Consider the following 112,452-nt stretch of genomic DNA (forward strand, 5'->3'; position numbering starts at 1 on the left):
TCATGGTCATTGCCTAGATATTTCTCTGCATCCTTCAGAACGCGATTGACATATGGAAGGGTCTTAGCTGGACCGTCCAGAGAAATGAGTGCAGCGCCGAGAGTGATACGAGCCTGAAGTGTCCGAACATCGACACTACCGAAAAGGCGCGAGAAACCTGTGATCGATCTCTCCAGGAGACGGCGGGCTTCCCCAAACTGTCCTTGGTTGACCAAGAACATTCCTGCTGAACTTAGCACTGAACACAGAACCTCGCAGTCTTCACTGGGCGAGCTGTAATCGGCTAAATGACTGACGTGGGGAATGATGGCTCGCCAGGAAGGCCAATTGCCCGGCTCTAACAGATCACCTGACAGCGCCAATTTGAGATGTCTGAGTGCGATGGAGCGTGCTGACGCTATCAAATTTTTTGAGCGATACTGATCCATAGGGTCTGGAGTGCGTCCGACGGCCTGAACGAGTCGATGTAGGTTAATAGACTGCGACTCAGGATCGATCGAAATCATGCTATGAGCTGCTAGGCGCCCCCTGGCCTTAGTGAGCGCCGGAGCGTCGCTGACTTTATCGACAAGACTTCTAGGGATGGAATTTGGAGCGTACCAGCAGAGAACGTGGAGCAAGAGAGTCGAAACGGGATCATCGGCCAATCGATCCAGGGTAATGTTCCAGACTCGTGCGACCGTTCGATCGGCATGGGTCCCCTCGGGACCGTTTCGGTATGTAGCGGCTGGATGTGTAGCTAGCAACTCCAAGTACTCGTCGGCCGAGATCCCGCTCTCTGCGCAAAATGCTCCTGCTTGCTCGACGGCCAAGGGGAGTTCACCCAACTCGGCGCAAAGCTTAGTAATGGCAACGTCAGATTGCTTCGACTTCGGATTTACTATTGCGGCGAACAGATCCTTCGCTTCGCTCGTTGAGAGTGCCTCAAGGGCGATATCGCTGTCGACGTGATGCCATCCCGTAGTTCTCCTCGAGGTTACTACGATCAGGCCATGCTTCACGCGCGACGTTATGAGGTTAATATCGCTGGGATCCGTTACGTTGTCTAGAACTAGGAGCCAATTCTCGTGGCTTGAAAGCCAGCTGATCGCCCTTTCTGTGAGGGCTTGCTGAGGAAGGGAATTGGCGATGGAAGGCTGGAGGGCGCAAGCGAATTCTGCTAGACCTGCCCTTATTGACGTTTGGCTGTCCGCGGCAATCCACCACGCGGGTTTGTGTGTGACGTCGACTGCCCAGTTTGCAACAAGCGTACTCTTCCCGATTCCGCCCAGGCCATGGATGACAGTAATGCGAGGAGCGTATTGTGAGTTGACCTCTAGATTCAGCTGTTCAATTTCGCGTTCTCTTCCTACAAATAACCTGTTTCGCGGAGGGATGTTAGTTAGTCGTGGTGGTGCGTTCAGGGATTCGACAGGAGTAAGTGCCTCTGGCGATAGAACGGTCAGGTGGGCATCGCCCGTTATTGCTAGGCCGGTTATGGCCCCGGCTGCAATCGAGCGAGTTCCTGATGAGGTGATGTACCCTTCGGGAGTGTTGTTACTGGCGTATGTCATTTTTGGATCCACGGGTTATCGCCCGTAATCGCGAACCCTGAAATGTTCTGAGCAGCTATTGATCGATCGCCTGTAGCGGAAACTTCTACATGAGTGTTTCGGGGCGGGAGCATGGAAGCGATTTCCGCTGTCAGGTCAGGGTTTTCGCGAAGAACCCTCTTAATTTGGTGACGCAAGGCGCCGAGCGTGTCTGGGTCGTTTGGGTCATCGGCGGCTTCTTGCAAAGCGAGGTCGAGCTCCGATTGGTTGCTTCGTTGCCAGACGGCTTGAAGGATTCGGCGACCTACGTTCGCTGTGGCGTCGGCTGCAGCTGTTTCGGCTCTGCTGAGAACAGCGCCCCCGTATGCAGCTATTGCTGCGGTAACGAAAGGGGTTGTTTCGTTTACGAGTTCCGCGATCTCCATAGCTGCCTCTCCCGGTGGATCGCACACACTTGAGGATCGAATGGTCGCATTAGGCGTGACAGGGCCGCAATGCTCCTTGCAGGCGCGGCGCCAGACGAGTGCTGCCGGGGACCGTGGCCTTGATGTCACGGGCCTCTGTTATACGGGCGTCCTCACATCACGCGCCAGGACGGGCAGCAACATCAGCTGGCAGGAGCCGGCTGGTGAAGCCCGCGACGCACAGCCGCTCATAGGCGGCTACGACGGCGTGCGGTACATCCTGCTCGATAGCCAGATCCCACCCCGGGAAGACGAGCACCCGTTGCAGGGCGCCCACGATCATGTCGATCACCATGCGAGCGTCGCCGATGGAGGCGGCGTACTCCTCCAAGCCCATCGGCGTGGAAGCGCACACCACTTCGACCTCTGCCCAGAGCTTCCGCATCATGGCGTACGAGCGCCGCTCTTCATACGGCTTGCTCACGAGCAGGACGGACGAGACCTTGACGTCGGCCTCTGCCAGCACCGTTTTTGAGAACTCGATGTTCTCGCCGGTGTTCGTGGCACGCGGCTCCAGGAGTACGGCAGATTCGGGCACCCCGAGCTGCAGCGCCCGCTCTCGGTAGTGGACAGCCTCACCGCGCGGCATGCGCGCCCGGGTCGTTGGACTGGTGGCCCCCGTGAACACGATGACCGGTGCCATGCCCTGGTGGTACAGCTCCGCCGTCACGTCAGCCACCCCGAGATCGTGACTGCCCAGACCGATGGCCACCGAACAGGGCCGTGGGTCGTGGTGCATGCGGTGGTAGTCCCACAGAAGCCGGGCATCCGCCCATGCCTGTGCCGAGATCATTCCTGCCCCTTCCTGTCGTGCGCTGAGTCCGGAACCTTGAAGTCGTACTCCCACGCGAAGCGGGAAGCCGAGTGGATGCCAACCGCGAACTCGACCACCGTGCCATCTGCCGTGTACGTCGTCCGGTGCAGCTCGACTACAGGCTCACCGAGGGGGAGCTGTAGAAGTTGCACCTCATCTGCCGTCGGGATGCGTGCGAACAGGGCCTCTCTCATGTGGTCGATCTCGTATCCGGCGTCGTAGAGGACCCGGTACCCGCCGCCGCGGCCGGCAGGGCCCGGGGTGGGGTCGACGATGCGCGTCCCCTCGACGTGCTCCGGCCTGTAGTAGCTGGTCAGGGCGTGAGTCGGTTGCGTCCCCTCCTTCACGAGGCGGGCGCGCGCGTACACCTCGGAGCCAACTGGGACGCCAAGCCCCTCCGCGACAAGGCTGTCAGCCTGGACGCGACTCACGGTCTGCGTCTGCTCGTTGCGCTTGTACGCGCGCCCCGATGCAACGCGGTCAGCTATGAACGCAACTTCGTCACCGTCGCGCCACTTCGCCTTGTCGTAACGGGAGATGCCGAGCCGCTTGAGCGGAGCGCGCGGACGCACCACGGTGCCGTGCCCGCGTGTGGACGTCACGAGGCCTTCAGCCTCCAAAGCCTTGTAGGCCTTGTGGACGGTTTCCTTTGAGCCTTCCCCTGCCTCGACTAGGTCTCTGATCTGGGGCAACTGGGCGCCCGGGGCGTACTCGCCGCTCCTGATCTGCTCCGCGAGCCTGTCCGCCAGGTCGCGCCACTTCGGTGCCACGCAGAACTCCTCTCGACGCGAACCAGTGAAGCACAGTCCTAGGACTGCGTGTCATCGTCTTCTCGGGCCGCTCGCAGTCCTAGGGCAGCGGGCCGGAAGGGGTCTTCTTTGGGCTGCCTTCAGGCCGTGCCGGTTCGGGATTGCTCGGCAGGAAGGCGGCTCTGGCCGCACGCCGCGAGCCCCGCGCTGGGTGTTCTTTGACATCGCGAATACGTGGGTTTCTGAGCCGTCTCCCCCGAAGTGACGGCCGCGCGGCTGCAAGACCCCGCACCCACACGTTTCCAACCCCGCGGCGGCCCCGAGTGCCGCGGCCGGTTGCCTCCGCTGCTCGTCTCGCACGAGCAGCCTGAGGGGAGCCGGATCTACCGACTTCAACGGCGTGAGCCCCCGGAGGTGCAACTCCGGGGGCTCTGTTCGGGCCGTTCACCTTGAGAGGACACGACCCAATGAGCGACATCGTCACTGTTCAGGAAGCTGTTACCGCGTTCGCCGACTGGAACGAGCCGACGGATGCGGAGCTGGACGCGATCGACCGCGAGATGCCCGTCATCCTCGCGGACATCGACCTGCTCGACGCGCACATCGCCACCCTCGACCGCACCCCGACCGAGATGGACCAGCGGCGCATCCGCCGGGCCCGGCGTCGGGCGCTGGCCGCGCGGGTGGAGCTGGTCAACTCCGTCGACACCGGCGTGGTGGCCTGATGGAGCGGGAGTTCACGGCGCAGATGTCCGTGTTCAAGGGGCGGTGGCGCCTGTACGTGGTGCTGCTGCACACCACGGAGTGCTGGCCGGAGTTCGGCTTTGACCGTGCTCTGCCGGTGCCGACGTTCACGGAGCGTACGGAGGCACTCAGCGTGCTCGGCTTCGAGCCGGTACCGGGCGCTGAGTGGGTGTGGACCGAGGACAGCGAGACCCACGATGATCCCGCCTCGCCGGTCGTTCTGATCGCCGCGACGCGGGTCCGTTCATGGACGGGGGCGGGTGCGTGAACGCCGTTCAGATCCGTTCAGCCGAGCGCGCGTTGTCGGTCGGTACGTGGCTGATCGTGGCGGGCGCGATGCTCTACTCGATCCTCACCGTCACCCCACTCGCTGCCGCGCACACGCCAGCCAAATGGGCGTGGACGGCGCCGATCCTGCCGACCGTGGTCGATGCGGCCGTGCTGATCGTCATCCGCCTGGATGCCGTACTGGTCCTGCTCGGGGGACACGGCGGCCGGTGGCCGATCGTGCTGCGCTGGATGACCGGCTGCATGACCCTGGCCCTGAACGTCGCGGACTCCGCGCTGCGAAAAGACCTGGTCGGCGTGGCCGTGCATGCAGTCGCCCCGCTTCTACTGATCGTCACCGCTGAGGCAGGGCTCGCCTACCGACGCGCGATCGCCGCGGCCGTGACTGAGCTGGAGACACGGCAGCAGGCACAGCGCGAAGCCCGCGAGCAGGCGGCTGCCGAGCGCCGCGAGACAGCCGTACGGCTGGCCCGCGAGGAGCGCGAGCACGCGGCGCTGCTGGTGCGTGAACAGCGTGAACACGAAGCCCGCCTGATCCGCGAGCAGACACAGCGCGAGGACCGGGCCCGCCGCGAGGAATGGGAGCAGGCCGCAGCCCGCGAGCAGGCAGAGCGGGAGGCGCGTGAACGCGCCGAGCGCGAGCGTGAACAGCAGGCGCGAGAGCGTGAACGCCGTGAGCGCGAGGCCGCCGAGCGAGCCGAGCGGGAGCGGGCCGCCCGTGCGGAGCGTGAACGCCGTGAACAGGCCGAACGGCAGGCCCGCGCCGAGCGTGAACGCGCCGCCCTGCTGGCCGCCGGGCCCGCTGCCGAGAAGTTCCCCGAGGACCGTGCACGGGCGACCGTGCAGGCCGCGTTCGAGACGGGGCTGTCGGTCCGGTCCGCTGCTGAGCTGTGCGGCTGGTCGGTCGGCTGGGTGTCCACCCGCTATCAGGAGCTTCGCGACGCCGGCCACCTTGGCCGCGAGTACGGGTCGGTTGAGGTGGTGGCATGACCTCCCGGAACAAGCACCGCCGGCCGGTGGGGGACGTGCTCCCGGGCATGGCGGACCGCGTCACGGGTCGGCCGCCGAAGGCGGAAACCGAGCCGGAAGCGCTGACCTTGGATGAGGCGATAGCCCGCTCGTTCGCCATCTACGATCGCGTCCTGGCCGCGTTCCCGGTCGTCCCCAAGATCGGTCTGTTCTCCGGCGGCAACGACTCCGTGGTGGTCAACCACCTCTTCCGCCATCGCATGGACGCGATAGCCCACGTCAACACCGGTACCGGCATCCCAGAGACCACCCAACACGTTCGCGCAACGTCGTCTACCTGGGCGGCATGCGCTGGGCCGAGACCGATCGGCGCTTTCGCAACGCCGAAGAGGTCGACCGCGAGGGTGCCCTGCTCTGGGTCTCCCCGATCGTGCACTGGACCGACGCCCACATGCGCGAATACCGCGACCGCTACCGCTGCACCATCCCGCACCAGCACGCCGACCACATGCTGTGCACCCCGAACGCGCTGCCGCTGAACGAGGTCACCGTTCACCTGCACATGTCCGGGGAGTGCCTGTGCGGAGCATTCGCCAAGCCCGACGAACTCGATGAGATCGAGTTCTTCTACCCTCACGCTGCCCAGCCGCTACGGGAGTTGGAGCGCGAGGCCGAAGCCGGGGGTCTGACCGCGTGCAAGTGGGGCCAGCGCCCGCCCGGCTCCCGACGGCGCCGCCCAGCCGGGCGGCTGTGCGGCAAGTGCGAGGCCATCGAGGGACAAGCCGATCTGCTCGCCGAATGGCGCGAGTCAGGCCTGATCACCCCCAGCCAGTTCGACACCCTCACCCGCACCGACGAACAGCGCGCCGCCTGACCACTCACCCACACCTCTCCGGGAGTTCTGCTGTGTCCAGCCGTACCCGTTCCCGTGGTCTGAAGACGGCCGCGGGCGTCCACACCGTCCACATCCCGCGGCAGCGCGGGCGCCGCTCGCAGCCGTTCGTGGTCGTCGTCCCCGAGCACCCCTCGCTGACCCGCGAAGCGTTCGGCTTCCTGGGCCGCACGCTGTGGCGCTTCCGCACCGCTCTGGCCCCCACCGGCCTGGCCCTGCTGGCGTGGCCGCTGACGGCGATCCTGCATGCGATCGCCTGGTGGTCCGGCCTGCTGCTCGCCCCGGTCGCCGCGGCGCCGCTGCTGTGGCTGAGCTTCATGCAGCGCCGCCGCCCGCCCGCACGTCGGTGCTGGCCTGGCGCGTCGGCCTTGCCGTCCTGACCAGCGCCGCCCTCGGTTGGGCGGCACTCGCTGCCGGGTTCGGGCCGCTTACGGGCCCGCTTCCGTTGATCTGGCTCCTGTCCTGGCTGGTCGCTCAGACCGCCTGGCTCGTCGTCCGCTCCCGCTGACCGAAGGGAAACCGCCTGATGGCAAATGTCGCTGCCGCTCCCGCTGCCGGGGCCAACGGCTCGCAGGCCAAGAACGCGATGAACACCAAGAACTTCGGCGCATCGTTCGCGCCGGGCTTCACCATCAACGTCAACGCGGGCAACAAGACCAACACCGGCGCCCCCGCCTTCAACGGCGGCGGAGGCGGGCACGGGGGCTCCCAGTCCCTGCTCCCGCCCCCGGAGTTCGGCTCCCCGGCGCAGGTGCGCAACTACTGCAACACCCTGCGGGCCGCCGGGGTGACCCTGTCCATCGAGGTCGCTATGGCCGCCGAGATCCTCAACGGCGTGCTCGCCGCCGTGCCGGACCCGGAGGGCCGCCTGGGCGGCTCGCGGGCCCGCGCCCGGAAGGTGACCCGCAAGATGCAGAAGTCCGCGGACGCCCTGCGGGACGCGGCGAAGAACGCCGCGGCCTGCTACTCGACCTTCCAGCAGCAGTACGAGGAAGAGATCAATCGCGTCCGTCACCGCGCCCGCAGGCCGCAGCAGCCGGTCATCAACTGGGCCCAGCAGTAAGGAGGTTGCCCGATGGCTGAGCGCAACACACAGCAGCAGCTTGCCGAGCTGCTCGAAGTCCAATTGCAGGGCAGCTCGGACGCCGGCGGAGTGGGCAAGTACCTGCTCCACCGGGCCAAGCCGCACATCCCGCCGTGGCTGGGCTGGGCCGGTACCGGCCTGGCCGGAGTCCTGGGCCACCTACGGTGGGCCGAAAGCACGGGGGCCGCCGTAGGCCTGACCCTGGGGTCGGTGGCCTTGACCGGCGCCACCCGGCTGATCGGCAAGAACACCAGCCAGCAGCGGCGCCTGCACTCAGCCATCACCGTGGCCGCGGGCTCCGCCTGGATCACTGCGGCCTGCCTCGCCGGACCAACCGCCGGGCCGATCGACGACCTGTACCTGATGGGCGGGCCGGTCATCGCGCTGTCGTGGAACGTGCGGATGGTGCTGCGGCACAACCCGGACCCGGCCGGTGAAGGCTCCGACAAGGGCTTGATGGAGAAGATCGGACTCGCCCGGGCGCAGATCGGCGCCGCGAAGGTGGAGCCCAACCGCGTCACCGCACCGGTCGCACTGGAAGCCGGTACGCAGACCAACGACGACATGACCAAGGCGCTCGGAAACATCGCCTCCGCCCTGGACCTGCCGACGTCCGCCGTCCGGTACACCCCGGACCCGGGCTCGGCCCGGCGCGGGGAACTGGTCATCGTGCCGGAAGACATGCTGGCCGAAGTCGTCGAGTGGGCAGGTCCCTCCAACCTGGGGGGTTCGATCGCCGAGCCGCTGGTCATCGGCCGCTACGACGACGGCGCCGCGCTGGTGATGTGGCTTCCGGGTGACCCGGACGCGGGTCGCAACTCCACGCACGGGCTGATCGCTGGCGGGACCGGTTCCGGCAAGGGCGATGCCGCCCTGAACCTGCTCACGGAGATCCTCTCCCGACGGGACGTCATCGTCTGGTTCTCCGACCCGAAAGCCTTCCAGGACTTCAACACCCTGCGTCCCGGCATGGACTGGGGTGTCGAAGGCGGCACTCAGACGGAGGTCATGGTGGCCGCTGTCGAGGCGGTCATCCCGGCGCGCACGCGGTGGCTGGGTGCCCACGGCTACCGGCAGTGGGTGCCTGCCGCAGCCGAGCGGCAGAACAGTGCTGAACACACGTGCCGCTCTGACGGGCGGGCGTGTGGCTGTGAGGGGATGCCATTTCTCGTGACCTGGTTCGAGGAGGCCGCCAACACCCTCCGGACCCTGGGGGATGACGCGTTCACCGGTATCGCCCAAGAGGCCCGGTCCGCGGGAATCTCGCTGATCGTGTCGCTGCAGCGACCCTCCTACGACCAGATGTCCACCTCCACCCGCGCCTCCCTCCCGTCCGTGATCGCGCTCGGCTGTGATGCGCGCGATGAGGGGTTCTCCCTGCCGGATGAGGTGCTGGCCGCGGGCGCGCACCCCGGGGTGTGGGCGCCGTTCCCTACGCGGCCACCAGCGTCAAGACATGGCGGGCGACCCTGCACCTGATCCTTGCCGACGCCGTCGACGAGGGCCTGCGTGATTCCAACCCGGCAACCAAGCGGCGCGGACGAGGGAAGCGCGCCGGCCGCTCCCGCAACCGTGGCCCGGAGAAGGCGGTCACCACAGCACTCGGCATTCTGCTCCTCGCCGAGCGGATGGCGCTGCTGTCCGGCCGGGACGATGAGTTCGTTGGCGGCATCCTCAAGGGCTAAACAGGAATGCGTTGGGGCGAGGTCGTTGGCCTTGAGACCGAGTTCGTCCGGCCCAAGGGCATTCGCGTGGAGTGGCAGCTCTACGAGCTGGATACCGGCGAACTGCACCGTTGCCCGCCCAAGGACGACTCCTATCGGGACATCGACACCCCGGATTTTCTTGCCAGACTGGTTGCGGGCCACATCGCCCGGACGAAACCGAAGCCCTGCGAGTGTCACGGACTGGCCTACGTCTTTCGTGGTCACGGTGCCGCCAACGGCTCTGCGAGCCGCCCGGGAGCGAAGCTGGTCGACGTGGCTCGCCGCGCCGGCGTCTCGACAGGGACGGTCTCGAACGTCCTCAACCGCCCGGACGCCGTGGCGGAGTCGACTCGGGTGAAGGTGCTGGAGGCCATCACCGGTCTCGGCTACGTCCGTAACGCGGCATCGGGGGAGTTGGCCGCACACTGGCGGCGCTCGGGCTTCGCCACGTGGCTCTTTCGACCTGCCGCCACCGGACGGTACCCCGGACGCGGCAATCAGGAAGAGCACCTAGTGCCGGTAGTCGCTGAGCCATGGCCCGGGATTCCGGCACGTGGGCGAGGGGCGTCCAAGCGGGCTGAGGCGTGCTGGGTGCCGATCGCTCCCGGCCTGACGCCGCACGGGCTACGCCATACGCACAATACCCTGATGAGAGAGGCAGGGACCCCGCCCAAACTGATGGACGAGCGCATGGGCCACGAGGACGGCTCGGTGCAGTCCCGCTACGACCACATCACGCCCGGGATGCGGCAGGCACTGATGAACGCGCTCACCGGGATGTGGGAGGAGGCGTTGGACGCACGCCGAGCGATGAGCCCCGGCTCGCCCGTGGCTGCTCTGGATGCACTGCTGAGGGCTCGCGGGTAGGGCGCTGGTCTGGAGACGATTTCCAAGATCTTCTCCAGGATTTCTCCAGAGAGCCTCTGGAGAACAGTTCAGGGCCGGTGCTGATCTCTCAGCACCGGCCCTGAACTGGTGTTTCTCTGTCGGGGTGGCGGGATTTGAACCCACGACCTCTTCGTCCCGAACGAAGCGCGCTGCCAAGCTGCGCTACACCCCGATGTCGTTGTTCCACTGGCCTGGCCTCTCGGGCAGGTCGTGGCGACATCGATTACTTTAGCGGACCGGCGGCCGGAGACGAAATCCGGTTTTCGGAGGGCCGCTCCCAGGGGCCCGCGGGACCGGGCGGACGCGGTCGAGGCCGACGATCAGGAGGGCCAAGGCGTAGAAGGCGAGGCCGAAGATCACGGCGTTGCGGAGGACTCCCGCGTAGCCGTGCAGGTCCACGTCGAGGAACGGGTAGGGGTAGCGGGCGGTCGGGCCGGGGGACATGAGGGCGCCGCGGGTCAGGGCGAAGGCCAGGTAGGCCAAGGGGTAGAGCAACCACAGGGCCGCGTGGCGGGGGCGGAGGCCGCCCGGCCTGGTGAACAGGAGCCAGTCCAGGGCCACGCCGATCGGCGTCACCGTGTGCAGGAGGTGGTTGGACGCCGAGTGCCAGCTCGAGAGCGCCGCGGCGCCCTCCGTCATCGAGAAGCCGCTCGCCTCGTCGGCCAGGACGAAGTGGTAGACGAGGCCCGTGATCGTGATGAAGAGCAGTGTGGCTGCGGACAGCCATGGGGCGGGGGGCGGCCGGCCCTTCCCCGAGCGCCATGCGGAGAGTCCCAGCACCACCGCCACCAGCACATTGCTCTGGACCGTGAAGTAGCTGAGGACGCGCAGCGGGTCCCCGATGACCAGGTCGATGACGATCCCGGTCACCGCGGCCAGCACGATCAGCGCACGGAAGGCGGCCACGAAGGGGCGCCGGGTCGGGGGTACGACTGCCTCTGCCGGGACGCCGGCACTCCCGCGGGCTCCGTTCGTACCGCTCGTACCCCTGCCCCTGTCCTTGTTCCTGTTCCTGTCCCTGTTCCTTGGAGAAGTCGGCGCGATCATGCTTCCACCGTAAGCACGACCGCCGGAAGCATGCCTTCCGTGTGTGCGGCCGGGACCGACTCAGTCCCGCGCCGTCAGCGTCAGCAGCGTCGCCTCCGGCGGGCACGCGAACCGCATCGGGGTGTAGCGGTTCGCCCCGCACCCCGCCGACACGTGGAGGTACGACGTCCGGCCCTCGGACTCGTGCCGGGAGAGGCCCTTCACGCGGTCCGTGTCCAGGTCGCAGTTGGTGACGAGGGCGCCGTAGAAGGGGATGCAGAGCTGCCCGCCGTGCGTGTGCCCCGCGAGGATCAGCGGGTACCCGTCGGCCGTGAAGGCGTCCAGCGACCGCAGGTACGGCGCGTGCACGATGCCCATCGAGAAGTCCGCGCCCGCCTCCGGACCGCCCGCAACCTCCGCGTACCGGTCCCGCTTGATGTGCGGGTCGTCCACGCCCGTGAACGCGATCTCGTAGCCGTCGATCTTCAGCGAACCCCGCGTGTTCGTGAGGTTCACCCAGCCCGCCGCGTCGAAACCGTCGCGCAGGCCCTCCCACGGGTTGCGGGGTACGCCCACGGCCGGCGCGTTGCCGTTCAGGCCGTGCCTGCCCTGCACCTTCTCGATCAGGTAGCGGCCGGGGTTGCGCGGCATGGGGCCGTAGTAGTCGTTGGAACCGAAGACGTACGCCCCGGGGAACTCCATCAGCGGCCCGAGCGCGTCCAGCGTCTCCGGGACGCCCTCCGGGTCGGACAGGTTGTCACCCGTGTTGATCACGATGTCGGGCCGCAGGCCCGCCAGCGAACGCAGCCACCGCTGCTTCTTGCGCTGCCCGGACACCATGTGGATGTCGGAGACCTGGAGGACCCGCAGGGATCGCATCCCCGGCGGCAGCACGGGCACCGTGACCCGCCTCAGCCGGAAGGAACGGGGCTCAATGCCCACCGAATAGGCGAGACCGGCCGCGGCCGTCGCCGTGATGCCCAGGGGTACTGCGTATCGCGCGCGCATCACCCCATCGTCTCAGACCCGGGCAGTGACTCCGGAAGTGCGGCCCGCGAGGCGGTACCGGAGCAACCGGCCCGCGCCCCAAGGGAATCGGCCCCCGCTAAATCCGTGCGCGGAGAATCGTCCGCACCTGCCACAATCAACGCATGACCACGCTCAAGTCGAAGCTGCACGAAGACCTCACCGCCGCGATCCGGGGGCGCGACGAGCTGCGCTCCTCGACGCTCCGGCTGACCCTCACCGCGATCACGAAGGAGGAGGTCGCGGGCAAGACGGCCCGTGAGCTCTCCGACGACGAGGTGCAGAAGGTGATCGCCCGCGAGGCCAAGAAGCGCCGTGAGGCGGCGGAGGCCTTCGCCGAGGGCGGCCGTGCCGAGCAGGCGGCGAAGGAGAAGGCGGAGGGCGAGATCCTCGCCGAGTACCTGCCGAAGCAGCTCTCCGACGACGAGCTCCAGGACATCGTCGCCCAGGCCGTCGCCGAGGCCAAGGCCGCCGGCGCCGAGGGGCCGCGTGCCATGGGCCAGGTCATGAAGATCGTGAACCCGAAGGTCGCGGGCCTGGCCGAGGGCGGCCGCGTCGCCGCCACGGTGAAGAAGCTCCTCGCGGGCTGAGTCCCCACCCGGTACGACGACGAGGGCGCCCCCTGCCTCAGGGGGCGCCCTCATCCACGTACAGACCTCACGTCACCCGGACCCCGTGGGCCGGCCGGAGCTACCGCCGCCAGCCGTCAGGGAAGGAGATGTCGGGCCAAGGGTTCCCGCCACCGCCACCGCCACCGTGGCCGCCACCGCCGCCACCGCCGCCACCGCCAGGCTTGCCGTCGTCGTGGCCACCGCCACCACCGCCCCCGTGGTCCTCGTCCCGGTCCTTGTCCCCGCCGGGGATGTGGACGGTCTGGAAGTTCGGCGCCGGCTTGCCCGCGAGCGCGCCGCTCATCGCGTCGCGCCAGATCGGACCCGGCACCTCGCCACCGAAGACCTTGCCGTAGGGGACGCCGCCGATGGTGATGTCGACCATGCGCCGCTTGTGCATCGGGTCGCCGACCCAGACCGCGCCCGACAGGTTCGGGGTGTAGCCCACGAACCAGGCGGCGTAGCGGTAGTCCGTCGTACCCGTCTTGCCCGCGCTCGCGCGGGAGCCGAGACCGGCCTGCTTGCCCGTACCGTCCTCGACCACGCCCTTGAGGAGCGTGTTGATGGTGTCGGCGGTCCGCTCCGACATCGCGCGCGAGCACGTCGACTTCGGCACCGGCAGCGACTTGCCGGCGAGCGTGGCGATCGACTCGATGGCGATCGGCGTGCAGTACGTGCCGCGCGAGGCGAACGTCGCGTACGCGCCCGCCATCGTCAGCGGCGACATCTCCTGCGTGCCCAGGGCGATCGACGGCGCCTGGTCCATCTTCTTGCCGTCGGCGCGCTCGACGCCCATCTTGGCGGCCAGCTCCGTCACCGGGCAGATGCCGATGTCGCCGATGAGCTGCACGTAGTAGGTGTTGACCGACTTCGCGGTCGCTTCCCGCATGCCGTACGGACCGACCTCGGTCTCGTTCTCGTTGGTCAGCTTGTCACCGCCCGAGTTCACCCACTGCTTGCCGCCGCAGGCGGACACCCGCTGCGGGTACGGCATCTCGTACGGGGACGAGTAGGTCTGCCCCGCCGACTTGCCGCCCTCCAGGGCCGCCGCCGCGACGATCGGCTTGAACGTCGAACCGGGCTGGTAGCCCGCGCCGCCGCCCATGGAGTCGTCCACGGAGAGGTTGATCGTGGTCTCGTCCTTCTTGAAGCCGTAAGGACGCGACTGGCCCATGCCGCGGATCTTGCCGGTGCCCGGCTCGACGATGGCGGCGGCGGTCGCCACGTCGTCGGTCTTGTTCACGTGATTCTTGATCGACGCCTGCACGGAGTCCTGCGCCTGCGGGTCCATGGTCGTGCGGACCTTGAGGCCGCCCCGGTTCCAGACCTTGGCCCGGTCCTCCTTCGTCTTGCCGAAGACCGGGTCGTTGAGGAACACCTCGCGCACGTAGTCACAGAAGAAGCCGGCGCCGCGGACGGAGGTGATGCAGCCGTTCTTCGGGCGGCTCACGTTCAGCCCGAGGTCGGTCTTCTTGGCCTCGTCGGCCTCCCCCTGCGTGATGTCGTGCGTCTCGGCCATGCGCTGGAGCACGACGTTGCGTCGCTTCGTGGCCTCGGCGGCGTCGTTCACCGGGTCGTACCGGCTCGGCGACTGCACGATCCCGGCGAGGAGCGCGGCCTCCTGGACCTTCAGGTCCTTGGCGTGCTTGGAGAAGTACCGCTGGGAGGCGGCCTCGATGCCGTACGCCTGCTGCCCGAAGTAGGTGATGTTCAGGTAGTTCTTGAGGATCCGCTTCTTGCCGAGCTCCTCCTCGACCTGGATCGCGTACTTCAGCTCGCGGACCTTGCGGCCGATCGTCTGCTGCGTGGCCTCGGCGACCTTCGTCGGATCGTCGCCGGCTTCCTCCACGAATACGTTCTTCACGTACTGCTGCGTGAGCGTGGACGCGCCCTGCGAGACCCCGCCGCTCTGCGCGTTCTGGTTGAGCGCGCGCAGGATGCCCTTGAGGTCGACGGCGCCGTGCTCGTAGAAACGGGCGTCCTCGATCGCGACGATCGCCTTCTGCATGTACGGCGAGATGTTCTTGAGCGGGACGACCGTGCGGTCACGCGAGTAGACCGTGGCGATCGGCCCGCCCTGGTTGTCCAGGATGGTGGTGCGCTGACTGAGCGGCGGCTGCTTCAAGTTGGCGGGGATCTCGTCGAACCCCTCGACCGAGCCCTTGGCCGCCAGGCCCAGTGCCCCGAAGGCGGGCAGGGCGATCCCGGCGAGCACCGCACCCGCCAGAACGCTGACTCCGAGGAACTTCGCGGCCTGCTGAGTAGGTGACAGACCACCGCCCGAGCGCTTCTTTCCCATGAGGGCAGCCTACGTTCTGATTCGCCGGACACGCCTTAATGCCTTGGCCTAAGCTGCTCCCAACTGTCACAGCAGAGCGGTTCGGCACCAAGGCCTGGTCGCTCCGAAATCCGACGGAATCATGTCCGAATTCGCCTTATGTGGCGCCCGGCGTCCGTTGTGACTCAACTGAACTGTCCCGGAATGCCGGGTTCCTCACGGATGTCGCCCGCTCACTCCGTCGGGTGATCTGCCGCTTACGCATAGTCCGTTCGGGCCATTCAAGATTGGGCCCGAAGGGGGTGTTGCGCTGTGCCCACCTTCCGTAACGTCCTCAACTGGCGGCGGTGCATATGCCGCTGCCGCCGTGGGGGAGCCTCGATTCGGGAGAGGACGGCGCCGGTATGGGCTGGGTAACCGACTGGAGTGCGCAGGCGGCCTGCCGCACTACCGATCCGGATGAACTGTTCGTTCAAGGAGCAGCGCAGAACAGGGCCAAGGCGGTGTGCACCGGATGTCCGGTGCGGACCGAGTGCCTGGCCGACGCGCTGGACAATCGCGTCGAGTTCGGCGTGTGGGGTGGCATGACGGAGCGAGAGCGCCGCGCACTGCTGCGCAGGCGTCCCACCGTCACCTCATGGCGCAGGCTCCTGGAGACAGCGCGCTCCGAGTACGAGCGCGGCGCGGGCCTGCTGCCCGTGGACTTGGAGGACGAGGAGACGTACGAGAGCTACGCGGCGGTCGGGTAGACCGCGCAACCGGGCGTCCGGGCCGATGAACCCCACGTTCCGTCAGCCCGCCAGCCGGTCCCCTACGGCCCGGAGCCCCGCAAGGTCATGCACATCTCCGGGGAGCGCGGCCACTTCGGCCACCGCCACCTCGGGGTGGAGCGCGGTGAAGCGGTCACGCGTGCGCTGCTCACGGTCGAGCAGCTGCATGCGCTCCGCGTGCAGCCGCAACAGTCCAGCGGTCAGTTCCTCGACGGACGGGTCGGGGTGCGCAGACGGGTCGGGGACCCGGGAGGGATCGTCGGAGTCCCCGGAGGGATCGGGGTCCTCGGACGGCGTGGAGTTCGCTGAGTCGGACGGCGCGGGATTCTCTGAAGTCGCGTCATTCTCGGGGGAGTTACGAACAGCTACCTTCCCGTCCTCCTGATCCACAATGCCGCTCTCCTCAAGATTTTCCGCGGCGGCCAGCGCCCGCTCGGCCGACAGCTGGGCGGCGCCGCTGCCGTGCACCCGGTTCAGCACGAGCCCCGCGAGCGGCATGTCGTCCGCGGCGAGGCGCTCCACGAAGTACGCCGCCTCCCGCAGCGCGTCCCGCTCCGGCGACGCGACCACAAGGAACGCCGTGCCGGGCGCCTGCAGCAGCCGGTACGTGGCATCGGCGCGCGTACGGAACCCGCCGAACATGCTGTCCATGGCCGTCACGAACATCTGCACGTCACGCAGGAGCTGACCGCCGAGCAGCTTGCCGAGGGCCCCCGTCATCATCGACATGCCGGCGTTCAGGAACTTCATCCCGGCCCGGCCGCCCACCTTCGCCGGCGCCATCAGGAGCCGGATCAGCTTCCCGTCCAGGAAGGACCCGAGGCGCTTGGGCGCGTCGAGGAAGTCCAGGGCCGAGCGCGACGGCGGCGTGTCCACGACGATCAGATCCCACTCGTCCCGGGACCGCAGCTGCCCCAGCTTCTCCATCGCCATGTACTCCTGCGTGCCGGCGAAGCCCGCGGAGAGCGACTGGTAGAAGGGGTTGTTGAGGATCGCCTTCGCGCGCTCCTTGTCCGTGTGCGCCTCGACGATCTCGTCGAAGGTGCGCTTCATGTCGAGCATCATGGCGTGCAGCTCGCCGGCCGCCTCGGAGCCATCGGCCCTCTCGACCGGCTCGATGGCCTTGACCTGGCGCGGGACGTTGTCGAGCGAGTCGATGCCCATGGACTGGGCGAGCCTGCGCGCCGGGTCGATCGTGAGCACGACGACCTTGCGGCCCCGCTCCGCCGCACGCAGCCCGATGGCCGCGGCCGTGGTCGTCTTGCCGACGCCTCCGGAGCCGCAGCAGACCACGATCCGGGTCTTCGGATCGTCGATCAGGGCGTCCACGTCGAGCGTGCGTTCGGGGGCCAGGGTGCGTGCGGGCTCCTGGGGCGTCCGGTCGCTGGTCGTGCGGTCCCTGGTCATGAGATCCCTTGCTTCCGCAGTGCCGTGGCGAGCTCGTACAGGCCCGCGAGGTCCATGCCGCCCGCGCGCAGCGGGAGTTCGTGCAGGGGCTGACCGAACTCGGTCAGCTGGGCGCGCTGGTCGCGCTCCAGGGCGTACCGCTCGGCGTACTCCGCGGCCTGCTCCAGGAGCGGGTCGACGAGCCGCTCCGCGCCCCCACCCCGCCGCGCCCCGCCGAGCCCGGCGGCGGACAGCGTCTTGGCGATGGCCGTACGGGGCGTGCGGTCGAGGACCGGTTCCAGGGAGGCGTCGCCCAGCAGGGCAGGGCGCACCATGTTGACGATGACGCGGCCCACGGGCAGCTGCGCGGCCCGCAGCTCGGCGATCCCGTCCGCCGTCTCCTGGACGGGCATCTCCTCGAGCAGCGTCACGAGGTGGACGGCCGTCTCCGGGGACTTCAGGACCCGCATGACGGCCTGCGCCTGATTGTGTATCGGCCCGATCTTCGCGAGCCCGGCGACCTCGTCGTTCACGTTCAGGAAGCGCGTGATGCGACCGGTCGGCGGGGCGTCCATGACGACGCAGTCGTACGTGTACCGCCCGCGCTTGTCCTTGCGGCGCACGGCCTCACAGGCCTTGCCGGTCAGCAGCACGTCCCGGAGTCCGGGCGCGATGGTGGTCGCGAAGTCGATGGCCCCGAGCTTCTTTAGGGCGCGTCCCGCTCCCCCCAGTTTGTAGAACATCTGGAGGTAGTCGAGCAGCGCGAGCTCGGGGTCGATGGCGAGGGCGTACACCTCCCCGCCCCCGGGAGCGACGGCGATCTTCCGCTCCTCATAGGGCAGCGCTTCGGTTTCGAAGAGCTGCGCGATGCCCTGCCTGCCCTCGACCTCCACGAGGAGGGTGCGTTTGCCCTCCGTCGCGAGGGCGAGCGCGAGGGCCGCGGCCACCGTGGTCTTGCCGGTACCGCCCTTGCCACTGACGACCTGGAGCCTGCTCACCCTTCCGAGCCTAACCAGTCGTCGCCCGGACCACGCAGGAGCCCACCCTGAGCAGCCCCTCACAGCGACTACAGTCGGCCATATGACCAAGTGGGAATACGCAACCGTGCCTCTGCTCGTCCACGCCACGAAGCAGATTCTGGACACCTGGGGCGAGGACGGCTGGGAGCTGGTCCAGGTCGTGCCCGGGCCGAACAACCCCGAGCAGCTCGTGGCCTACCTGAAGCGGGAGAAGCAGGCATGAGCGGGGCAGTCGAGGCCCGCCTCGCCGAGCTCGGACTGACGCTGCCGGAGGTCGTGCCGCCGCTGGCGTCCTACCAGCCGGCCGTCCAGTCCGGCGTGTACGTCTACACCGCGGGCCAGCTCCCGATGGTGGACGGCAAGCTCGCCGTGACCGGCAAGGTCGGCGCCGAGGTGACTCCGGAGGAGGCCAAGGACCTGGCCCGCACCTGCGCGCTGAACGGCCTTGCCGCGATCAAGTCGGTCGCCGGTGACCTGGACCGCATCGCGCGCGTCGTGAAGGTCGTCGGGTTCGTCGCGTCGGCCACGGACTTCACGGGCCAGCCCGGCGTGATCAACGGCGCGAGCGAGCTCCTCGGCGAGGTCCTCGGGGACAAGGGCGTGCATGCCCGCAGCGCCGTCGGCGTCGCCGTGCTGCCGCTGGACGCTCCGGTCGAGGTCGAGTTCCAGGTGGAACTGACCGAGGCGTGAACCGAGGCGCAAAACGTTTCCTTCGGAGTGGCCGTTCTCACCAAACGGCTCTCCGTAGGCACCGATTGTTGCCTCTCGAACATCAGCTCACTAGGGGATAGCCTCCGCCCATGGCAAATGGGCAGTGGTACCCCCCGGAGTGGCCCGACCGCATCCGCGCCCTCGCGAGCGGCGAGCTGACGCCGGCGACCCCGCGCCGCGCCGCGACCGTCATGCTGCTCAGGGACGGGCGCGACGAGGCGGGGAACGGCGCGCCGGAAGTACACATGCTGCGCAGACGCGCCTCCATGGCCTTCGCCGGAGGCGCGTACGCGTATCCCGGCGGCGGCGTCGACCCGCGCGACGACGACCACCTGGTGCGCTGGGCGGGCCCCACGCGCGCGTCCTGGGCGGCCAGGCTCGGCGTCGACGACGAGGCCGAGGCCCAGGCGATCGTCTGTGCCGCGGTCCGCGAGACGTACGAGGAAGCGGGTGTCCTGCTCGCGGGGCGGACGCCGGACACGGTCGTCGGCGACACCACGGGCGACGACTGGGAGGCCGACCGCGAGGCCCTGGTGGCCCGCGAACTCTCCTTCGCGCAGTTCCTGGACCACCGGAACCTGTACCTGCGCAGCGATCTGCTCGCCGCGTGGGCGCGCTGGATCACTCCCGAGTTCGAGCCCAGGCGCTACGACACGTTCTTCTTCGTGGCCGCGCTCCCCGAGGGCCAGCGCACGCGCAACGCCTCCACGGAGGCCGACCGCACGGTGTGGATCCGCCCTTCGGAGGCGGCCGCCCGCTACGACGACGGCGAACTCCTGATGATGCCGCCCACCATCGCGACCCTGCGGTCCCTGAGCGCCCACCCGACGCCCCGCGCGGCCCTCGCCGCCGCCCCGGAGCAGGACATGACGCCGGTCCTCGCCCGCGCCCGCCTGGAGAACGACACGCTGGTGCTCTCCTGGCCGGGACACGACGAGTTCACCAAGCGGGTGGGGACGGGCAGGGAGCAATGAAGGGTCGATCCCCGCTCGGTACCCGCCCGCCCCAGACAGGAGTCACCCCCGCATGACCGATGCCGCCGCCCTCCCCGGGCAGCCCCGCGGCGGGGTCCTCAGCGGCCCCGCCACCGCCCGCGCGGTCAACGTTCTCGCGCCCAATCCCTCCGCGATGACCCTCGACGGCACGAACACCTGGATCGTGTCCGAGCCTGACTCACCGCTCGCCGTGGTCATCGACCCGGGTCCCGAGGACGACGCCCACCTGAGCCGCGTCATCGAGACGGCCGAAAAGCTCGGCAAGCGCGTCGCCCTGACCCTGCTCACCCACGGCCACCCCGACCACGCGGAGGGAGCCGCCCGCTTCGCCGAGCTGACGCGTACCCCTGTACGGGCCCTGGACCCCGCTCTGCGCCTCGGCGACGAGGGTCTGGCGCCCGGGGACGTCATCACCACGGGCGGCCTGGAGATGCGCGTCGTGGCGACCCCCGGCCACACCGCGGACTCGCTCTGCTTCCACCTGCCCGCGGACCAGGCGGTCCTGACGGGTGACACGATCCTCGGCCGCGGCACCACGGTCGTGGCGCACCCCGACGGCCGCCTCGGCGACTACCTGGACTCCCTGCGGCGGCTGCGGTCCCTGACGGTCGACGACGGCGTCCACACGGTCCTGCCGGGCCACGGGCCGGTCCTGGAGGACGCGCAGGGCGCCGTGGAGTTCTACCTGGCCCACCGCGCCACGCGGCTCGCCCAGGTCGAGACGGCCGTGGAGAACGGTCACGCGGAGGCCTCCGACGTCGTCGCGCACGTGTACGCCGACGTGGACCGCTCCCTGTGGCCCGCGGCGGAGCTCTCGGTCAGGGCGCAGCTGGACTACCTGCGGGAGCACGGGCTGATCTGACGCGGCACTCAGCCCTCGTACAAACGCGAATGGGTCCCGCCTCCCAAGAGGCGGGACCCATCCACGTACAGATGCGGGCGTCAGCGCGACCGCTTGGCCAGCCGCTCCACGTCCAGCAGGATCACGGCGCGGGCCTCCAGCCGCAGCCAGCCGCGGCCCGCGAAGTCCGCGAGCGCCTTGTTGACGGTCTCTCGGGAGGCGCCGACCAACTGGGCCAGCTCTTCCTGCGTGAGGTCGTGCACGACGTGGATGCCCTCCTCGGACTGCACGCCGAAGCGGCGCGACAGGTCGAGCAGCGCGCGGGCCACACGGCCGGGCACGTCGGAGAAGACCAGGTCGGACATCTGGTCGTTGGTCTTGCGCAGGCGCCGGGCGACGGCGCGCAGCAGTGCGGCGGCCACCTCGGGGCGGGCGTTCAGCCAGGGCTGGAGGTCGCCGTGGCCCAGGCCGAGCAGCTTCACCTCGGTGAGCGCGGAGGCCGTGGCGGTCCGCGGGCCCGGGTCGAAGAGCGAGAGCTCACCGATCAGCTCGCCGGGGCCGAGCACCGCGAGCATGTTCTCGCGCCCGTCGGGCGAGGTGCGGTGGAGCTTCACCTTGCCCTCGGTGACCACGTAGAGGCGGTCTCCGGGGTCACCCTCATGGAAAAGAGCATCCCCGCGCGCGAGCGTCACCTCACTCATGGAGGCGCGGAGCTCCGCGGCCTGCTCGTCATCGAGCGCCGCGAAGAGCGGGGCGCGCCGCAGAACGTCGTCCACGAGTTCTCTCCTTGTCGACCTGCTCAGGGGATCTTGATTCCCCCGCATATCAGGGGTCCGTGTTCCCCATTTTGCCGGACGGTCCAAACAGTGTGATCAGTCACAAGTCTGCCGCACCGGCGTCGCAAGCTGTGCGGGAGGGGGCCAATTGGGGGCCGATACCGGGGGTCAAGGACGAATGTCAGTGCCGGGCTCTAGGCTGGCCGGGTGTCCAAAAAGCCGGTGAGAGCGCAGGCCGAGGGGGCTGAGCAGGTGGCCGCACCCCGCGATTCCGCTGTGGGCGAACATGCGTCCTACTCCCCTGGCAAAGCGACAAATCGGACAGGTTCCCTGATGTCCCCGGCGATGAGGTCGGCCTTGTGAGCACGAAGAAGACGACGAAAACGACGACGGCGGCGGCAGCGGCGGAGGTGACGCCCGCGAAGAAGACCGCCGCCCCCACCAAGAAGGCCGCGGCAACCAAGAAGGCAGCCACTGCGGCAACCAAGAAGACCGCCGCGACCAAGAAGGCCACCGCGGCCAAGAAGACCGCCGAAAAGACCGCCGCACCCAAGAAGGTCGCCGCCGCCAAGAAGGCTCCGGAGTCCCACGCCGCGCTCGTCCGCCGCGCCCGGCGGATCAACCGCGAGCTCGCGGACGTGTACTCGTACGCGCACCCGGAGCTGGACTTCGAGAACCCCTTCGAGCTCCTGGTCGCCACGGTCCTCTCCGCCCAGACCACCGACCTGCGCGTGAACCAGACGACCCCGCGCCTCTTCGCCAAGTACCCGACCCCGGAGGACCTGGCCGCGGCCGTCCCCGAGGAGGTCGAGGAACTGATCAGGCCGACCGGCTTCTTCCGCGCCAAGACCAAGTCGATCATGGGCCTGGCGAAGGCATTGCGGGACGACTTCGGCGGCGAGGTCCCCGGCCGCGTGGATGATCTCGTGAAGCTGCCCGGAGTGGGCCGCAAGACCGCGTTCGTCGTGCTCGGTAACGCGTTCGGTGTCCCCGGCATCACCGTGGACACGCACTTCGGCCGTCTGGTGCGGCGCTGGAAGTGGACCGAGGAGACCGACCCGGTGAAGGTCGAGACGGCGGTCGCCGCGCTCTTCCCGAAGAGCGAGTGGACGATGCTCTCGCACCGCGTGATCTTCCACGGCCGCCGCATCTGCCACTCCCGCAAGCCCGCGTGCGGCGCCTGCCCGATCGCCCCGCTCTGCCCGTCGTACGGGGAGGGGGAGACCGACCCGGAGAAGGCGAAGAAGCTGCTCAAGTACGAGATGGGCGGCTTCCCGGGCCAGCGTCTGAAGCCGCCGCCGGACTACCCCGGCAAGCCGGCGCCCCCGCTCGCCGCGGGATGAGGTGACACCGACGCAGGGTGGAACGAACCGCGGAACGAACCGCAGGGGAAAGAGCGTTGTCCAGAGACGGACGGGGGTGCCGATGACGCACGCGAGCGAGACGACGAACGCCACGGATGACGGCGACACGAACCGAGCGACCCACGCGGGGCGGCAGCCCCGAGGAGAAGCGGCCCACGAGGGCGGGCCGCCCCGGGGGGAGTTGCTCAGCACCGCGGGTCTGCCCTCCTGGCTCGACCCGGTCGTCCGTGCCGCGCAGACCGTCCAGCCGCTCCAGCTGAGCCGGTTCCTGCCCCCGGAGAGCGGCGCCGGACGCCAGTCCGCCGTGCTCATCCTCTTCGGAGAGGGCGAGAAGGGCCCGGAGATACTCCTGATGGAGCGCGCGGGCTCCCTCCGCTCGCACGCGGGCCAGCCCTCGTTCCCCGGCGGCGCCCTCGACCCCGAGGACGGCGACCCGCAGGGCGAGGGGCCGCTGCGTGCCGCGCTGCGCGAGGCCGAGGAGGAGACGGGCCTCGACCCCCGCGGCGTCCAGCTCTTCGCCGAGCTGCCCCGCCTGTTCATCCCCGTGAGCGACTTCGTCGTGACGCCCGTCCTCGGCTGGTGGCGCACCCCGACGCCCGTCGGCGTCGTCGATCCGAACGAGACCGCCCGGGTCTTCACGGTTCCCGTGGCAGATCTCACGGACCCGGCGAACCGCGCGACGACGGTCCACCCCAGTGGTCACCGCGGCCCCGCCTTCCTCGTCGAGTCCGCGCTGGTCTGGGGTTTCACGGCCGGCGTCATCGACCGGATCCTGCACTTCGCGGGCTGGGAGCGCCCCTGGGACCGCGGCAGGCAGGTCCCGCTCGACTGGCGCGCATGACAAGGTTGCGGGGTACGGCGACCGCGATGCGAGGCGAGGATTGAATCGGTGAACGTGCTGGACGTCCTGCTGTTGCTCGCCGCCGTGTGGTTCGCGGTCGTGGGGTACCGCCAGGGCTTCGTGGTCGGCATCCTCTCGGTGATCGGCTTCCTGGGCGGCGGTCTCGTCGCCGTCTACCTCCTGCCGATCATCTGGGACGCGCTCAACGACGACGACGCGGCCACGGTGAGTACGACGGCGGCGGTCATCGCCGTCGTCATCGTGATCGTCTGTGCCTCGATCGGGCAGGCCTTCACCACGCACCTCGGCAACAAGCTGCGCAGATACATCACCTGGCAGCCGGCCCGCGCCCTCGACGCGACGGGTGGCGCCCTGGTGAACGTGGTCGCGATGCTCCTCGTCGCCTGGCTGATCGGCTCGCTCCTCGCGGGTGCGACGCTGCCGACGCTCGGCAAGGAGGTCCGCAACTCCAAGGTGCTGCTCGGCGTCGACCGGGCCCTGCCCGGCCAGGCCGACACCTGGTTCACGGACTTCTCATCGGTCCTCGCGCGCAACGGATTCCCGCAGGTCTTCAGCCCGTTCTCGGACGAGCCGATCACGGAGGTCAAGCCTCCGGACCCCAAGCTCGCCAAGAGCGCGGTCGCCACGAAGGCGAAGCGCTCCATCGTGAAGGTCCGCGGTGAGGCCCGCAGTTGCGGCAAGGTCCTCGAAGGCACCGGCTTCGTCTTCGCGGACCGCCGCGTGATGACCAACGCGCACGTGGTCGGCGGCGTGGACGACCCGACGGTCCAGATAGGGGACCAGGGCCAGATCTACGACGCGAAGGTCGTCCTCTACGACTGGGAGCGCGACATCGCCGTACTGGACGTGCCCACGCTGCGGGCACCCGCCCTGCAGTTCACGTCCAAGGACGCGACGAGCGGCGCGGGCGCCATCGTCGCCGGATTCCCCGAGGACGGGCCCTACGACGTGCGTCCCGCGCGCGTGCGAGGCCGCATCACGGCGAAGGGCCCGGACATCTACCACCGGGGCACCGTGCGCCGTGATGTGTACTCGCTCTACGCGACCGTCCGCCAGGGCAACTCCGGCGGCCCGCTGCTCACGCCCGACGGCAAGGTCTACGGCGTGGTCTTCGCGAAGTCCCTCGACGACCCGGACACCGGCTATGCGCTGACGGCGGACGAGGTGCGCGAGGACATCGAGAAGGGCCGCACCGCCAACCAAGAGGTCGACAGCGAGGGCTGCGCGCTCTGAGGCGGCGGTCGGAGGGTCCGAAGAAGAGCGGGGTCAGTCGCGGGTGTGCCGGAGCCGCGCGGAGACCCAGCGGGCCCTCCGGCGGAGAATGCGGGGAATGCCCATTTCCTGAGGGGGGCCGTGATGACCCGGGTCCTGCGGCCCGCCCCTCTCACGGCTGTTCAGCGCTGTGGCCGAGCGGCGATTGCGTGCTACGTCACTGTAGTCGTGCGTCCAGCCCATACCCCGACGTCTGCCCGTGCCCCATGGTCGGTAATCGCGCTCAGGGGCCCCAATTGGCCTATGCGCGAGGCAATTGGCGTTCGTAGGACAGACGTTCGTATGAATATGTCGGCGAACGGGCTCCGCGACCTTCAGCGAACGGGCTCCGAGACCTTCAGCGGTCGGGCTCCGGGTCCTTCAGCCAGTTCACGAGCTCCGTCGAGAACGCCACCGGATCCTCCTCGTGCGGGAAGTGTCCGAGGCCGTCGAACAGCCGCCAGCGGTACGGCGCTTCGACGTACTCGCCCGACCCCGCCGCGCTCCTCGTCCGCATCACGGGGTCCAGCGAGCCGTGCAGATGCAGCGTCGGCACCCGCACCGGGCGCTTCATGCGGCGGTTGAACTGAATGCCGTCGGGGCGTGCCATCGACCGGACCATCCAGCGGTACGGCTCGATCGAGCAGTGCGCCGTCGACGGGATGCACATGGCCCGCCGGTACGTCTCGACCGCCTCGTCGTCCGGCAGGCCGGGCCCGGACCAGTCCCGCACCAGACGGCCCACCAGGGCACCGTCGTCGGCGACGAGTTGACGCTCCGGCACCCAGGGCCGCTGAAAGCCCCACACGTACGACGCCGACGCGGTCTGCTTGCGGTCCGACAGCATCGCGGAGCGCCAGCGCCGCGGATGCGGCATCGAGGAGACGGCGAGGCGGCGCACCAGCTTCGGCCGCATCACGGCCGCCGTCCACGCGAGGTATCCGCCCAGGTCGTGCCCGACGAGCGCGGCGTCCGGCTCACCGAGAGAACGTACGACACCGGTGATGTCCAGGGCGAGGTTCGCCGGGTCGTAGCCGCGAGGCGTGCGGTCGCTGCCGCCCACACCCCGCAGGTCCATCGCGACGGCCCGGAAACCGGCATCCGCGAGCGCCACCATCTGGTGCCGCCACGTCCACCAGAACTGCGGGAAACCGTGCAGGAGCAGGACCAGCGGCCCGTCCCCCATCTCGGCGATGTGGAAGCGCGCGCCGTTGGCGGCCACATCCCGGTGGGTCCAGGGCCCCTCGATGCGTACGACCGAGGCGGGGGATTGGGCCGATTGGGCGGCGGGGTCCGTCATGAGGACGAGCGTGCCACAGTGGCCCCCGTCTCACCGATTCGTACGTCGACAGCACCCGCCGGGCCGACCGCGCGGGGATGCGGCTTGACGTTCCCCAGTACGGCAGCCGTCTCCTTGGCCGAAGCGGCGACCTTCTGCGGGCCCTTGCCCTTCTTGGCCTTCTTCGCGAAGACGACGCCGATCAGCGCGAGCAACCCCGCCACCAGCACGTTCGCGGCGAAGGACAGCAGGAAGCAGACGGCGAGGTTCCAGCCGCTCCAGGTACGGATGCCGTACGCCAGTGCGAAACTCAGCATGGGCAGCGAGAAGATGAGGACCGCTCCGGCCGCGGCGAACGCGCCACCGCCGATCGCGCCGCGCTTGACGTCCTGCCGCAGCTGCGCCTTGGCCAGCGCGATCTCGTCGTGGACCAGCGCGGACATCTCACCGGTCGCCGAGGCGACCAGTTGGCCGAGGCTGCGCTCGGCGCCGACGGGGCCGTCGGGTGAGCTCATCGCGTTCTCCCCTTTTTCTCTTCTGATCTCTTCTGAGAAGTGTCTGCTCAGATCATGCCGGACCGTTGCCATCCTCGCGTTCCCCACCCGCTACTTCGGCAAGCCTTCGGTGCTCCGCGGCCTTCTTCTCGTAGATGGCGGCCATCCGGTGGTGGTACGCCGGGTCGTCCATCTCGTAGATGTCGGGGACACCGCTGAGGTCGTCGTCGCGCTCCTCGTCCTCGCACAGCTTGCGGTACTTGGCGTTGCGCACCTTCAGCAGGACCCCGGAGAACAGCGCCGCGATGAGGGAGCCGGTCAGGACGGCCGCCTTGATCTCGTCGGTGAGCAGCGGGTCCTCGGTGAAGGCGAGCTCGCCGATCAGCAGCGAGACGGTGAAGCCGATGCCCGCCAGTGAGGCGACCGCGAACACGTCGGGCCAGGCCAGATCGTCGTTCAGCTCCGCCTTGGTGAAGCGCGCCGCGAGCCAGGTGCCGCCGAAGATGCCGACGGCCTTGCCGACCACCAGACCGAGGACCACGCCGAGCGTCTCCGGCTTGGTGAAGACGTCGCCGAGCGCGCCGCCCGTGACCACGACTCCCGCGCTGAACAGGGCGAACAGCGGCACGGCCAGGCCCGCGGAGAGGGGGCGTACGAGATGTTCGATGTGCTCGCCGGGGGAGTGCTCCTCGCTGTCGTCCTCCTTGTGGCAGCGCAGCATCAGGCCCATGGCGACGCCCGCGATGGTGGCGTGGATCCCGCTGTTGTACATCAGGCCCCAGATGGCGAGCGCCAGCGGAACGTAGATGTACCAGCCGCGCACCCGCTTCCTGAGCAGCAGCCAGAACACGACGAGGCCGAGGACGGCGCCGCCGAGCGCGGCGAAGTTGAGGTCGCTGGTGAAGAAGACCGCGATGATCAGGATCGCGAAGAGGTCGTCGACGACGGCGAGGGTCAGCAGGAAGGCGCGGAGCGCGGACGGCAGCGAGGTGCCGATGACGGCGAGGACCGCGAGCGCGAAGGCGATGTCGGTGGCGGTCGGTACGGCCCAGCCGTCCAGGGAGCCGCCGCCCGCGGTGTTGGTGAGGAAGTACACGAGCGCGGGCACGGCCATGCCGCAGAGTGCCGCGACGACGGGCAGCGCGGCCGCCTTGGGGTCGCGCAGGTCGCCCGCGACCAGCTCACGCTTGAGTTCGATGCCGGCGACGAAGAAGAAGACGGCGAGCAGCCCGTCGGCCGCCCAGTGCTGCACGGACAGGTTCAGCCCGAGTGAGCCGGGTCCGAGGTGGAAGCTCCGGACGGAGTCGTACGATCCGCCGGCCGTGTTGGCCCAGATCAGCGCGGCGACCGCGGCGACGAGCAGCAGCACACCGCCGACGGTCTCGGCGCGCAGGGCTTCCGCGACGAAGTTCCGCTCGGGCAGGGAAAGGCGGCCGAGCACCTTGCGGTCGTTCTTGCTGGGGACGGGCGCGGACACGTGAGTCGACCTCCGGTCGGGTAGGCAGGGCTGAGCACATGCCGACCAGACTTCCCGGCGCACCTTGGTACTTCTCGCGCGTCGTACCGCCGCGTGATCTTGTCGCGACGTTGACGCGGTCCTTAGCTTACCTAACGTACGCCCGGACGAATCCAGTGATCTTCACCTTAAGTGCAAAAAGGGCACCCGGCGCGCTTGGCGCCGGGTGCCCTTAGCCGTATCGCGGAGGGTCTTCTAAGGCCTGAGTCGCCCTAGTCCTCGCTGGGGGCGGCCGGGAGCTTCGTCTGGATGAGGTCCATCACGGACGAGTCGGTGAGCGTGGTGACGTCACCGAGCTCCCGGTTCTCCGCGACGTCCCGCAGCAGACGGCGCATGATCTTGCCGGACCGGGTCTTCGGCAGCTCGGCCACCGGAAGGACCCGCTTCGGCTTGGCGATCGGGCCGAGCGTGGCGCCCACGTGATTGCGCAGGTCCGCGACGAGTCCCTCGTCCTCGGCGCTGGCCGTGCCGCGCAGGATCACGAAGGCGACGATGGCCTGGCCGGTCGTCTCGTCCGCCGCGCCCACGACCGCCGCCTCGGCGACCGCCGGGTGCGAGACGAGCGCCGACTCGACCTCCGTGGTGGAGATGTTGTGCCCGGAGACGAGCATCACGTCGTCCACGCGGCCGAGCAGCCAGATGTCGCCGTCCTCGTCCTTCTTGGCACCGTCACCGGCGAAGTACTTGCCCTCGAAACGCGACCAGTACGTGTCGATGAACCGCTGGTCGTCGCCCCAGATGGTGCGCAGCATCGACGGCCACGGCTCGGTCAGGACCAGGTAACCGCCGCCGCCGTCCGGCACTTCGTTCGCCTCGTCGTCGACGACGGTGGCGGAGATGCCCGGCAGGGCGCGCTGGGCGCTGCCCGGCTTGGTCTCGGTCACGCCCGGCAGCGGCGAGATCATCATGGCGCCGGTCTCGGTCTGCCACCAGGTGTCCACGATGGGACAGCGGTCGCCGCCGATGTTCTTGCGGTACCACATCCACGCCTCGGGGTTGATCGGCTCACCCACCGACCCGAGCACCCGCAGGCTGCTCAGGTCGAACTTCGCGGGGATGTCGTCGCCCCACTTCATGAAGGTGCGGATGGCCGTGGGCGCCGTGTAGAGGATGCTGACCTTGTACTTCTGGACGATCTCCCAGAAGCGGCCCTGGTGCGGGGTGTCGGGGGTGCCCTCGTACATCACCTGCGTCGCGCCGTTCGCCAGCGGTCCGTACGTGATGTAAGAGTGTCCGGTGACCCAGCCGATGTCGGCCGTGCACCAGTAGACGTCGGTCTCCGGCTTGAGGTCGAAGACGGCGTGGTGGGTGTACGCCGCCTGCGTGAGGTAGCCGCCGGAGGTGTGCAGGATGCCCTTCGGCTTACCCGTGGTGCCCGAGGTGTAGAGGATGAAGAGCGGGTGCTCCGCGTCGAAGGCCTCGGGGGTGTGCTCGGCGGACTGCTTCCGCGTGATCTCGTGCCACCACACGTCGCGGCCCTCGGTCCACGCCACATCCTGCTTCGTGCGCTGTACGACGAGGACGTGCCGGACACCGTCGACGCGGCTCACGGCCTCGTCCACGGCGGGCTTCAGTGCGGAGGGCTTGCCCCTGCGGTACCCGCCGTCGGAGGTGATGACGACCTTGGCGTCGGCGTCCTCGATGCGCTTGGCGATCGCGTCGGCGGAGAAGCCGCCGAAGACCACCGAGTGGGCGGCGCCGATACGGGCGCAGGCCAGCATCGCGACGACCGCCTCGGGGATCATCGGCAGATAGACGGCGACGCGGTCGCCCTTCTGGACACCGAGCTCGGTCAGGGCGTTGGCGGCCCGGCTGACCTCTTCCTTCAGCTCGGCGTAGGTGATGGCCCGGCTGTCGCCGGGCTCACCCTCGAAGTGGATCGCGACGCGGTCGCCGTTGCCGGCCTCCACGTGGCGGTCGACGCAGTTGTACGCGACGTTGAGCTTCCCGTCGGCGAACCACTTGGCGAACGGCGGGTTCGACCAGTCGAGCGTCTCGGTCGGCTCCGTGGCCCAGGTCAGCCGGCGGGCCTGCTCGGCCCAGAAGCCGAGCCGGTCAGCCTTGGCCTGCTCGTACGCCTCCGCCGTGACGTTGGCGGCAGCCGCCAACTCCGCCGGCGGCGCGAATCGACGCTCCTCCTTTAGAAGGTTGGCCAGGCTTTCGTTGCTCACGACATCTCCCTTGCGCTGCTTTGCCGGAGGCGACCGTTGTGTCCGAAGCCACAGCTCATCAGACACAACCCGTGGTGACAAGGGGCTGCCGAAAATTGGTTTAGACCTTTACTCGTACGTTTCCCGACGGGTCACCCGGTGGGGTCACCCGTCGGGATCACAGGGAGGGATTACCCGGAGGGATTACGCCGAGGGCGTTCGCTCGACCTCGGCCTGCGCTGTGGGCGCCACCTGGTCGAAGACCTCGTCGGGAAGCGGCTCGGCACCGCTGCCCTCCGTCAGCAGATAGGACTGCGCCTCACCGACGTGGAAGTACATACCGTGCAGCTCAAGATCACCTTCGGCAAGTCGGCGCGCCACCGACTCGTGCGCCCTCAAGTGCTCCAGTTGCTGCACGACATTGGTGAGGCAGAGCTGCTCGACCGCGTCGGCCGGCGCGCGCCCGGCGAGACGCGCCCACGCTCTGTCCTGCGCGCCCATGCGCTCCAGACTCGGCAGGCCGTGCCGCAGCCACCGCTTCAACGGCGTCTGTGCGCCGCCCGGCGGCGTGTTGAGCAGCGCCTGCATGGCACCGCATCCGGAGTGCCCGCACACGGTGATGGACCGCACCTTGAGCACATCCACCGCGTACTCGATGGCGGCGCCCACCGAGTCGTCCCCGCTCTCGGCGCCCGGCAGCGGCACCAGGTTGCCCACATTGCGGACGACGAAGAGGTCACCGGGACCGCTCGACGTGATCATCGACGTGACGACACGGGAGTCCGCGCAGGTCAGGAAGAGCTGAGCGGGCTGCTGCCCCTCACGCGCGAGCCGGGCCAGCTCGCCCCGCACGTGCGGCGCCGTGTTCCGCTGGAAGGCGCTGATCCCGCTGGCCAGTTGGTGCCCGCTGGGTCGGCGCCCCTCCTGTCCCTGCTCCCGCTCCTCCTGCGGCCGGTCGCAGTGGTGGTTGCGCCACGGCGCCCACGGCCTGCAACAGGAGTGCGAGGCGCCCACCAGCTCCCGGCTCCCCGGCCCCGACCCTCCGGCGGGCACGGAGATACGGGTCCCGGCGCGGCCGGTGACCTCGACGCTGCCGCCGTGCGCGGTGTGCGCGTCCTGCCAGCACTGCAGCGATTCGTACGCGGCATGGTCCATGAAGGATCCGTCCAACTCCACGATCACATCGGCCCCGTGGGGCACCTGGTGCAGTGCCTTGCTGAGGCGCGGCACCGCGAGGAACGTCAACTGACCGCGCACCCGCACGTGATGGACGCCGGCGTCCTCGCAGTGGGTGATGCGGGTGCGGGCGAGCCGGTGCAGCGAGACGCCCACGGCGACGGCGACGCCGAGCGCCACGCCTTCGAGCACGCCGAGGAAGACCACGCCGAGGCTCGTGACGGCGTAGACCACGATTTCGCGGTGGCGGGTGATGGTGCGGATGTGGTTGAGACTGACCATCTGGATGCCGACGACCATGACGAGCGCGGCAAGGGCGGCGAGGGGGATCAGCTCCAGGACGGGCACCAGGAGCAGCGCGGCGACTACTACCCAAACGCCGTGCAGCATCGTGGAGTTCCGGCTGACGGCCCCCGCCCGGATATTGGCCATGCTGCGCACGGCGACCCCGGCGACGGGCAGCCCGCCGAGCGCCCCGGACACGATGTTCGCCGCGCCCTGGCCGAGGAGCTCGCGGTCGAGGTCGGAGCGGCGCACGCCCGGATGGAGCTCAGCCTGTCCGGCGATGACCTTGTCGACGGCGACGGCGCCGAGCAGCGACTGCACGCTGCACACGAGCGTGATGGTGAGCACGGCGGCGACGAGTCCGAGCACGGGCCCTTCCGGGAGCCCGACCAGTGCGTGGCTGCGCCAGGACGGCAGGTCGACCTCGTCGACCCGGAGTCCGGCGAGCGCGGAGACGGCTGTCGCGGCGGCGACGGAGATCAGGGCCGCGGGCAGGACGCGGGTGAAGCGCCCGGCCCGCCCGGGAATCCGTGGCCACAGCAGCAGGATCGCCAGGGTGAGCAGGCTGATCGCCAGGGCCGCCAAATGCAGGTCGGCCAGTTGGGCGGGGAGCGCCCGCAGGTTGTCGAGCACGGAGCTCTGCGGGGTGCCGCCCAGCACGATGTGCAGCTGGGCGACGGCGATGGTGACGCCGATGCCGGTCAGCATGCCGTGCACGACGGCGGGGCTGACGGCGAGCGCGGTGCGGGCCACGTGCAGGCAGCCGAGGCCGAGTTGGGCGAGTCCGGCGAGGACGGTGATGGCGCAGGTGGTCCGCCAGCCGTACCGCTGGATGAGGTCGGCGGTGACGACGGTGAGGCCGGCGGCGGGCCCGCTGACCTGCAACGGTGATCCGCCGAGCGCTCCGGCGAGGATGCCGCCGACGGCGGCGGCGACGAGGCCTGCCTGGAGCGGGGCTCCGGTGGCGAGTGCGATGCCCAGCGACAGTGGCAGGGCGATCAGGAAGACGGCGACCGACGCGGAGAGGTCGGCACCGGCGATGCGGAACCTCTTGCCGGGCGGCGGGGCGTGGGGGTTGTTGGCGCGGGGCGTGTGAGCCGAGTCAGGGGTGCGAGTGGGGACGCAGGCAGACATGTTTCCCGTCTCCTCCGGGGCAGCGCGGTCGCGGGACAAGGGGTCCTCCGGAGGTCTCCGGAGGGCATTGCGCGGCCGTGGGTCACGGCGTGCAGCGGCGGGATTTCTCAACTCTCGGTAAACGGATCGTAATCCAGAGTAAAGGTCTGGGACGGATTTTCAGGGCAAATGGTGCAATCAGTCACCCTGATGAGTGAATAAAGAATTTAATCGGCTCGTCGGAACATCAGATTCCACATGTCGTGCGAGTTTCGGTCGAAATGTCCCGACTTGCACGGAAGTAGGTGGGCGGAACATGGCCGCCACCCGGAGGATCACCGCGAGCCTGACCGCCCTCGTGGCGTGCGGAGCGGCACTGGCCGGCTGCGCCGACGGCAGCACCGGAGCGAAGGAAGGCACGCAGGGCCCGAAGAAGGGCGCGGGTGCCCACGCCCCCAAGAACGCCGTCCGGATGATCGGTGACGGCTCCACGGCCTTCACCGGCAGACAGCCGCACCTGCCCAGACCCGCCCGCCTGAAGCCGGGCCAGAAGCCCCCGCAGTTCGTCGTCTTCTCCTGGGACGGGGCGGGGGAGGACAGTCAGAAGCTCTTCTCGCACTTCCGCAAGGTCGCCAAGCGGAACGACGCGACGATGACGTACTTCCTCAGCGGCGTGTACATGCTCCCCGAGGGGAAGCGGAAGCTCTACAAGCCGCCGCAGCACATGGCCGGCAGCTCGGACATCGGCTTCAACGACCGCAAGGGAATCAAGGACACCGTGGAGCAGCTCCGCGGCGCCTGGCTCGAGGGCAACGAGGTCGGCACGCACTTCAACGGCCACTTCTGCGGCACCGGCGGCGGTGTGGGCGAGTGGTCGGTCGAGGACTGGAAGGACGAGATCAACCAGGCCAAGTCCTTCGTGAAGGCCTGGAAGACCAACACCGGCGTGAAGAAGGCGCAGCCCCTGCCCTTCGACTACGACAAGGAACTGATCGGCGCCCGCACGCCCTGTCTCGAAGGGCAGAAGAACTTCATGCGGGCCGCCCGCGAGCTGGGCTTCCGCTACGACACCAGCGGCGTCAACAACCAGGTCTGGCCCAAGAAGAAGGAAGGGCTGTGGGACCTGTCGATGCAGCTCGTCCCGGTCCCCGGCCGCAAGTTCGAGACGCTCACCATGGACTACAACTTCATGGTCAACCAGTCCGGTTCGACCTCGCACGGAGACCCGTCCCAGCACGAGTACTGGGGCGACCAGATGCGTGACGGCCTGCTTCAGGGCTTCGAACGCGCCTACAAGGGCAACCGTGCGCCGCTGATCATCGGCAACCACTTCGAGTCCTGGAACGGCGGCACGTACATGCGCGCCATCGAGGAGACCATCGAGGCGGTCTGCACCAAACGCGACGTGCGCTGCGTCTCCTTCCGCCAGCTCGCGGACTGGCTCGACGCGCAGGATCCGAAGGTGCTGGCGAAGCTGACCGGGCTGCCGGTCGGCAAGGCGCCGAAGGAGGGCTGGCCGGCCTTCCTCTCCGCGCGGCCCGCGCCGGCCCCGAAGGGCGTCCCGGGCGCTCCGGCGGACAAGCGGTAGCGCCCGGTGGCTTGGCCCGGACCCGGCGTTCCCCGGCCCGGGCCCGGCGTGCGGCCCGGCGTCCGGCTCAGGCCGTGGCGGTCATGCGCTCGCGGAGCACGAAGGCGGGGTCGACCTGCGCGGCCAGGTCGGCCCCCGTCCGCTCGTTGCCCCAACTCTGCGCGTTCTTCAGGTGGAAGTGGACCATCTGGCTGGTGTACCGCTCCCAGTCCCGGCGTTCGTACGAGGCGTCGACCGCCGCCTGCAGCGCCCGCAGGGAGCTGCGGTTCTCCTCCTCCAGGAGCTCGAAGCGCGGCGGGCGCCCCTTCTCCATGGCGCGCACCCAGTCCGAGTGCCCGACGGTCACCAGGAGGTCGTCACCGACCTGCTCGCGCAGGAAGTCGATGTCGTCCTGGCCCTGCACCTTGTTGCCGACGACCGCGAGGCTCACGCCGAAGTCGCGGGCGTACTCCTTGTACTGGCGGTAGACGGAGATCCCCTTCTTCGTCGGCTCGGCCACCAGGAACGTCATGTCGAAGCGGGTGAACATGCCGGAGGCGAAGGAGTCCGAACCTGCGGTCATGTCCACGACCGCGTACTCGTCGCGGCCGTCGACGAGGTGGTTCAGGCACAGCTCCACCGCTCCGGTCTTGGAGTGGTAGCAGGCGACACCGAGGTCGGCTTCGGTGAACTGCCCGGTGACCATCAAACGGACGGTGTCGTCGTCGAGTTCCACGATCCGCGCGCAAGCGTCGAACACCGGATTGTCCTCGCGCACCCGCAGGAGCCGAGAGCCCTCCCCGGGGGGCGTCGTCTTGATCATCGTGTCGGCCGACGCGATCCGCGGATTGGAGCCCCGCAGGTAGTCCTTGATGAGCGGCAGGCGCGCGCCCAGGGCGGGCAGCTCGGCGGCTTCCGCCTCGTCGAGGCCCAGGGCGGGGCCCAGGTGCTGGTTGATGTCGGCGTCCACGGCGATGACGGGCGCGCCGGTACTGGCGAGGTGCCGGATGAAGAGCGAGGACAGCGTGGTCTTGCCGCTGCCGCCCTTCCCCACGAAAGCGATTTTCATAACCACAAAGCGTAGTGGCTCGCTCACCCTGCGTGCGTCATGTGCGTGAAGAAGACCACTCCTTCGTGGAGCGGGGCCCTGGAGTACGTAGGGTCGTACTCATGAGTACGACAGCCGATCCGCTCGCCGCCCTCGGGGCACTCCCCGGCGTGGCCGACTCCGTGGACTCCGTGCGCAAGGCCGTGGACCGGGTCTACGGCCACCGGGTCATGCGGCGCCGCAGCAACGAGATCACCTCGGAGGCGGCGCTGCGCGGCGCCCGGGGCTCGGCGGCACTGTCCGGCGCCGACTGGGCACTCGAAGAGGTGCGTCGGCGCACCGACTTCAGCGGTGACGGGGAGGAGCGCACGGTCGGCGCGGCGCTGCGGCTCACCGCGGAGGCCGGCCAGCTCCTGTCCATCTGGCGGCAGTCGCCGCTGCGGGTCCTCGCACGCCTCCATCTGGTCGCCGCGGCCGACTCCGCGGAGGGCGCGGGCCGCCCGCGGCTCGCCGGTGAGCCCGTCGACGAACCGCTGATCGAACTTCCCGTGCCGGACGCGGACGAGGTGGCGGGCCGCCTGGAGGGGCTCTCGCAGCTGATCATCGCGGGGAGTGCGGCGCCGGCCCTGGTGACGGCGGCCGTCGTCCACGGCGAGCTGGCCAGCCTGCGCCCCTTCGGCTCGCACAACGGCCTGGTGGCCCGCGCGGCCGAGCGCATCGTCCTGGTGGGCAGCGGCCTCGACCCGAAGTCGGTCTGCCCGGCGGAGGCGGGGTACGGCGAGCTGGGGCGGGCGGCCTATGTGGCGGCTCTCGACGGCTACGCGTCCGGCAGGCCGGAGGGCATGGCGGCCTGGATCGCCCACTGCGGCAAGGCGGTCGAGCTCGGCGTCAGGGAGTCGACGGCGGTCTGCGAGGCGCTGCAGCGCGGGGCGGCGTGAGGGAACCGGGGCCGACAGGGGCCTGAACAGGGTTGCGGCGGTACGGAGTCCGTACCGCCGCTGGCATGTTCACCGGGTTACCAAGCGTCCTCGAAATGTTGCCCATCAGGTCGGGACGTTGCCCGTCACCTGGTGCGGCTGGCCCGTAATCGACGGGTCGACGTCGCGTGGGTGCTCGATGTCCATGCTTCGGTCCGTGGGGCCTTTACTGCGTTTGAAGGTGATCCTCTCGGATGTCCTTGGTCTCGCGGGCCGTTGACTCCTTTGTACTCCTGTCCTGGAGTAAGCGGAAGTCCTGGCTGCACTTCTTTACTTTTAGGTTCAAACAGGCATGAACCGGACAGGTCGTATTTCGCTGGTGTCGCGGTGGCCGCTGAGTGGTTCGCGGGGCGCGGTCAGCCCGCCGTCGCGCGGCGCCGACTGGCGAACCAGACGAGCCCCGCCGTGGCCGCTGCGGCGCCCACCGCGGCCGCCGCGACGAGCGCGGGCCGAGGTGGCGCGGGAATGCGCTGCTTCAGGCGCACCGGACGGTGGAAGTCCAGGATCGGCCACGCGCGCGTGAGCGCCTCGCGGCGCAGCGCGCGGTCCGGATTGACCGCGAAGGGGTGCCCGACCGCCTCCAGCATCGGCACATCGGTCGCCGAGTCGCTGTAGGCGTAGCACCGGTCGAGGTCGTACCCCTCCGACTGTGCGAGCTCCTTGACCGCCTCCGCCTTGGTGGGCCCGTACGCGTAGTACTCCACCTCGCCGGTGAAGCAGCCGTCGTCCCCGACCACCATGCGGGTCGCCACCACACGGTCCGCGCCGAGGAGTTCCCCGATCGGCTCGACGACTTCGGCGCCCGAGGTGGAGACGATGACGACGTCGCGGCCCGCGGTGTGGTGCTCCTCGATGAGGGACGCCGCCTCGTCGTAGATGATCGGGTCGATCAGGTCGTGCAGCGTCTCGGCGACGATTTCCTTGACCTGCTCCACGTTCCAGCCGCGGCACAGCGCGGAGAGGTAGGAACGCATCCGTTCCATCTGGTCGTGGTCGGCGCCGCCCGCGAGGAACACGAACTGCGCGTACGCGGTGCGCAGTACCGCTCTGCGGTTGATCAGGCCACCTTGGTAGAACGACTTGCTGAAGGTGAGAGTGCTCGACTTCGCAATGACCGTCTTGTCCAGGTCAAAGAACGCGGCAGTGCGGGGCAGGGAGTGGTTTTCCACGAGGCCGAGCATAGGCGCCCACCATTCGGCGTAAGCTGAGGCGCGTGGGTTTGCCTGAGAAGGCTCTCGGGTACACCATGGAAGTCACGGATCGTTCGCGACCGTGCTAACCCGGTCTGGCTCCTCCCCCCCCGAGTCGGACCGTGGGGACGACCCCCGCTCTCCCCCCCGGCGGGGGTCGTCGCATGTCCGGATGGGTTTTTGAACCCTCCGTCGATCCTCTTTCGGCCCTTGAGCCGTTCTCGTCGCCGTCTTGACCTTCTCGCGCCCTACCCAAGATTCGTGACTCTGTGTAGTCGTGGGGCTGCTCTGTGGAAGTCCTGGCGAAGGCTGCGGGATGTCACCGGTATGGGTGATGGGTTTATTCACAGGCGCTGTCTTGTCCACAGTTATTGACCAAGATCCACACGTTTTCTCGCGCTGCCACACGCTGATTCCGCCCGTTCCACTCGCGAAGTTCATGGCCGGATTGCTTTGCCCGGTTCTTCGCCGAAGACGAGCGCGGCATTAACAGGAGTCATGTGCCAAGAGGGGGACGAGGATCGTGGGCGGAGTCTTTTCGAGTGACGTGGCCGCGCAGGCCGAGGGCAGGCCGGGTGGACCGCTGATCGTCACGGAGGACGTGGAGCTGCTGGATGACCTGCTGCGGCTGTGCGCCGCGGCGGGGGCGCTTCCAGAGGTGCATCACGGGGGGCCCGAGCGCCGGGGGAGCTGGGACGCGGCCCCGCTCGTCCTGGTCGGGGACGACGCGGCCGACCGGGTGCGCGGAGCAGTGCGACGGCGCGGGGTCGTGTTGGTTGGGCGGGATCAGGACGATCCCGGTGTCTGGCAGCGGGCCGTGGAGATCGGCGCCGACCACGTGCTTGTCCTGCCGGACGGCGAGCAATGGCTCGTGGACCGCATCGCCGACGTCGCCGAGGGGGTGGGGCGCCCCGCGGTCACCGTCGGAGTCATCGGCGGCCGAGGCGGGGCCGGGGCCTCCACAGTGGCCTGCGCCCTCGCGGTCACGGCGGCCCGCGAGGGGCGGCGCACGATGCTCGTCGACGCGGACCCGCTGGGCGGCGGTCTGGACGTCGTCCTCGGCGCCGAGCACGCCGAAGGGCTCCGCTGGCCGGCCTTCGCCGCCTCGCGGGGCAGGGTCGGCGGTGGCGCGCTGGAGGAGTCGCTGCCCCACATGCATGCGCTCCGGGTCCTGAGCTGGGATCGCGGAGAGGCGGTGGCGGTCGCCCCCGAAGCCGTACGAGCGGTGGTCGCGGCAGCCCGCAGGCGGGGCGGCGCGGTGGTCGTGGACCTGCCGCGCCGGGTCGACGAGGCGGTCGCCGAGGCCATGGCCCAGGTGGACCTGGGGCTGCTCGTGGTGCCCGCGGAGCTGCGCGCCGTGGCGGGGGCCCGGCGGGTGGCCTCCGCCGCGGGCATGGCGCTGCGGGACCTGCGGGTCGTGGTGGCGCGGGGCCCGGCGTCCGGCGGGCTCGATGCCGAGGAGGTCGCGGGGCTCCTCGGGCTCCCGCTAGCCGGGGAGGTGCCGTGGGAGGCGGGCCTGGCGGCGCAGCAGGCCTCGGGGACGCCTCCGGGGGGTGCGGCGCGCGGGCCGCTCGCACGGTTCTGTTCCGCCTTCTGGGGCCGCGTGCCTGCCGACGCGGTGGGAGGAGGCGTATGAGCGCCGTCGTCGGGGCCCGGATGCTGGACGGAGTGCGGCAGTGGCTCGCGGAGAGCGGCACCGAGCCGACCCCCGCCCGCGTCGCCGAGGCCCTGCGGGCCCAGGGCCGGGTGCTCGGTGACACGGAGATCCTCGGCGCGGCGGAACAACTGCGCTCGGAGCTTGTCGGTGCAGGCCCTCTGGAACCCCTCCTCGCGGACGCCTCCGTGACCGACGTGCTGGTCTCCGCGCCCGACAAGGTGTGGGTGGACCGGGGCGGCGGCCTGGAGCTCACGGACATCACGTTCCGGGACGCCGCAGCCCTGCGGCGGCTCGCACAGCGCCTCGCGGCCGTGGCGGGCCGCCGCTTGGACGACGCACGCCCCTGGGTGGACGCACGCCTCCCGGACGGCACGCGCCTGCACGCCGTCCTGCCACCGGTGGCGGTCGGCTCGACGTGCCTCTCCCTGCGGGTCGTACGCCCCAAGGCCTTCACCCTCACGGAACTGGTCGAGGCAGGCACGATTCCACCGAACGGCGACGCAATCCTGCGGTCCCTGCTCGAAGCCCGCCTCTCCTTCTTGATCAGCGGCGGCACCGGCACCGGCAAGACGACACTGCTGAGCGCGCTGCTGAGCCTGGTCGGCCCCAAGGAGCGGATCGTGCTCGCCGAGGACTCGGCGGAGCTCAAACCCGACCACCCGCACGTGGTGCGCCTGGAAACCAGACCCGCGAACCAGGAAGGAGCAGGCCTCGTCGGCCTGGACGACCTGGTGCGCCAAGCCCTGCGGATGCGCCCGGACCGCCTCGTCGTGGGCGAGGTGCGGGGCGCGGAGGTCGTGCACCTGCTGGCGGCGCTGAACACGGGGCACGAGGGAGGCTGCGGCACGGTTCATGCCAACGCCGCCGGAGACGTGCCCGCCCGCCTGGAGGCCCTGGGCACGACCGCGGGCCTCGACCGTGCCGCCCTGCACAGCCAGTTGGCGGCGGCGCTGTCCATGGTGATCCATCTCGTACGAGACCGGACGGGCCGCCGCCGCATGGCCGAGGTGCACGTCCTGGAACGCGCCGAGTCGGGCCTGGTGGTAACGGTCCCGGCACTGCGATGGGGCGAGAGGGCCTTCACCCGGGAACGGGGCTGGAACCGCCTGAACACCCTCCTCGCGGGCGGCGGTGAGGGCGGATGACCATGGCGACGAGTACGTGGACAGCGGCGCTGGCGATGTGCGCGGGGGCCGCGGTCTGGCTGCTGACCCGACGGAACCACGAGTCGCACCGCCTCCGAAAACTCCTGACACCCATCGCTCCACAACCGTCTTCCAATCCGCGATGGCCCGGCCTGATCGCAACAGCTCGTGCCAGGCTGCGCCCCGAGTGGTGGTGCCTGGCGGCCGGGGCCACGGTGGCGCTGCTGGGCGAGTCCGTGGTGCCGCTGGCCGCGGGCGCGGCCGGGGTGCCGTTGGCGGCGGGCGTACGACGAGCCCGGGACGCGCGCCGGAAGCGGGAGCGGCGCCGGGCCGCGGTGATCGCCTGGCTCGGGGAGCTGGCGGCCGAGGTGCGGGCGGGCCGGCAGCCCGGGGACGCGCTGCGTCTGACTCTCCAGGACCCCGTAGCCAGCGACGCGGGCCCGGGAGCCGCCAGGAGCGCGGTGCTGGCCGCCGCGCGGTTCGGCGGCGACGTACCGGGCGCGTTGCGCTCGGCGGCCCGGGAGCCGGGCGCAGAGGGCCTCCTGGGCCTTGCGGCGTGCTGGCGGGTCGCGGTGGACCGAGGCGCGGGCCTCGCCGCAGGACTGGATCGCCTTGAAGCCGCCCTGCGCTCCGAACGCGACCAACGCGCAGACCTACGCGCCCAACTGGCGGGCGCCCGGTCGACGGCCGTGATGCTGGCCGCCCTCCCCGTACTGGGCCTGCTGATGGGCAGCGCGCTCGGAGCGGAGCCGCTGCGGGTCCTGCTCCACACCGGCCCCGGACTGACGTGCCTGGCCGTGGGCGCAGTCCTGGAGGGCGCCGGGGCGTGGTGGGCGCTGCGCATCGTGCGAAGGGCGGAGGAGCGGTGAACGTTGTCCACAGCCTGGGGGTGACGGTGTGGGTAGCAGCAGCGGCGCTCTGGCTGACGCTGACGGCACTGGCTGCGCGGAGAGAGAGGGCACAGCGAAGGCGAGCGGAGAGGGTTCTGCCGGGGCCGAGGCCGCCGGAGGGCGGAGCCCGAAAGCGACCACGCCCGAACCGCTGGGCGCAGCAACGGCATTGGTTGACGCCGGCCGGGACGGCGAGCGCGGCCTATGTGTTGGTGGGCGGCGTGCCGGGGGCGCTGGCCGCGGCGGTCGTCGGATACCTCGCCTGGCGCAACGTCCGGCAGAAACGCACACCATCGCTGGACCGGCGCGAAGAGACACACGAGGCGGCCCGCCAACTACCGCTGGCAGCTGACCTTCTGGCGGCGTGCATCGCATCCGGTGCGGGCCCGCTGGCGGCGGCGCACGCGGTGGGGGAGTCCTTGCGGGGGCCGATCGGCGCACGGCTGTCCCGGGGCGCGGCAGAGGTACGCCTGGGAGGCGAACCAAGGGCCGCATGGCGCCAGTTGAGCGAAATACCGGGTGCCGCGCCCCTGGCCCGCCTCCTGGAGCGCGCGGGTGACTCCGGCGCACCGACGGCGGATCCGGTGGCCCGCCTCGCCGCGGATGCCAGGGCGGACCGCGCCAGGGCGGCGACGGCCGAGGCGCGCAAGGCGGCGGTCCTGATGACGGCCCCGGTCGGCCTGTGCTTCCTGCCGGCGTTCGTGGCGGTCGGGGTGCTGCCGGTGGTGATCGGCCTGGCGGAGGGGCTGTTGAGCACGGGATGAGCGGCCGACGCCGCCGAACCGAACACGAACGAGGGACCGAGGAAGACATGACGGAGGTCGTGATGACGGGGATTGTGATGAGGCGGCGAATGATGCGAAGGCTGAGCGTTCTGAGTCCGCGGACATGGCGGTCGCTGAAGCCACCGGGCTCGGATGCGGGGATGGTGACGTCCGAGTACGCCATGGGCTTGATCGCGGCGGTGGGCTTCGCCGGCCTGCTCTACAAGGTGGTGACGAGCGGGCAGGTCAAGGCGGCGCTGCAGGGGCTGGTGGAGAGGGCGCTCGATGTGCCGTTCTGAGGCGGGGCTCCAAGGCCGAAGGTGGCACGCCCGATTCCGGGTGCGCTTTCCTCGCCCGTCGGACCGGGGCTTCGTGACGGCGGAGGCGGCCGTGGTGCTGCCGACGCTGGTGCTCTTCACGATGGCGTTGATCTGGACGCTGCTGGCGGCCTCCGCGCAGATCCAGTGCGTGGACGCCGCCAGGGCGGGGGCGCGGGCGGCGGCCCGACAGGACCCCGACGACGTGGCCATGGCCGCGGCTCGGCAGGCGGCGCCGCGCGGGGCGAGCGTGTCCGTGCGGCGTGACGCCGACCTCGTACGGGTCGAGGTCGTGGCGGACGCGCCCGGTCCCGAGGTGCTGGGCCTGGGCCTGCGTCTGCGGTCCGAAGCGGTGGCGCTGGCGGAGGAAAGCGTGGGGGTGGCCGTATGAGGGTCACGTGGCGAGGTGCGGGTCGCGATCGCGGGGCCGCCACGGTGTGGGTGGTCGTCGTGATGGCCGTACTCGGCGTGATCTGCGGTGCGGTGCTCGCGATGACGCAGGTCGTCGTGGCCCGGCACCGGGCGGGCGGCGCGGCGGATCTGGCGGCGCTCGCGGCGGCGGACCGGTGGGCGGCGGGGTCCGACGAGGCGTGTGCGGGGGCGGGGAGGGTGGCTGCGGCGCAGGGTGCGCGGGTTGTTCGGTGCGGGGTGCGGGGCGAGACCTCGGCGGTCTCGGTCTCTTCCTCGGCGGGGCCCTTCACCGTGACGGTGCGGGCCCGGGCGGGGCCGGTGATGTCCCCTCGGTCGCCCCTGCGGCGCCCTGCCGGGTAGGAGCACGACCCCGCCGCTCCGCGGCGGATCACACCCACCCCCCCCGTTCACCCCGCGACGCCCCGTGCGGGTAGGAGCACCGACCCCGCCGCTTCGCGGCGGATGGTCCCCACCCACCGCCCGTTTGCCCCGCGACGTTCAGTGGGAGTAGGGGCCCGGCCCCCTTGCTCTCCCCCCCCCGGGGCCGCAGCCGCTCGCGAGACGGGAGGGGACGTGGGGGTATGTGCGCACGGAGCACCGAGCACACCACCACGGCCGGAAATGTCCAGACGCGGCGCAGGGATGGCGAGTACGCACATACCCCCGCGGCCCCGCACCCACAGACAGAGCACAGGCGCACCCGCAGCCTAGGCGCCCCCCGCCTCCCGCAACAGCACAGAAAGCAACCGCACCGCCCCCCTCTTGTGCAACGGATCGTTGCCGTTGCCGCACTTGGGGGACTGGATGCAGGACGGGCAGCCCGCCTCGCACTCGCAGGACGCGATCGCCTGGCGGGTGGCCGTGAGCCACTCGCGGGCCGTGTGGAAGGCCCGCTCGGCGAAGCCCGCCCCGCCGGGGTGGCCGTCGTACACGAAGACCGTGGGAAGGAGCGTGTCCGGGTGCAGCGGGACGGAGACGCCACCGATGTCCCATCGGTCACACGTGGCGAAGAGCGGAAGCATCCCGATGGACGCGTGCTCCGCGGCGTGCAGCGCGCCGCCGAGGATCTCGGGGGTGATGCGTGCGGCGTCGAGCTGGTCCTCGGTCACCGTCCACCACACCGCGCGCGTCCGCAGCGTACGAGGAGGGAGGTCCAGTTTGGTCTCGCCGAGGACTTCACCCGTGATGAGGCGCCGACGCAGGAAGGAGACGACTTGGTTGGTGACTTCGACGGAGCCGTAGCAGAGGCGCCCCGCACCCCAGGGGATCTCCGTGTCCGTTTCCAGGATGGAGATCGCCGTCGTGTCGCGAGCGGTCGTGGAGTAGGGCGGCGCGGCCTCCTCGACGAGGGCGACCGAGTCCTCCAGGTCGAGGTGGCGGACGAGATACGTACGCCCCTGGTGGAGGTGGACCGCGCCCTCGTGCACGGACGTGTGCGCGGCGGACGCGTCGACCGTGCCGAGGAGCCGCCCCGTGCCCTCCTCGACGATCTGGACGGGCTTTCCGCCCTCGCCGCGGATGTCGGTGAGGTCGGCGGCCCGCTCCCGGCGGGTCCAGTGCCAGGCCTTGGTCCGGCGCCGCAGGAGCTTCGCGGCCTCCAGCTGCGGGAGGAGTTCCTCGGTGGTGGGGCCGAAGAGGGCGAGGTCCTCCTCGGTCAGGGGGAGTTCGGAGGCGGCGGCGCAGAGGTGGGGGGCGAGGACGTACGGGTTGTCGGGGTCGAGGACCGTGCACTCGACGGGCTGCTGGAACAGCGCTTCGGGATGGTGGACGAGATACGTGTCCAGTGGATCGTCCCGGGCGACGAGGACGGCCAGCGCGCCCTGCGCCGAGCGGCCCGCCCGGCCGGCCTGCTGCCAGAGGGAGGCGCGGGTGCCGGGGTAGCCGGCGATGACGACCGCGTCCAGGCCGGAGACGTCGACGCCGAGTTCGAGGGCGGTGGTGGCGGCGAGCCCGAGGAGTTCGCCGGAGTGCAGGGCGCGCTCCAGGGCGCGGCGCTCCTCGGGGAGGTAGCCGCCGCGGTAGGCCGCGACACGCCGGGGCAGGGAGCGATCGACTTCGGCGAGGCGTTCCTGGGCGATCACGGAGATCAGTTCGGCGCCGCGCCGGGAGCGTACGAAGGCGACCGAGCGGACTCCCTGGACGGTGAGGTCGGTGAGGAGGTCGGCGGTCTCGGCGGTGGCGGTGCGGCGGACGGGGGCGCCCTTCTCGCCGTGGAGCTCGGTGAGAGGGGGTTCCCAGAGGGCGAAGACGAGGTCGCCGCGGGGTGAGGCGTCGTCGGCGACCTCTTTCACGGGGAGGCCGGTGAGACGTTCCGCGGACGCCGAGGGGTCGGCGCAGGTGGCGGAGGCGAGGAGGAAGACGGGCTCGGAGCCGTAGCGGGCGCAGAGGCGGCGCAGGCGGCGCAGGACCTGGGCGACGTGGGAGCCGAAGACGCCGCGGTAGGTGTGGCACTCGTCGATGACGACGTAGCGCAGGGAGCGCAGGAAGGAGGACCAGCGCGGGTGGGAGGGGAGTATCCCGCGGTGCAGCATGTCGGGGTTGGTCAGGACGTAATTGGCGTACTGCCGGACCCATTCGCGTTCTTCGAAGGGGGTGTCGCCGTCGTAGACGGCGGGGCGGACCGCGTTGCCGAGGGGGGCGGCCAGCTCGCGGACGGCGCGGCGCTGGTCGGCGGCGAGGGCCTTGGTGGGGGCGAGGTAGAGGGCGGTGGTGCCGCGCCCGTTCGGGGCCTCGGAGCCGTCCAGGAGGGCGGAGAGGACGGGGGTGAGGTAGGCCAGGGACTTGCCGGAGGCGGTGCCGGTGGCGACGACCACGGATTCCCCGTCCAGGGCGTGCTCGGCGGCGAGCGCCTGGTGCGCCCAGGGGTGCTCGATGCCGGCGGCCTGGACGGCGGATATGACCTCGGGTCGGATGCGGTCGGGCCAGACTGCATACCGAGCCTCACGTGGGGGCAGGTGCTCCGTATGAGTGACGCGCGATGCACGGCTCGGCCCCGCGGTGAGCCGGTCGAGAACGGTCCGCGGGGACGTGCGTGCCGGGGCGCCCGCAGAGGGTCCTCCGGTGGGAGAAATTTTGGCCATCGGCATCGAGTGTGTCACTGGCGGGATGGACAATGGTCCGAAGGCGTCGTGCACGCCTGCCGGTAAGTGATTGAATGCCATCGCGGCTGGCGATCCGACCTGGGGGCTCTGCCGAGGTGTCCCGAGGGATGACCGCTCGATAGCAAGGTGCTGGAGGATCCGTGGACCTGTCCCTGTCGACCCGTACCGTCGGCGATCGTACGGTCGTCGAGGTCGGTGGCGAAATCGATGTATATACCGCGCCGAAGCTGCGCGAGCAGTTGGTCGAGCTGGTGAACGACGGCAGTTTTCATCTGGTCGTCGACATGGAGGGCGTGGACTTCCTCGACTCCACCGGGCTCGGCGTGCTGGTCGGCGGCCTGAAGCGTGTGCGTGCCCATGAGGGCTCGCTGCGCCTGGTCTGCAACCAGGAGCGCATTCTCAAGATTTTCCGTATCACCGGTCTGACCAAGGTGTTCCCCATCCACACCTCGGTCGAGGAAGCGGTCGCGGCCACCGACTGAGTGGCCTTCGACCGAGCGCCGGACCTTCCGGGCCCCTGGGCCCGGGACGGCAGTACAGCAGGGGGCCGGGCCTGCGGCCCGGTCCCCTGACAGCACGTGCGTATGTCGAGGGGGATGCATGGCCACCGTTGAGCTCCGCTTCAGCGCCCTGCCCGAGCACGTCAGGACCGCCCGTCTGGTGGCGGCCGCGGTGGCGCGCAGGGCCGGGGTGGACGAAGCCGTTCTCGACGAGGTCAGGCTGGCCGTCGGCGAGGCCTGCACGCGCGCCGTCGGGCTGCATCAGAGCAGCGGAGTGACGGCGCCGGTGCGGGTCGCGCTGATCGAGGACGAGAAGCAGTTCTCCATCGAGGTCGGCGACGAGGCTCCCCGTGCGGCGCCCGGTGACCGGGCGCCCGGCGCGCGTCTCGACGACGGCGAGGAGACGGATGCCGAGGGCGAGGACGAGATGGGCCTCGCGGTCATCAGCGGCCTCGTGGACGACGTGGAGGTCACGGCCGGAGAGGCCGGTGGTCTCATCCGCATGCGCTGGCCGACGACGCCGGCGCCCCTCGTGCCCTGACCCGCCCCACCTCGACGCGGGCCCACCCGCCCCGACCCGCTCCGCCCCACCCCGTTCAGCCTCCGAGGCCCGGTCACCACCACGGTGAACTGGGCCTTTTGTTTTTCCGATCATTTGCGGCCCGGATCGACGATCTTTCGCCGGTCAACTGTCAACGGTTTTGAGGCATTACCGCTTTCGGGGCCAATCCGGCCGCGCGATCATTTGCTGAGAAGCAATCTCAGGTCAATTCCGTTTGTGGCGCTCTGTTTTGATCAGGTTCCGCTCCCTACAATCCGTCCACATCTTGAGCTCAGCCCAAGCGTCAAGGAGGACGAATGGCGGGGCTTTCTACCCCTCATCAGTTTGACCATCCCACAACCTTCGCAGCCGCAGTCCTGACAGATGACAACCGTCTCATCGTGATGGTGATCGCCGCCGTCGCGCTGGCGGCGCTGATCGTCGCGGGTGTGCTCGTACGACAAGTACTCGCGGCGGGCGAGGGCACCGACAGCATGAAGAAGATCGCGGCAGCGGTCCAGGAGGGCGCGAATGCCTATCTGGGCCGGCAGTTGCGCACTCTCGGCGTATTCGCCGTCGTGGTGTTCTTCCTGCTCATGCTGCTGCCCGCGGACGACTGGAATCAGCGCGCCGGACGATCGATCTTCTTCTTGGTCGGAGCGGCGTTCTCGGCGACCACCGGCTATATCGGTATGTGGCTCGCCGTACGCAGCAATGTGCGCGTGGCAGCCGCTGCCCGAGAGGCCACTCCGGCAGAAGGTGAACCCGAAAAGGATCTCACCGCTGTCTCGCACAAGGCCATGAAGATCGCTTTCCGCACGGGCGGCGTAGTCGGCATGTTCACGGTGGGGCTCGGTCTTCTGGGCGCCTCCTGTGTGGTGCTCGTCTACGCGGCCGACGCGCCGAAGGTGCTCGAAGGTTTCGGCCTCGGTGCCGCACTGATCGCGATGTTCATGCGTGTCGGCGGCGGCATCTTCACCAAGGCCGCCGACGTCGGCGCCGACCTGGTCGGCAAGGTCGAGCAGGGCATTCCGGAGGACGATCCGCGCAATGCCGCGACCATCGCCGACAACGTGGGCGACAACGTCGGCGACTGCGCCGGTATGGCCGCCGACCTCTTCGAGTCGTACGCCGTGACGCTCGTCGCCGCGCTGATCCTCGGCAAGGTGGCGTTCGGCGACTCCGGTCTCGCGTTCCCCCTGCTCGTCCCGGCCATCGGTGTCGTGACGGCGATGATCGGCATCTTCGCGGTGGCGCCCCGGCGCTCCGACCGCAGCGGGATGAGCGCCATCAACCGCGGCTTCTTCATCTCCGCGGTGATCTCGCTGGCGCTCGTGGCCGTGGCGGTCTTCGTCTACCTGCCGTCCACGTACGCGGACCTGGACGGCGTCACGGACGCCGCGATCAAGGGCCACGACGGCGATCCAAGGGTCCTCGCGCTCGTCGCCGTCGCCATCGGCATCGTGATGGCCGCGCTGATCCAGCAGCTCACCGGCTACTTCACCGAGACGACCCGGCGTCCCGTCAGGGACATCGGGAAGACCTCGCTCACCGGCCCGGCCACCGTCGTCCTCGCCGGTATCTCGGTCGGTCTGGAATCGGCCGTCTACACCGCGCTGCTGATCGGGCTCGGCGTGTACGGGGCGTTCCTGCTCGGCGGCACGTCGATCATGCTCGCCCTCTTCGCGGTCGCGCTCGCCGGTACGGGACTGCTGACCACGGTCGGCGTGATCGTCGCCATGGACACGTTCGGGCCTGTCTCCGACAACGCGCAGGGCATCGCCGAGATGTCCGGCGACGTCGAGGGCGCGGGCGCGCAGGTCCTCACCGACCTGGACGCCGTCGGCAACACCACCAAGGCCATCACCAAGGGCATCGCCATCGCCACCGCGGTCCTCGCGGCGTCGGCGCTCTTCGGGTCGTACCGCGACGCCATCGCGGAAGCGGCCAAGGACGTCGGCGAGAAACTCGGCGACGGCGCACCGATGAACCTCGTGATGGACATCTCACAGCCCAACAACCTGGTCGGCCTGATCCTCGGCGCCGCGGTCGTCTTCCTCTTCTCGGGGCTCGCGATCAACGCGGTCTCGCGGTCGGCGGGCGCCGTGGTCTACGAAGTGCGGCGGCAGTTCCGTGAGAAGCCCGGGATCATGGACTACACCGAGCAGCCCGAGTACGGGCGCGTCGTCGACATCTGCACCAAGGACGCGCTGCGCGAGCTGGCCACGCCGGGTCTGCTCGCCGTGCTCACGCCGATCGCGGTCGGCTTCTCGCTCGGCGTCGGCGCGCTCGGCTCATTCCTCGCGGGCGCGATCGGCACGGGCACGCTCATGGCCGTCTTCCTCGCCAACTCCGGTGGTGCCTGGGACAACGCCAAGAAGCTCGTCGAGGACGGGCACCACGGCGGCAAGGGCAGCGAGGCGCACGCCGCGACCGTCATCGGTGACACGGTCGGCGACCCGTTCAAGGACACCGCGGGTCCCGCCATCAACCCCCTGCTGAAGGTGATGAACCTGGTGGCGCTGCTCATCGCGCCCGCGGTCGTCAAGTTCAGCTACGGGGACGACGCCAGTGTCGGGATGCGGGCGCTGATCGCGGCGCTCTCCATCGCGGTCATCATCGGCGCGGTCTACGTCTCCAAGCGGCGCGGCATCGCCGTGGGGGACGAGGGCAACAACGAGCGGGTGGCCAAGCCGGCCGACCCGGCGGTGGTCTCGTAGGGGCTGAGGTCTCGTGACCCGGCTCGGTGACTCCGAGTCGGGCTCTGCCCAACACGCGGGCGGACGGCGCTTTTTGATGCGCCGTCCGCCCGACGTGTGTCCACGGCAAGATCCGTGAGCCTTCTCTCGCACCTCGTTCCCGTACACCGCTTGGTGCAAATGGCTGCAATAGCGGAGGTACCGAGCCCCCGGCATGCGGATGTAGCCCAGTTGGCGTGTAAGTTCCGGGGCCGAGAGCCATGGAAGGGACCAATCCGGTGAACAAGAAGCTTGCAGCCGCACTGTCCGGCGGTGCGGTACTGGTACTCGCTTTGTCAGGGTGCAGCGACGACGGCAACAAGAAGCTGGACGACTGGGCCAAGAAGGTCTGTGACTCGGTGCAGCCGCAGTCGAAGAAGATCGCGGCGGCCAACGCCGCGATCCAGAAGGAGACCTCCGACAACAGCTCGCCGGGCGACGTCCAGAAGACCGACTCCAAGGCGTTCAAGGACATGTCCGACGCCTACAAGTCGATGGGTGACGCCGTGAAGAACGCGGGCGCGCCCCCGGTCGACGACGGCAAGAAGAAGACGGACGACGCCGTCAAGGAGCTCAACGGCATCTCCAAGTCCTACGGCGACCTGCAGAAGCAGGTGGACGGCCTCGACACCAAGAACCAGGCAGACTTCGCCGACGGCCTCAAGGACGTCGCGGGCGAACTGGACAAGCTCAGCAAGAGCGGCAACGAAGCCCTCGAGAAGCTGCAGGAGGGCGACGTCGGCAAGGCGATGCGCAAGCAGGACAGCTGCAAGAGCGCGTCCGCCACACCGTCCGCCAAGAGCTGACCCTTCCAGCCGTACGTGCCGCTCTTCCGGCCGTACGTTCCGTACGCTCCCCGAAGTTCGTGATGCCCTCGGCGCCCACGCGGTGCCGAGGGCATCGGCGCGCCCGGCGGGCCACAATGGAGGGGTGAGTAACGCCACCCTTCCCCTGCCCTCGTCCGACCGCGCCGACGTCGCCGCCGCCCTGCGCGACGCCCTGCTCGCCGCCGACTTCACCGCCGACGGGCTGCTCGAACTGCTCGGGGCCCCCGCCTACACCGCGCTGGCCCGCAGCGAGACCGTGCCCGCGCTGCGGGCCACCCGCGGGGACGGGGCCCTCCCGGCGCTCGTACGCCTCTTCCTGCTGCAGGAATCGGTGCCCCACGCGCGCGTGGCCGACGTTCTCCCCGTCGACGTACTCCTGGAGAGCGACTGGCTGGCCGAGCGGGACGGCGAGCTGTGGGCGACGGTGGACGTGCGGCCGTACGGCGGACCGAGCGGTGAGGACTGGTTCATCGTCTCCGACCTGGGGTGCGCGGTCGGCGGCGCCGGTGGCATCGGCAAGCACGAGGAGGGCGTCGTCCTCGGCGTGGGCGGCGCGTCCACCACGCTGGCCGGCATCACGGTGCGCCTGCCCGTCGCGAGCGCACTCGACCTCGGCACCGGATCCGGCATCCAGGCCCTGCACGCCGCCCAGCACGCCACGCGCGTGACCGCGACCGACCTCAACCCCCGCGCCCTGCGGTTCACCCGGCTCACCCTGGCGCTGTCCGGCGCGCCGGAGGCGGACCTACGGGAGGGCTCGCTCTTCGAACCGGTCGCCGACGAGACGTACGACCTGATCGTCTCCAACCCGCCCTTCGTGATCTCGCCCGGTGCCCGGCTCACGTACCGGGACGGCGGCATGGGCGGGGACGATCTGTGCCGCTCGCTCGTTCAGGAGGCGGGGGAGCGGTTGAACGAAGGGGGGTACGCGCACTTCCTGGCCAACTGGCAGCACGTGGAGGGCGAGGAGTGGCAGGACCGGCTGCGGTCCTGGGTGCCGCGTGACTGCGACGCCTGGATCGTGCAGCGCGAGGTGCAGGACATCACGCAGTACGCCGAGCTGTGGCTGCGCGACGCGGGGGACCACCGCACGGACTCCGCGGAGTACGCCGCGCGGTACGACGCGTGGCTGGACGAGTTCGAGGCGCGGGGCACGCGCGCCGTCGGGTTCGGCTGGATCACGCTCAGGAAGACGGCTGCCGCCGAGCCGTCCGTCACCGTCGAGGAGTGGCCGCACCCCGTCGAGCAGCCGCTCGGCGACACGGTGCGGGAGTTCTTCGAACGGCAGGAGTACCTGCGCGCGCACGACGACGCCGCGCTGCTCGCCGCGCACTTCAAGCTCGCCGACGAGGTCGTGCAGGAGCAGGTCGGACTGCCGGGCGCCGAGGACCCGGAGCACGTCGTGCTGCGCCAGAACCGCGGGATGCGCAGGGCCACCAAGGTCGACACCGTGGGCGCCGGGTTCGCGGGCGTCTGCGACGGCTCGCTGAGCGCCGGTCGCATCCTGGACGCCATCGCGCAACTCGTCGGCGAGGACCCGGTGTTGCTGCGGGACCGTACGCCCGCGCAGATCAGGCTCCTCGTGCAGCAGGGCTTCCTGCTGCCCGCGTCGGAGTAGGGGGAGGTTACGGGCCGGTTGGGGGCTGATCAGGCCAACATGCCCGCCCGCCGTTCACCCCGATTTCGTCCTCCCGATTCCCGTGCGTGTCAGCCTCCCCGAAGGGGAACTCGGCACGGGGAGGCAAGACCATGGAGAGCGGGCCAGCGATCTTCGCCGGAACGGTGTTCGCACTGTTCGGCGCCGGACTGCTGATGTGGACGGGTGTGCGTGCAGCGCACCGCGCTCCCGTCGCCCAGGGTGTGAACCCCGTCGCATCGGTGACGTTCGCGACGCTCGCGGGAGCGGCCGCCCTGCTCCTCGGAGTGTGGTGCTTCACGCGGCTGTGAAGCGGAGGCAAAGCGGCAGGAGAGCGGCCGCGACGCGCCCCCGGCGGCGCACGCTTCCCAGTGATCACTCAGGCCTCGCACGGGCTCCGGCCGTGCGAGGTGCTGAAACAGCGGGTCGCCACTCCGGGCGGCAGGAATGGCGGTAGTCGGGTTACCGTTCGAGTGGCCGTTGCGGGCTTTTCCCGTTTGACACGGGGGCGGGATGTACCGTCACACTCCGCAGCGACAGCGCAACGCAAGCCATGCGGGCACTGTCACCGCACTGCCACGAGCATTGCCGTCGCGCAATGCGAGTGAGGGGTGCGAAGCGGCAGTGCGACCGAGCACTGCTGCCGCGCACTGCCACCGAGCGCCGACCGGAGAGAAGAGCGAAGTTGTCCCCGACCAGCGAGACCGCACAGGGCGGCCGCCGACTCGTCATCGTCGAGTCGCCTGCCAAGGCGAAGACGATCAAGAGCTACCTCGGCCCCGGCTACGTAGTCGAGGCCAGCGTCGGGCACATCCGCGACCTCCCCAATGGCGCCGCGGAGGTGCCCGAGAAGTACACCGGTGAGGTGCGCCGCCTCGGCGTGGACGTCGAACACGACTTCCAGCCCATCTATGTCGTCAACGCCGACAAAAAGGCGCAGGTCAAGAAGCTCAAGGACCTCCTGAAGGAGTCCGACGAACTCTTCCTCGCCACCGATGAGGACCGCGAGGGCGAAGCCATCGCGTGGCACCTCCTCGAGGTCCTGAAGCCCAAGGTCCCCGTCCACCGCATGGTGTTCCACGAGATCACCAAGGACGCGATCCGCAGCGCCGTCGCCAACCCGCGCGAGCTCAACAAGCGCATGGTCGACGCCCAGGAGACCCGCCGCATCCTCGACCGCCTCTACGGCTACGAGGTCTCGCCGGTCCTCTGGAAGAAGGTCATGCCGCGCCTGTCGGCCGGCCGTGTGCAGTCCGTCGCCACCCGCCTCGTCGTCGAGCGGGAGCGCGAGCGCATCGCCTTCCGCTCCGCCGAGTACTGGGACCTGACCGGCACCTTCGGCACCGGCCGCGCCGGTGACGCCTCCGACCCTTCGCAGCTCGTCGCCCGCCTCACCACGGTCGACGGCAAGCGCGTCGCACAGGGCCGCGACTTCAACTCCGTCGGACAGCTGAAGGCCAACAGCGCGGGCACCCTGCACCTGGACGAGGCGAACGCCCGCGCGCTGGCCGCCGCCCTCCGGGAGACCGCCTTCTCCGTGCGGTCGGTCGAGTCGAAGCCGTACCGCCGCTCGCCGTACGCCCCGTTCCGTACGACGACGATGCAGCAGGAGGCCTCGCGCAAGCTGGGCTTCGGCGCGAAGGCCACCATGCAGGTGGCCCAGAAGCTGTACGAGAACGGCTTCATCACGTACATGCGTACGGACTCCACGACCCTGTCGGACACCGCGGTCGCCGCCGCGCGCTCACAGGTCACGCAGCTCTACGGCAGCGACTACCTGCCGGACAAGCCGCGCACGTACGCCGGGAAGGTCAAGAACGCGCAGGAGGCGCACGAGGCGATCCGTCCTTCGGGCGATCGTTTCCGCACGCCCGCCGAGACCGGTCTGACCGGCGACCAGTTCCGGCTCTACGAACTCATCTGGAAGCGGACCGTCGCCTCCCAGATGAAGGACGCGACGGGCAACTCCGTCACGGTCAAGATCGGCGGCCGCGCCTCCGACGGCCGCGACGCCGAGTTCAGCGCGTCCGGCAAGACCATCACCTTCCACGGCTTCCTCAAGGCGTACGTCGAGGGCGCGGACGACCCGAACGCCGAGCTGGACGACCGCGAGCGCAGGCTTCCGCAGGTCAACGAGGGTGACGCGCTCTCCGCCGACGAGATCTCCGTCGACGGCCACGCGACCAAGCCCCCGGCCCGCTACACCGAGGCCAGCCTCGTCAAGGAGCTCGAAGAGCGCGAGATCGGCCGCCCGTCGACGTACGCGTCGATCCTCGGCACGATCCTCGACCGCGGGTACGTCTTCAAGAAGGGGACGGCCCTCGTGCCCTCCTTCCTGTCGTTCGCCGTGGTCAACCTCCTCGAGAAGCACTTCGGGCGCCTCGTCGACTACGACTTCACCGCCAAGATGGAGGACGACCTCGACCGCATCGCGCGGGGCGAGGCGCAGGCCGTGCCGTGGCTGCGGCGCTTCTACTTCGGCGAGGGCGAGGGCTCCGGCGGCGCCGCCGACGCGGGCAACGGCGACGGGGACCACCTCGGTGGCCTCAAGGAGCTCGTCACCGACCTCGGCGCGATCGACGCCCGCGAGGTGTCGTCCTTCCCCGTCGGCAACGACATCGTGCTGCGCGTCGGGCGCTACGGCCCCTACATCGAGCGCGGCGAGCGCGACGCCGAGAACCACCAGCGCGCGGACGTCCCCGACGACCTGGCCCCCGACGAGCTCACCGTCGAGTACGCGGAGGAGCTGCTCGCCAAGCCGAGCGGTGACTTCGAGCTGGGCGCCGACCCCGAGACCGGCCGCCAGATCATCGCCAAGGACGGCCGCTACGGCCCGTACGTCACCGAGGTGCTCCCCGAGGGCACCCCGAAGACCGGCAAGAACGCGGTCAAGCCGCGTACGGCCTCCCTCTTCAAGACCATGTCGCTCGACACGGTCACTCTGGAGGACGCGCTCAAGCTGATGTCCCTCCCGCGCGTGGTGGGTACCGACGCGGAAGGCGTCGAGATCACCGCGCAGAACGGGCGGTACGGGCCGTACCTGAAGAAGGGCACCGACTCGCGCTCCATCGACACCGAGGAGCAGCTCTTCACCATCACGCTGGAAGAGGCCCTGGAGATCTACTCCAAGCCGAAGCAGCGTGGCCGCGCCGCCGCGAAGCCGCCGCTGAAGGAGCTCGGCGAGGACCCGGTGAGCGGGAAGCCGGTCGTCGTCAAGGACGGCCGCTTCGGAGCGTACGTCACGGACGGTGAGACGAACGCGACGCTGCGGGCCGCCGACTCCGTCGAGGACATCACGCCCGAGCGGGGCTACGAGCTCCTCGCGGAGAAGCGGGCGAAGGGCCCCGCCAAGAAGACCGCGAAGAAGGCGGCCAAGAAGGCCCCCGCCAAGAAGGCCCCCGCGAAGAAGACCGCCGCCAAGAAGACGGCTGCCAAGAAGACCACGGCCGCGAAGAAAACGGCCACCAAGAAGACTGCCGCCAAGAAGACGGCCGCTTCGAAGGCTGCTGTTTCGGAGGAGTGACACCGCCTCCCGACGTGGGCGCCACCCGGACCAGACGGTCGTTTGTTCGGGTGGCTCCCCGGGGAGTCGGTCCGTCCAGATAGGCTGGACGGATGACGCGTGCCGAGCAGCCAACGGCCGGAAACCCGGCCCCCGACGACGCCCTGGTCGCAGATTCCCGAGAGCGTGCCGTCCGCGCCTTGCTGCGCGTACCGCAGCTGAAGAGGTTGTGGAGCGCCCATCTCGTCGGCAGTGTCGGCGACGCGCTCGCGCTCCTCGTCCTGGTGATCCTCGCGCTCCAGTCGGCCATCGCCGAAGCCGCCTTCGGGGGCGGCTATCGCGGTGTCGCCCTCGCCGTGACCGCCGTCTTCGGAGCACGCGTCCTCGCGACGCTGCTCTTCGGAGCGGTGCTTCTGGGCCCGCTCACCTCGCTCACCTCTCCGGGTGGTCCGCTCGACCGCCGCTGGACGATGGTCGGCGCCGACGGAGTGCGTGCCGCGCTTCTCGTCGTCGCACCCCTGTGGATCGACTGGACCCCGGACAACGCCCTCGCGATGATCCTGGTGACGTCCTTCGTGGTCGGCGTCGCCGAGCGCTTCTGGACCGTCGCCAAGGAGAGCGCGGCGCCCGCGCTGCTGCCCGCGCCGCCCCTGGAGGGCGCGACGGTACGGCCGCTGCCGGACCACATGGACGCGCTGCGGCGCCTGTCCCTGCGTACGGGATTCCTGGCGCTGCCCCTCGCGGCCGCGGCCCTCGTCGCCATCACCCTCGTCGGCAACCTCCTCGGCGCGGGCCTCGACTGGTTCGAGCTGCATCAGGCCGGGCTCGCCTCCTTCGTGGCGGCCGGTCTCTTCGCCGCGTCCCTGTCGATCCTGTACTTCCTCGAACTTCCCCGTACGCAGACGCCCCGCGCGCGCAGCCCGCTCGAGGGCCTGCGCAGGCCGCGTACCGGCACCGGCACCGACAAGGGCCGCACCGGCGCCATCCCGCTCTTCGTCACGGCCTGCGCCGCCGTCGCCGGGGCCGTCGCGGCCGCCGTCGCCGTCGCCGTGCTGCACGCCAAGGACCTCGGCGGCGGGCCCGTCACGTACGGCCTGATCGTGCTCGCCCTGACCGGCGGCACGGCCGTCGGCATCCGCACCGCGCCGTTCCTGCTGCCCACGCTCTCGCGCCGCAGGCTCCTCGCGCTCGCCATCGCCCTCACCGGCATCGCGCTGCTCGTCGCAGGGCTCGTGCCCGACGTGACGACCGTGCTGCTGCTCCTGGCCCTCTCCGGGGTCAGCGCGGGCGTCGCCGCGAACATCGGCCACGCGCTGCTCGACCAGGAGGTCGAGGACTACCGCAGGGCCCGTACGACGGAACACCTCCACGCGGTCGTACGCCTCACCCTCGCGCTCGGCGCCCTGCTCGCCCCGGTCGTGGCCGCCCTCATCGGGCCGCACCGCATGGTCAACGGCAAGTTCGTCTTCGACCACGGCGGCGCCGCGTTCACGCTCATGCTGGTCGGCGCGCTGCTGCTGCCGGTGGCCGCGCTGGTCCTGGCCAAGGCCGACGACCGGCAGGGCGTACCGCTCCGGCACGACCTGCTCGACGCGCTGCGCGGCGGCGACGACCCGGCGCAGGCGCCCTGCGCCACCGGCTTCTTCATCGCCCTCGAGGGCGGCGACGGCGCCGGCAAGTCGACCCAGGCCGAGGCGCTCGCCGAGTGGATCCGCGCCAAGGGACACGAAGTCGTCGTCACGCGCGAGCCGGGCGCCACGCCTGTCGGCAAGCGGCTGCGATCGATCCTCCTCGACGTGTCGTCCGCGGGTCTGTCGCACCGCTCCGAAGCGCTCCTGTACGCCGCCGACCGCGCGGAGCACGTCGACACCGTCGTGCGCCCCGCCCTCGAACGCGGTGCCGTGGTCATCTCCGACCGCTACATCGACTCGTCCGTCGCCTACCAGGGCGCAGGACGTGACCTGTCGCCGACCGAGATCGCCCGCATCAACCGCTGGGCGACCGGCGGTCTCGTACCGAACCTGACGTGCCTGCTCGACGTGTCGCCCGAGGCCGCCCGCGAGCGGTTCACGGAGGCCCCCGACCGGCTGGAGTCCGAGCCCGCCGAGTTCCACGCGCGCGTGCGCTCCGGTTTCCTGACGCTGGCCGCCGCCGATCTGGGGCGCTATCTGATCGTCGACGCCTCCCAGGAGCCGGAGGCCGTCACGACCGTGATCCGGCACCGGCTCGACCTCGTACTGCCGCTCTCCGAAGCCGAGGTGAAGGCTCAGGAGGAGGCCCGCAAGGCCGCCGAGGAGGAGGCCAGGCGCAAGGCCGAGGAAGAGGCCGCGCGCAAGGCCGAGGAGGAGCGTCTGGAGCGCGAGCGCCAGGAGCAGCTCGCCAAGCTCCGTGCCGAGGAGGAGGAGCGCAAGCGGCGCGAGCTGGAGGAGGCCCAGCGCCGGGAGGCCGAGCGGCAGGCCGAGGAGGCCAGGAAGCGTGCCGAGGAGGCGCGGCGCAAGGCCGAGGAGGAGAAGGCCAGGCTGCTCGCCGAGGAGAAGCTGCGGGCTGCCGAGGAGGCGCGGCGCAAGCGCGAGGCCGAGGAAGAGGCGCGGCTGCGCGCCGAGGCGGAGGAGCGGCGGCTCGAGAAGCAGCGGAAGGCCGAGGAGGCGCTGCTGCGGGCGGAGGAGGCGCGGCGGTTGGCTGCGGCTTCCGCGGCCGCGGCTACGGCGGCTGCGGCTCCGGCTGCTCCCGTGCGCAAGGCGCCGGCTGCGGCTCCGGCGGCTCCCGAGAAGAAGGGCCCCGATCCCGAGAAGAAGGCCCCCGCTTCTGAAAAGAAGGCCCCTGCTCCTGCGCAGAAGGCTCCGGCCACGCCGTCCGTGCCCGACAACGAGACCACCGTGCCGACGCCCGTGGTGAAGCCCCCGGCCGGTGCCGCCGACGAGACGGCCGTGCTGCCCGCGATCGGCACGGATGCCGGTGCCGAGGGGCCGAGCGCGGAGGACACCGCGGTGCTGCCGCGGGCGACCGAGCCCGCCGGTGCCGCGGACGAGACGGCCGTGCTGCCCGCCGTGGGGCAGGACAAGGTGCCGCCGGGGTACTTCCGGGACGAGCGGCCCGCCGCCGAGCCCGCGTCCTCGCTCGACGGCGCCAACGACCGGACGCGCGAGCTGCCGCAGGTCGACGAGCGGGGCGTGCCCCGGCATGGGGCCTCCGACTGGGCCGAGGAGACGCCGCTGGACGACCTGCCGTCGCTCGCGGACGAACTGCTCGGGTCGCACGAGGACGAGGACGAGGACGACCGTGATGGTGGCCGACGGGGACGGCGCGGTCGTCGCGACCGCTGAGCGCCGAGGCCGTTGAACACGGAGGCCGGGCCGGATTGTCAGAGGTGTCCCGCACAATGGGCAGTCCGGCAGAACAGCGGCAGAGCGCAGCGTAAGGCGGTGACCCCATGAGCGTGTGGGACGACCTGGTGGGGCAGGAGCGGGTGAGCGAGCAGCTGGGCGCCGCCGCCCGGGACGCCGACGCGCTGGTGACCGCGGCCGGGACGGACACACCGCCTCCGGAGTCGTCGAAGATGACGCACGCCTGGCTCTTCACGGGCCCGCCCGGCTCCGGGCGCGCCACCGCCGCGCGTGCCTTCGCCGCCGCCCTGCAGTGCACCAGCCCGGACCGCGCGCTCGGCGGCGCCCCCGGCTGCGGGTTCTGCGACGGCTGCCACACCGCCCTGATCGGCACCCACGCCGACGTGGAGGTGGTCCGCACGGACATGCTCTCCATCGGTGTGAAGGAGACCCGCGAACTCGTCCGGCGCGCACAGCTGTCGCCCGCCGTCGGCCGGTGGCAGGTCATCGTCCTGGAGGACGCCGACCGCCTCACCGAAGGCGCGGGGAACGTCCTCCTCAAGGCCGTCGAAGAGCCCGCCCCGCGCACGGTGTGGCTGCTCTGCGCGCCCTCCCTGGAGGACGTGCTCCCGACGATCCGTTCGCGCTGCCGGCACCTGACGCTGCGTACGCCTCCCGTGGACGCGGTCGCCGACATGCTCGTCCGCAGGGACGGCATCGAGCCGGACGTGGCGGCGGCCGCGGCGCGCGCCACCCAGGGGCACATCGACCGCGCGCGACGCCTCGCGACCGACCCACGCGCGCGTGAGCGCAGGAACGCAGTCCTGAAGCTGCCGCTGCGGGTGGAGGAGATCGGCGGCTGTCTGAAGGCCGCGCAGGAACTCATCGACACGGCGACCGAGGACGCGAAGCAGGTCGTCGAGGAAGTCGACGTCAAGGAGACCGACGAGCTGAAGGCGGCGCTCGGCGCGGCGCAGGGCGGCCGGATGCCGCGGGGCACGGCCGGTGCGATGAAGGAGCTGGAGGACAAGCAGAAGCGGCGCAGGACGCGTACGCAGCGCGACAGCCTCGACCTCGCGCTCACCGACCTGACCGCCCTCTACAGAGACGTGCTCGCCCTGCAGCTCGGCTCGCAGGTGGCCATCGCCAACACCGAGGTCCAGGACATGCTGCAGCGCCTGGCGCTTGCCGCCGCGCCCGAGGCCACGCTCCGTCGCATCGAGGCGATCAGCGCCTGCCGCACCGCCCTCGACCGCAACGTGGCGCCGCTGCTCGCGGTGGAGGCGATGACGGTGGCGCTGCGGGCCGGCTGAACGGCCGCGCGTCGGCCGAGGGTTGGCGGCGGGTGCCGACTTCACCCGTACGAGCGCGTTGTGTGACCGTTCGCGCGCGGAGAGTTACCCTCGCGGGATGGACATCAGCAGTCGCGGTCGCAGCGGTCGCCCCCGTAACCGTCGCCGCAGCCGTCATCTCCCCCTGCGTACGGGCGGCATCGTGCTCGTGGCCGCGGGGCTGCTCATCTCCGGTTGCTCGAACGGGAGTTCACCGGCGGATGCCTCCCTGGCGTCGCTGTCCCGCTCGACACCGGCGGAACTCTCCCCGTACTACGGGCAGAAGCTGAGCTGGCGCGACTGCGGTGCGCCCGGGTTCCAGTGCGCGTCGATGAAGGTCCCGCTGGATTACGCGAAGCCGGCGGCGGGCGACATCCAGCTGGCGGTCTCGCGCAAGCAGGCCACGAAGAAGAAGGGCCGCCTTGGTTCGCTCCTGGTCAATCCGGGCGGGCCCGGCGGCTCGGCGATCGGGTACCTCCAGTCGTACGCGGCCCTCGGCTACCCCGCGGAGGTCCGGGCGCGCTACGACATGGTGGCCGTCGACCCGCGCGGCGTCGCCCGCAGCGAGCCCGTGACCTGCCTCGAGGGCGAGCGCATGGACGCGTGGACACAGACCGACGTCACGCCGGACGACCGCCGCGAGGCCGACGACCTGCGCACCGCCTTCCAGTCGTTCGCGTCCGGCTGCAAGGAGCGGTCGGCCAAGGTCCTGCCGCACGTCTCCACGGTCGAGGCGGCCCGCGACATGGACGTCGTGCGGTCGGTCCTGGGCGACGACAAACTGACATACGTGGGCGCCTCGTACGGGACGTTCCTCGGCGCGACGTACGCCGAGCTGTACCCGGAGCGGGTGGGCCGGCTCGTCCTGGACGGCGCGATGGACCCGTCGCTGTCCGCGCGCCGCATGAACCGCGAGCAGACCGCCGGCTTCGAGACGGCGTTCCGCTCCTTCGCGAAGGACTGCGCGTCGAGGGGGAAGGAGTGCCCCCTGGGTGCGGGGAGCCCCGAGGACGCGGGCAAGCGCCTCAAAGCGTTCTTCGGCGAGCTGGACCGCAAGCCGCTGCTCATCGGGGGCAGCGGCGGCAGGCGGCTCGGCGAGGCGCTCGGCACGACGGGCGTGATCGCGGCGATGTACGACGAGGCGGGCTGGCCCCAGCTGCGGGACGCGCTCACCTCGGCGATGAAGAACAAGGACGGCTCGGGCCTGCTCGCCCTCTCCGACGGCTACTACGAGCGGGACGGCGACGGAAAGTACGCGAACCTGATGTTCGCCAACGCGGCCGTGAACTGTCTGGACCTCCCGCCCGCGTTCGCTTCCCCCGCGGAGGTGCGGAAGGGCGTCTCCTCCTTCCGCGAGGCCTCCCCGGTCTTCGGTGAGGGCCTCGCGTGGTCCTCGCTGAACTGCGCGTACTGGCCGGTCCGCGCCACGGGCGAGGCCCACCGCATCGAGGCGAAGGGCGCGGCGCCGATCCTGGTGGCCGGCACGACCCGCGACCCGGCGACCCCCTACCGCTGGGCCAAGGCCCTCGCCTCCCAGCTCTCCTCCGGCCACCTCCTCACCTACGACGGCGACGGCCACACGGCGTACGGCCGCGGCAGCGAGTGCGTCGACTCGACGATCAACGCCTACCTCCTGAAGGGCACCGTCCCCAAGGACGGAAAGCGCTGCTCATAGCCCCCCGAGGGGGGTGTGCGGAGCACCCCGAAAAACTGTGTAGACTTGGCCGCGTTGCTGATCGCACGATGGTGCGGACGGCGCGCCGCCTTAGCTCAGATGGCCAGAGCAACGCACTCGTAATGCGTAGGTCTCGGGTTCGAATCCCGAAGGCGGCTCATCTGGAACCCCAGGTCAGATTAACTCTGACCTGGGGTTTTCTCGTTCAGCGGATGCGGCGTCGGCGGCGGGCGCGGGCCGCGCGGGTGTCTCCAGTCTCAGTTCTAGTCTCAGTAGGGGCGGATTCCTCGGGGGCCGCTGCCGGGCTGCTCTCTATGCGGGGCAAGATCACGGACACGGGCGGCATGAAGGTCTCGCCCATCCGACGCATCGCGTCCTTGGAGAGGTGGGACCGGCCCTTGACGTAGCGCCGGGTCTGGCTGATCTGGGTGTGCCGCAGGATTTCCATGATCGTGGGCATGTCGACGCCCAGCTCGTTGAGGATGGTGCCGGCGGTGTGGCGGCTTCCGTCGTAGAGGCGGCGGTCGTCGATACCCGCCTCGACGAGGAGATCTTTGAATTCCTCCCAGTCGTCGCGGGGGTCGATGGGGCGCCCGTCGGGGCGAGTAAACACGGCCTCGTGCTCCTGCCAGAGTTCACCGGCCGCCTCCCGAAGCTCCTCCTGCTGTGCCTTGTGTGCGAGCAGGTAGGGGATGAATGCGGCCGGGATCGGTACTGGGTTCGTGCTCTTCTTGGTCTTGGGGCGGGTGAAGACGAGACCGCCGCCCTTGCGGTCGGGGCAGATGCTCGCGTGCTTGACGCACTTCGCGGTGCACGGCTTCGGGCAACCGCGCTTGTAGTCCTTGTGGGTGGTGCAGTCCGGCGGGCACGGCTCGAAGCGGTGCAGGCGTCCACCGCAGGCGTGCGGGTCGCCGCAGCCGTGCCGCCAGGTGAGCCGCTGAAGCTGCCACTGGGGGTGGAACAGTTCGGCCTGGAGGTCGACGTAGGGCCAGCGCAGGCCCAGCGTCTCGCCTTGGCGGAAGCCCATGCCGACGCCGACGATCCACCGCATGAATGTGGGTCGCTTGGCCGCCGCTTCCAGGAACGCCGTGGCCTCTTCCTTGGTGAATGGGTTCGCTTCGGTCTCGTCGATGCTCGGCGGATCGACCAGGGTGGCGACGTTCTCGCCGATCATCCGTCGACGATGGGCAATCTTCAGGGCCCGCGACAGGATGCGGTGAACCTTGACCACGTGTGACGGGGCGCGTCCCGCGTCGAGCATCGCGCGGTACATCTGTTCCAGGTGCTCAGGCTGCAACTTGTCGATGCGGTGGCGACCGACGCCGGGGATGATGTCGTTGCGGGTCTTGGACCAGTAGTCGTCGAGGGAGCGGGGCTTGAGCTTCAGGCTCGCGATGTCGGTCAGGTAGGTCTCCATCCACTGGCCGACGGTGGGCTTGCGGCCGGCCTTCGTCGCGCGTCCCTCGTCGCGGAGCTTTTCGAGCTCGCGGACCTTGCGGCGCACCGCGGGTTCGGTGCGTGCCATGCGGTGGCGGCGGTCGGGGCTTCCGTCGGGCAGCACACCCATGGTGACGCGACCGTGCCACCATCCGTCGTCGCCGAAGTAGATGGTGGATTCCTGGTTGGCCTTGCGGGGGCTCATGCGCTCCTCCATGCGAAAGGCGCCCCGAGCGCAGTGCTCGGGGCGCCCAGGGGCGTGCGTGGGTCAGTTGGGCAGGGGAGAGAGGGTTGCTACGTAGGTTTCGAGGTCGGAGCGGCGGATGCGGCGTGTGCGGCCCAACTTGATGTACTTCAAGGCGCCTTCGGCCATCAGCTCGTAGACCGTGGAGCGGCCGATGGCGAGGGCTTCGGCGGCCTCTTCGGGCTTGTACAGAAGTCGGTCGACGGGAGCAGCGATCGCGGTGCTCATCCGGGATGCCTCCTGGGAGTTCGTGTACGCCTGGGGGTGGGCTGGGAGCTCCTGCCCGCGTGTGTCCTAGGTGCGGATTTCTGCGTCATCGCGTCACCTGCGTCAATCAGGCTTCTGACCTGTGGGTTTGGGTGACGCGGCGGGTAGGGCCCTGCGTCACCTGTGACGCAGGCACTCGTCACGGGGTGACGCGGGTGACGTGGGGGTGACGCAGGATTGGCCGTCTGCGTCACCGGTGTCTGTGCTGGTCAGCGGCCGTGTGTCGGGGGTGCGGTGACGTGGTGACGCAGATCTTCCCTACTTAGGAAAAGAAGGGGGTGGTTTCTGTGGTCGTGCGTGGCCACTCAGGACATGAAGAACGGGCCGCTTCGCGGCGCGACCTGTGCAGGGCGGCTGTCGCCGCCGAACAGCAAGAGGAGCACCCGGCGCCGCGGCGTGCTCCTCTTGCTTGTCCGCCGCCGGGCGCGGTCAGAACGTGGTCTGCTGCTCGTGCGGCGGGGACAGGGGCGGACGGCTGAGTTCGATGTAGCGGGCGGCGCGGGTGCGGCCCCACTCGACCAGGACGCCGCGAGCGGCCAGGGTGGGCTGGATGCGCCGTAGCCGGTCGGAGAGCACCTTGCCGGTGGTGGGCCAGCCCTTGGGCAGGGGGCGGCATTCCTCACCGCTGTAGAGGGTGGTGAGGCAGTGCAGCCACTCGGCCGACGCCATCCGCTCCTCTTCGCCCGGGGCGAGCCCGGCGGCGTACCGAAGGACGGTCTGCGCGAGCAGGTCGCCTTCGATGACGTCGTCGTTCAGGTCGTCCAAGCTGGCCCGGTAGGCGGCCAGCGTCCCGAAGCCCATGGCCGCGTCGAGCTTCGCGCACAGGTGCGCGAAGTCGGCCATGCGCAGGTCGGTCGGCGTCTCGGCTTCGGCCGCGCGGACCTTGACGGTGAGGTCGAGGAGCGAGCCGAGGACGGTGGGCAGGATCTCGGCGTACTCCGCCCAGAGCTCCGCTTCGGTGCGCCGCACCCGGGGGCGTTCCAGGCGCAGGGTCAGGAGGCGTTCGGCGAGGTCGGGGCGGATGACGCCGACGTCGATGCCGGTGAGCAGCATCGGGCGGCGGTAGCGGGAGCGTACGACGTCGCCGTCGGTGAAGAGGGCGCGCTTGATGCTCTCGGCTCCTGTGATGACGCAGCACATGAGGTCGGACAGGTCCGGGGGCAGGTGCGAGAGGTTGTCGAGAGCGGTGATCCATCCGGCGGCCACGGCCGTGATCATGTTCTCTTCGTCCTTGGGGGCGCGGCGCAGGTCGCCGCTCATTCCCTCGATGATGCGGATGAGCATCCGTCCGCCGGTCGACTTGCCCGCGCCCTGCGGGCCGGTGAGGAAGGGCGCCGGCACCGGGACGGAGGGTCCCAGGCAGCCGATGAGCCAGGCGATGGCCAGGCATTCGGTCTGGGCGTCGGCGAAGTTGCACAGCCGCAGCAGCAGATCCAGGCCCTTGCCGTTGGTGTCCTTTGCGGGGATGGGGAGTTCGCCGGTGAGCTGGGTGCGGCGCCAGCAGACCTCTTCGGGGTCGGGGACGCGGATGTCCCAGCCGGTGGGGTGGATGCGCACTGATTGCCCGTCGTCGCGGCCCAGGTCGAGCCAGGTGGCGCCGTCGAAGCCGGGGGCCACGCGGATGTGGGTGGGCTGTACCTGCTCGGTCAGGGCGAGTGCTTCGATCAAGTCCAACGCCTCCTTGAGGGCGGTTCCGTTGAAGACGCCGACCCCGTCGCGGAAGAGGCCGACCATGAGTTCTTGGCGGTGGCTGCCGGTCGTGCCCTGGGAGCGGATCGGGCGGGCGACGGGGTGGCCTTTCCTCTGGGCGTAGACGGTGCCGTCGGCGGTGCGGAAGTACCGGAAGTGGCTCTGCGCGTAGTCGGTGATGACCTCGCGGGCGGGGTTCTTCTCGTCCTCGGACATGTCACAGCCCCAGCGAGGTGCGGGCGTTGGTCCATGCGTCGGTGCAGTGTCGGGACGTCTCGCCCTTGGCCTGCGCGGCGGCGAACAGACGCGTGACGTGGGCGTCGGTGAGGCAGCCGCACCGGCCGTGTTTGGCGAGCACGGCCAGGAAGGTGCGGTAGACGGTGGCGTGCACGCCGGTGGTGGCCTGGGTGATGCGCTGCTCGGCCATGGCCAGGCCACGGGTCAGGTAGGTCGGGGTGCGGTGCGGGCACGGGCCGTCCCCGACCGGCGCGGGCGCGGTGACGGCCTGGGCCATGGTCCGGACCGGGGAGGACTTCGCGGTGAGGGCGCGGACGGCATCCGGCAGGGCGGTGATGGTGCCGGTGCCGGTGCCGAGCCAGCGGGCGTAGGCCATGGTCGACTTGATGTCGACGCCGGGGCGGACCGCGTTGGCGGACTGCATCGCCCCGAGGTAGATCCAGTGTTCGCCGCGGGTGGTGGGCACGGTACGGGTGGCGGGCAGGTTCGTGCGGGCCCAAGCGATGGCGTCGGCGTCGTCCAGGTCCACGACTGTCAGTCCCGCCCCGCCCGGGTGGTACGCAATCGCGCTCGCGCTCAGCCACGCTTCGCGCCAGATATGGGAGCTGATGATGTTCGGGTCGGTGGTCGCGGCGGCCCATCCGTGGCAGGGGGCGGGGCAGGTGCAGGGGCCGGGGGTCTTCATGTTCGGTCGGCCGCCGCACGCGTTGTCCGCGCAGCTGGGGCAGTTGCCGAAGGGTGTCTTCCCGGCCCGCAAAGGCAGGACCGGCGCCCCGGAGATTGCGAGGGAAAGAGCGGCCTGCAGGCGCTCTCCCCGAACATCGGTGGGTTGCGTCATGCTGGAGACCTCCATCAGGTCTGTAGAGGACGGGTGGACAAGGGCGGCCCCGGTTCTTTGGCGAGATGCAGGGGCCGCCCTTGCCTCGTAGGGCGGGCGAGCGGGAGTAGGCGCAGGACCATGACGGGTTGGTACAAGGCCGGGGTGGTGGTTGCCGCCTACGGGGTGGGGGTCGTGGTCTTCATGGGGGTGAAGCACTGGATCGACGAACTGCCGTGGCCACAGGCGGCCTTGGAGGCGTCGGTGTGGGCGCTGGTGCCGCTGGTCGTGGGTCTCGTGGCCGGTTGGGTCCAGCGAGAGCGATCGTGACCGCTGGCGGCCTCAGCCGTGGAAGTGATTGCGTTTGATCACGGCCTTGCGGGCGTTGACCGTGATGCCGCCGCGCGAACCGCCGCCGAAGATCTGGATGGCGATCCATCCGCCGAAGATGACGGCGGCGAGGATGATGAGCTGTTGCACCAGGGCGGCCAGGGCAGCGATGAACGTGGTGAGCAGGAGCAGCCCGCCGCAGATGGCGCCGAAGCCGATACCGCCGAGCGCGATGTTCACCGCCGTCCGTGAGATTGCCGGTTTGGCGGCCAACGGTTCGGGCTTGGCGGCGTCAATGGCGTAGCCGGTGACGATGCGGCCGTCGGGCAGCACGATGGACTGCACGGCCGCCACCGTGGACGGCTGGACCGGTGCCAGCGGAACGCCGGGGATGACGGTGACGGGGGCGGGCTGGTGGACGGTCACGGCCCCTTTCGTGGGCGCGCGGCCGGTGTGGTTGGGATACATACGGAATCCCTTCGGGTGAGAGCGCAGGGAGGCAGAGACACCCACTTGTGGGGGCGCTCAGGAGGGGGTTTTCGGGGGTTGACCTGTGGTGCCTCCCTGCCTCCCTGAACGATCATTTGTGCAGGTCAGGGCCAGGGAGGCGGGGCAGGGAGGTGGTCAGGGAGTTCTCCCTGCCTCCCTGACCCGAAGCGGCTTGGCTCCCTCTAGTCGATGTGCGAAATGGAAGCGTCCGGACCCTCGTCCTCGGGGCGGTTGGCGAGGGCGCGGGCGACCCGGTCACGGGAGACGACCATGACCCCGTCGGACTTGTGCGGCTCCGCCCCCGCGCCGTCGAGAACCCGCTTGAGGTTGATGAACGACCATTCGCCGTACGCGCCCGCGTCGAGCGCGGCGAGCCGCGCAAGCACGTCCTTGGTCCGCACGCGGGCCGCGTCCCCGAGCACAGACAGGATGTCCGTGAGCGGGTCGCGCTGCTCGCTCCGGTCGATGGCGTGCAGGGTGGTGACCCCATCGCGCAGGGCCTTGGCGCGGTCGGTGATGGCCTTGGCCGCGTCGTCGTCGATGTAGTGCGTGCGCACCGTGATGGACGACTGTCCGGCCGGGATGGTGATGCCGTCGGAGGCGACGACCAGGGTGCCCCGGTCCAGGCCCGGACGCAGAAGGTTGGGGGCCGCGCCCCCGTCCACGGCCTTGTCCCCGAGCGCCATACGGGCCTGCGATTCGGTGCCCAGGGCGAGGGACGCGCGCGTGTGGGCGCCCTCGCGGACCAGCTTGGGCAGGTTCTCGTTGGTCGGGTCCTGGGTGCCCTGCCACATCAGCACGTTCACCGCACGGCCCTGGTTGTGGATCTTGCGGACGGCCATGAAGTAGCGGGAGTTGGCCTTCGAGCCGCCGTAGGGGCGCCGGTCCTCGTCCTTGGCGGGGCACATGAACGCCACCTGCGCCTCGTCGACGAGGACGATCAGGGGTGGGAAGGTGGTGCCGGGCGGGGCTTGGATGCGACGGTTCATCTCCTCGACCGCGGCCTCGACCATCTCGGTGACCTCGATGACGTGCTCGTCGGTCGGCCCCTGGATGAGCGTGTGGGCGAGGCCGTCGAACATGGCCCAGTCGCCCACGCCCTTGAGGTCGCCCATGAGGAACTGCACCGACTTGTCCAGGGCCAGCCACAGGGCCAGGGAGCGCAGGGCGACGGTCTTGCCCTGGTTGGACAGGCCCGTGATGAGGAGGTGGCGCTGGTAGAGGCTGAGGGCGGCCGCGTCGCCGCGCAGGTCCTGCCCCCACGGCGCCTTGCCCTTGCAGTAGTCGGCGGTCATCGTCTCGTCGGTGACCAGCGGAGACGGACCGATCGGCTCGTCCAGCGCACCGGAGTCGGCGATCCACAGGCGGACGGTGCGGGCGGCTTCGGGGATGGTGATGAACACCTCGTGCTCGTGCCGGGTCAGGTTCTCGGCGAGCTTGCGCCGCCGCTGCTGCACCTCGACCGTGGACACCCCGGAGGGGAGGGTGACGTCGACTTCGACGCCGCATCCGGCGATCCGGATCGGGCCCAGCATCGCCGCGCCCGCATCGCCCATCTCCTTGATGGCGTTGCGCAGCGCGGGCACCCCCAGGTCACCCAGGGCCTTGACGACGATCGAGGGGGTGATGGGCTCGCCCTCGCCGGAGCGGGCGTTGGCGGGGAGCACCCAGTTCGGTGCGGCTTGCTGCTTGCGGCCCACGCTCCACAGCGCGAGCAGCACCAGCAGCGGCCCGACCTTGAGGGCGGGGCCCCAGACGACGGAGACGATGGTGATGAGCAGGCGGATGAACTCGATGACCGCCATCAACGGCGTGAGGACGTCAGTGATGTCCTCGTTGGCGATGGCCAGCACTACCCCGAGCCCGACGAGCGCGCCGATGCCGGCGCCGGTCCCGACCGCGAGTCCCTTGGCCACGTCCACGGGGGACTTGAGGAGGTCCATGCGGCGGCGGTGACGGGCTTCGCGGAAGCGCTGCAGCCGCTCCTCCCACTCCGCGGCCACCTCATAGTTCCCGGTGGCTTCAGCAGCGCGGAGGAGGCGTTCGTAGCGGGCGCCGGTGCGGCCGTCCCACGCACGACGGGTGACGATGCGGGTGCCGCCGACCACGTACATGCCGTGCCGCACGGCCAACCGGCCCGCCTCACGGGTGCGTTCGTGGGTGACCGCGTGCCGCACGGCGCGCCCGGAGCGCACCCACAGCGGCACGACGGGCGCCGGGGCGGGCTCGGGCACCGCGGTGAGGTTCGGGCCCGGTTCGGTGTCGGGCGGGGCGGGGGTTTTGTGCAGGGGTACGACGTTGCCGCTCATGACGGCATCACTCCTGACTGCCCCAGACGGGGCGGGAAGGCGAGGGGGAAGAGCAGGGGCGGGGATGGTCACCACCAGCTGGACGGCTTCTTGGGCACCAGGAAGGGGTGGCCGTTGTTCATGTGGTCCAGGCACGGCTGGCACTGCTCGCCCTTGAGGGCCTTGTGGATGCTCTTGTCGTGGGCGTGCGCCCAGCACTGCGGGCACTCACCGGGAGGCGCCGGTTTGGCGGCCATGGTCACCACCACCCCGAGGACTTCGCGGCCTTCTTGGCGGCCTTGTCGGCGGCGGCCCGCTTCACGGCCTCATCCCGCTCGACCTGAAGGGCGTTGATCTCCGCCTGAAGCCGCGTCTGCGCCGACTCCCACGTCGTCGCGCCCTTCTCCTCGGCACGGGTGGGGTTCTTGTGCCGCACGACCGCGGTCGTCACGCCCGCCATCGCGGAGGCCAGGGCGCGGCGCTCGCGGCCGTTGAGCGCCCACATCTCGCGCTTGGCGGCGGCTTCGAGCTTGCGCTTGGTGGTGCGGATCTCGCGGTCAATGCGGTTGATGTCAGGGGTACCCACAGGGGGCCTCCTCGTGAGGAAACGTGCCTGGTCAGGGATGGGGGTGCGGGAGGGGGCGGCGATACCGGGCAGGTTGGAGCACTCGGCATACGCGGGGGCCATCAGGCGACGCGTTTCCAGGCGGCCCGCAGACGGACTTCGGACGCGGCGTGCCCGGCGGCGCGGAAGCGGGTGGCCATGTCGCGGTAGGACAGGGCCGGGTCCTCGCTCGTGCGGATCGCGTCGACCAGCTGGTCGAGCGCGGCATCCGTGAGCGCGGGTGCGGCCGTTTCCAACGCCGGGACCTGCTCGCTCGGGCCCCACACGGGAAGCTCCCAGCGGGCTGTGACGCCGGGTGTGACGGGACTCGTCACGCTGGTCAGGGCCTTGCCCGTGCCTTCGCCCTTGCGGGCCGTCTCCAGCGTCGACCAGGCCCCGGACAGGGTGCGGGCGGTCTTGGCCTGGACGCGGGCGACGCGTGCCCCGGCGGCCGTCACAGCCGTCAGCCGCGTCTCCTCGGTGCTCGCCTCGGCCCGCAGCCGGGCACGGGCCACGGCCGCCTCATCGCGCGCCTCCTGCTGAATGCTCTGAATGGCATCCAAGGCGTGGGTGGTGAGCGCGGTCCGCTCCCACAGACCGTGCACCAGCCACAGCGCCTTGGCAGCAATCGGCAGCCAGGCGACCGCCAGCCATGCGCCGGCGGATTCCTCGACGCTCACCGCGTGGGCAACCAGGACCCCGGCGGCCAGAAGACCGAAGGACCAGCCGACGGCGGTCACGGCGCGGTTGTGGTCGCCCTGCGCGGCGAGACGGCGTTCGTAGGCGAGGGTGGCCAGCCATCCGCCGTCGATGCCCAGACCGACGACCAGGGCGACGGGCCACGGCACCGTGCTACCGAGCCACATCATGACTACGGCGAGGGTGAGGACCATGGACACGGCCGTCATCGCGACCGCGGGCAGTACCGTCTTCGCCTTCACAGCGCACCTCCCGCCTGGAGGAGCGCGGCGAGGACGAGCAGGGCACCGCCCGCGCGGGTCAGGTCGACCGCTCGCTTCAGGCCGGTGAACTTGCGCACCGCGATGCGGGAGAGTCCGGCGATGTCCCGCGCCCGCTGGTCGTGGGCGAGTTCAGCGGTGATCTCCTCGGCGCTGAGCGTTGCCCACAGCGGGAAGCCGTGCCGACCGCCCAGGTTCGGACGCACCGATGACAGCAACAGCCCCGCAGCGGCGAGCAGCAACGCCATCCCCAGGCCGCCCACCGCACTGGCGGGCACGTACAGGGGTGCGTCCTTGGCGACCGTCCACGTTCCTGCGAGCAGCGCACCGACGAAGGCGAGCAGGAGACTGGTCTTGGTGTCGGTGCGGGCGATCTCGGCCTTCACCTCGGCGTGCGCGGCCGTCAGGTTGGAGTCGATGGCGCTCATGCCCCCACCCCCGGGACGTTCACCGGCGCGCTCGTGTTGGTCAGGGCGCGGCGGGCGGCGAGCACCTTGCGGCGGGCCCGGCGGATGCGGCGGGCGTCGACCTCGTTGGGGGTGCGGTCCAGGGTGATGATCTGCGCGTCCAGCAGCTCGACGTCCGCGAGGATCGCGGGCATCTCGTGCTCGATGGCGTCCAGCTCGGCGGCCGTCGGCTCGCCCTCGAAGTCAGCGGCGGTAACGGCCGCCTGAAGTGCTGCGATGTGCTTCATGGGTCGTGTTCTCCCTAGCAGGTGGCAACGGCCCCAACAGAGCCCCCGGAGTTGCACCTCCGGGGGCTCGCGCCGTTGTGGTGGTAGCCGCGCAGCAAGCGCGGCACGGCCGACAGGAGCGGCCGCAACGCCCCGAACGGGGCAGGTGGGGTTCTACTCGTCGTCCTCGGCGTCGGTGCTCGCACCGCCACCCATGACCACGTCGCCGTAGACGACACCGCCGGACACACCGACCTGGGCCCCCAGGACGATGTCTCCGCCGAACGTGACGCTGTCGCCGAAGTCGAAGACGGCCCGGTTGTTGTCACTCATGGACTGCTCCTTGGTGGGAGGGACGTGCACGCGGTCGGGTGACCGCAGTGCCCCGGGCGGGATTCGATCCCGCGTCCTCACGGCTGGATACCGGGGCGGAAGTACCTGTCTCCTTCGGGAGCTTGCGCTCCCGTCGTAGGCGTATGGAGACGTGACCTTTCGGTCTAAGCCCTCCGGTGAATGACAAGGCGCCGGGTCGCCTCCCCCCGTCCAACGCGGGGCTCCTGGCCGTGCGGTCGTGCTGGTCAAGCGGCGGGCGGCATAGGACCTCACGTAGAAGCGAGCTATCCCGACCACGCTGCTCATGCGGCAACCCTCCGGAACGCTGTCCCGGGACTGTCGCTGGGCATGGCAAGAGATTTACATGAAGTCCCGGGACTGTCAACAGTCCCGGGATAGCTGTCAATCCCGGGACTGTGGTTCACTGGCCTGGTTGATGAGGAGGGGTTCTGTATGGCACCCAAAACGCCGCAATGGCGTGGACTCGCGGATCAGATCGCTCGGGACATCGCGGCCGGCGCATCCGGGTATCAGCCCGGAGACCAGCTCCCGCAGATTCGGGACCTGGTCGAGCAAGGCAAGGGATCGAAGACCACTGTCCTTGCGGCGTACAAGGCGCTGGAGGCCGAGGGCCTGGTCAGCATGGTCCGCGGGCACGGGACGAAGGTGCGCCAACGCCCGCCGCACCAGATCCGCCGCCACCAGGAGCGTTACGTCTGGGAGAAGAAGCTCGCCCTGAGGCCCGACGAGGTGCGCCGCAACAATGGCGTGGTCGACAAGGACACGGGTCTGGAGCACGACCAGATCCACACGCACGCGACGTTCAGGGCCGTCCCCGCCGATGCAGAACTCGCCGAACGATTCGGCGTGGAGGTGGGCACCCTGATGCTGCACCGGCAGTACTGGCACAGTGCCGGGGACGATCCAACCGCGCTATCGCTGATCGACTCCTACCTCGTCCATGAGGTCGCCGCCCGTAACCCCGAGTTGTTGGACAGCGCCAAGGAACCGTGGCCCGGCGGGACGCACCATCAACTGAGCACCATCGGGCTTGAGATCGACCGGATCGACGACGGCGTCAGGACCCGGCTCGCCACCCAGGCCGAGGCTCGCAAGCTGGGCATCCCGACCGGCAGCGCCGTGCTCCTCCTGGACAAGACCAGCGTTTCGACCGAGGGCGACGTCGTCGAGTACTCGCACGTGGTGCTCCCCGGTGAACGCACAGAGCTGCGGTACTCCGTGCCGCTGGAGAGGTGGACCCCATGACCCGGATCATGTCGGTCGTGACGCCGGTTCACGATGCGGCGCTGCTCTTCCTGCCCGATGCCTTCGCCTCGCTCTGTGCGCAGGAGCTGCCGACGGGCTGGGACTGGGAGTGGCTGATCCAGGTCGACGGCGGCAAGGAAACGGACGTGCCCGCCGACATCCGCGAAGACGCGCGCGTCGCGGTCGGCGACAACAGGCGCGGCGGTCCTGGAGTCGCCCGGACCATGGCTTGGGGCCGCAGCCGCGGCGAGCTGGTGAAGGTCTTGGACGCTGACGATGTCCTGCCCGCCGGCGCCCTCGCCCGGGACATCGAGGTGATGGAGACGCACCCGTCCGTCGGCTGGACGGTGTGCAAGGTGCTTGACCTCATGCCGGACGGCTCACTGGTGCACTACACACTCGGCGACCCGGCCCCCGGCCAGCTTCCCCGGGGCGAGCTGTACGCCTACTGGTCGACCACGCACCGCCCCGCGGTGCATCCCGCATCGCTCTGCATCCGGGAGAGCCTGCTTGCCGAAGCCGGGGGGTGGATGGCGCTACCCGCGTCGGAAGACACCGCCCTGTTGCTGGCTCTCGACGTGATGGCTGACGGCTGGTTCATCGGCGAGGCAGGACTGCACTACCGCAAGCACCCGGACCAGACGACCGCTCACCCGGACCACCGTGGGAGCGCAGAGTGGGAGGCCAGAATGGGAGCAATCGGCAAGCGCGCGAAAGCACTTGCTCGTCAGCAGCTCCCCAACATGTGAACGCTGTCGACGTAAGAGCCTCGGGTCCAGTTCCCGGGGCTCTTTGTAGATCAGGAACACGTGTGGGGAGCGCTGCTAGGGCTGAAAGCAGTTGCTGTCCCAGCGCGTGTGGCCGTCTCCGAATGATCGGCGGGCGGCTTACAGGGACATGACCGCTCGAACCGAAACTGTTCGAGTACATGCCGCTATCCTGTTTTGCGTGCCATTATGGTAGCTCCAGGGTCGACTTTCAGGTGGCAGCATGCTCCTCGGATTTCAGCTTGATATGGGAACCGTTCCAGCCTGGTTCGGCGGGGCATCACTCGTGCTGGCTTTGATCATTTTCGGTAAGGATCACAATGCGAACGACCGGAAGTACGTAGACCTTGTTGCGGTGTGGTGGAATATCGAATACGCGATTAGGTCACCTAGTGACCCGACGCGGACTGAAGAAGTAGACCTCACTATCTGGCTCAAAAATGCTAGCAACCTCCCAGTGGAGATTACGTCTGTAAGGTACAAACTTACGCCTAGCTGGCTTATCCGTGATCTCGCGCAATGGCCTTGCCGGGATGACGGAACTCTTATGGAGCCAAGCGAACCTGGGTTTACAGGGGTCTGGTCCGTAGGTACAGGGAGTGAGAGTGGAATTTATCTTATCCAAGACGTCAGAATTCCACCTGGAGAGACCATTGCGTGCACCCCGCATACGATCAATATTGCCCATTTGGCCCCTGAGTATGCCGTACAACTGAATCCGATAAACGGCGTGAAATGCAAAATTGAACACATGGATGTGATCGATAATGCTGGCAGGGAGTGGGAGGTGCGCCCCGGCGTCGCAAGGCGCCCGATCCGGATGCGTTGGTACAGAAAGAAGTGGCGCTCGCGAAGGGGGTGAATTTCGCGGCGCGATGCGAAGGCGGTGTTGAAAGTCGGTTTCCGGCAGGGGGAAGCGTGACAAATCGTCCGGTGCAACACAGGATTGCTTCCATAGCGGTCGCAGGTGTGAGGCGAGAGTGGAACCTTCAAGGACATGCAGTCGACGAGATTCATGAGGACTATGGGGAAGACCTCATGGTGCAAGTCTGCTTTGAGGGTCGACTAGATCCAGCACGCGTATGGGTGCAGGTGAAAGGGACGCAAAAGGATTGCTCGGGTCCACTGCCTGCGGTAAAGGTTAAGGCTCGTCAGGTGTTGCGATGGGCCAGGACTGCGGACCTTGTGGTTGTGGTCCTTTGGAGCGTAAACGAGAATCGAGGCTGGTTTACACTTCCGCAAGACCAGTTTGACCATGTGGAACTAAGGGACGGATCTGACGACGCGGTTACTCGACTTCGCTTTAGTAGAGAATTTGCTTTCAATCAAGATGCCGTGATAAAGCTCGCGTGGGCTGCTCGCATTGAGCATGCGAATCGCGCGATTGTTTATGCAAGATCCTGCCTCGCTGAGGCTGTCGAAATGGGCCTCGAAGAAAACAAGAGCTTCTACAGGGGGGTGCTGGCGTCTCTGGATTTCGATTTCGGGGTCTCCATAAAAGCCGTAAACCCGAAGGGCGGATTTACGGAAGATTTCCCCCTGCTGGTTTGGGATCATTTGAAAGTTCAGGATTTCGAGGATCTTGATATGGCCACTTCGAAGGCAATGATTACGGCTTTCTTCGAAGTGATCTCGAAAAATTGTGCCGGGAATGGGGCGCCCCTTCCGTTGGTCAAAGAACTCTGCGCCGTCTTTCACCCACTGTTGTTTGATGAGGGGATGATGCGAGTGCTGGAAGAGGCAAGGAAGATAGACCCTAGGCGAACCGGAGACGCAAAGAGTTAGCTCCTCGGCCGCGAAGCTTTTTCAGCCGCATTTCCTTCTTGTGGCGCCTGGTCAGTCGAGTTCGGTTGCGGCTGGGCGGTTCGGGCAGTGGGGGCCGCACTCGTACACCTCGATGGACAAGTCGTGTGCTCCTTCGTGTCCTTGGGCGCGGCCGGCGGACCTTGCGCCGTGCCAGATCGGGGCGTCGCACCAGCAGCAGTGCCAGCCGAGGTACTGCCAGGCGTTGAGCGTGCTGGCGCGTGGTGGCTTCGGGCGCCGCGTCTCGGTCATGGCCGGTCGGCGAACGGGACTAGGTTGTGCTGCTCGCGGCAGGGGAGGCACGCGAAGTCCACGCGCCCAGGGCCGGAGCATTGTTCCATCACGTTGATGACGCGGATTCCCGCGCTATAACCGTGGTGCCACGAGCAGTAGCCGTAGCTTCCCGGCTCCATCACGGCCGGACTTGGGCTGGTCCGTGTGATCGGGTCCTGCGTAGCCTCGTTCATGTCGACTCCACGTCAGTCGTCCACGCCCCCGGGTCGTTCGCGCGGCCGCGGGGGTGATGTGCGTTCCCGCAGCGTAGGCCTAGCTAGCTAGGGTGGCTAGGCCATGCAAGCTATCTCGTCTCGCCGATACAGCCTGCCCTGCCTAGCTTCGGATCATGGATTGGAAGCCGGACATCCCGCGGTGGAAGCAGGTCTACGCGGTCTTTGAGCAGCGGATCGCCGATGGCGAGTACCCGCCGGGGAGCCAGTTGCCGGGCGTCCTCGCGATCCAGGGTGAGTTCGGCATTGCGCAGATGACCGCCCGACGAGTACTCACTGAGCTTCGCGAGGCGGGGCTCGCACAGATGCAGCCGGGCATCGGAACCTTCGTTACTGAGCTGCCCAAGCCGTAGTCGCGCACCTGTCCCAGCTTGGTCGGGCGGCTGGGGCCAGTCTCAGTTCTAGTCTCGGTTGCCGCCTCATCCGGCATCGTCTGCTCTCGTCCGCGAACGTCCGCTACCGCCTTTGACCTGCGCGGTCGGCTCGCGCGGGGACGTCCCCGGACCGCCGTGGATCAAGGCCGGACAGCTCGTAATGCGTAGGTCTCGGGTTCGAATCCCGAAGGCGGCTCATCTGGAACCCCAGGTCGGATTCACTCTGACCTGGGGTTCTTTGCGTTCGGGGTCGGGGGCGTCAGAGGGCCGGTTGCGGCTCCGGGACTGGCGGGGTCGGAGCCGTGCGGGAGAACGTTGTGTGGCAGTGGTGGAGCAGTTGGCGTAGGGCCGGGTTGTCCGTGGTGGACCAGGACAGGGAGAGGACCGGCTCGGTGGGGATGTCCGTGATGGGGCGGGTCGTCAGGTGGGGGCGGTGCTGGGACACCAGGGAGTCGGAGAGGATCGCCACTCCGAGGCCGCGGATCGCGAGGTCCGCGATCGCGCTCGGGGCGCCGGCCTGGAACGCGATCTCCATATGGACTCCCGCCGCCGCGCACGCCTCGTCGAAGACCTTCCGCACTCCGGTGCCCGTCGGGAGGCTCACCACCGAGTGCTGGGCCAGGTCCGCGAGGGTCACCTCGGGGTGGGCGCAGAGGGGGTGCGTGGCGGGCATCGCCGCGACCAGGGGTTCGCGGATGATCTCGTAGGTCTCCAGGGTCGGCGGGGGCGTGCCCGCGGTGCTGATCAGGGCCAGATCCGCGGTGCCCGCGCGCAGGCGTTCCATGAGGCGGTCGGAGGTGTCCTCGAGGAGGGTGATCTCCACGCCGGGGTGGTGGTGGTGGAACGCGGACAGCGCGTCGAAGAGCGGGGTGACCGTGCACGCCGTCACCATGCCGACCACGAGCCGACCGCGGATCAGGCCGTTCACCTCGTCCACCGCCTGCCGCACGGCGTCCACGGCGGCCAGCGCCGAGCGGGCGTGGCGCAGAGCGGCGCGGCCGGCCGGGGTGAGCCTCGTGCTGCGGCCCGAGCGGTCGAACAGGGACGTGCCGAGGTCGTGCTCCAACTGCCGGATCTGGGCGCTCACTCCGGACTGGCTGATGTGCACGCGCTCCGCTGCGCGCGTGAAGTTCTCCTCTTCGGCCACCGCCACGAAGTATTCGAGCTGCCTTAGTTCCATGGCTCTGAATTCTAGTAAGGCGTGCAGTTAGGTGTGTTGCTTCTGGTTGAATTCCGGTTGAGGGGGCGTCGAGCGTCTGTCCAGTGGCGTCTTGTCAAGCTCTTTGTGGGATTTGGCTTGATTGTGTGTGAGTCTGGCGTGCGTGGTCGCTGTCACAGTGGCCCCTGGGGGTACCGGAGCGGTAATTTAAGTAAACAACTATTCCCGGTTCCGGTGTCGTTGCGAGTTCCGTTTACGGATGGGAGCGGTGAGCGCGGTGAAGGGAATATTTGAATCCGCTTTGCGGGGGTGAGGATTTCCCCCGCGTGCGGGCGAACTCTGAACAGGGGGCGACGGGTTCATATGCATGCCAAAGAGAAGAAACCTTGGGAAATTCGACCGCATTCTCTGCCGGTCGAGCGGATAGCCGTCGATCTGTTGTGGTCGGCCGACTCGCCGCGGCTCGTGGGTGAGAACGCCGACCACATACGTGTTCTCGCCGAGGCCGGGTCGGATCTGCCGCCCATCCTCGTCCACCGGCCGACCATGCGCGTCATCGACGGGATGCACCGGCTGCGGGCCACCGTGCTGCGCGGCGAGCGAGAGATCGCCGTCCGGTTCCTCGACGGGTACGAGTCCGATGTCTTCGTCGTGGCCGTTCAGGCCAACACCACCCACGGACTGCCCCTGACCAGGGCCGACCGCAACGCCGCGGCGACTCGGATCATCCAGTCCCACCCGCAGTGGTCCGACCGCATGATCGCCTCGTTCGCCGGGCTCTCGCCGAAGACGGTCGGGAGCATCCGGCGCCGGCTCGGCGACGATCTGCCCGCCGCGCCGGTGCGGATCGGGCGCGACGGACGGACGCGGCCCGTCGACAGCAGTGTGGCGCGGGCCGCGACCGGCGAGTTCATCCGGACCCATCCCGACGCGACCCTGCGGCAGATCGCCGGGGCCGCCGGGGTCTCCCGTTCCACCGCGCGCGACGTACGTCGGAGGCTGGTGGAGGGGGAGGGCGAGGGCGAGGGGGAGAGGGTGGCGGTTGTGGCGGGGGTGCGGGGCGGGGGTCCGTACCGGCGACCCCAAAACGCGCCCGGCACGCCCGGCGCGCCCGACGCGTCCGATCTCTCCGTGGCCACCGCCCCCGCGAACCCGGCCGCCACCAACCCCGTCGCCGCATCCCTGTCCGTGTCCGCCCGGGTCGCGGCCGGTGCGGCCGATGCGGTCGACGCCGCCCATACGGTCGACACGGCCGTGTCGTCGGGAGCGCGGATGGCGACCACCGCGTCGGCGGCCGGCGCGTCCGCCGACGTCGGCAGCGCCGCCGAGCTCATCCCCATCCTGAAGCGGGACCCCTCCATCCGCTTCACCGATTCAGGGCGCCTGCTCCTGCGGCTCCTCGACGCGGCCACGCTGCCGCCGGACGAGTGGAGCCGGCTCATCGAGAGCGTGCCGGCCCACTGCGTCGACATGGTGGCGAACGTGGCGCGTGCCTGCGGAGAGGTCTGGCTCAACGTCGCGCAGGAGGTGGACGGCCGGGCCGCCCGGCGGTGACCACAGGCCTGCGGGGGCCCGGCGGTGACCTCGGACCTGCGGGGGCCCGGCGGTGACCACGGGCCTGCGGGGGCGTGGCGTCAGGTGCGTATCAGCGTCTTCGTGCGCATCAGGAAATCCGACAGGTAGCCGTCGTGCGGCAGCCCGGGGCGCATCCAGTGCGTCGGGTGGTCGCCGATGTACAGGTTCGCGATCGTCGGGTCGGCGAGGAGGCGGTCCAGCAAGGGCTCCTGGTGGGTCAGGGCCGTGAGGACGAGGGTGTCGCGGAGCGGGGACAGGCCGTCGTCCGCCGGGCGCCATGGCGCCACCCAGACGCAGGGGAAGGGGAGTTCCGCGCCGAGCTGCGGCGCGGTGGCGCGGTCGAGCTGGTGGACGGCGGGGCGCAGGACCGCGCTGCCGTCGCCCAGTTCGTCGGCGACCGTGTCCGCGCCCAGCCACGGCCGGGTCCCCTCGGCCCGGCGCCCCACGTACTCCGCGAGCGCCCGCGCGCCCGCCGCCGGCTGCACCGGAAGCACCGCCTCCGGGTGCTCCGGCGGCAGGCTCGGCAGCGCCGAGAACCGTTCCGTGAGCGCCTCGCACAGCGGCGTCGGGTCGCCCTCCACCAGGACGGCCGTCGCGTTGACGCAGCCCGTGCCGCCGCGTCCGGCGACGGAGTCCACGATCGTGTCGAGGTGGTCGTGCCAGTCCACGTCGGCCGTCAGGAGGATCTTGGAGCGGCCGGGGCCCTGGAGCAGGACGGTCGGGTCCGCGCCGTACTTGCGGACCACGTCATCGCCGCCGTACACGAGACCGAGGTCGGCGCCCCGCAGGACCGCGTCGGCGCCCGCGTGGTCCGTGGGCAGCAGCGTGACCTCGTCGTTCCCGAACCCCGCGAGGCGCAGCGCCGAGACGAGCCGGTGCGGGGTGAACGGTTCGCGGCGCGAGGGGCGTACGGCGACGCGGAAGCCGAGCGCGAGGGCCTCCGGCCACAGGCTGTGGGTGCCCGGGTGGTTGCCCGCCGCGTGCACGGCGAAGACGTCGCCGCGCCGCGTGTGGGCGGCCCGGCCGCCCCTGACCTGCGGGTCGCGCCAGTCGGTGACCGCGCCCGCGGGCCGTGCCCGCGCGAGTCCCGTGCCGATGTCCCGGAGCCGTTCGGCGATGCGGTCGACCGCCGAGGCGACCTCCGTGAGCGGGACGCCGCCGACGCGGCTGACCAGGAGGCGGTACTCGGCCACGCCGAGCCCGGCGACGGTGCCCGTCGCGAACAGGTCGGCCGCGGTGGCGATCCGGCGTACGCGCTCGTCCGGCGGAGCGGGTTCCGCGCGGCGCAGCGCCGAGTGGGTGCGGCTCACGAACGGTGGGGGTACGAGGCTCAGTTCGGCGGCGAGTGCGCCCGTCACGTCCGTGACCGGCTGGCGGTTCCTGGCGCGGAACTCGCCGCGCGGGCCCAGGGCGTCCAGCCGCAGAGGCTGCTGTACCGGCCCCTCCGAAGCGGAGACGGAGGGAGAGGCGGAGGCGGAGGCAGAGGCAGAGGTGGAGGCGGGCATCAGTACACCCCCTCCACCACGTCCTCGTTCTCGAATCTGCCGACCGGCGCGATGTCCGCCACGGAGTCGCCGGGGCCGCCGTCGACCGGTTCGACACGCGTGGCGAGGTCGCGTTCGAGGTTGTTGGGGAGCAGGAACGACTTGCTGACGTGGCTGGCCACGACCCGGCCGCGTTCCCCGTACGCCACGGGCCGCATCGTTTCCGGGTCGACGACGGAGAAGGTGACGTACGGGCTCAGCGTGTCGAAGACGCAGGGGTCGTCGTCGCCGAGGCCGGGGCGTTCGCCGGCGAAGCCGAGGATCATCGTGCTGCCGTAGTTCCCAGAGAAGACGGTGTCGGGGAAGATCTCCGTCCGGTACACCTGACGGGAGTCGGGGTCGAGCTGCGTGCCGCCCCAACGGATCGCTCTGACCTTGTCGTTGATGAGCTCGACGAGTTCGTCGCGGCGCGCGATGCGGTCCAGGATCGGCGGGGTGACGGTGAGGATGCCGATGTCCTGCGAGCGCAGTACGTCGGCGGCCTGGTCGACGACGTGCTCGGCGTAGTCGTCGGCCTCGCCGCCGCGGCCCCCGGAGATCAGCCGCTTCACCCAGCGCGGGTCGAGGTCGATGGTGAATCCGTGGCGGCCGTGCGTCGTTGCCGAACCCCGGAAGAACTCACCGACGATGTGCGGACCGCTGGGAACGATTCCCAGCCAGTTTGCGCCCCGCGGAAAGCCGTGGGCGTCCAGTTGCTCGCCGGTCCAGTGGAGCAGCCGGCGGCGCCAGTCGCCGTGCAGGACGACGCGTTTGGGTGCGCCGGTGGTGCCGCCGCTCTCGAACACGCCGCGTACGTCCGGGTTTTCGCCGTATCCGCGCGGGATCAGGTCCTCGGCGCGGACGGTGCGCAGTTCGGGGGCGACGTTGGGGAAACGTACGAGGTCGGCCACCGAGTTGACGTCGGTCCGCGGGTCGAAGTCCAGGGACTTCGCGCGTTCCAGCCAGTAGGGCGAACCGGTGTCGGGGCCGAAGTGCCACTCCATCGCGGCCTTGATGTATTCGTCCGGGTCGGGCCGGACGCCGGGCGGGAGGTCGAGGATGTCCCAGGTATTCGACGTATTCGACGTCATGTTGTCGCTTTCCTTTCCGACGTGCCGCCCGGCGATTTCTCTCGTGAACCCGCTGACTCTCGTGTCTCTCTCGGCCCTCTCGGAATAACCGTCGCATTGGAACCGCCGCCTTTCCGCGGTGTCAACACCGTTCCGGCCGTCCCGTCGAACGCGGGGCCGAGCGCCTGCAGCGAGGCGAGATCGTGCAGCCCCTCCACCGTTCCTTCCGCTTCGAACGTGGCGCGTACGTCGGGGGCCCTGCCGATCAGGGCGAGGGCGGCGTTCGGCGGCAGCTCGTCGAGCGGCGGCCGCTCGTCCGTTTCCCAGAGCATCACCGCGCCCCACCGGTTCCGCTCGCGGTCCGCGAAGTAGATCTTCAGCCGCAGGCCGGGCACTTGGGTCCACCGTTCGAGGGTGTGGTCGCGCAGGTGCTCGCGCAGGGAGTCGATGGTCTGCGGCGTGCCGTCCAGGTGCCACCAGGCGACGTCCACCCTCATGGCAGCGCTCGCATGACGTGACTGGTCGTGCGCGGTGAGTGACTGTGCATGAGTGCCTCCGTCTTCGGTGGGTTGTGACACAGGCTCTGAGGGCGGGAGGAACGCGGTGCGGGCGCGGGCCGAGAGGCGGTGGGGGCGGGAAGCCAGTGAGCGTACGGGGGACGCGGCTCCGTCGCCCGGGTGGCGACTGAGGAATTCCTCAGTCGGCGTCGTGCGCGGGGTCTCGCGGCAGTGGACCCGACGCGCCTTCGACGCGAACCAGATCCATTGCTTCTAGCAACCAGAACCAAAGGGAGTTGGACTTGCCCGTTCCGCGCGACCAAGCTGGTCGGTGCTGGAAATCAGCTCTGAACGAGAGGCCCCCTGTGTCCGAATATGAGAAGGCATACAAGCCGGAAGACATTACGCGTCTGTTCGTGGAGCGCGCCAACAAGGGCGACGCGACCGGCGTCGCGGAGCTCTACGCGGAGGACGCGGTCGTCGCCTTCCCGCCCGGGCAGATCACGCAGGGGCGCGAGGCCATCCGCAAGCTGTGGGAGATGGCGATGACGCGCAACCCGAAGTTCGAGCCGGAGGAGCCCCTTCCGACTCTGATCAACGGTGACATCGCGCTCACGTCCACCCCGCCGAAGGACGGCACGGGCGCACGCGCCCAGGTCGTGCGCCGTCAGCCCGACGGTTCGTGGCTGCGCATTCTCGACCAGCCCGAGTTCATCCAGCCCAAGTAACCGAGTACCGCGTACCGGGGGAGATCCGTCATGGCCAAACGATGGTGGACGTTGGTGGTCGTCTGTGCGTCGACCTTCATGCTTCTGCTCGACGCCACCATCGTCACGGTTGTGCTGCCGCAGATCCAGGACGGGCTCGACAGCAGCTTCGCCGACGCGCAGTGGGTGGTCGACGCCTACTCGCTCACCCTCGCCGCGATGCTCCTGGTCGGCGGCTCGCTGGCCGACCGGTTCGGCTACCGCAAGCTGTTCCTCGTCGGCCTCGCCGTCTTCACCGTCAGCTCGCTGTTCTGCGGCATCGCCTCCTCGCCACTCGTGCTGATCCTGTCGCGGGCCGCGCAGGGCATCGGCGGGTCCGTCATGTACGCCACCTCGCTGGCGCTGCTCGCACGGACCTTCGCGGGCAAGGAGCGGGGCGTCGCGTTCGGCGTCTGGGGTGCCGTGACGGGTCTCGCCTCCGGTCTCGGGCCGGTGTTCGGCGGGCTGATCGCCGCGCACATCAGCTGGCGCGGCATCTTCCTCATCAACATCCCCATCGGCATCCTCGCCATCCTGGTGACGCTGTGGAAGGTCGACGAGTCGCCGTCTCGGGGCAGGCTCAAGCTGGACTGGCCGGGCTTCGTCCTCTTCACCAGCGGTCTCGTCGCGCTGATCTACGGTCTGATCCGGGCCGGTGAGACCGAGTGGGGCAACACCGATGTCGTGATGTGGCTGGGCGGAGCCGCACTCCTCCTGGTCACGTTCCTGATCGTGGAACTCCGCTCGGCGGAGCCGCTGTTCGACCTGTCGCTGTTCCGCACCCCGACGTTCGTGGGCGGCTCGATCGCCGCGTTCACCATGAACGGGTCGCTGTTCGCGATGCTCCTCTACCTGGTCCTCTACCTGCAGAACGGACTCGGCTACTCCGTCCTGGAGTCCAGCGTCCGGCTCCTCGTGATCAGCGTGTGCGCCCTCGTCGCGTCGACGGTCGCGGGCCGGATGAGCAGCAAACTGCCGGTGAAGTGGCTGATCGGACCCGGTCTCCTCCTCGTCGGCATCGGTCTGCTCCTCATGTCGGGGAACGACGCGTCGAGCGGCTGGACCCACCTCATCCCCGGCTTCGTCGTCGCCGGTGTCGGCAGCGGCATCGTCAACCCGCCGCTCGCCTCGACCGCGGTCGGCGTCGTCACGCCGGACCGGTCGGGCACCGCGTCGGGCATCAACATCACCTTCCGGCAGGTCGGCATGGCCGCCAGCATCCCGGTGCTCGGCTCGGTCTTCACGGCGTCCCTGCACGACGACGTCCTGCGGAACCTGTCGGGCATCCCGGAACTCGCGGGCAACGCCCCGGCGATCGCGGCCGCCGTCGAGCACGGCAACGTATCGGGTCTCGGCGAGAAGCTCCCGGCGTCCGCACGGGACCAGGTCGCCACCGCCCTGCACTCCGGTTACGCCGAGGCACTCAACGACCTGCTGATCATGACCGGTGTCCTCGCGCTGGCCGGCGCGGTCTTCGCCTTCTTCCTGATCCGCGCCAAGGACTTCCTGGCCGCCAAGCCGCCGCCGCAGGACAAGGGCGTCGAGGCGGGCGAGCCGCAGACCGTGAAGTGACGCCACGTCAGGCCGCCGACGCAAGGGCGGGTTTACGTTCCTGAGTGCGGGCGGGCCTGAATGCGGTCCAGCGCGTGCTGGATGACCGCCTGCGCCGCGGGATCGATCGTACGGTCGTCGGGCCACGCCAGATACAGCCGGCCGTGCATGTCCGGATCGGCGAACGGGACGAGACGCAGTTCCTCGTCCGCCGACCGCACCGCGCCCCGCGGCAGGATCGCCACGCCGAACCCGCGCGCTGCCATGTCCACCAGGACCTGCGGGTCGCTCGCCGAGAACGCGATGGGCGCGTCGATGCCGGCCGCGGCGAGGGAGGCGTCGAGCTGTCGCCGGGTGCCGCTGTCGCTCGGCAGCGAGAGCAGTTGCCGGGACGCGAGCTCCTTGAGCAGCACGGATTCCCGCTCCGCGTACTCGTCGTCGGCGCGCAGCACCGCGACGAGGGGGTCGGCGAGGATGACCTCCGTGCGCAGGAACGACGGGGGCTCTCCGGCCAACCCGAGGAAGGCCATGTCGAGTTCGCCGTCCTTCAGCGCGTCGACGAGGTCGTCGGTGCCGCCCTGACGCAACGCGACCTCCACGGTGGGATGCTCCGCCTGGAACTCGGCGAGCATGCCGGGCACGTCCAGGGTCGCCACCACGGTCACCATGCCGACGTTCACCTGGCCCCGCAGCAGCCCCGCCACCTGGTCGACCGCGAGTCTGGCGTCGCGGATCGCGGCCAACGCGGCCTTGGCATAGGGGAGCAGGGCCTCACCGACCGCGGTGGGGCGGACCGTACGTCCGGACCGGTCGAGCAGTTCGTACCCGAGTTCCCGTTCCAGCCGGCGGATCTGCGCGCTCACTCCCGGTTGTGTCACATGGACCCTGGCCGCTGCCCTGGTGAAGTTGCCGTCCTCGACGACAGCGACGAAGTACTCGAGCTGGCGTATCTCCATAACTGACCGATCTAGGCTTCAGTACAAACAGATATTGGACGCCCGGTAAACGCCGGGACAATACTGACGGGGTCTTTACGGGGATACTCGAGCTTTTCGCGAGTAATGCATGCTGCATTTTTCGGCGTGCCAAAATTTTCTGAGGGATTTTACAGCAGTGCAGTCGTGCTGTGAAGAGTTCGCCCGCGCCGAACGGGCCACCGTACGTCCATCGAGGGGAGCCATCCATGGGAACCACGGGAGTTGGAGGCGCCGATTCCGGCGGCGCGGTCATCTGGGTGACCGGGCTTGCCGAGGCCGGCAAGACGACGGTCGCCCGCGAACTGGTCCGTCAGCTGCTCCAGCGCGGGCAGCAGCCGATCCTGCTCGACGGCAACGAGGTGCGGACCGCGCTTGGCATGATGACCTCCGGTTTTGACCGCGAAAGCCGGATAAAGACATCCATGACCTACGCGCGCCTCTCCCAACTGCTCGCGGAGCAGGGACATCTGGTGGTCGTCGCGACCATCTCGCTGTTCCACGAGGTGCAGCGGCACAACCGCGAGAACCAGCCCGACTACTTCGAGGTGCTGCTCGACGTGCCCGTCGAGGAACTCAAGCGGCGCGACAGCAAGGGCGTCTACAGCGGGAACGACGAGAAGGACGTGGTCGGAATCGGTCAGTCCGCCGAGTTTCCGACCGACCCGGATCTCGTCGTCACCAACTACGGGGACGTCGACCCGAAGGCCGCGGCCACGATGATTCGTCTCGCGCACGAGGAGCGGTTGTCGGCGCGAGTGGCTTAGCGGCGGGTATTCCAAGGGCTCGTCCTTCCCCTTCGTAATTCTGATTTCAGTGAACTTTTTAAGGAGTGCCGCATGACGACGTCGACCACCAAGCTCAAGCACGGAGACTTCACCGACCTGGCGAAGGACTACTCGAAGTACCGCGAGGGATACGCGACGTCGGTGCGGGACGCGCTCATCGGACTCGTGGGCCGCCCGGCCGCCGAGCTCGACGCCGTCGACGTCGGCGCCGGCACCGGCCTGTGGACCCGCATCGTCGCGGACGGCGGCTTCCGCTCGGTCACCGCGGTCGAGCCGAACGACAACATGCGGGCCGAAGGCATCTCGGACTCCAAGGGTTACTCGATCTCCTGGCGCGCCGGGAAGGGTGAGGAGACCGGGCTCGACGACAACTCGGCCGACCTGATCAGCATGGCGTCCTCCTTCCACTGGGTGGACTTCGAGGTGGGCACCGCCGAGTTCTGCCGCGTCCTGCGGCCCGGCGGCTGGTTCGTCGCGCTCTACAATCCGCGGCTGATCGAGGTCAATCCGGTTCTCGTGGACATCGAGAACGAGCTCAAGCGCCTGATGGGCGAGCGCAAGCGGATCACCTCGGCCCACCCGCAGATGATCAAGGAGCTGTCGGACAAGTTCAACGCCAGCCCGCGCTTCGACGACGTCGTCGTCCTTGAGGGCCGGCACTCCGTCGAGCAGAGCATCGACCACTACATCGGCCTGTGGCAGTCGGTGAACGACGTGCGGGTCCAGCTCGGCGACGCCAAGTTCGAGCAGTTCCTCGACTACATCCGCGAGCGCCTCGCGGACGCGGAGAAGCTCGAGGTCACCTACCTGACCAGGGCGGTCGCGGCCCGCAGCGCCAAGAAGTGACCGGCGAGCGACACGACGGGCCACCCGACGGACGAGAGACGGGACTTCTGACATGACCGAGGACTCCGCCAGGGAACTGCGTCCGGACGAGCTGGCCCGGCGCAGCGCGCGCCTGCTGGGCGAGGACGACATCGTCGTCGCCGGTGACCCGGGTTCCGGGCAGGCGCTCGTGGCCAACATCGTGTTCGAGCTCGGCTTCGACTACCTCGACCCGTACGTCGAGTCGCCCGACGAGGCGGACGGCGCGTCGCAGTCGGTGGAGAGCCGCCTCGACTACTACCGGCAGCGTCTCGCGGCGACGTCCGAGAAGAGCCAGGCGGCGCTGGACCGGGCGGCGAGCGGGGCCGTCGCCAAGCGGTTCATCAAGACGCACTTCTATCCCGAGGTGTTCGCGGAGTCCGCGGTCAACACCGCGATCCTGGTGGTGCGGGACCCGCGCGACACCATCTACTCGTCGTACAAGTGGTTCTCGTCCTTCGGCGGCTCCTGGATACCGGACGCCGCGGACATGATCGGGAAGCTCACCTACCCCGACTTCCTCGACCGCGTCAGGCTCGGGGACGGAGAGCCCTCGATCCCCGGCTGGGCCCGTTTCTACCGGAGCTGGCTGGAGGCGGCGCCGGAGTTCTCGAAGTTCGCCGTCGTACGGTTCGAGGACCTGAAGTCCCACCCGGTGGGCGCCATCACCGCGATGCTGGCGGCGCTGGGGCTCGCGGTGCCGCCCGAGGTCGTCGAACAGGCCGCCGAGCGCAGCTCGTTCAAGGCGATGCGGGCCCGTGAGGACGCGGCGTCCGCGGGTGAGGACGACACCACGAAGAACGCCCGCATCATGCGGCGCGGCCAAGTGGGCGAGTGGCGCGAGTGGATCGGGGAGGGCGACCTGGCGGAACGCTTCGCCCACCCGGGTCTGGTCGCCACCGCGGCGCGGTTCGGGTACGACGCGACGCCGACGACCCCGTAATACGGGGGCAAGTAGGGGAGGGCCGGGTCACCCGTCACGTGACCCGGCCCCCACTGCTGTCCGGCGCCGCTCGCGCGAGACCCGCGGTTACGACGCTCACGCGGTGGGGAGCGATCGACCATGGTCGACAAAGTGCTGACAGCTGAGGAGGTCGCCGCCCGGCATGGGCTGCGGCCGCTGCCCGTGGAGGGCGGACTGTACCGGCGGACCTGGGCGGGACCGCCCGACGCGACCGGGCGCCCCGCGGGCTCGGCGATCATCGTGCTCCTCACCACCGCCCCCGGCGACTTCTCCGCCCTGCACCGCCTGCCCACCGACGAGATCTGGCACTTCTACGAGGGCGACGCGCTGGAGTTGCTGCTCCTCGCCCCCGACGGCACCGACCGCACGGCCGCCCTGGGACCCGGCGGCGATGTGCAGCTGGTCGTCCCCGCGGGCACGTGGATGGGCGCGCACGTCCCGGCCGACGGCGGGCCGCATGGCTGGGCGCTGTTCGGGACGACCATGGCACCCGGTTTCGTCGAGGAGGATTACGAGGGCGGGGACGCGGACGAGTTGAGCGCGCGGTACCCGGGGCGGGCGGGGCTCATCCGGGCCTTGTGCCGGGCGGGGGAACCGCTGCGGATGCCCTCGGGCGACGGCGAGGAGGTGGCTGGACATGGTGAGTGAGGCAGGGGTTCCGCGGGACGAGACGCTGCCCTGGCTGGGCGGCAGGGTCGCGCTGGTGACCGGGGCCAGCGGAGGGATCGGCGCCGGGATCGCCCGGCGGTTCGCGCGGGCGGGCGCGGCGGTCGTCGTGCACTACCGGCGGGGCAAGGAGCGGGCCGAGGAGGTGGCCGGGGGGATCGTCGCGGCGGGCGGTGACGCCGTCGCCGTACCGGCGGACCTCACGCGCGAGGAGGAGTGCCACCGGCTGGTCGAGGAGGCGCGGGCCTGGCGGGGGCGGCTCGACGCGCTGGTCAACAACGCCGGCATCCAGCCCCTGCAGGAGCTGGCCGGCATGTCGGCGGCGGACTGGCGGGAGCTGTCCGAGGCGAACGTGACGAGTGCGTTCTGCTGCACGCAGGCGGCCGCGGAGGTCATGGCCGGGCAGGACGGCGGCGGTACGGTCACGCAGATCGCGTCCATCGAGGGCTCGCACCCCGCCCCGGCCCACGCGCACTACAGCGCGTCCAAGGCCGCCCTGATCATGTTCGCCCGCTCCGCCGCCCTGGAGTACGGGCCGCGCGGCATCCGCGTCAACAGCGTCTCGCCGGGCCTCATCGACCGGCCGGGGCTCGCGGGGGACTGGCCCGAGGGCGTGGAGCGGTGGGGCAGGGCGGCGCCGCTCGGCAGGCTCGGCACGCCCGAGGACATCGGCAACGCGTGCGTGTTCCTCGCCTCGGACGCGGCGTCGTGGATCACGGGAACGGACCTGGTGGTGGACGGAGGGGTGGGGGCGCGGCCGACCTGGTAGGTCCTGGCGCGGCCCGGGGCAGCCTCTCAGCAACTTGTGAGGATCCTGTCAGGCCGCCGTCGTGATCCCATTTGCCCCACCGGAATCCGTCGGGCCGTGCCTATCCTCAACGCCATGTGCGCTTTTGTCCTGGTCGCGGAGGACGACGAGAAGCAGGCCGAGCTGGTCCGCCGCTATCTGGAACGCGAGGGCCACGAGGTCGCCGTCGTCCACGACGGGTCCGCCGCCCTCGCCGAGGTGCGGCGCAGGCTGCCTGACCTGCTGATCCTCGACGTGATGATGCCGGGCACCGACGGCCTCGAAGTCACCCGTCTCCTCCGGGACGGGAACGGTCCCACCGAGCTGACCCGCCTCCCGGTCCTGATGCTGACCGCCCGCACCACCGAGGACGACCTCCTCGAAGGTCTCGACACGGGCGCCGACGACTACCTCACCAAGCCGTACAGTCCCCGCGAGCTCATGGCCCGGGTCCGGACGCTGCTGCGCCGCGCGGGCGGCATCCACGCGCCGCTGCCCGGAACCGACCGGCGGATCCTGCGGGTCGGCGGCCTCGTCGTCGACCCGCTGCGGCACGAGGTGACGGTCGACGGGCGGCACGTCGACTGCACGCCGGGCGAGTTCGACCTGCTCAGCGCCCTCGCGGAGGAGCCGGACCGAGTCTTCACGCGGCCGCAGCTCCTCGACCGTATCCACGGGTCGTCGGGGTACATATCCGCGCGTACGGTCGACGTGCACGTACTGAATCTCCGCAAGAAGATCGAGTCCGACCCGCGACGGCCCGACCGGCTCCTGACGGTGTTCGGGGTGGGATACAAGTTGGCGGGGATGGGGGCGGGGATGGGGACGGGGGCGGATGTAGATACCGGTGCCGGTGTCGGCTCCGGCGTGGGGGCGACGCGTGGCGCGTGACGTCCCGCTGCGCAAGAGCCTGCTGGCCCGCCTGCTCGCCGTATCCGTACTGGTCTCCATCGGCTCCATCGCCGCCACCGCGTGGCTCGCCGCGCAGACCACGTCGGGTGCGCTGCGGCAGGAGCAGGGGCAGGTACTCGCCGACGACGCCCGTATCTACGACAAGCTCCTGGGCGTCGGCGCGACCTCCCCACAGTGGCGGGGCGCCGACGAGGCCGTCCGAGAACTGTCCCGGCAGACCGGCCGCCGCATCGCCCTCACCACGCAGGAACGCAAGGTCATCGCGGACTCGGCGGCGCCGCCGAAGCGGGGTGGCGCCGCCGAGGGCGGGGGCTCCGAGGGGCCTGACGCGTCCTCGGAGAACGGCGGCGCCGGGCACGGCGAGAACAGCGGCTCCGGGCACGGCGAGAAGAACAGCGGCTCCGGGCGCGGCGACAAGGGGACTCTCAAGGACACCTCCAAGGACACCTCCAAGACCGACGGCAAGTCCGGCGCCGCTCCCCTCCCTCCGACCGCCTCCGCCGTCCTCGACCCGCTCTCCGTCGACAGCGCGCTCACCCCGGGCCGTACGGACGAGACGGCGATGGAGGAGGGGACCACCGGCGCCGCCGACCGCATCGATCCGCGGGCGGTCGGCCCGTACCGGCTCACCAGGGTGGAACGTACGCGCCTGAAAGACGCCGCCGACCGGCGCGCGGCCTGCCTGGCGGACCTCGGCATGACTCCTCAGGTCGTCGTCGGACCCGGCGGCCGCCCCACCGTCCGCGTCGACCACGACCCGGGCGAGTTCCTGCGGTCCCAATGCCGTACGCCACCACTGGAGATGCCCACCGCGACCGAGCAGAAGGCCCTGAAGAAGCTCAACGCCCTCACCGGAGCCTGTCTGAAGCGGCAGGGCCTCGCCCCCGTGCCGGTCGGCCTCGACCTGGAGGGGCGGGGCGGGCCGAAGCCGGTCGCCGCCTCCGTACCGTCGTCGGTGCCGGCCGCGGAGCGGGTCGTACCGGATGGGTCCGACGTACCCGACGTACCCGACGGGCCCGACAGCGGGGTCTGGCCCAGTGGTGAGCCGACGGCGATCCGGCCGGACGCCGGGTCCGTCGGGCCCGAGTCCACCACCGCGGCCACCGCGTCCTGCGTCGACACCGCGCGCCGCGAGCAGCTCGGCCCCTACGTCTCGTCGCCCGCGCTCCTCTTCATCACCAGCTCCGACGGCACCCGGAGCGCGCCCGCCTTCAGCCTCTCGCGGGCCAACACCATCCGTCTCGCCTGGCTCGCCGCGGCCGTCCTGGCCGTCACGGTCGCCGTCACCGCGCTGGCCGCGACCCGGCTGACCCGGCCGCTGCGCGCGCTCACCACCGCGACGCGGCGCATGAAGACGGGCGAGTCGAGCGAGCCGGTCCCCGAGCGGGCCACGCGCTCGGCCGGTGAGATCAGTCAACTGGCCGCCGCGTTCAACGACATGGCGGCCCACCGCAAGGCCCTGGAGGAACAGCGGAAGGCCATGGTCAGCGACGTGGCGCACGAGCTGCGCACGCCGCTGTCCAACATTCGCGGCTGGCTGGAGGCGGCGGAGGACGGGGTCGTCGACACCGACCCCGAACTGGTCACCTCGCTCCTGGAGGAGGCGCTGCTGCTCCAGCACATCGTCGACGACCTCCAGGATCTGGCGGCAGCCGACGCCGGTACGCTCCGCCTGCACCGCGAGCCGGTGCGGGCCGCCGAGATCGCCGACCAGGTGGCGGCGGCGCACCAGGCGCGCGCGGACGGGGCGGGGGTACGGCTCAGGGCCACGGCGTTCGGCGACCCGTGGGTGACGGCCGATCCGCTGCGGCTGCGGCAGGCGATCGGCAACCTCGTCTCGAACGCCGTCCGTCACACGCCGGAGGGCGGCAGTGTCCGCATCAGCTGCCGTACGACATCGGAGGGGGTGCTGATCGAGGTCGCCGACACGGGGACGGGGATCGCGGCCGCCGATCTGCCGCACGTCTTCGACCGCTTCTGGCGCGCGGACAAGTCGCGGACGCGGGCGACGGGCGGCAGCGGGCTCGGTCTGTCGATCGTGCGGAAACTGGTGGAGGCGCACGACGGGGCGGTGTCCGCGCAGAGCGTTCCGGGGAAGGGCTCGCTGTTCACGGTGCGGCTGCCGGCGGGGTGAGGGCGGGCTGTGGCGGTGGGTACGGGGGCGGACCGTCGCCGGTGCGTGAGGGCGGGCAGGGCGAAAGCCCCGGTCGGTCACCTCCGCCGACCGGGGCTCTCTCTGCCCCCGGACCCAGCCGCGGCGGCGACACTCCCCCGAGCAACGCGCTGTGCGCGAGTACCGGCGGGCCAGGTCCGATGAAGAGATCACATCAGGCCACGCCAACAGATCGCTAACATGTGGCCAACGGTCCTGCGGTACGGCGCGACATGGCATGGGGGGAAGGCGTTGAGCGAGCGGTGCGGACTGCGGTTCGGCCTGCTCGGGGCACCCGCCGTGTACGACGCGGAGGGCGTTCCGCACCCCGTACGCAGTGCGAAGGGGCGCGCGTTGTTGGCCGCGCTGCTGCTCGAACCCGACCGGGTCGTCTCCCTCGGCGCGCTCAAGGACGCCCTGTGGGGCGAGTCTCCTCCCGCCTCCGCGCAGGCGTCCCTCCAGAACCACGTGACGCGGCTGCGGCGGCTCCTCGATGACCCGGGGCGGCTGCACGCGGTCCCGCCGGGGTACCGGTTGCGGGTCGGTGAGGGCGAGTTGGACGTACGCGTCTTCGAGCAGCTCGTGGCACGGGCGCGGGCGGCGCACGCGGAGCGGGACTGGGCGCGGGCGGCGGGGTGCGCGACGGACGCGCTCGCGCTGTGGCGGGGTACGCCGTTGAGCGGCCTCCCCGACTCACTGGACGGCCACCCGCTCGTACCGCGCCTGGAGGAGGCGCGGCTCCTCGCGCTGCAGTGGCGGTACGACGCGGAACTCGCACTCGGCACGGGGCTTACGGCGCTGGCGCCCGAACTCGCGTCGCTGGTCGCGGAGCATCCCCTCCGTGAGGTGTTCCACCGCCAGCTCATGCTGGTGCTCCACCGCACGGGCCGCCAGGCGGAGGCCCTCGCCGTCCACCGCGAACTCCGCCGCCGACTGATCGAGGAACTCGGCACGGAGCCGGGGGAGGCGGTGCGGGAGGCGCATCGGGAGGTGTTGCGGGGGCCTGGGTCTGCGCCGGTTTCTGTGCCTGGGCGGGGGACTGAGGTGCGTGGGGCTGGGGTGGGGGTGTCTGGGGCTGGGGCTGGGGCTGGGGTGCGGGTGTCTGGGTCTGGGGCTGCGCGGGAACCGGTGGGTCCGGGGGCTCCGGTGGTTGCCGCGTCGGCGGGGTCCGCTGGGTCCGTTGGGGACGCTAGGTCTGTTGGGAACGCCGGGTCCGCTGGGTCCGTCGTACCCGCCAATCCCGCCGAAACGGTCGGTCCCGCCCAACTGCCGCCTGCCGCAGCCCACTTCACCGGGCGGTCCGAGGCCGTGCGGAAGTTGCGGCGTACCCTGCGCGGGGGAGGGCGCGTTGCCGTCGTGTCCGGGATGGCCGGGGTCGGGAAGAGTGCTCTCGCCGTGCACGTCGCGCACGCGCTGCGTGCGGAGTTTCCGGACGGGCAGCTGTACGTCAACCTGCGCGGCGCCACCCCCGGCATGGCGCCGCTCACCCCCGCCCAGGCCCTCGCCACGCTCCTGCGCGACCTCGGTGCCGAACCCCGGTGCGCGCCGGACGGCGCCGAAGACCCCGCCGCCGCGAGCGCGTTGCTGCGGTCGTTGCTCGCGCCCACCCGCACCCTCATGGTCCTCGACGATGCCGCGACGGCCGCGCAGGTGCGGCCACTGCTGCCCGCCGGCGACGGGTGCGCGGTCGTCGTCACCAGCCGCTCACCGCTGACCGCCCTCGACGGCGCGGAACGCTTCCCGCTCGAACCCCTCTCCGACGGGGACAGCGCCGCACTCCTGCGCGCCGTCTCCGGTCGCGCCGGGCTCGACGCCGGGCACCCTCTCGTCGAGCTCGCGGGCCGGCTCCCGCTCGCGCTGCGCATCGTCGCCGCCCGCCTCGCCGCCCGGCGCGCCCTCACCCCGGACGCCCTCGCCGACCTCCTCACGGTCAGCGGCGGCCGCCTGCACCACTTGGAGTACGACGACCTGAGCGTGCGCCGCTCCCTCGCCGTCGCCCTCGACGCCCTGCGGACCTCCGACCGCGAGGCCGACCGCGACGCGGCGCGCGCCCTCGCCGGGATCGGGGCGCTCGACCTCCCCACGTACGGAGTGCCGCTCCTCGCCCGCCTGCTGGGCACCGACGAACTCCGCGCGGGCGCCGCCCTCGACCGCCTCGTCGACGTCGCCCTCCTCGACGAGACGTCCTACGGCCGCTACACCCCGCACGACCTCGTCCGCGACTTCGCGAGGGAGACGGCGGTCGGTGCGGGCGAGGCCGCCGCTGGTGTGGGCCGGGAGGTGGTCGACCTCGTTGAGGAGGCCTTTCGGTGGTACGCCGAGTCCGCTCGGCGTACCCTCCTCGCCATCCTCCCGGAGAGCCTCGACCGCGCGGACCGCCTCCGCGGCGTGGACGCCGCCCTCGCGCGCCCCGGCCGGCCCGTCCCCGACGCGGGCCCGCCCCTCACCGCCGAGGCCGCCTTCGCCTGGGGCGACACCGAACTCGCCAACATCCTCGCCCTCACCGAACGGCACTCCGATCCCGCGGGCCTCCTCCCCGTCCTGGTCCGCTGCCTCTTCCCTTACCTCCAGCGCCGCGGCCGCCTCACCGAACTCGCCGCACTCGGCACGCTCGCCCTCGACGCCGCCCGCCGCCAGGGCGACACCGCCGCCGAGGCGCAGGCCCTCACCGACGCCGCCGGTGTGCACTTCATGTCCGGGCGCCACAGCGAGGCCCTCGCCCTGAACGACGAGGCCCTCGCCCTCTGGCGCACGCTGGGCCACGTGTCCTGCGTACGCCGCGGCCTCAACAACCGCGGCCTCCTCCTCGAAGGCCTCGGCCGGCACGCCGAGTCCGCCGAGTCCCTGCACCGGAGCCTGGACCTCGCCAGGGAACTCGGCGATCCGCTCAGCGAGGCGATCACCCTCAGCCACCTCGGCAACCTGTACGAGCACACGGACGCCCGCGCCGCCATCGCCCACCACGAACGCAGCCTCGCCATCGGCGACACCCTCGGGCACGCCGTCGTACGGCAGTCCGCCCACTGCAACATCGGCTACGCCCACCTCACCCTCGGCGAACCCGCCGCCGCCCTCGGCCACTTCGAGGAGAGCCTGCGCCTGCACGGCGAGTACGAGGACTGGCACGGTGCGTCCCAGGCGCGCCTCGGTCTGGTCCGCGCCCTGCGCGGACTGTCCCGCACCGCGGACGCGACCCGCGAGTGCGCCGCGCTGCTCGACCGTGCCGAACACCGCGGTGACACCCACATGACGGGCCTGGCCGGGCACCAGCGCGGGCTCCTCCTCCGGGCGGAGGGGCGCGAGGCGGAGGCGTACGAGCAGTGGCGGGCGGCTCTGGCCGCGTTGGACGGGACGGACAGCAAGGTCGCGGACGAGCTCAAGGAGCTGCTCGCGGCGTAGTGGTGGGGCGGGCGGTGCTGTTTCTCGCCGCTCACTTCTCGCTGCTCGCTACTTCGCGTCCGCGTAGCACTCCACGATCGCCGTCGTGAACGGGAAGCGGACCGGTGTCTCCCCGAACGCGATCCGGCCCGCGAGATCCCCCGCCTCGCGCACGGCGAGCGCCACCGTCTCCGCCTCCTCGGCGGGGCAGTGCACGATGACCTCGTCGTGCTGGAAGAACACCAGCTCCGCCCGCAGCCCGCCCTCCGCGATCGTCCGCCGCAGGGCCGCCAGCATCAGCAGCGCCCAGTCCGCGGCACTGCCCTGCACGACGAAGTTGCGCGTGAAGCGGCCCCGCGCGCGGGCGTTCGTGGACGCGTACCCGGGGACGAACTCCCCGTCGCCGGAGGCGGGTCCGCCCGGAGTGCCCGGGGTGCCCGGGGTGCCCGGGTTACCCGGGTTGCTCGGGCTGCCCGGTGCTTCCTCCTGTGGGATTCCCGCCTCGTCCGCCTCGCCCGCGCCCGCCGCCGGAGGACTCGTCCGGCCCAGCCAGGTCCGTACGAGCCTGCCCTCCTCGCCCGCCTTCGCCGCGTCGTCCACGTACGCCACGGCCAGCGGGAAACGGCGGCGCAGCGCGGCGAGGTTCTTCAGGCCGTCGCCGGACGTCTGGCCGTACACCGCGCCCAGCAGCGCGATCTTCGCGTGGTCGCGGTCGCCGGAGAAGGCGCGGTCCGACAGGCGCGTGTACAGGTCCTCCTCGCTGCCCGCCACCTCCATCAGGCCCCGGTCGCGGGAGATCGCGGCGAGGACCCTCGGCTCCATCTGGTCGGCGTCGGCCACGACGAGCCGCCAGCCAGGGTCGGCGACGACGGCCCTGCGGATGACCTTCGGGATCTGCAGCGCGCCGCCGCCGTTGGTCGTCCAGCGGCCGCTGACCGAGCCGCCCGGGGTGTACTCGGGGCGGAAGCGGCCGTCGTGCACCCAGTCCTGGAGCCAGCTCCAGCCGTGGGCCGTCCAGATCCGGTACAGCTTCTTGTACTCGATCAGGGGCTTCACCGCGGGGTGGTCGAGCCCCTCCAGCTCCCAGCGGCGCGTCGACTTCACCCTGATGCCGGCCTGCGCGAAGGCCTTGACGACGTCCGCGGCCAGGTCCGGGCGGACGCGGCGGCCGAACGCGGCGGACACGTCGTCGGCGAGTTCGGCGAGGCGGCGGGGTTCGCCCCGGCCCGCGTACCGCTCGCCGAGCAGTTCGTTCAGGAGCTGCCTGTGCACGTCGGCGCGCCAGGGCAGCCCTGCGGCGTTCATCTCGGCGGCCACGAGCATGCCCGCGGACTCCGAGGCGGTGAGCAGCCGCATTCGGCCCGGGTGGGCGGTGGCGTCGTGTCTTCGCTGCTGGTCCGCGTACACCTCGACGAGTTCGTCGATCGTGACGGGGGCGCCGCCCGGGCGCGGCTCGAAGAGGGAGTCCTGCGTGCCGGGCTCGGCGGCGCGGGGTGGGGGGTCCGGGGGTACGGGCGTGTGGCGGAGGCGGGCCAGGGCGGCGGCGGCGGAACGGGGTTCGCCGAGGCGGCCTTCGTGGCCGAGGAGGAGGAGTTCGGCGGCCTCGATGTCGTAGCAGCGGGGGATGGGGGTGCGGGCGGCGAGGAGGCGGGGGTAGATGTCGGCGGTGGACCGCCAGACCCATCGGTCTACGTCCGGGCGGGAGCGGACGGCTTCGGCGAGGTCGGGCTCTCGGAGGACCGGGCCCGCGGGCAGGCCGTCACTGCCGAGGGGAACGAGCTCGGCTCCTCCCCCTTCTGTGACGGCTACGACCCACCGCTGACCAGCCATACGCTTGAGTCTCGCACTCGCCACTGACATCGGGCGGGGGCGCCTTTGCCTCGTCTGTGGGTGCGGGGCCGCGGGGGTATGTGCGTACTCGCCATCCCTACGCCCCGCCTCGACATTCCCGACCGCCATGGCTGGCTCGGTGCTCCGTGCGCACATACCCCCACGTCCCCTCCCGTCTCGCGAGCGGCTGCGGCCCGGGGGGGGAGGGGGCCGGGCCCCTACTCCCACTGAACGTCGCGGGGCAAACGGGCGGGTGGGTGGGGACCATCCGCCGCGAAGCGGCGGGATCGGTGCCCCTACCCGCACGGGGCGTCGCGGGGTGTCCCGCCCCCGTCCGGAGGACCTCCGCTCGCGGGGCGCGAAGGCCACTGCAAAGCTCGACGCATGCGAGTCGCGCTGGCGCAGACCGACTGCGCCCTGGGAGACATCGGCCGGAACCTGGACACCGCACGGGACCACATCGCCCAGGCCGCGACCCAGGGCGCGGATCTCGTCGTCTTCCCGGAGCTGAGCCTCCACGGGTATCACCTGGGCGGCCTGAAGAAGGACATGTCGGTCACGACGGACGACCCGCGCCTGCTCGCCCTCTCCGCCCCCGGCGGCCCCGACGTCCTGGTCGGCCTCCACGAGCACACCAGCCTGCGGGCGTACAACACCGCGGCGTACTACACGGGCGGCCGCCTCCTCCACGTACACCGGAAGCTGTACCTCCCCAACTACCTGGCGTGGGAGGAACGCAAGCACGTGAGCCCCGGGCAGCATCTGCGCGCGTACGACCTGCCCGGCGGTCACGGCCGTGCCGCCACCCTTGTCTGCAACGACGCCTGGCAGCCCGTACTGCCGTGGCTCGCCGTGCAGGACGGCGCCGAGGTCATCGTCGTACCGACGAACAGCGCGGCCAGCCTGGACCCGGAGGCGATGGACACGGGGCTGTACTGGGACACACTGCTCTCGTACACCGCCCGCATGCTCCAGTGCTGGGTCGTCTTCGTGAACCGCGTCGGCAACGAGAACGGCGCCTCCTTCTGGGGCGGCTCCCGCGTCGTCGACCCGCGCGGCACGGTCGTCGCGCAGGCGCCGAAGTGGGAGCCGGGACTGGTGACGGTCGACATCGACGTACACGAGGCGCGCAGACAGCGCCGCGCCGTGCCGCTCGTCGCGGAGGCGCGGCTCGGCCTGGTGGACCGTGAGGTGCGGCGCCTCATCGACGAGGGCGGTGACAGCTGATTCGTCCACAGGGTGTGGATGATGGTTCGTCCACAGGTTGTGGGTGGCTTCGGGGGTCCGCCCGGTCCCCTTAACCTGACCTCATGGAATCGGTGATCGACAGAGCGTTCGCGGCGGCGCTGTACGGCGACGGCGACGACGGTCTCGACACCGGCGCGTCCCTCCTCGCGGCCGCCCCCGACACGGACGCCGAGCTGCGCCGACGCGGTGAGGAGTACCTGCACAGGGCCTGGCGGCACGGCTGGCAGCCCGCCGATGTGGTGCGTCTCGTCCGGCGCGACCTGGACGACCGGCACGTACGCCTCGCCGCGGACCTCATCCGCGCCGAGACCGCCCGCTACGCCCACCTTCCGCCCCGCTGGCCCGCCCAGCTCGCCGATCTCGGCCCCGATGGCGGGTCCGGGGGTGACCACGGCGACCGGTTCACCCGCGCCACCGTCCACCTTCAGCTGTACCGGCTCCTCCTGCGTCTCCCCCCGATCGAGCCGGCGGGTCCGCCGCCCGGCGACACCGTCCCCGGGCCTGTCCACGGCGAGCCGCGCACGCTCACCCGTATCCGCGCCCTCCTCGCCAAGGCCGAGGCGACCGGCTATCCGGAGGAGGCCGAGGCGCTCACCGCCAAGGCGCAGGAGCTGATGGCGCGGCACTCGCTCGACGAGGCGCTGCTCGCGGCCCGCACCCATGCGAAGGACGTACCGACGGCGTGCCGGATCGGCGTGGACGCCCCGTACGAGACGGCGAAGGCGATCCTGCTCGACGCCGTCGCCGCCGCGAACCACTGCCGTGCGGTGTGGAACGAGGCGTACGGCTTCTCGACCGTCGTCGGGTTCGACCACGATCTGGAGTCGGTCGAGCTGCTGCACACCTCCCTTCTCGTGCAGGGGACCGCTGCCATGACCAAGGCGGAGGCCGGGCAGCGCGCCGCGGGCCGCAAGCGCACGAAGACGTTCCGGCAGTCCTTCCTGATGGCGTACGCGCACCGCATCGGCGGCCGCCTCGCGGAGGCGGGCGAGCACGCGGTGCGGGAGGCGGCGACCGAAGCGGCGGGGGAGTCCCGGGACGCGGCGGCCCTGCTTCCCGTCCTCGCCGCACGCGACGTCGCCGTCACGGACCACGCGGAGCGGATGTTCCCCGAGACGACCACGACGCGCGTCCGAGGAGTGACGGACGCCGAAGGCTGGCACCACGGCACGGCCGCCGCCGACCGCGCCCATGTCGCCCCGCGCGGCCGTGGCCCCGCGCTGCCCTGAACCCGGCGACTACTTCAAGAAGTCCGAGCAGACGTACGGCCCCAACTCCCCGTCGTCCGCGGCCCGCACCGTCACGCGCACGTCGTCCGGCCGTGTCCGTCCCCGCTCGTCCAGGACCGCCTGTGCGCGGGCCAGGCTGCACACGAGCTGGCCGGTGAGGTTGCGGTCGTCCAGCGCGGTGGGGTCGATGAGGAGGTCCGGGACGCGCACCGTGAGGTGGTCGCCCTTGCCCGTGACGTCGAATGCGCCGCCCTCCACCAGCGTGGTGAGCCCGGCCTGCTGCTCTGCCTTCGAAGGGCCCGACATCAACAGCTTGATGACGTCCGCCGGTGCGCGGATCGTGCGCGAACGGGTGACCCCTTCCAGTCGGCCCGTCTCGGAGACGAAGTAGATCCGCAGGCCCTTGGTGAGCCCGCCCGCCGCCTCGCCCGCGTCCACCACACCGGTGGGCCGCACTCCGCACCCCGCGAGGACCAGTCCGGCCAGGACCGCCGACAGGCTTGCGCGTACGTGCCTCATTCCTCGGCTCCTTCCCCGCGCCGCCACGGCAGCCGCAGTGTGAACACCGCGCCGCCTTCCGGCCTGTTGGCCACCTCGATCGTCCCCCCGTGCAGCCGCGCGTTCTCCAGCGCGATGGCCGTGCCGAGGCCGCTGCCCTCCGAGCGGGTCCGCGCGCTGTCCGCCTTGTAGAAGCGGTCGAAGACGTGGGGGAGTACGTCGGGGGCGAGCCCCGGACCGCGGTCGGCGACCTCCACCGTCACCCAGTCGCCCCCCGGCGCCAGCGTCACGGTCACCGGCTCCGCCCCGTGCCGCAGCGCGTTCCCGACGAGGTTCGCGACCGCCACATCGATGCGGCGCGGGTCGACCACCGCCCGGACGCCGGGCGGGAGTTCGGCCCGTACCCGTTCCGTCCAGCCGCGCAGCGTCAGCGTGTTCCGCACGGTCTCGGCGAGGTCGACCTCGCCGAGGTTGAGCCGTGCCGCGCCCGAGTCGAAGCGGGACATCTCCATCAGGTCGTCGACGAGCCGGGAGAGCCGTGCCGTCTCCGCGCTGACCGTGCGGGCCGCGTGCGCCGTGTCGGGCGGCAGCTGAGCCGCGTCCTCGTCGAGGACGGTGGCGACCATCGTCATCGCGGCGAGCGGTGTCCGCAGCTCGTGCGAGACATCGGCGACGAAGCGGCGCGCCTTGGCCTCCTGTTCGCGGAGCTCGTCGACGGATGTTTCCAGGGCCTGCGCCGTGTCGTTGAAGTCGCGCGCCAGGTCGGCGAGTTCGTCCCGGCCCTTCGGCACGACGACCCGGGAGGTCAGGTCCCCGGCGGCGTGCCGACGGGTCGCCCGGCCGAGTTCCCGTACGGGCCGCAGCACCGTACGGGCGGCCAGCAGCGCGAGCGCGACGGTGAGCAGCAGCACCGGCAGCAGGCCGTCCCGCACCGCGTCGAGGATGCCCGCCGTGTCGTCCTGCTCGGCGCGCAGCGAGCTGATGGCGTAGACGTCGAGCCCGGACGGCGTCCCGGAGTCGAAGGTGACGGGCGTGCCCACCACCAGGTAGGGGCTGCCGTGCCGGTCGACCCGCTGGAAGCTCATCCGGTTCCTCGTGCGTACGGCGTCGCGGAGTGCGCGGGAGATCCGCGTACGGTCGGCCGACGCGTCGGAGGACGCCCGCAGCGTGCGGTACTCGGCGACGACCACCGTGTCCCCGAGCCCGTCCGCGACCCCGACCGCGAAGCGGGTGAGGGAGACCTCGTCGGGCGGCACGGCGAGGTCGGCGGCCGCCTGGTCGACGCGGTTCTTGAAGTCGGTGCGCACGGCGTCCTGTTTGCGTTCCAGGACGGCGTTGCGGGACTCGCGGTAGGCGAGCCCGGTGGCGGTGACCGCGCTGACGACCGCGACCAGCACGAACGCGACGACGAGGCGTCCTCGCAGCCCGCCCCAGACCTTCCACGGGGCCCGTGGTTTCGGCGTGTTCTTTGAGGGTGCGGACCCGTGTCTCATACCGGCCCGAACCGGTACCCGAAGCCCCGCACCGTCTGCACGAACACCGGCTTGGCGGGCACGTCCTCGATCTTGGCGCGCAGTCGCCCGACCGCCGCGTCCACGAGCCGCGAGTCCCCGAGGAAGTCGTGCTCCCACACCGAGCGCAGCAGCTGTTCGCGGCTGAAGACCTGCCCCGGCGACGCGGAGAGCTCCAGCAGGACCCGCAGTTCGGTGGGGGGAAGCGGGAGGGGTGTGCCGCGCTTGGAGACGGTGAGCCCGGCACGGTCGATGACGAGTCCGGCGTACGTGTCCTCGCCGGGCCGCACCCGCACCGGCTCGGCCCGCCGCAGCGCCGCCCGGATCCGTGCCTCCAGGACGGGCGCGGTCACGGGTTTGACCACGTAGTCGTCGGCGCCCGCCTCCAGGCCCCGCACGATGTCGCTGTCGTCGCCCCGCGCGGTCAGCATGATGACGGGGATCGCCGACCCGGAGGCGCGGATCCGCCGGCAGACCTCGAAGCCGTCGATGCCGGGCAGCATCAGATCGAGGACGGCGAGCTCGACGTCGTGCCCCGCGGGCCTTGCGAGCAGCGCGAGGGCGTCCTCACCCGTGGCGGCGGTGTCGACGGCGTACCCGTGACGGCGCAGCACGAGCTCCATTCCGTCGCGTACGGACGCGTCGTCCTCGATCAGCAGGACGTGGGGGACTCGGGGCATGCCGACGATTATGGGCGAGGGTTTGCCCGGTTCAGGGCGGGTTGGGGCGGGGATCCGCGCCGGGCGGGGCATTGTTACGTGCTCATCATGTGGCGTTACGCGTCCATCATGCGCTCGTGCAGCGGCCACCATGTGGCGGCGGCACATTGCCGCCATGACCAAGTGCTCTCACACGACAGCGGGCGCGGCCGCCCGGCGCGGCCGCCGCCTCCACCTTCGCCTCACCGGCCTCGTCGCCCTCCCCGTCCTGGTGTTCTCGGTGGCCTGCGGGGGCGGTGGGGACGGCGACGGCGGGGCGAAGGACGCCGGGGTCGCCTCGGCGCCTGAGGAGTCCGGCGGGCAGGACGGGAGCCAGGACGGCAAGGGTCAGGACGACAGGGGTCAGGGTGCGGCCGAGGGGAAGGGGGCGGGCAAGAGCGCCTTCTACGACGCCCAGCTCAAGTACGTCCAGTGCATGCGTTCCAAGGCCGGTCTGAAGGACTACCCGGATCCCCGGCTGAGCGGTTACCTCGACTGGTCGAAGATCGACGAGCTGGTCGACCCGGACGGGAAGGGCGAGGAGTACAAGGGCGGCAAGAACGGCGTCTGCAACCCCGAGCTGCGGGCCGCGATGAACCTGGAGCCCGAGCGCGACGCCCAGAAGGACTACGAGTCGATGCTCGCGCACGCCAAGTGCATGCGGGAGAACGGCATGACGAAGTTCGCCTACCCGACCATGTCCGGCGGCAACGTCATGCCCGGCGGCGAGCCGAACCCGACGGACCCGACGATGGACGAGCGTTCGCCCGCGTACAAGGCGGCCCGCGAGGCCTGCAAGGACAAGCTCCTCGAAGGCCTGGACGGGATGCAGTGATGCGACGCCGTACGGGGCTCCTCATGGGCGCGGCCGTACTGACCGTCGCGGCGGCCGGGGCGGGCCTCCTCGTCGTCACCGCCGACGAGTCCGGCGCGGGAGGCGGCGGGTCCGCGCTCCCCGCCGCCACCGCCGAGGTCACCCGCACCGACCTCGTGCGGTCCGAGACGGCCGACGGGAAGATCGACTTCGCGGGGCGGCGGGCCGTGAAGTCGCCGGTCGAGGGGACGGTGACGGTCGCCGCGCGGGAGGGCGCCACCGTCGCCCGCGGACAGGCCCTCTACGAACGGGACGACAAACCGGTGACGCTCCTCTACGGGCCCGTACCGGCGTTCCGGGAGATGAAGGCGGGCGACCGCGGCAGCGACGTACTCCAGCTGGAACGCAACCTGACCGCCCTCGGCTACGGAGCGGGCCTCTACGTAGACCCGCGTTACGACGACGCGACCGAAGCGGCCGTCAAGCGGTGGCAGAAGTCCCTCAACCGCACGCCGACGGGCCGGGTCGGCAAGGGAGACGTGGTCTTCCAGCCCGACCGCGTCAAGGTGGTCTCCGCGGACGCGGCGCTCGCGGACCCGGTCGGCCCGGACGGGCCCGTCCTCACGGTCGCCTCGACGCAGCCGGTCATACGCGCCGAGCTCGACGAGTCCGACGCGTCGCTGGCCGCGCGGGGCACCGAGGTCGAGGTCACGCTGCCGAGCGGCAGGAAGGAACCGGGCCGCGTCACGGGCACGGTGAGACCGGAGGAGCAGGACGGTGAAGGCGGCGGCGGGTCCGGTGACGGCATCACGGTCGAGATCACGCTGGACGGCGGCCGGTCGGCCGCGGCGGGCGAGGACGCGAAGGCCACGGCGACCGTGCGGTTCGTGAGCGAGTCCCGCGAGAACGTGCTCACCGTCCCGGTCGAGGCGGTGGTCGCCCTGCGCGGCGCGCACGGCGGTTACGGCCTCCAGACGGTCAGTGGCGGTACGTCGCGCATGGTGCGCGTGAAGACCGGCATGACCGCCGACGGCAGGATCGAGGTCAGCGGTCCCGGCATCGCGGAGGGCACGAAGGTCGGGGTGGCGACGCTGTGACGAAGGACGTGACTACGGAGCATGCGGTTACGAATCACGTGACTACGAAGCGTGCGGCTACGCAGCATGTGACTACGGAGAGCGCGGTTACGCATCCCGTGACTACCAAGAGCGCGGCTGCGGACGACGCGATCCCCGTCGTCGAACTGCGGGACGTCACCAAGTCGTACGCCGGAGACGTCCACGCCCTGCGCGGCGTGAACCTCACCGTCCGCGCGGGCGAGCTCCTCGCGATCGTCGGGCCATCGGGCTCCGGCAAGTCGACGATGCTGAACGTCGTCGGCACGCTCGACAAGCCCACCTCCGGCACGGTCCGCGTCGCGGGCCACGACGTGGGCGCGCTCTCCGACGCCCGCCTGTCCGCGCTGCGCGCCCGCCACATCGGCTTCGTCTTCCAGCACTTCCACCTGGCGGCGGGCCGCGACGCGGTCGACAACGTCGCGGACGGACTGCTCTACGCGGGCGTGCCCCGCAAGGAGCGCCGCGCCCGCGCCCGCGCCGCTCTCGGACGGGTCGGGCTCGGCCACCGGCTGGGCCACCGGCCCACCGAACTGTCCGGCGGCGAGAAGCAGCGCGTGGCGATCGCCCGCGCACTCGTGGGCGAGCCGTCCCTCCTCCTCGCGGATGAGCCGACGGGGGCCCTGGACACGGCGTCCGGCGCGGTGGTCATGGAGCTGCTCCACGAGCTCAACGCGACCGGCACGACGGTCTGCGTGATCACGCACGACCACGACATCGCCGACGCCCTGCCGCGCCGCGTCCGCTTCCGGGACGGCGAGATCGTGCCGGACGCGGTCCGATGACAGAAGAAAGGGCAAGGGAACAGGTGAAGAAGCCTGCTCGCCTCTCACCCGGCGACATCCTGCGCGTCGGCGCGGTGGGCCTGCGCGCCCGCCGCACCCGGGTCGTCCTCTCCGCGCTCGGCATCGCGATCGGCATCGCCACGATGGTCGCGGTCGTCGGCCTCTCCCAGTCCAGCAAGTCGGACCTGATGGCGAAGCTCGACCGGCTCGGCACGAACCTCCTCACCGCGGAGGCGGGCAAGGACGCCATGGGCGGTGACGTGGCGCTGCCCAAGTCGGCGGTGGCGATGGTGGAGCGGATCGGCCCGGTCCGGCACGCCACGGCCACGGGGAACGTCGACGCCCGCATCCGCCGCAGCGACGTCGTCCCCGAGGAACGGACGGCGGGCGTGACGGCACAGGCGGCCCGTACCGACCTCCTGACGACCCTCAACGCGCGCGTGGGGGAGGGCCGGTGGCTGGACAGGGCCAGTGAGAGGCTCCCCGTCACCGTTCTCGGGTCGGTGGCGGCGGACCGTCTCGGTGTCACGGCACCCGGCGAGAAGATCATGATGGGCGACTCGTACGTGGTCGTCATCGGCATCCTGGAGCCGGTCGAGCTCGTCCCGACGCTGGACCGCGTCGCGCTGGTCGGCTTCCCGGCGGCCGAGAAGTACTTCGGCTTCGACGGGCACCCGTCGATGATCTTCGAGCGGTCGCCCGACGACACGGTCGAGGACGTACGAGAGGTCCTGGCCCGCACGGTCCGCCCCGGCGACGAGGGCTCGGTCAAGGTCTCGCGTCCCTCGGACGCGCTGGCCGCGAAGGCGGCGACGGACGAGGGCCTGACGGCGCTCATGCTCGGCCTGGGCGCGGTGGCATTGCTGGTCGGAGGCGTCGGCGTCGCCAACACGATGGTGATCTCCGTCCTGGAGCGCCGCGCGGAGATCGGCCTGCGCCGCGCGCTGGGCGCCACGAAGGGGGCGATACGGCTCCAGTTCCTGGCGGAGTCCCTGCTCCTGTCGGCGCTGGGCGGGGCGGTGGGAGCGGTGCTCGGCGCGGCGGCGACGTACGCGTTCGCGCTGGGCCGGGGCTGGACGCCGGTGGTGCCGCCGTGGTCGCTGACGGCGGGGTTCGCGGCGACGCTGGTCATCGGCATGGTGGCGGGCCTCTACCCGGCGGTCGGGGCGGCGCGGCTGCACCCGACGGTGGCGCTGAACGCGACGTGACCGCCCCGCGGGCACACCCGCCACCCCACCCCATATGCCCCGTATCATCACCATGTGACCTGGCTCCGCGCGCTGAAAGAGACAGCTCGCGCGGGTCTGACCGTCGAGCGCAAACGTCTGGAACCGCTCGTCGCCCTGCGCGGCGCCGCCGGCCTCGCCGTCGTCATCGGTCTCAGCCTGACGCTGTTCGGTCCCGCGGTGGCGGCGAGCTCCGCGTTCGGCGCGTTCCAGGCGGCCATCGCCACGTTCCAGCGCAGCTGGCGGCCGCGGCCCGAGCTCGCGCTCGCCTCCGGCACGAGCCTCGCCGTCTCCACCTTCCTCGGCTACCTCACCGGCTCCCACCTGCTCCTCTTCCTCGCCCTGCTCTGCCTGTGGACGTTCCTCGCGGGCCTGAGCTGGGCGGTGGGGCCCACGGTCGGCATCATCGCGTCGTCCAACGTGGCGATCATGCTGGTGACGGTCACGATCCCGACATCGGTCGCCGCGGCGGCGGGCCACGCGGCGATGATGATCGTGGGCGGCTGCGTGCAGGCGGCGCTGGTGATCCTCTTTCCGGTACGCCGGTGGGGCGCCCACCGGGACGCGCTCGCCGACGCGCTGGCGGCCGAGGCGGATTACGCGCGCCGGCTCCGCCACGACCCCGTGGCCCCGTTCGACCCCGAACCGCTGATGGCGGCGCGCGACGCGGCGACGATCACCGCACGTCAGGCCCGTACGCGCCCCGCCGAGCTGCACGGGGCGCGGGGCGTCGCCGAACGCATCCGCCCGGTCCTCGCCTCCCTGGCGGATCCGGCGGTGGGCGTCCCCGCGGAGGGCAAGGAGCGGGACCGGGTCAGGGAACTCCTGGCGGCGGCGGGCGCGGTCCTGGACGCGGCGGCGCGGGCGATCCGGCACGGCGAGCCGGTCAGGATCCCCCCGGAGGCGCAGGCCGCGCTGCGCACCCCGGACACGGGGGCGATCCTCACGGGCCCGGCGTACCGCGCGGCCACCCGCCTGGGCGCACTCCTGAAAGACGTCCTGGAAACAGCAGGCAACTCCAACGGCCCCACCCCAGACACCCCCGCGACAGAGCCGACTCCCCGAGCGACCACCCCCACGCCCGCCGGGCCCGCTACTGCGGGCTCCACTCCCACCGGCCCGGCCGCTGGGGGGCCCGCTCCCCCGCGGCCGACTCCCGCGGATCCTGCTCCCACCGGCCCGGCTGCTGGGGGGTCCGTTTCCGCGGGGTCGGCTGCCGCGGGGGCTCCTCCCGCCGGCCCGGCTGCTGCGGGGCCCGCTTCCGCCGAGGCGGCTCCCGCAGAACCCACCTCCCCCGGGCCCACCCCCGCGGAACCCGCACCCAAGCCAGCGCCCACCCCTGCCGCAGCGCCCGCCCCCGCCACGGCCCCCACCCCCCTCCTCCGTCCCACCCTCTTCGCGCTGGTGCCCGCCGCTGTGCGGGCCGTGCGGGGGGAGTTGCGGCATGAGTCGCCGATCGCGCGGCACGCCATCCGCGTCACCGCCGTGGCCGCCGCCGGCTACCTGCTCGGGCACTGGCTGCCCCTCGGGCACGGCTACTGGGCCCCCATGGCCTCCGTCATGGTGATGCGGCCCGACTTCTCCCAGACGTACTCCCGCGCGGTCGCCCGTTTCGGCGGCACCCTCGTCGGCGTCGCCCTCGCCACGGGGCTCGTCCAGCTCGCCCACCCCGGCACCGGGCTCTCCGCCGCGCTCGCCGTGCTCTGCGCCGGGATGATGTACCTGCTGATGCGCACCGGACAGGTCGCGGCGCAGGCCTGCGTGGCCGCGTACGTCGTCTTCCTGCTCGGGATGGGCGGCCAGCAGTGGACGCAGACCGTCCCGGAGCGCGTCGTCCTGACCCTGCTCGGCGGCGTCCTCGCGATGATCGCGTACGCCCTCTACCCCGCCTGGGAGACCCCCCGACTCCGCACCCGCCTGGCCGACTGGCTGATCGCCGACGGCCGTTACGCCGCCGCCGTCGTCGACCGCTACGCCCACCCCGCCGGCAAGGCCTGCCCCGACGTCCGCGAGGCCCTGCTCGCCGCCCGCGACGCCCGCGTCGCCTGGCAGGAAGCCGTCGACCGGGCCAAGAACGAGCCGGTGCGCCACCGCGGCCTCTCCCGCGCCGCGGCCGCAGACGCGGAGGAGGCGCTCGCCCAGCTGGGCCGCGTCGCCATGCTGATGGAGGCGCACCTGCCGGAGCGCGGCGACACCCCCGTCCCCGCGGCGGCCCGCCTCGCCGAGGCGCTGCGCAAGTCGACGGAGCAGGGCGCGAAGGCACTGCGCGAACGCCGGGTGCCCAAGTGGGAGGCGGTCCGCGCCGCCCTGGACGAGTGGGACGGCGAGGGCGTCCCCGACCGCGTGGTCCGCAGGGGCGCGGGCCTGCTCCTGGAGACCCTCGACGAACTGTCCGACGCCCTGGACACCACGCCTCCGCCGATGCTCGTCGACGGTACGTCCACGAAGCACCCGGATGACGGCGGGCCGCGGAACCCTGAGGGTCCCGCGGCCCGCTGAAGGGGGTGGGGTGGGGAGGGGAGAGTGCGGTGGTGTCAGGACTGCGGCGGCCCCGTCGGCAGCCCCTCGGGGAGCTTGCCGCCCTCCGTCTTCAGGAACTCGTCCGTGCCCGCGCCCTCCCAGGCGACCTTCATCGACTTGCCGTTCACGGACTCGATCCGGCCCGCCGTACGGTCCCCGTCGCCCTTCGGGCACTTGAGGGTGAGCGTCTGCGAGCCGGTCTCGCCGGCCACGCTGCCGTTGCACAGCACGTCCTCACCCAGGAGCGTCGCGGTCTTGCCGTTGACCGCGAGGACGAGCGGCTTCCCGCCGGACGTGGCGATCCACGAACCCTCCAGGCTGCCGCCACCGGAGCCCCCCGAGCCACCGGAGTCACCGGTCCCGCCATCGGAGGAACCCGAGGAACCGGACGAGCCCGAGGAGCCCGACGACGACCCGCGGTCCTTCTTGCCGCCACCGCCACCCCCGTCCCCATCCCCGCCCCCGTCACTCCCGCACCCGCTCAGCACCAGCGCGGCCGCGAGACCCGCCACCGCCGTACCGAGCACCCGGACACTACGGACGTACGTACGCAATTGAAGTCCCCCTGGTCGACGCAGTGTTGCGCCGGGCGGTCACGGCCCGGCCAAATCGCGCGCCAAGCTACCAGGAGGACTTGCGCACCCCGGGGAGAAATCCGGCGTGCGCTTGCTCACGCAGCTTGACCCTCGACAGCCCGAACGCCCCGACGTATCCGCGCGGGCGCCCGTCGACGCTGTCCCGGTTCCGTACGCGCGTCGCGCTCGCGTCCCGCGGCTGCCGCGCCAACTCCCGCTGTGCGGCGAGCCGTTCGGCGTCCCCCGTGCTCGGCTTGCGGATGATCTCCTTGAGCTCCGCGCGCCTGGCCGCGTACCGGGCGACGATCACGCGCCGCCGCTCGTTCTTCGCGATCTTGCTCTTCTTGGCCATCAGATCCTCACCCCGCGCGCACGGATCCTGGCGACGGCCGCCTCGATCCCGATGCGGTCGACGGTCCTGATCCCCTTCGTGCTGAGCCGCAGCCGCACGTACCGGCCCTCGCTCGGCAGCCAGTACCGCTTGCGCTGGACGTTGGGGTCGAAGCGGCGGGACGTACGCCTGTGGGAGTGGGAGATGTTGTTGCCGAAGCGGGGTTCCGCTCCGGTCAGCCGGCAGTGGGCGGACAAGGTGACGCACCTCTCGGTCGGAATGCGGTGGTGGACGGGACTCCTTGTTGAAAACGGGAGTCATTTTCATATACTAGCCCCATGGCCCGCAACGAACTACGCCCCGTCATCAAGCTCCGCTCGACAGCAGGGACCGGCTACACCTACGTGACCCGCAAGAACCGGCGGAACAACCCCGACCGCCTCACCATCCGCAAGTACGACCCCATGGCCCGCCGCCACGTCGACTTCCGAGAGGAGCGCTGACCGTCATGCGCAAGGACATCCACCCCCCGTACGGCCCCGTCGTCTTCCGCGACAAGGCCGCCGGATTCGCCTTCCTCACCCGCTCGACGGCGGCGGGCAGCGAGACCGCCACCGGCGGCAGGACGATCGAGTGGGAGGACGGGCGCACCTACCCCGTCATCGACGTCGAGGTCTCGTCCGCGAGCCACCCCTTCTACACGGGCACGGCCCGCGTGATGGACACGGCGGGCCGCGTCGAGCGCTTCGAGCGCCGGTTCGGCAAGCGCTGATGGCGCCCATGGACCCGGCGTCCACGGACCCCGCGCCCACGGACCCGCCGCGCCGCATGGACGTCGTGATCGTCGGCGGTCTGCACGCGGTCGCCCGCAAGGCGGCCGTCGACGAGCTCCTCGCGGCCGTCCCCGACAGCGTGGCCCTCCACCACGACCTGTCGACCGCCGTGCACGGCACCGTCGTCCGCACGGTCCGCGACACCACGGGCGTGCTCTCCACCGGCGACGCGCCCCTGGTCAACGACTGTGCGTGCTGCGCGCTCCGCGAGGACCTGATGCCCGAGCTCGGGCGCCTCGCGGACGCGGGCCTCACCCGCCTCGCGGTCGTCGAGCTGTGGGACTCGGTCGAGCCCAAGGCGATGGCCGAGGTCGTCGCCGCGCACGCCGGGGACACCCTCGTCCTCAGCGG

Annotated in this window: 102 protein-coding genes, 2 tRNA genes and 3 pseudogenes (2 of these 107 cut by a window edge); 64 read left to right on the forward strand and 43 right to left on the reverse strand. The window is 70.5% G+C overall.

What is annotated here, in order from left to right:
- From DEJ49_RS19755 to DEJ49_RS19765, 3 genes are all read right to left on the reverse strand, one after another.
- A protein-coding gene (locus DEJ49_RS19755; protein WP_150185348.1) for a tetratricopeptide repeat protein crosses the window boundary here: on the reverse strand, positions 1-1,553 show its 5' portion. 670 nt of this gene lie to the left of the window's left edge; the window shows 1,553 of its 2,223 coding nt (coding positions 1-1,553); its start codon is at positions 1,551-1,553; the stop codon falls past the left edge of the window.
- A 561-nt stretch (positions 1,554-2,114) separates the two neighbouring features.
- Positions 2,115-2,789: a YdcF family protein gene (locus DEJ49_RS19760; RefSeq protein ID WP_150185349.1), complete on the reverse strand. Its 675-nt coding sequence runs from the start codon at positions 2,787-2,789 to the stop codon at positions 2,115-2,117.
- The gene (locus DEJ49_RS19765) at positions 2,786-3,580 is read right to left on the reverse strand and encodes a GntR family transcriptional regulator (protein ID WP_150185350.1); all 795 of its coding nucleotides are present in this window, start codon (positions 3,578-3,580) and stop codon (positions 2,786-2,788) included. Before DEJ49_RS19765 ends, DEJ49_RS19760 begins: the two co-directional genes overlap by 4 nt.
- Before the next feature lie 446 nt (positions 3,581-4,026).
- Between DEJ49_RS19765 and DEJ49_RS19770 the strand changes: the two genes are divergently transcribed.
- The 8 genes and pseudogenes from DEJ49_RS19770 to DEJ49_RS19805 all read left to right on the forward strand — a co-directional run.
- Positions 4,027-4,284: a DUF6284 family protein gene (locus DEJ49_RS19770; protein WP_150185351.1), complete on the forward strand. Its 258-nt coding sequence runs from the start codon at positions 4,027-4,029 to the stop codon at positions 4,282-4,284.
- The gene (locus DEJ49_RS19775; protein ID WP_150185352.1) at positions 4,284-4,571 is read left to right on the forward strand and encodes a DUF6303 family protein; all 288 of its coding nucleotides are present in this window, start codon (positions 4,284-4,286) and stop codon (positions 4,569-4,571) included. Before DEJ49_RS19770 ends, DEJ49_RS19775 begins: the two co-directional genes overlap by 1 nt.
- Positions 4,568-5,581, forward strand: a complete 1,014-nt coding sequence (locus tag DEJ49_RS19780; protein WP_150185353.1) for a DUF2637 domain-containing protein — start codon at positions 4,568-4,570, stop codon at positions 5,579-5,581. The genes DEJ49_RS19775 and DEJ49_RS19780 overlap by 4 nt, the downstream gene beginning before the upstream one ends.
- Before the next feature lie 325 nt (positions 5,582-5,906).
- On the forward strand, positions 5,907-6,434 hold the full coding sequence (locus tag DEJ49_RS19785) for a hypothetical protein (protein ID WP_150185354.1): 528 nt from the start codon (positions 5,907-5,909) through the stop codon (positions 6,432-6,434).
- 32 nt (positions 6,435-6,466) lie between these two features.
- Positions 6,467-6,960: pseudogene (locus tag DEJ49_RS19790) on the forward strand (hypothetical protein).
- Between the two features lie 18 nt (positions 6,961-6,978).
- Positions 6,979-7,515, forward strand: a complete 537-nt coding sequence (traA, locus tag DEJ49_RS19795) for a plasmid transfer protein TraA (protein ID WP_150185355.1) — start codon at positions 6,979-6,981, stop codon at positions 7,513-7,515.
- 12 nt (positions 7,516-7,527) lie between these two features.
- Positions 7,528-8,958 (forward strand): annotated as a pseudogene (locus tag DEJ49_RS19800) (sporulation protein SsgA); the annotation flags it as partial.
- An 11-nt stretch (positions 8,959-8,969) separates the two neighbouring features.
- Positions 8,970-10,109, forward strand: a pseudogene (locus DEJ49_RS19805) (LacI family DNA-binding transcriptional regulator); the annotation flags it as partial.
- Positions 10,110-10,228: 119 nt separating this feature from the next.
- Here the strand turns inward: DEJ49_RS19805 and DEJ49_RS19810 are convergent.
- The 3 genes from DEJ49_RS19810 to DEJ49_RS19820 all read right to left on the reverse strand — a co-directional run bounded on the left by DEJ49_RS19810 (position 10,229) and on the right by DEJ49_RS19820 (position 12,164).
- A tRNA-Pro gene (locus DEJ49_RS19810) sits at positions 10,229-10,302 on the reverse strand.
- Between the two features lie 56 nt (positions 10,303-10,358).
- The gene (locus tag DEJ49_RS19815) at positions 10,359-11,036 is read right to left on the reverse strand and encodes a Pr6Pr family membrane protein (protein ID WP_223832907.1); all 678 of its coding nucleotides are present in this window, start codon (positions 11,034-11,036) and stop codon (positions 10,359-10,361) included.
- A 201-nt stretch (positions 11,037-11,237) separates the two neighbouring features.
- Positions 11,238-12,164: a metallophosphoesterase gene (locus tag DEJ49_RS19820; protein WP_150185356.1), complete on the reverse strand. Its 927-nt coding sequence runs from the start codon at positions 12,162-12,164 to the stop codon at positions 11,238-11,240.
- Positions 12,165-12,307: 143 nt separating this feature from the next.
- Between DEJ49_RS19820 and DEJ49_RS19825 the strand changes: the two genes are divergently transcribed.
- On the forward strand, positions 12,308-12,772 hold the full coding sequence (locus tag DEJ49_RS19825; protein ID WP_150185357.1) for a GatB/YqeY domain-containing protein: 465 nt from the start codon (positions 12,308-12,310) through the stop codon (positions 12,770-12,772).
- Between the two features lie 100 nt (positions 12,773-12,872).
- On the opposite strand, the gene DEJ49_RS19830 is transcribed toward DEJ49_RS19825, so the two are convergent.
- Positions 12,873-15,092, reverse strand: a complete 2,220-nt coding sequence (locus DEJ49_RS19830; protein WP_150185358.1) for a transglycosylase domain-containing protein — start codon at positions 15,090-15,092, stop codon at positions 12,873-12,875.
- Between the two features lie 383 nt (positions 15,093-15,475).
- On the opposite strand from DEJ49_RS19830, the gene DEJ49_RS19840 reads away from it, so the two are divergent.
- Positions 15,476-15,820 (forward strand): WhiB family transcriptional regulator, encoded by a 345-nt coding sequence (locus DEJ49_RS19840; protein WP_030782081.1) that lies wholly within the window; start codon positions 15,476-15,478, stop codon positions 15,818-15,820.
- Between the two features lie 42 nt (positions 15,821-15,862).
- On the opposite strand, the gene DEJ49_RS19845 is transcribed toward DEJ49_RS19840, so the two are convergent.
- Both DEJ49_RS19845 and DEJ49_RS19850 read right to left on the reverse strand, forming a co-directional pair.
- Positions 15,863-17,248 (reverse strand): ArsA family ATPase, encoded by a 1,386-nt coding sequence (locus DEJ49_RS19845; RefSeq protein ID WP_150185359.1) that lies wholly within the window; start codon positions 17,246-17,248, stop codon positions 15,863-15,865.
- Positions 17,245-18,225, reverse strand: a complete 981-nt coding sequence (locus DEJ49_RS19850) for an ArsA-related P-loop ATPase (protein ID WP_150185360.1) — start codon at positions 18,223-18,225, stop codon at positions 17,245-17,247. Before DEJ49_RS19850 ends, DEJ49_RS19845 begins: the two co-directional genes overlap by 4 nt.
- 82 nt (positions 18,226-18,307) lie before the next feature.
- On the opposite strand from DEJ49_RS19850, the gene DEJ49_RS19855 reads away from it, so the two are divergent.
- The 4 genes from DEJ49_RS19855 (at position 18,308) to DEJ49_RS19870 (ending at position 20,814) form a co-directional block, all read left to right on the forward strand.
- Positions 18,308-18,469 carry a DUF4177 domain-containing protein gene (locus tag DEJ49_RS19855; RefSeq protein ID WP_003975360.1) on the forward strand — a complete coding sequence of 54 codons (162 nt, stop codon included), beginning with the start codon at positions 18,308-18,310 and terminating at the stop codon, positions 18,467-18,469.
- Positions 18,466-18,936, forward strand: a complete 471-nt coding sequence (locus DEJ49_RS19860; protein ID WP_150185361.1) for a RidA family protein — start codon at positions 18,466-18,468, stop codon at positions 18,934-18,936. The genes DEJ49_RS19855 and DEJ49_RS19860 overlap by 4 nt, the downstream gene beginning before the upstream one ends.
- Before the next feature lie 110 nt (positions 18,937-19,046).
- Positions 19,047-19,931: an NUDIX hydrolase gene (locus tag DEJ49_RS19865; protein ID WP_150185362.1), complete on the forward strand. Its 885-nt coding sequence runs from the start codon at positions 19,047-19,049 to the stop codon at positions 19,929-19,931.
- Between the two features lie 52 nt (positions 19,932-19,983).
- On the forward strand, positions 19,984-20,814 hold the full coding sequence (locus tag DEJ49_RS19870; protein ID WP_150185363.1) for an MBL fold metallo-hydrolase: 831 nt from the start codon (positions 19,984-19,986) through the stop codon (positions 20,812-20,814).
- An 80-nt stretch (positions 20,815-20,894) separates the two neighbouring features.
- Here the strand turns inward: DEJ49_RS19870 and DEJ49_RS19875 are convergent, their stop codons facing one another.
- Positions 20,895-21,569, reverse strand: coding sequence for a Crp/Fnr family transcriptional regulator (locus DEJ49_RS19875; protein ID WP_016642758.1), 675 nt, complete (start codon positions 21,567-21,569; stop codon positions 20,895-20,897).
- Positions 21,570-21,928: 359 nt separating this feature from the next.
- Here DEJ49_RS19875 and nth point away from each other — a divergent pair, with 359 nt between their 5' ends.
- The 3 genes from nth to DEJ49_RS19890 all read left to right on the forward strand — a co-directional run bounded on the left by nth (position 21,929) and on the right by DEJ49_RS19890 (position 25,028).
- Positions 21,929-22,912, forward strand: coding sequence for an endonuclease III (gene nth, locus DEJ49_RS19880; protein ID WP_150185364.1), 984 nt, complete (start codon positions 21,929-21,931; stop codon positions 22,910-22,912).
- An 82-nt stretch (positions 22,913-22,994) separates the two neighbouring features.
- The gene (locus DEJ49_RS19885) at positions 22,995-23,774 is read left to right on the forward strand and encodes an NUDIX hydrolase (protein ID WP_150185365.1); all 780 of its coding nucleotides are present in this window, start codon (positions 22,995-22,997) and stop codon (positions 23,772-23,774) included.
- 48 nt (positions 23,775-23,822) lie between these two features.
- Complete coding sequence (locus tag DEJ49_RS19890; protein ID WP_150185366.1) at positions 23,823-25,028, forward strand: MarP family serine protease; 1,206 nt, start codon at positions 23,823-23,825, stop codon at positions 25,026-25,028.
- 33 nt (positions 25,029-25,061) lie between these two features.
- Here the strand turns inward: DEJ49_RS19890 and DEJ49_RS36445 are convergent, their stop codons facing one another.
- The 6 genes from DEJ49_RS36445 to DEJ49_RS19920 all read right to left on the reverse strand — a co-directional run bounded on the left by DEJ49_RS36445 (position 25,062) and on the right by DEJ49_RS19920 (position 33,080).
- Entirely contained in the window at positions 25,062-25,250 is a 189-nt protein-coding gene (locus DEJ49_RS36445) for a hypothetical protein (RefSeq protein ID WP_079075134.1), read from the reverse strand.
- A gap of 154 nt (positions 25,251-25,404) precedes the next feature.
- Positions 25,405-26,346 (reverse strand): alpha/beta fold hydrolase, encoded by a 942-nt coding sequence (locus tag DEJ49_RS19900; RefSeq protein ID WP_150185367.1) that lies wholly within the window; start codon positions 26,344-26,346, stop codon positions 25,405-25,407.
- Positions 26,343-26,840, reverse strand: coding sequence for a phage holin family protein (locus DEJ49_RS19905; protein WP_150185368.1), 498 nt, complete (start codon positions 26,838-26,840; stop codon positions 26,343-26,345). The genes DEJ49_RS19900 and DEJ49_RS19905 overlap by 4 nt, the downstream gene beginning before the upstream one ends.
- A 52-nt stretch (positions 26,841-26,892) precedes the next feature.
- On the reverse strand, positions 26,893-28,296 hold the full coding sequence (nhaA, locus tag DEJ49_RS19910) for a Na+/H+ antiporter NhaA (RefSeq protein ID WP_150185369.1): 1,404 nt from the start codon (positions 28,294-28,296) through the stop codon (positions 26,893-26,895).
- Positions 28,297-28,547: 251 nt separating this feature from the next.
- Positions 28,548-30,506 carry an acetate--CoA ligase gene (acs, locus tag DEJ49_RS19915; RefSeq protein WP_150185370.1) on the reverse strand — a complete coding sequence of 653 codons (1,959 nt, stop codon included), beginning with the start codon at positions 30,504-30,506 and terminating at the stop codon, positions 28,548-28,550.
- 183 nt (positions 30,507-30,689) lie between these two features.
- Positions 30,690-33,080: a bifunctional SulP family inorganic anion transporter/carbonic anhydrase gene (locus DEJ49_RS19920; RefSeq protein WP_150185371.1), complete on the reverse strand. Its 2,391-nt coding sequence runs from the start codon at positions 33,078-33,080 to the stop codon at positions 30,690-30,692.
- Positions 33,081-33,375: 295 nt separating this feature from the next.
- Between DEJ49_RS19920 and DEJ49_RS19925 the strand changes: the two genes are divergently transcribed.
- A complete protein-coding gene (locus tag DEJ49_RS19925; protein WP_150185372.1) occupies positions 33,376-34,647 on the forward strand; it encodes a hypothetical protein in 1,272 nt (423 codons plus the stop codon).
- Between the two features lie 67 nt (positions 34,648-34,714).
- Here DEJ49_RS19925 and DEJ49_RS19930 read toward each other — a convergent pair whose 3' ends face one another.
- Positions 34,715-35,695 (reverse strand): ATP-binding protein, encoded by a 981-nt coding sequence (locus DEJ49_RS19930; protein WP_150185373.1) that lies wholly within the window; start codon positions 35,693-35,695, stop codon positions 34,715-34,717.
- 101 nt (positions 35,696-35,796) lie between these two features.
- On the opposite strand from DEJ49_RS19930, the gene DEJ49_RS19935 reads away from it, so the two are divergent.
- Positions 35,797-36,612: an oxidoreductase gene (locus tag DEJ49_RS19935; RefSeq protein WP_150185374.1), complete on the forward strand. Its 816-nt coding sequence runs from the start codon at positions 35,797-35,799 to the stop codon at positions 36,610-36,612.
- 395 nt (positions 36,613-37,007) lie between these two features.
- Here DEJ49_RS19935 and DEJ49_RS19940 read toward each other — a convergent pair whose 3' ends face one another.
- Positions 37,008-37,832, reverse strand: a complete 825-nt coding sequence (locus DEJ49_RS19940; protein WP_150185375.1) for an HAD family hydrolase — start codon at positions 37,830-37,832, stop codon at positions 37,008-37,010.
- Between the two features lie 532 nt (positions 37,833-38,364).
- Here DEJ49_RS19940 and ssd point away from each other — a divergent pair.
- The 7 genes from ssd to DEJ49_RS19975 all read left to right on the forward strand — a co-directional run bounded on the left by ssd (position 38,365) and on the right by DEJ49_RS19975 (position 43,385).
- Positions 38,365-39,477, forward strand: coding sequence for a septum site-determining protein Ssd (ssd, locus tag DEJ49_RS19945; RefSeq protein ID WP_150185376.1), 1,113 nt, complete (start codon positions 38,365-38,367; stop codon positions 39,475-39,477).
- The gene (locus DEJ49_RS19950; protein ID WP_150185377.1) at positions 39,474-40,643 is read left to right on the forward strand and encodes a TadA family conjugal transfer-associated ATPase; all 1,170 of its coding nucleotides are present in this window, start codon (positions 39,474-39,476) and stop codon (positions 40,641-40,643) included. Before ssd ends, DEJ49_RS19950 begins: the two co-directional genes overlap by 4 nt.
- 2 nt (positions 40,644-40,645) lie before the next feature.
- Positions 40,646-41,512, forward strand: coding sequence for a type II secretion system F family protein (locus DEJ49_RS19955; RefSeq protein WP_150185378.1), 867 nt, complete (start codon positions 40,646-40,648; stop codon positions 41,510-41,512).
- 194 nt (positions 41,513-41,706) lie between these two features.
- Complete coding sequence (locus DEJ49_RS19960; protein WP_317850457.1) at positions 41,707-42,297, forward strand: type II secretion system F family protein; 591 nt, start codon at positions 41,707-41,709, stop codon at positions 42,295-42,297.
- Between the two features lie 92 nt (positions 42,298-42,389).
- Positions 42,390-42,596, forward strand: a complete 207-nt coding sequence (locus DEJ49_RS19965) for a DUF4244 domain-containing protein (RefSeq protein WP_223833204.1) — start codon at positions 42,390-42,392, stop codon at positions 42,594-42,596.
- On the forward strand, positions 42,583-43,005 hold the full coding sequence (locus tag DEJ49_RS19970; protein WP_150185379.1) for a TadE family type IV pilus minor pilin: 423 nt from the start codon (positions 42,583-42,585) through the stop codon (positions 43,003-43,005). Before DEJ49_RS19965 ends, DEJ49_RS19970 begins: the two co-directional genes overlap by 14 nt.
- Before the next feature lie 62 nt (positions 43,006-43,067).
- Positions 43,068-43,385, forward strand: coding sequence for an Rv3654c family TadE-like protein (locus DEJ49_RS19975; RefSeq protein ID WP_411757179.1), 318 nt, complete (start codon positions 43,068-43,070; stop codon positions 43,383-43,385).
- Between the two features lie 347 nt (positions 43,386-43,732).
- On the opposite strand, the gene DEJ49_RS19980 is transcribed toward DEJ49_RS19975, so the two are convergent.
- On the reverse strand, positions 43,733-46,186 hold the full coding sequence (locus tag DEJ49_RS19980) for a DEAD/DEAH box helicase (protein WP_190329391.1): 2,454 nt from the start codon (positions 46,184-46,186) through the stop codon (positions 43,733-43,735).
- A gap of 80 nt (positions 46,187-46,266) precedes the next feature.
- Between DEJ49_RS19980 and bldG the strand changes: the two genes are divergently transcribed.
- The 11 genes from bldG to DEJ49_RS20035 all read left to right on the forward strand — a co-directional run bounded on the left by bldG (position 46,267) and on the right by DEJ49_RS20035 (position 62,357).
- Entirely contained in the window at positions 46,267-46,608 is a 342-nt protein-coding gene (gene bldG, locus DEJ49_RS19985) for an anti-sigma factor antagonist BldG (protein ID WP_003975386.1), read from the forward strand.
- Positions 46,609-46,726: 118 nt separating this feature from the next.
- Positions 46,727-47,167 carry an ATP-binding protein gene (locus DEJ49_RS19990; RefSeq protein ID WP_150185381.1) on the forward strand — a complete coding sequence of 147 codons (441 nt, stop codon included), beginning with the start codon at positions 46,727-46,729 and terminating at the stop codon, positions 47,165-47,167.
- A gap of 317 nt (positions 47,168-47,484) precedes the next feature.
- Positions 47,485-49,887 carry a sodium-translocating pyrophosphatase gene (locus tag DEJ49_RS19995; RefSeq protein ID WP_150185382.1) on the forward strand — a complete coding sequence of 801 codons (2,403 nt, stop codon included), beginning with the start codon at positions 47,485-47,487 and terminating at the stop codon, positions 49,885-49,887.
- A gap of 239 nt (positions 49,888-50,126) precedes the next feature.
- Complete coding sequence (locus DEJ49_RS20000) at positions 50,127-50,711, forward strand: small secreted protein (RefSeq protein WP_150185383.1); 585 nt, start codon at positions 50,127-50,129, stop codon at positions 50,709-50,711.
- A gap of 124 nt (positions 50,712-50,835) precedes the next feature.
- Entirely contained in the window at positions 50,836-52,350 is a 1,515-nt protein-coding gene (locus DEJ49_RS20005; RefSeq protein WP_150185384.1) for a methyltransferase, read from the forward strand.
- 131 nt (positions 52,351-52,481) lie between these two features.
- A complete protein-coding gene (locus DEJ49_RS20010) occupies positions 52,482-52,679 on the forward strand; it encodes a hypothetical protein (protein ID WP_150185385.1) in 198 nt (65 codons plus the stop codon).
- A gap of 374 nt (positions 52,680-53,053) precedes the next feature.
- Positions 53,054-55,891, forward strand: a complete 2,838-nt coding sequence (topA, locus tag DEJ49_RS20015; protein ID WP_150185386.1) for a type I DNA topoisomerase — start codon at positions 53,054-53,056, stop codon at positions 55,889-55,891.
- Positions 55,892-55,983: 92 nt separating this feature from the next.
- Positions 55,984-59,193 carry a dTMP kinase gene (gene tmk / locus DEJ49_RS20020; protein ID WP_150185387.1) on the forward strand — a complete coding sequence of 1,070 codons (3,210 nt, stop codon included), beginning with the start codon at positions 55,984-55,986 and terminating at the stop codon, positions 59,191-59,193.
- 107 nt (positions 59,194-59,300) lie between these two features.
- Entirely contained in the window at positions 59,301-60,506 is a 1,206-nt protein-coding gene (locus DEJ49_RS20025) for a DNA polymerase III subunit delta' (RefSeq protein WP_150185388.1), read from the forward strand.
- A gap of 97 nt (positions 60,507-60,603) precedes the next feature.
- Entirely contained in the window at positions 60,604-62,199 is a 1,596-nt protein-coding gene (locus tag DEJ49_RS20030; RefSeq protein ID WP_150185389.1) for an alpha/beta hydrolase, read from the forward strand.
- Positions 62,200-62,283: 84 nt separating this feature from the next.
- Positions 62,284-62,357 (forward strand) — tRNA-Thr (locus DEJ49_RS20035).
- Positions 62,358-62,404: 47 nt separating this feature from the next.
- Here the strand turns inward: DEJ49_RS20035 and DEJ49_RS20040 are convergent.
- The 4 genes from DEJ49_RS20040 to DEJ49_RS20055 all read right to left on the reverse strand — a co-directional run bounded on the left by DEJ49_RS20040 (position 62,405) and on the right by DEJ49_RS20055 (position 66,911).
- The gene (locus DEJ49_RS20040) at positions 62,405-63,841 is read right to left on the reverse strand and encodes a tyrosine-type recombinase/integrase (protein ID WP_150185390.1); all 1,437 of its coding nucleotides are present in this window, start codon (positions 63,839-63,841) and stop codon (positions 62,405-62,407) included.
- Positions 63,842-63,904: 63 nt separating this feature from the next.
- Positions 63,905-64,108, reverse strand: a complete 204-nt coding sequence (locus tag DEJ49_RS20045) for a helix-turn-helix domain-containing protein (protein ID WP_150185391.1) — start codon at positions 64,106-64,108, stop codon at positions 63,905-63,907.
- 468 nt (positions 64,109-64,576) lie between these two features.
- Complete coding sequence (locus DEJ49_RS20050) at positions 64,577-66,052, reverse strand: ATP-binding protein (protein WP_150185392.1); 1,476 nt, start codon at positions 66,050-66,052, stop codon at positions 64,577-64,579.
- Between the two features lies 1 nt (position 66,053).
- On the reverse strand, positions 66,054-66,911 hold the full coding sequence (locus DEJ49_RS20055; protein WP_150185393.1) for a bifunctional DNA primase/polymerase: 858 nt from the start codon (positions 66,909-66,911) through the stop codon (positions 66,054-66,056).
- 120 nt (positions 66,912-67,031) lie between these two features.
- Between DEJ49_RS20055 and DEJ49_RS20060 the strand changes: the two genes are divergently transcribed.
- Positions 67,032-67,220 (forward strand): hypothetical protein, encoded by a 189-nt coding sequence (locus DEJ49_RS20060; protein ID WP_150185394.1) that lies wholly within the window; start codon positions 67,032-67,034, stop codon positions 67,218-67,220.
- A gap of 12 nt (positions 67,221-67,232) precedes the next feature.
- Here DEJ49_RS20060 and DEJ49_RS20065 read toward each other — a convergent pair whose 3' ends face one another.
- The 8 genes from DEJ49_RS20065 to DEJ49_RS36000 form a co-directional block, all read right to left on the reverse strand.
- On the reverse strand, positions 67,233-67,688 hold the full coding sequence (locus DEJ49_RS20065; RefSeq protein WP_150185395.1) for a hypothetical protein: 456 nt from the start codon (positions 67,686-67,688) through the stop codon (positions 67,233-67,235).
- 203 nt (positions 67,689-67,891) lie between these two features.
- Positions 67,892-70,018, reverse strand: a complete 2,127-nt coding sequence (locus DEJ49_RS20070; protein WP_150185396.1) for an FtsK/SpoIIIE domain-containing protein — start codon at positions 70,016-70,018, stop codon at positions 67,892-67,894.
- Positions 70,019-70,086: 68 nt separating this feature from the next.
- Complete coding sequence (locus tag DEJ49_RS20075; RefSeq protein ID WP_190329392.1) at positions 70,087-70,254, reverse strand: pRL2-8; 168 nt, start codon at positions 70,252-70,254, stop codon at positions 70,087-70,089.
- 2 nt (positions 70,255-70,256) lie between these two features.
- The gene (locus tag DEJ49_RS20080) at positions 70,257-70,583 is read right to left on the reverse strand and encodes a hypothetical protein (RefSeq protein ID WP_150185397.1); all 327 of its coding nucleotides are present in this window, start codon (positions 70,581-70,583) and stop codon (positions 70,257-70,259) included.
- 101 nt (positions 70,584-70,684) lie between these two features.
- Complete coding sequence (locus DEJ49_RS20085) at positions 70,685-71,542, reverse strand: protein spdB (RefSeq protein WP_150185398.1); 858 nt, start codon at positions 71,540-71,542, stop codon at positions 70,685-70,687.
- Positions 71,539-71,988, reverse strand: coding sequence for a Pycsar system effector family protein (locus DEJ49_RS20090; protein WP_150185399.1), 450 nt, complete (start codon positions 71,986-71,988; stop codon positions 71,539-71,541). The genes DEJ49_RS20085 and DEJ49_RS20090 overlap by 4 nt, the downstream gene beginning before the upstream one ends.
- Positions 71,985-72,254: a DUF6284 family protein gene (locus DEJ49_RS20095; protein ID WP_150185400.1), complete on the reverse strand. Its 270-nt coding sequence runs from the start codon at positions 72,252-72,254 to the stop codon at positions 71,985-71,987. The genes DEJ49_RS20090 and DEJ49_RS20095 overlap by 4 nt, the downstream gene beginning before the upstream one ends.
- Positions 72,255-72,407: 153 nt before the next feature.
- Positions 72,408-72,566 carry a hypothetical protein gene (locus DEJ49_RS36000; protein ID WP_190329393.1) on the reverse strand — a complete coding sequence of 53 codons (159 nt, stop codon included), beginning with the start codon at positions 72,564-72,566 and terminating at the stop codon, positions 72,408-72,410.
- Positions 72,567-73,019: 453 nt separating this feature from the next.
- Between DEJ49_RS36000 and DEJ49_RS20100 the strand changes: the two genes are divergently transcribed.
- The 5 genes from DEJ49_RS20100 to DEJ49_RS20120 all read left to right on the forward strand — a co-directional run bounded on the left by DEJ49_RS20100 (position 73,020) and on the right by DEJ49_RS20120 (position 77,261).
- Positions 73,020-73,832, forward strand: coding sequence for a GntR family transcriptional regulator (locus DEJ49_RS20100; protein WP_150185401.1), 813 nt, complete (start codon positions 73,020-73,022; stop codon positions 73,830-73,832).
- The gene (locus DEJ49_RS20105) at positions 73,829-74,581 is read left to right on the forward strand and encodes a glycosyltransferase family 2 protein (RefSeq protein WP_150185402.1); all 753 of its coding nucleotides are present in this window, start codon (positions 73,829-73,831) and stop codon (positions 74,579-74,581) included. The genes DEJ49_RS20100 and DEJ49_RS20105 overlap by 4 nt, the downstream gene beginning before the upstream one ends.
- A 241-nt stretch (positions 74,582-74,822) precedes the next feature.
- Complete coding sequence (locus DEJ49_RS36005; RefSeq protein WP_190329694.1) at positions 74,823-75,461, forward strand: hypothetical protein; 639 nt, start codon at positions 74,823-74,825, stop codon at positions 75,459-75,461.
- Between the two features lie 560 nt (positions 75,462-76,021).
- Positions 76,022-76,384: a hypothetical protein gene (locus DEJ49_RS36450; RefSeq protein WP_223832910.1), complete on the forward strand. Its 363-nt coding sequence runs from the start codon at positions 76,022-76,024 to the stop codon at positions 76,382-76,384.
- Between the two features lie 640 nt (positions 76,385-77,024).
- Positions 77,025-77,261 (forward strand): winged helix-turn-helix domain-containing protein, encoded by a 237-nt coding sequence (locus DEJ49_RS20120; protein WP_150185405.1) that lies wholly within the window; start codon positions 77,025-77,027, stop codon positions 77,259-77,261.
- A 280-nt stretch (positions 77,262-77,541) separates the two neighbouring features.
- On the opposite strand, the gene DEJ49_RS20125 is transcribed toward DEJ49_RS20120, so the two are convergent.
- Positions 77,542-78,462 carry a LysR family transcriptional regulator gene (locus DEJ49_RS20125; protein WP_150185406.1) on the reverse strand — a complete coding sequence of 307 codons (921 nt, stop codon included), beginning with the start codon at positions 78,460-78,462 and terminating at the stop codon, positions 77,542-77,544.
- Positions 78,463-78,906: 444 nt separating this feature from the next.
- On the opposite strand from DEJ49_RS20125, the gene DEJ49_RS36755 reads away from it, so the two are divergent.
- A complete protein-coding gene (locus DEJ49_RS36755) occupies positions 78,907-79,995 on the forward strand; it encodes a ParB/RepB/Spo0J family partition protein (RefSeq protein ID WP_263398810.1) in 1,089 nt (362 codons plus the stop codon).
- An 80-nt stretch (positions 79,996-80,075) separates the two neighbouring features.
- Here the strand turns inward: DEJ49_RS36755 and DEJ49_RS20135 are convergent, their stop codons facing one another.
- The 3 genes from DEJ49_RS20135 to DEJ49_RS20145 are packed head-to-tail and all read right to left on the reverse strand — an operon-like array spanning position 80,076 to position 83,106.
- A complete protein-coding gene (locus tag DEJ49_RS20135; RefSeq protein ID WP_150185408.1) occupies positions 80,076-81,521 on the reverse strand; it encodes an aldehyde dehydrogenase family protein in 1,446 nt (481 codons plus the stop codon).
- Positions 81,521-82,630, reverse strand: a complete 1,110-nt coding sequence (locus DEJ49_RS20140; protein WP_150185409.1) for a long-chain fatty acid--CoA ligase — start codon at positions 82,628-82,630, stop codon at positions 81,521-81,523. The genes DEJ49_RS20135 and DEJ49_RS20140 overlap by 1 nt, the downstream gene beginning before the upstream one ends.
- Positions 82,627-83,106, reverse strand: coding sequence for a hypothetical protein (locus DEJ49_RS20145; protein ID WP_223832911.1), 480 nt, complete (start codon positions 83,104-83,106; stop codon positions 82,627-82,629). The genes DEJ49_RS20140 and DEJ49_RS20145 overlap by 4 nt, the downstream gene beginning before the upstream one ends.
- Before the next feature lie 365 nt (positions 83,107-83,471).
- Here DEJ49_RS20145 and DEJ49_RS20150 point away from each other — a divergent pair, with 365 nt between their 5' ends.
- Together DEJ49_RS20150 and DEJ49_RS20155 are read left to right on the forward strand one after the other, a co-directional pair.
- A complete protein-coding gene (locus DEJ49_RS20150; RefSeq protein WP_055563924.1) occupies positions 83,472-83,834 on the forward strand; it encodes a YybH family protein in 363 nt (120 codons plus the stop codon).
- 30 nt (positions 83,835-83,864) lie between these two features.
- On the forward strand, positions 83,865-85,424 hold the full coding sequence (locus tag DEJ49_RS20155; protein ID WP_150185410.1) for an MFS transporter: 1,560 nt from the start codon (positions 83,865-83,867) through the stop codon (positions 85,422-85,424).
- Positions 85,425-85,456: 32 nt separating this feature from the next.
- On the opposite strand, the gene DEJ49_RS20160 is transcribed toward DEJ49_RS20155, so the two are convergent.
- Positions 85,457-86,359: a LysR family transcriptional regulator gene (locus DEJ49_RS20160; RefSeq protein ID WP_150185411.1), complete on the reverse strand. Its 903-nt coding sequence runs from the start codon at positions 86,357-86,359 to the stop codon at positions 85,457-85,459.
- A gap of 227 nt (positions 86,360-86,586) precedes the next feature.
- On the opposite strand from DEJ49_RS20160, the gene DEJ49_RS20165 reads away from it, so the two are divergent.
- The 8 genes from DEJ49_RS20165 (at position 86,587) to DEJ49_RS20200 (ending at position 96,909) form a co-directional block, all read left to right on the forward strand.
- Positions 86,587-87,144, forward strand: coding sequence for an adenylyl-sulfate kinase (locus DEJ49_RS20165; RefSeq protein ID WP_150185412.1), 558 nt, complete (start codon positions 86,587-86,589; stop codon positions 87,142-87,144).
- Between the two features lie 72 nt (positions 87,145-87,216).
- The gene (locus DEJ49_RS20170; protein WP_150185413.1) at positions 87,217-88,011 is read left to right on the forward strand and encodes a class I SAM-dependent methyltransferase; all 795 of its coding nucleotides are present in this window, start codon (positions 87,217-87,219) and stop codon (positions 88,009-88,011) included.
- Between the two features lie 52 nt (positions 88,012-88,063).
- Positions 88,064-88,972 (forward strand): sulfotransferase domain-containing protein, encoded by a 909-nt coding sequence (locus DEJ49_RS20175; RefSeq protein WP_150185414.1) that lies wholly within the window; start codon positions 88,064-88,066, stop codon positions 88,970-88,972.
- Between the two features lie 120 nt (positions 88,973-89,092).
- Positions 89,093-89,641, forward strand: a complete 549-nt coding sequence (locus tag DEJ49_RS20180; RefSeq protein WP_150185415.1) for a cupin domain-containing protein — start codon at positions 89,093-89,095, stop codon at positions 89,639-89,641.
- Positions 89,631-90,428 (forward strand): SDR family NAD(P)-dependent oxidoreductase, encoded by a 798-nt coding sequence (locus tag DEJ49_RS20185; protein WP_150185416.1) that lies wholly within the window; start codon positions 89,631-89,633, stop codon positions 90,426-90,428. Before DEJ49_RS20180 ends, DEJ49_RS20185 begins: the two co-directional genes overlap by 11 nt.
- A gap of 114 nt (positions 90,429-90,542) precedes the next feature.
- Positions 90,543-91,337 carry a response regulator transcription factor gene (locus tag DEJ49_RS20190; RefSeq protein ID WP_150185417.1) on the forward strand — a complete coding sequence of 265 codons (795 nt, stop codon included), beginning with the start codon at positions 90,543-90,545 and terminating at the stop codon, positions 91,335-91,337.
- Positions 91,327-93,492, forward strand: a complete 2,166-nt coding sequence (locus tag DEJ49_RS20195; RefSeq protein ID WP_223832912.1) for a sensor histidine kinase — start codon at positions 91,327-91,329, stop codon at positions 93,490-93,492. The genes DEJ49_RS20190 and DEJ49_RS20195 overlap by 11 nt, the downstream gene beginning before the upstream one ends.
- 270 nt (positions 93,493-93,762) lie before the next feature.
- Complete coding sequence (locus tag DEJ49_RS20200; RefSeq protein ID WP_223832913.1) at positions 93,763-96,909, forward strand: AfsR/SARP family transcriptional regulator; 3,147 nt, start codon at positions 93,763-93,765, stop codon at positions 96,907-96,909.
- A gap of 48 nt (positions 96,910-96,957) precedes the next feature.
- On the opposite strand, the gene DEJ49_RS20205 is transcribed toward DEJ49_RS20200, so the two are convergent.
- Positions 96,958-98,718, reverse strand: coding sequence for a bifunctional 3'-5' exonuclease/DNA polymerase (locus tag DEJ49_RS20205; RefSeq protein WP_150185419.1), 1,761 nt, complete (start codon positions 98,716-98,718; stop codon positions 96,958-96,960).
- A 384-nt stretch (positions 98,719-99,102) separates the two neighbouring features.
- Here DEJ49_RS20205 and DEJ49_RS20210 point away from each other — a divergent pair, with 384 nt between their 5' ends.
- Together DEJ49_RS20210 and DEJ49_RS20215 are read left to right on the forward strand one after the other, a co-directional pair.
- Entirely contained in the window at positions 99,103-99,945 is an 843-nt protein-coding gene (locus DEJ49_RS20210) for a nitrilase-related carbon-nitrogen hydrolase (protein ID WP_150185420.1), read from the forward strand.
- Between the two features lie 83 nt (positions 99,946-100,028).
- Positions 100,029-101,195 carry a DUF2786 domain-containing protein gene (locus DEJ49_RS20215; RefSeq protein WP_150185421.1) on the forward strand — a complete coding sequence of 389 codons (1,167 nt, stop codon included), beginning with the start codon at positions 100,029-100,031 and terminating at the stop codon, positions 101,193-101,195.
- Positions 101,196-101,204: 9 nt separating this feature from the next.
- Here the strand turns inward: DEJ49_RS20215 and DEJ49_RS20220 are convergent, their stop codons facing one another.
- The 3 genes from DEJ49_RS20220 to DEJ49_RS20230 all read right to left on the reverse strand — a co-directional run bounded on the left by DEJ49_RS20220 (position 101,205) and on the right by DEJ49_RS20230 (position 103,884).
- Positions 101,205-101,714: a GerMN domain-containing protein gene (locus DEJ49_RS20220; protein ID WP_150185422.1), complete on the reverse strand. Its 510-nt coding sequence runs from the start codon at positions 101,712-101,714 to the stop codon at positions 101,205-101,207.
- Positions 101,711-103,090 carry an ATP-binding protein gene (locus DEJ49_RS20225; protein ID WP_411757180.1) on the reverse strand — a complete coding sequence of 460 codons (1,380 nt, stop codon included), beginning with the start codon at positions 103,088-103,090 and terminating at the stop codon, positions 101,711-101,713. The genes DEJ49_RS20220 and DEJ49_RS20225 overlap by 4 nt, the downstream gene beginning before the upstream one ends.
- Before the next feature lie 92 nt (positions 103,091-103,182).
- On the reverse strand, positions 103,183-103,884 hold the full coding sequence (locus DEJ49_RS20230) for a response regulator transcription factor (RefSeq protein ID WP_150185424.1): 702 nt from the start codon (positions 103,882-103,884) through the stop codon (positions 103,183-103,185).
- Between the two features lie 154 nt (positions 103,885-104,038).
- On the opposite strand from DEJ49_RS20230, the gene DEJ49_RS20235 reads away from it, so the two are divergent.
- The 5 genes from DEJ49_RS20235 (at position 104,039) to DEJ49_RS20255 (ending at position 110,341) form a co-directional block, all read left to right on the forward strand.
- Positions 104,039-104,737 carry a hypothetical protein gene (locus DEJ49_RS20235; protein WP_150185425.1) on the forward strand — a complete coding sequence of 233 codons (699 nt, stop codon included), beginning with the start codon at positions 104,039-104,041 and terminating at the stop codon, positions 104,735-104,737.
- Positions 104,737-105,813 carry a peptidoglycan-binding protein gene (locus DEJ49_RS20240; protein ID WP_150185426.1) on the forward strand — a complete coding sequence of 359 codons (1,077 nt, stop codon included), beginning with the start codon at positions 104,737-104,739 and terminating at the stop codon, positions 105,811-105,813. The genes DEJ49_RS20235 and DEJ49_RS20240 overlap by 1 nt, the downstream gene beginning before the upstream one ends.
- 98 nt (positions 105,814-105,911) lie before the next feature.
- On the forward strand, positions 105,912-106,616 hold the full coding sequence (locus DEJ49_RS20245) for an ABC transporter ATP-binding protein (RefSeq protein WP_150185427.1): 705 nt from the start codon (positions 105,912-105,914) through the stop codon (positions 106,614-106,616).
- Positions 106,613-107,824: an ABC transporter permease gene (locus tag DEJ49_RS20250; RefSeq protein WP_150185428.1), complete on the forward strand. Its 1,212-nt coding sequence runs from the start codon at positions 106,613-106,615 to the stop codon at positions 107,822-107,824. Before DEJ49_RS20245 ends, DEJ49_RS20250 begins: the two co-directional genes overlap by 4 nt.
- A 54-nt stretch (positions 107,825-107,878) precedes the next feature.
- Positions 107,879-110,341 carry an FUSC family protein gene (locus DEJ49_RS20255; protein ID WP_150185429.1) on the forward strand — a complete coding sequence of 821 codons (2,463 nt, stop codon included), beginning with the start codon at positions 107,879-107,881 and terminating at the stop codon, positions 110,339-110,341.
- A gap of 35 nt (positions 110,342-110,376) precedes the next feature.
- On the opposite strand, the gene DEJ49_RS20260 is transcribed toward DEJ49_RS20255, so the two are convergent.
- From DEJ49_RS20260 to rpmB, 3 genes are all read right to left on the reverse strand, one after another.
- Complete coding sequence (locus DEJ49_RS20260) at positions 110,377-110,916, reverse strand: hypothetical protein (protein ID WP_150185430.1); 540 nt, start codon at positions 110,914-110,916, stop codon at positions 110,377-110,379.
- Positions 110,917-110,983: 67 nt separating this feature from the next.
- Positions 110,984-111,289: a 30S ribosomal protein S14 gene (gene rpsN, locus DEJ49_RS20265; protein ID WP_150185431.1), complete on the reverse strand. Its 306-nt coding sequence runs from the start codon at positions 111,287-111,289 to the stop codon at positions 110,984-110,986.
- Entirely contained in the window at positions 111,289-111,525 is a 237-nt protein-coding gene (gene rpmB / locus DEJ49_RS20270) for a 50S ribosomal protein L28 (RefSeq protein ID WP_150185432.1), read from the reverse strand. Before rpmB ends, rpsN begins: the two co-directional genes overlap by 1 nt.
- A gap of 81 nt (positions 111,526-111,606) precedes the next feature.
- Here rpmB and rpmG point away from each other — a divergent pair, with 81 nt between their 5' ends.
- The 3 genes in view from rpmG to DEJ49_RS20285 are tightly spaced (at most 8 nt apart) and all read left to right on the forward strand, a layout consistent with a single transcriptional unit that may run on beyond the window.
- Positions 111,607-111,771, forward strand: a complete 165-nt coding sequence (gene rpmG / locus DEJ49_RS20275) for a 50S ribosomal protein L33 (RefSeq protein WP_150170539.1) — start codon at positions 111,607-111,609, stop codon at positions 111,769-111,771.
- Positions 111,772-111,776: 5 nt separating this feature from the next.
- Positions 111,777-112,040 carry a type B 50S ribosomal protein L31 gene (locus DEJ49_RS20280; RefSeq protein ID WP_150185433.1) on the forward strand — a complete coding sequence of 88 codons (264 nt, stop codon included), beginning with the start codon at positions 111,777-111,779 and terminating at the stop codon, positions 112,038-112,040.
- 8 nt (positions 112,041-112,048) lie between these two features.
- Positions 112,049-112,452, forward strand: the 5' end (the start) of a protein-coding gene (locus tag DEJ49_RS20285; protein ID WP_411757241.1) for a CobW family GTP-binding protein. The gene runs 781 nt beyond the window's last position; only the first 404 of its 1,185 coding nucleotides appear in the window; its start codon is at positions 112,049-112,051; the stop codon falls past the right edge of the window.

Source organism: Streptomyces venezuelae (assembly GCF_008642335.1).
Lineage (GTDB): Bacteria > Actinomycetota > Actinomycetes > Streptomycetales > Streptomycetaceae > Streptomyces > Streptomyces venezuelae_F.

Coding starts and splice junctions, on each gene's coding strand:
- DEJ49_RS19760 (WP_150185349.1), bottom strand. CDS start 2,789: ATGATCTCGGCACAGGCATGGGCGGATGCCCGGCTTCTGTGGGACTAC.
- DEJ49_RS19770 (WP_150185351.1), top strand. CDS start 4,027: ATGAGCGACATCGTCACTGTTCAGGAAGCTGTTACCGCGTTCGCCGAC.
- DEJ49_RS19775 (WP_150185352.1), top strand. CDS start 4,284: ATGGAGCGGGAGTTCACGGCGCAGATGTCCGTGTTCAAGGGGCGGTGG.
- DEJ49_RS19785 (WP_150185354.1), top strand. CDS start 5,907: ATGCGCTGGGCCGAGACCGATCGGCGCTTTCGCAACGCCGAAGAGGTC.
- traA (WP_150185355.1), top strand. CDS start 6,979: ATGGCAAATGTCGCTGCCGCTCCCGCTGCCGGGGCCAACGGCTCGCAG.
- DEJ49_RS19820 (WP_150185356.1), bottom strand. CDS start 12,164: ATGCGCGCGCGATACGCAGTACCCCTGGGCATCACGGCGACGGCCGCG.
- DEJ49_RS19825 (WP_150185357.1), top strand. CDS start 12,308: ATGACCACGCTCAAGTCGAAGCTGCACGAAGACCTCACCGCCGCGATC.
- DEJ49_RS19830 (WP_150185358.1), bottom strand. CDS start 15,092: ATGGGAAAGAAGCGCTCGGGCGGTGGTCTGTCACCTACTCAGCAGGCC.
- DEJ49_RS19840 (WP_030782081.1), top strand. CDS start 15,476: ATGGGCTGGGTAACCGACTGGAGTGCGCAGGCGGCCTGCCGCACTACC.
- DEJ49_RS19845 (WP_150185359.1), bottom strand. CDS start 17,248: ATGACCAGGGACCGCACGACCAGCGACCGGACGCCCCAGGAGCCCGCA.
- DEJ49_RS19855 (WP_003975360.1), top strand. CDS start 18,308: ATGACCAAGTGGGAATACGCAACCGTGCCTCTGCTCGTCCACGCCACG.
- DEJ49_RS19860 (WP_150185361.1), top strand. CDS start 18,466: ATGAGCGGGGCAGTCGAGGCCCGCCTCGCCGAGCTCGGACTGACGCTG.
- DEJ49_RS19865 (WP_150185362.1), top strand. CDS start 19,047: ATGGCAAATGGGCAGTGGTACCCCCCGGAGTGGCCCGACCGCATCCGC.
- DEJ49_RS19870 (WP_150185363.1), top strand. CDS start 19,984: ATGACCGATGCCGCCGCCCTCCCCGGGCAGCCCCGCGGCGGGGTCCTC.
- DEJ49_RS19885 (WP_150185365.1), top strand. CDS start 22,995: ATGACGCACGCGAGCGAGACGACGAACGCCACGGATGACGGCGACACG.
- DEJ49_RS36445 (WP_079075134.1), bottom strand. CDS start 25,250: ATGGGCTGGACGCACGACTACAGTGACGTAGCACGCAATCGCCGCTCG.
- DEJ49_RS19900 (WP_150185367.1), bottom strand. CDS start 26,346: ATGACGGACCCCGCCGCCCAATCGGCCCAATCCCCCGCCTCGGTCGTA.
- DEJ49_RS19905 (WP_150185368.1), bottom strand. CDS start 26,840: ATGAGCTCACCCGACGGCCCCGTCGGCGCCGAGCGCAGCCTCGGCCAA.
- DEJ49_RS19920 (WP_150185371.1), bottom strand. CDS start 33,080: ATGTCTGCCTGCGTCCCCACTCGCACCCCTGACTCGGCTCACACGCCC.
- DEJ49_RS19925 (WP_150185372.1), top strand. CDS start 33,376: ATGGCCGCCACCCGGAGGATCACCGCGAGCCTGACCGCCCTCGTGGCG.
- DEJ49_RS19930 (WP_150185373.1), bottom strand. CDS start 35,695: ATGAAAATCGCTTTCGTGGGGAAGGGCGGCAGCGGCAAGACCACGCTG.
- DEJ49_RS19935 (WP_150185374.1), top strand. CDS start 35,797: ATGAGTACGACAGCCGATCCGCTCGCCGCCCTCGGGGCACTCCCCGGC.
- DEJ49_RS19940 (WP_150185375.1), bottom strand. CDS start 37,832: ATGCTCGGCCTCGTGGAAAACCACTCCCTGCCCCGCACTGCCGCGTTC.
- DEJ49_RS19950 (WP_150185377.1), top strand. CDS start 39,474: ATGAGCGCCGTCGTCGGGGCCCGGATGCTGGACGGAGTGCGGCAGTGG.
- DEJ49_RS19955 (WP_150185378.1), top strand. CDS start 40,646: ATGGCGACGAGTACGTGGACAGCGGCGCTGGCGATGTGCGCGGGGGCC.
- DEJ49_RS19965 (WP_223833204.1), top strand. CDS start 42,390: ATGCGAAGGCTGAGCGTTCTGAGTCCGCGGACATGGCGGTCGCTGAAG.
- DEJ49_RS19970 (WP_150185379.1), top strand. CDS start 42,583: ATGTGCCGTTCTGAGGCGGGGCTCCAAGGCCGAAGGTGGCACGCCCGA.
- DEJ49_RS19975 (WP_411757179.1), top strand. CDS start 43,068: ATGGCCGTACTCGGCGTGATCTGCGGTGCGGTGCTCGCGATGACGCAG.
- DEJ49_RS19980 (WP_190329391.1), bottom strand. CDS start 46,186: ATGGCATTCAATCACTTACCGGCAGGCGTGCACGACGCCTTCGGACCA.
- DEJ49_RS19990 (WP_150185381.1), top strand. CDS start 46,727: ATGGCCACCGTTGAGCTCCGCTTCAGCGCCCTGCCCGAGCACGTCAGG.
- DEJ49_RS19995 (WP_150185382.1), top strand. CDS start 47,485: ATGGCGGGGCTTTCTACCCCTCATCAGTTTGACCATCCCACAACCTTC.
- DEJ49_RS20000 (WP_150185383.1), top strand. CDS start 50,127: ATGGAAGGGACCAATCCGGTGAACAAGAAGCTTGCAGCCGCACTGTCC.
- DEJ49_RS20010 (WP_150185385.1), top strand. CDS start 52,482: ATGGAGAGCGGGCCAGCGATCTTCGCCGGAACGGTGTTCGCACTGTTC.
- tmk (WP_150185387.1), top strand. CDS start 55,984: ATGACGCGTGCCGAGCAGCCAACGGCCGGAAACCCGGCCCCCGACGAC.
- DEJ49_RS20025 (WP_150185388.1), top strand. CDS start 59,301: ATGAGCGTGTGGGACGACCTGGTGGGGCAGGAGCGGGTGAGCGAGCAG.
- DEJ49_RS20030 (WP_150185389.1), top strand. CDS start 60,604: ATGGACATCAGCAGTCGCGGTCGCAGCGGTCGCCCCCGTAACCGTCGC.
- DEJ49_RS20040 (WP_150185390.1), bottom strand. CDS start 63,841: ATGAGCCCCCGCAAGGCCAACCAGGAATCCACCATCTACTTCGGCGAC.
- DEJ49_RS20045 (WP_150185391.1), bottom strand. CDS start 64,108: ATGAGCACCGCGATCGCTGCTCCCGTCGACCGACTTCTGTACAAGCCC.
- DEJ49_RS20050 (WP_150185392.1), bottom strand. CDS start 66,052: ATGTCCGAGGACGAGAAGAACCCCGCCCGCGAGGTCATCACCGACTAC.
- DEJ49_RS20055 (WP_150185393.1), bottom strand. CDS start 66,911: ATGACGCAACCCACCGATGTTCGGGGAGAGCGCCTGCAGGCCGCTCTT.
- DEJ49_RS20060 (WP_150185394.1), top strand. CDS start 67,032: ATGACGGGTTGGTACAAGGCCGGGGTGGTGGTTGCCGCCTACGGGGTG.
- DEJ49_RS20065 (WP_150185395.1), bottom strand. CDS start 67,688: ATGTATCCCAACCACACCGGCCGCGCGCCCACGAAAGGGGCCGTGACC.
- DEJ49_RS20070 (WP_150185396.1), bottom strand. CDS start 70,018: ATGAGCGGCAACGTCGTACCCCTGCACAAAACCCCCGCCCCGCCCGAC.
- DEJ49_RS20075 (WP_190329392.1), bottom strand. CDS start 70,254: ATGGCCGCCAAACCGGCGCCTCCCGGTGAGTGCCCGCAGTGCTGGGCG.
- DEJ49_RS20090 (WP_150185399.1), bottom strand. CDS start 71,988: ATGAGCGCCATCGACTCCAACCTGACGGCCGCGCACGCCGAGGTGAAG.
- DEJ49_RS20095 (WP_150185400.1), bottom strand. CDS start 72,254: ATGAAGCACATCGCAGCACTTCAGGCGGCCGTTACCGCCGCTGACTTC.
- DEJ49_RS36000 (WP_190329393.1), bottom strand. CDS start 72,566: ATGAGTGACAACAACCGGGCCGTCTTCGACTTCGGCGACAGCGTCACG.
- DEJ49_RS20100 (WP_150185401.1), top strand. CDS start 73,020: ATGGCACCCAAAACGCCGCAATGGCGTGGACTCGCGGATCAGATCGCT.
- DEJ49_RS20105 (WP_150185402.1), top strand. CDS start 73,829: ATGACCCGGATCATGTCGGTCGTGACGCCGGTTCACGATGCGGCGCTG.
- DEJ49_RS36005 (WP_190329694.1), top strand. CDS start 74,823: ATGCTCCTCGGATTTCAGCTTGATATGGGAACCGTTCCAGCCTGGTTC.
- DEJ49_RS36450 (WP_223832910.1), top strand. CDS start 76,022: ATGGGCCTCGAAGAAAACAAGAGCTTCTACAGGGGGGTGCTGGCGTCT.
- DEJ49_RS20120 (WP_150185405.1), top strand. CDS start 77,025: ATGGATTGGAAGCCGGACATCCCGCGGTGGAAGCAGGTCTACGCGGTC.
- DEJ49_RS20125 (WP_150185406.1), bottom strand. CDS start 78,462: ATGGAACTAAGGCAGCTCGAATACTTCGTGGCGGTGGCCGAAGAGGAG.
- DEJ49_RS20135 (WP_150185408.1), bottom strand. CDS start 81,521: ATGCCCGCCTCCACCTCTGCCTCTGCCTCCGCCTCCGCCTCTCCCTCC.
- DEJ49_RS20140 (WP_150185409.1), bottom strand. CDS start 82,630: ATGACGTCGAATACGTCGAATACCTGGGACATCCTCGACCTCCCGCCC.
- DEJ49_RS20145 (WP_223832911.1), bottom strand. CDS start 83,106: ATGAGGGTGGACGTCGCCTGGTGGCACCTGGACGGCACGCCGCAGACC.
- DEJ49_RS20155 (WP_150185410.1), top strand. CDS start 83,865: ATGGCCAAACGATGGTGGACGTTGGTGGTCGTCTGTGCGTCGACCTTC.
- DEJ49_RS20160 (WP_150185411.1), bottom strand. CDS start 86,359: ATGGAGATACGCCAGCTCGAGTACTTCGTCGCTGTCGTCGAGGACGGC.
- DEJ49_RS20165 (WP_150185412.1), top strand. CDS start 86,587: ATGGGAACCACGGGAGTTGGAGGCGCCGATTCCGGCGGCGCGGTCATC.
- DEJ49_RS20170 (WP_150185413.1), top strand. CDS start 87,217: ATGACGACGTCGACCACCAAGCTCAAGCACGGAGACTTCACCGACCTG.
- DEJ49_RS20175 (WP_150185414.1), top strand. CDS start 88,064: ATGACCGAGGACTCCGCCAGGGAACTGCGTCCGGACGAGCTGGCCCGG.
- DEJ49_RS20180 (WP_150185415.1), top strand. CDS start 89,093: ATGGTCGACAAAGTGCTGACAGCTGAGGAGGTCGCCGCCCGGCATGGG.
- DEJ49_RS20185 (WP_150185416.1), top strand. CDS start 89,631: ATGGTGAGTGAGGCAGGGGTTCCGCGGGACGAGACGCTGCCCTGGCTG.
- DEJ49_RS20190 (WP_150185417.1), top strand. CDS start 90,543: ATGTGCGCTTTTGTCCTGGTCGCGGAGGACGACGAGAAGCAGGCCGAG.
- DEJ49_RS20205 (WP_150185419.1), bottom strand. CDS start 98,718: ATGGCTGGTCAGCGGTGGGTCGTAGCCGTCACAGAAGGGGGAGGAGCC.
- DEJ49_RS20210 (WP_150185420.1), top strand. CDS start 99,103: ATGCGAGTCGCGCTGGCGCAGACCGACTGCGCCCTGGGAGACATCGGC.
- DEJ49_RS20215 (WP_150185421.1), top strand. CDS start 100,029: ATGGAATCGGTGATCGACAGAGCGTTCGCGGCGGCGCTGTACGGCGAC.
- DEJ49_RS20220 (WP_150185422.1), bottom strand. CDS start 101,714: ATGAGGCACGTACGCGCAAGCCTGTCGGCGGTCCTGGCCGGACTGGTC.
- DEJ49_RS20230 (WP_150185424.1), bottom strand. CDS start 103,884: ATGCCCCGAGTCCCCCACGTCCTGCTGATCGAGGACGACGCGTCCGTA.
- DEJ49_RS20235 (WP_150185425.1), top strand. CDS start 104,039: ATGACCAAGTGCTCTCACACGACAGCGGGCGCGGCCGCCCGGCGCGGC.
- DEJ49_RS20240 (WP_150185426.1), top strand. CDS start 104,737: ATGCGACGCCGTACGGGGCTCCTCATGGGCGCGGCCGTACTGACCGTC.
- DEJ49_RS20250 (WP_150185428.1), top strand. CDS start 106,613: ATGACAGAAGAAAGGGCAAGGGAACAGGTGAAGAAGCCTGCTCGCCTC.
- rpsN (WP_150185431.1), bottom strand. CDS start 111,289: ATGGCCAAGAAGAGCAAGATCGCGAAGAACGAGCGGCGGCGCGTGATC.
- rpmG (WP_150170539.1), top strand. CDS start 111,607: ATGGCCCGCAACGAACTACGCCCCGTCATCAAGCTCCGCTCGACAGCA.
- DEJ49_RS20280 (WP_150185433.1), top strand. CDS start 111,777: ATGCGCAAGGACATCCACCCCCCGTACGGCCCCGTCGTCTTCCGCGAC.